Source organism: Mycobacterium deserti, from assembly GCF_025345615.1.
In the GTDB taxonomy this organism is placed as follows: Bacteria; Actinomycetota; Actinomycetes; order Mycobacteriales; family Mycobacteriaceae; genus Mycobacterium; species Mycobacterium deserti.
Genome location: NZ_JAODWD010000003.1, coordinates 619,767 through 735,109 on the forward strand (window position 1 = coordinate 619,767; position 115,343 = coordinate 735,109).

Here is a 115,343-nt window from a genome sequence, read left to right on the forward strand (position 1 = left end):
TCGGCTCGACGTAAAACCCCTTGTCGCCCTGGCGTCCGCCGCCCGAGGCGACGGTGGCGTGTGACGGCACGTCGCCCAGGAACGACAGCACCCGCTCCAACTGGTTGGCGTTGTTGACCGGCGGCACCCAGGCGTCCTCGTCGTCGGCGGGTTTGCCGTACGTCGTCGCTGCGCCCTTGGCCTGCTCGGCCAGCGCGTCGGTGAGGTCGGAGGCGACCTTCGAGGTGGCCAGCACCCGCGTCGCCGCGGTGCAGTCCTGGCCGGCGTTGAAATATCCGGCAGTGGCGATTCCTTCTGCGGCCGAAGCGATGTCGCTGTCGTCGAACACGATCACCGGGGCCTTGCCGCCCAGTTCGAGGTGCGTGCGCTTGAGGTGGCCTCCCGCGCTGACCGCCACCGCGCGGCCTGCGGCCACCGACCCGGTGATCGACACCATCTCGGGGGTGGGATGGGCGACCACCGCCGCGCCGGTGTCCCGGTCTCCGCACACGACATTCAGAACGCCGGCCGGGAAGTGCTTGGCTGCGATCTCGGCGAGCATCACCGTCGTCACGGGTGTGGTGTCACTGGGTTTGATCACCACGGTGTTGCCCGCCGCGAAGGCCGGACAGAACTTCCAGATGGCCATCATCATCGGGTAGTTCCACGGGGCTACCTGGCCGATCACGCCGACCGGCTCGCGGCGAATCCACGAGGTGTGGTTCTCCATGTACTCGCCGGCCGATTTGCCCTCCAACAGCCTTGCGGCGCCCGCGAAGAAGCGGATCTGGTCCACCATCGGCGGGATCTCTTCCGCCATGGTCACATGATTGGGCTTACCGGTGTTCCGGCCTTCGGCCTCGACGAGTGCCTGTGCGTTCTTCTCGATGTCGTCGGCGAAATCCAGCAGTGCCTTCTGCCGAGCCGACGGGGTGGAGCGCTTCCAGTCGGTGAACGCCTTCGACGCCGCGGAGTAAGCGTTGTCGATGTCGGCTTCGTTCGAAATCGGTGCGGTGCCGAACGTCTCGCCCGTCCTCGGGTCGATCAGGTCCATCTTCGCGCCGCTGACGGAATCGACGAGCTCGCCGCCGATGAAATTCTGAACGTCGGTCACATGAACTCCTTGTCGGTTAAAGGTCTTTGAGGACTTGTGCGAGAACATCGAGACCCTCGAGGAGTAGGTCGTCGGCGATGGCCAGTGGCGGTAGGAACCTCAGGACATTGCCGAATGTGCCGCAGGACAACACGATCACGCCCGCCATGTGGCAACCGACGCACAGCTTCATCGTCAGCTCGGCGTCGGGTTCGGTGGTACCGGGCTTGACCAACTCCATGGCGATCATCGCCCCGCGACCACGGACATCGCCGATGCGGTCGTCCTCGGCCTGTAGCCGTCCGAGCCGGTCCTTCATCAGCGTCTCGATCTGGCGCGCCCGCTCGACGAGTCCTTCGGACTCGATGGTGTCGATGGTGGCCAGCGCGGCTGCACAGGCGACGGGGTTGCCGCCGTAGGTGCCACCGAGCCCGCTGACGTGCGGGGCGTCCATGATCTCCGCGCGGCCCGTCACCGCAGAAAGCGGCATGCCGTCGGCGATGCCCTTGGCGGTGCAGATCAGGTCTGGTTCGACGCCTTCGTGTTCGCACGCGAACATCGCACCGGTACGGGCGAACCCGGTCTGCACCTCGTCGGCGATGAACACCACGTTGTTATCGCGGCACCATTCCAGGAGTGCGGGCAGGAACCCGTCGGCGGGAACGATGAAGCCGCCCTCGCCCTGAATCGGTTCGATGAGCACCGCGGCCAGATTGTCGGCACCGACCTGCTTCTCGATGACGCTGACGGCCCGCTTGGCCGCCCACTGCCCGTCGGTGGCCATCTCCTTGCCGAACTCCGCATCCCGGAAGGGATACGACAGAGGCGCGCGGTAGATCTCGGGCGCGAACGGGCCGAACCCGTGTTTGTAGGGCATCGACTTGGCGGTCAGGGCCATCGTCAGGTTCGTGCGGCCGTGGTAGGCGTGGTCGAACGACACGACCGCCGGCTTGCGGGTGTACGTCCTGGCTATCTTGATCGCGTTCTCGACGGCCTCCGAACCGGAGTTGAACAACGCCGAGCGCTGCTCGCCGCCACCGGGGGTGATCCGGTTGAGCGCCTCGGCAACCGCGACGTAGCCCTCGTACGGCGTGATCATGAAACAGGTGTGCGTGAATTCGGCGACTTGACGCTGCACCGCCTCGACGACCTGAGGTGCGGCGTTGCCGATCGTGGTGACCGCGATGCCCGAACCGAGGTCGATGAACCGGTTGCCGTCGACGTCTTCGACGATGCCGCCGAACGCCCGCGCGGTGTACACGGGCATGGTGTTGCCGATTCCGCGCGACACCGCGGCGACCTTGCGGTCGATCAGAGCCTGCGAACGCGGACCGGGGATTTCGGTGGCGAGGTAGCGGCTCTGTTCGAGGGTGCTCAATTCCGCCTCCTGGCTTATTCGGTCGCGGGGTCGCGTCGCAACCGAGCGTAGTCGGAGACGCACCGATCCGATAGAAAAGGGCGGTGTCTGCGGCCGGGTTCATTGGCCACAGCGGGCAATGGCAACGGATTCCGTTGAATGTGGTCAGTCTCGGTCGTGATGACACACCGCTTCGAGCATCACGCCGAAGGGGTCGAGCCAGAAGGTCGCGAAGTACGGCTGCGGATACTGCGGGAACACTCGCGGTTCGTGCAGCACCTGCCCGCCGAACCGGTCGGCCAGGCGAATGACGAGCTCGTGCACCGCGGTGACGGCGGATCGGGTGCGCACCATGAACGCCAGGTGTTGCAGGCCGGTCCGGTCGCGCGAGTAGTCCGACGCCTCGGCCGACGGGTAGAAGAACAGGTACGTCCCCGGCTTACCGCCGGACGGCCGGTACGCGAACTCGTCGCCGGCGTCGAGGAAGATCTCGAAGCCCAGCAGCGGCATGATCGCGTCGTAGTAGCCCCTGGCTGAGGACAGATCGGGCACATTGATGCCCAGATGACCGAGCACCCGATGACGCTAACAGCCGACGGGTCGAGGGCGGGGGCGCTCGGCGGTCGACGGCCGCAGTGGCACACTGGTCAACTACGAGGTCGCCTGACCTGGCCGTCTGGGCGCCGTGAATGAAGTACCTAACGAAAGATAGTTGTAGCCATGGATCTCGTAGTTTTCCTGCCCCTGATCATCATCATGGGCGCGTTCATGTGGTTCGCGTCGCGTCGCCAGAAGAAGGCCATGCAGGCCACCATCGACCTGCACAACTCCCTGGAGGTCGGCGACCGGATCCACACCACCTCCGGGATGGAGGGCACCATCACCGGTATCAGCGACGACAGCATCGACCTGGAGATCGCTCCAGGGGTCGTCACGACCTGGATGAAGCTGGCGGTGCGCGACCGCATCGTCGACGACATCGATGACGACGACGAGTTCGACGAGCCGGAATCGAGCGCGACCGAGCTCACCGAGAGACCGAACTCGAAGACTGACAGCTGAGAACTCAGCACCGGCACGTACCCTTTGCGGTGCTGACGAACTGATCTCGAGGAGACCTGAGGAACGTGGCATCGTCATCGGCGCAGGTGCACCCTGCCCGCTACCTGGCAGTCTTCGTGGTGTTGCTCATCGGTGCGTACGCCGCGGTCTTGCTGACCGGGAACAAGCAGGCCGAGCCGAAACTCGGCATCGATCTGCAGGGCGGCACGCGCGTGACACTGACCGCACGCACACCGGACGGGTCCGCGCCCACCCGTGAGGCGCTGATGCAGGCCAAGGACATCATCGAGGACCGCGTCAACGGTCTCGGCGTTGCCGGTTCCGAAGTCATCATCGACGGGAACAACCTGGTCATCACGGTGCCGGGCGACGACAGCAGCGACGCCCGCAGCCTCGGGCAGACCGCACGGCTCTACATCCGGCCGGTCAGCTACGTCATCCCCGCCCAGGGCGAAGGACAGCAGCCACCGCCGGGCGAAGGGCCGGCCGGGGCTCCGCCGGGGGGAGCTCCGCCTGGTGGTCCACCGGCCGTGCCGGGTCAGATCCCGGGAATGCCACCGCTGATCGCCCCGGCCGAACCCGGCGCGCCAATCTCCCCGCAGGAGGGCCAACCGCCGGCCGGTCAACAGCCACCGGCGCCTGCGCCCCAACCCCGGCCGTATCCACTGCAACCGGCGCCGCCCTCGCCGCCTGCGCCCACACCAGGCACGCCTGCGCCCGGGCCCGGCGCACCGGCACCCGCGCCCAATCAGCAGCAGAACCCGGAAGACGTTCCGCTGACACAGCGCATAGCCGACGAGAAGCAGCTGCGGCAGAGCACCGACCAGCAGATCCAAATCCTCGCGCTGCAGTTCCAAGCGACCCGCTGCGGCGAGGAAGACATCCTGGCGGGCAACGACGACCCGAACCTGCCGCTGATCACCTGCGGCGAGGACGGCAACGTCTATCTGCTGGACAAGTCGATCATCAGCGGCGAGGAGATCGAGGACGCCACCTCGGGACTGGACCAGCAGCGTGGCGAGTACATCGTCGACGTGCAGTTCAAGGGCGACGCCACCAAGACGTGGGCCGACTTCACCGCGGCCAACGTCGGCACCCAGACCGCTTTCGTGCTCGACTCCAAGGTGGTCAGCGCCCCCGAGATCCAAGAGGCCATCCCGGGTGGGCGCACCCAGATCACCGGTCAGTTCAACCAGGGGACGGCACGCGAACTGGCCAACGTGTTGAAATATGGATCGCTGCCACTGTCGTTCGAGTCCTCGGAGGCCGAAACCGTCTCAGCCACACTGGGATTGTCCTCGCTTCGGGCGGGCCTGATGGCCGGTGCCGCTGGCTTGGCCTTGGTGCTGCTCTACTCCCTGCTGTACTACCGGATCTTGGGCGTCCTGACAGCGCTGTCGCTGGTCGCCTCCGGCGCAATGGTTTTCGCGATTCTGGTGCTGCTCGGTAGATGGATCAACTACACCCTGGATCTGGCCGGGATCGCGGGTCTGATCATCGGTATCGGTATGACGGCTGACTCGTTCGTCGTCTTCTTCGAACGCATCAAAGACGAGATCCGCGAGGGCCGTTCGTTCCGGTCGGCGGTACCCCGCGGTTGGGCAAGGGCGCGCAAGACGATCGTGTCCGGAAACGCAGTGACGCTCCTGGCCGCCGTCGTGTTGTACGTCCTGGCGGTAGGCCAGGTGAAGGGCTTCGCGTTCACACTGGGCCTTACGACGGTCCTCGATGTGGTCGTGGTCTTCCTTGTGACCTGGCCCCTTGTGTACATGGCATCGAAGTCGACGACGTTGGCCAAGCCATCACTCAACGGCCTCGGCGCGGTGCAGCAGATCGCCCGGGAACGACGAGCGGCCGCGCACGCGACGGAACGGGGTTAACCACATGGCCGCCAGAAAAGCCTCCGACACAGTCGAATCGAGCGCCGTCGAGGCGCCCGGTCTCGATGCCGCCGGCGCGCCGCGGCACGGCTTCTTCGTGCGCCTCTACACCGGCACCGGTGCGTTCGAAGTCATGGGCAAGCGCAAGCTCTGGTACACGATCAGCGGACTGATCGTCGCCATCGCCGTCGCCAGCATCGTGTTGCGCGGCTTCACGTTCGGGATCGACTTCGAAGGCGGCACCAAGGTGTCGCTACCGGCGCAAGGCGCCAACGGCACCACCAGCGTCCAGCAGGTCGAGGATGTGTTCAGCAAGACGCTCGGCCGGGACACCGAGACGGTGGTCGCGGTGGGCAGCGGCGACTCGGCCACCATTCAGATCCGCTCCGAGACGCTGACCAACGACGAGACCGAAAAGCTGCGCACCGCGCTGTTCGACGCATTCCAGCCCAAGGGCGCCAACGGCCAGCCGAGCAAGCAGGCCATCAGTGACTCGGCGGTCTCGGAGACGTGGGGTGGCCAGATCACCGAGAAGGCGCTGATCGCCCTGCTGGTGTTCCTGGTGCTGGCCGCTATCTACATCAGCGTCCGCTACGAGCGCTACATGGCACTCGCGGCGCTGGCGACGCTGGTGTTCGACCTGGTCGTCACCGCAGGCGTCTACTCGATCGTCGGATTCGAGGTCACGCCCGCCACCGTCATCGGCCTGCTGACGATCCTGGGTTTCTCGCTCTACGACACCGTGATCGTGTTCGACAAGGTGGAGGAGAACACCAACGGATTCGAGCACACCACAAGAAGGACCTTCGCCGAGCAGGCCAACCTCGCGGTGAACCAGACCTTCATGCGCTCCATCAACACGAGCCTCATCTCGGTGCTGCCCATTCTCGCGCTGATGGTGATCGCGGTCTGGCTGTTGGGCGTCGGGACGTTGATGGATCTGGCGTTGGTCCAGCTCGTCGGTGTGATCGTGGGAACGTACTCGTCGATCTACTTCGCGACACCACTTCTGGTGACACTGCGCGAGCGCACCGACCTGGTGCGCACCCACACCCGTCGGGTGATGCGCCGACGCCAGGGAGTGACCGACAAGGCCCTCGACGAGGCGGGTGACGACGCGACCCGCGAGACCGTCGCCGCAACTCCGCTCAGGACGACGCCGCCGCCCGACAAGCCGAGCCCGGGTGCCAAGCCCGTCCGGCCCACCACCAGCAGGACAGGACGGCCGTCGGGTAAGCGCACCACCCGAGGACGGTAGGCCAGGTGTCGCGACTCCGCCGTGGCGCCGTCGTCGCAGTCGTGCTGTGCATGGCCGCGTCGATCGGTCTGTCGTCCTGTTCGAGCAGTCCCGCCGACAGCATCGACTACGCCGTCGACGGCACGCTGATCACGTACAACGTCAACACCGTCGCCGGGGCCGCGTCGGGCGGCCCGCAGGCGTTCGCCCGGGTACTGACCGGCTTCAACTACCACGGTCCCGACGGTCAGATCGTCGGCGATCACGACTTCGGCACGATCTCGGTGGTCGGCCGCTCACCACTGGTGCTCGACTACGAGATCAACGCCGACGCGGTGTACTCCGACGGCAAGCCGATCACGTGCGACGACATGGTGTTGGCGTGGGCGGCGCAGTCCGGTCGCTTCCCGGCGTTCGACGCGGCCAGCCGTGCCGGATACGCCGACATCGCGACTGTCGACTGCGCGCCGGGGCAGAAGAAGGCGAGGGTGTCGTTCGCGCAGGATCGCAGTTTCGTCGATTTCGGTCAGCTCTTCGCCGCGACCTCGATGCTGCCGTCCCACGTGATCGCGGACGAGCTCGGCATTGACATCACCACCGCGCTGCTCAACAGCGACGGGCCGACCGTTGACCGCGTCGCACGAATCTGGAACTCGACCTGGGACCTCAAACCGGACCTGGATCTCAAGAGGTTCCCCTCCTCGGGTCCCTACAAACTGGACTCTCTGACCGAAGACGGCGCGGTCGTGCTCGTCGCCAACGACAAGTGGTGGGGTGCTGCGCCCGTCACGCAGAAGATCACCGTGTGGCCACGGGGCGCCGAGATCCAGGACAGGGTGAACCAGGGCGAGTACGACGTCGTCGACATCGCGACGGGATCGTCAGGCACGTTGAACATGCCCGACGACTACGTGCGGAGCGATACGGCAGCGGCGGGTATCGAGCAGCTCATCTTCGCGTCGCAGGGTCCGATGGCGCCGGTGCCTGCGCGTCGCGCGCTGGCCCACTGCACGCCACGCGATCTGATCGCGCGCAACGCCCAGGTGCCGATCGCGAATTCGCGGCTCAACCCAGCCACCGAGGACGCCTACAGCTCCGCCGAAGGCGCGGTCGAGGCCGGCCAGTTCGCGGTCGCGAATCCGGACGCCGCCCGCCAGGCGCTCCAGAACCGCCCGCTGACCGTGCGCATCGGGTACCAGGCGCCGAATGCGCGGCTGGCCGCGACCGTCGGCGCGATCGCCAAGGCGTGTGCGCCTGCCGGCATCACGGTGCAGGACGCAGCTTCCGACACCACAGGACCATTGAGCTTGCGCGACAACCAGATCGACGTGCTGATCGCCAGCACGGGCGGCGCGGCGGGAAGCGGCTCCACCGGCTCGTCGGCGATGGACGCCTACGATCTGCACACCGGCAACGGAAACAACCTGTCGCGCTACTCCAACGAGCGCATCGACGGCATCATCTCGTCGATGGCTGTCACGTTCGACCCCAAGGAACTGGCCCGCCTGCTCGGCGAGGGCGGCTCGGTGCTGTGGGCCGACATGCCGACGCTTCCGCTCTACCGTCAACAGCGCACGGTGCTCACCTCGAAGAAGATGTTCGCGGTGAGCAGCAATCCGACGCGATGGGGTGCGGGGTGGAACATGGACCGCTGGGTGCTGGGCCGATGACGGACGACGTCGCGGCGCTGATCGCATCGCTGATGCGGGAAGTCCCCGACTTTCCCGAGCCGGGCATCCAATTCAAGGACCTGACGCCGCTGCTTGCCGACGCGCACGGTCTGGCCACCGTCACCGACGCGCTGGCGGCCACCGCCGAGGGGGCGGACCTGGTGGCCGGTATCGACGCGCGCGGGTTCCTGCTGGGCGCTGCGGTGGCCCTGCGGCTGGGCACCGGCGTGCTGGCGGTGCGCAAAGGCGGCAAGCTGCCGCCGCCGGTGCACAGCGAGACCTACAGCCTCGAGTACGGCACCGCCACACTGGAGATCCCCGCCGACGGCATCGACATCGCGGGTCGCACGGTGGCGATCATCGACGACGTGCTGGCGACGGGCGGCACCGTCGCGGCGACGACGGCGCTGCTGCGGCACTGCGGCGCGACCGTCACGGGCGCCGCTGTGGTGCTCGAACTGACCGCTCTCGGCGGGCGAGACGTGCTCGAACCGTTACCGGTCGCGTCCTTGTACACCGTCTGAGCTATATCCTCGTGGAGAGGAGGTGGCCATGGCTGACGATCCCGGCAGGACACAAGCCGTGCAGTCGCCCCCTGCCCTGAACCAGCCCGAGACCCAGCCGCTCGAGATCCCGCGCGGGCGCGACGAGCAGGGGCCACCGAAGACGTCGACGAGCGCCTCGCGGCGCGTGCGCGCCCGGCTGGCCCGGCGGATGACCGCGCAGCGCAGCACTGTGAACCCGGTGCTCGAGCCGCTGGTCGGGATCCACCGGGAATTCCACCCCAAGGCGGACCTGTCGCTGCTGCAGCGCGCGTACGACGTCGCCGAGCAGAGCCACGCCGACCAGTTGCGTCGCTCCGGTGACCCCTACATCACCCACCCGCTGGCAGTGGCGACCATCCTGGCCGAGTTCGGCATGGACACGATCACGCTGATCGCCGCGCTGCTGCACGACACCGTCGAGGACACCGGGTACACGCTCGAAGAGTTGACCAAGGAGTTCGGCACCGAGGTCGCCCACCTCGTCGACGGGGTGACCAAGCTCGACAAGGTCGCACTGGGCACCGCCGCCGAGGGCGAGACCATCCGCAAGATGATCATCGCGATGGCCCGCGATCCGCGGGTGCTGGTGATCAAGGTCGCCGATCGGCTGCACAACATGCGGACCATGCGGTTCCTGGCACCCGAAAAGCAGGCGCGCAAGGCCCGCGAGACGCTGGAAGTGATTGCGCCGCTTGCCCATCGGCTCGGGATGGCGACGGTCAAGTGGGAGCTCGAAGACCTCGCGTTCGCGATCCTGCACCCGAAGAAGTACGACGAGATCGTGCGACTGGTCGCCGACCGGGCGCCGTCGCGTGACACCTACCTGGCCAAGGTGCGCGACGAGATCACTACCGCACTGACCGCGTCGAAGATCAGCGCGACGGTGGAGGGGCGGCCCAAGCACTACTGGTCGATCTACCAGAAGATGATCGTCAAGGGCCGCGACTTCGACGACATCCACGACCTGGTCGGCGTGCGGATACTCTGTGACGAGATCCGTGACTGCTATGCCGCCGTTGGCGTCGTGCACTCGCTGTGGCAGCCGATGGCCGGCCGGTTCAAGGATTACATCGCCCAGCCGCGGTTCGGGGTGTACCAGTCGCTGCACACCACCGTGGTCGGTCCCGAAGGCAAGCCGCTGGAAGTGCAGATCCGCACCAGCGACATGCACAAGACCGCCGAGTACGGCATCGCTGCGCACTGGCGCTACAAGGAAGCCAAGGGCCGCAACGGCGTTCCGCACGCCAACGCCGCCGCCGAAATCGACGACATGGCGTGGATGCGCCAACTGCTCGACTGGCAGCGGGAGGCCGCCGACCCCGGCGAGTTCCTGGAATCGCTGCGCTACGACCTTGCGGTGCAGGAGATCTTCGTGTTCACGCCCAAGGGCGACGTGGTCACGCTGCCCAACGGTTCGACGCCCATCGACTTCGCCTACGCGGTGCACACCGAGGTCGGACACCGGTGCATCGGTGCACGCGTCAACGGCAGGCTCGTCGCCCTGGAACGCAAACTCGAAAACGGCGACCAGGTCGAGGTTTTCACGTCCAAGGCGCAGACCGCCGGGCCGTCGCGCGACTGGCAGACCTTTGTGGTGTCGCCGCGCGCGAAGGCCAAGATCCGGCAGTGGTTCGCTAAGGAGCGCCGCGAGGAGGCGCTCGAGTCCGGCAAAGATGCGATCGCCCGTGAGGTGCGCCGCGGCGGACTTCCGTTGCAGCGGTTGATGAATGCCGAGCAGATGGCGGCGCTGGCGCGCGAGTTGCGCTACGCCGACGTGTCGGCGCTTTACACGGCGGTGGGGGAGGGCCACGTCTCCGCGCGCCACGTGGTGCAGCGGTTGGTGGCCCAGTTGGGTGGCGACGAGGACGCCGCTGACGAACTCGCCGAGCGGTCCACCCCGGCGACCATGCCGGTGCGTCAGCGCACCACCGACGACGTCGGCGTCTCGGTTCCCGGGGCGCCGGGCGTGCTGAGCAAGCTCGCGAAGTGTTGCACGCCGGTGCCGGGCGACAACATCATGGGCTTCGTCACCCGCGGCGGCGGCGTCAGTGTGCACCGCACCGACTGCACGAATGCCACGTCGCTGCAACAACAGTCGGAGCGCATCATCGACGTGAAGTGGGCGCCCTCGCCGTCGTCGGTGTTCCTGGTCGCGATTCAGGTGGAGGCGTTGGACCGACACCGGCTGCTCTCCGACGTGACACGGGTGCTGGCCGACGAGAAGGTCAACATTCTGTCGGCGTCGGTGACCACATCGAACGACCGGGTGGCCATCAGCCGCTTCACCTTCGAGATGGGTGACCCCAAGCATCTGGGGCACGTGCTCAACGTGGTGCGCAATGTCGAAGGCGTCTACGACGTGTATCGCGTGACGTCCGCGGCGTAGACCCGTCGTGCGGGTGTCAGTCGAGCCGCACCGACTCGATCGTAACGTCCCGTGCGGGCTTTCCGTCGTCGGCTCCGCCGGTGACGCCGGCCGCGGCGACCTTGTCCAGCACCGCCATTCCGGTCGCGTCGATCGTGCCGAACACCGTGAACTTGGGCGGCATCACCGAGTCCTCGATCACCATGAAGAACTGGCTGCCGTTGGTTCCCGGCCCGACGTTGGCCATCGCCAGCGTGCCTCGCGGGTACAGCACCGGTGCCTGCAGCGCGGGATCGGTGAGCCGGAACTGGTTGGTGGGGTACTCGTTCGGGAACCGGTAGCCCGGTCCGCCGTCACCGGTTCCGGTCGGATCTCCGCAATACAGGACGTTCGTCCTCGGTGCGGCGTGCATCCGGTGACAGGTCGTGTCGTCGAAGTACCCCTGCTGAGCCAGGCTGGCGAAGTTGTTCACCGTGCACGGCGCCCGGCCGTTGTCCAACTGCATCCCGATGTTGCCGACAGTGGTCGTCATGCTCGCGCTGACGATCGCCGGGTTGGTGGGCACCCGGCCCGCGCGCGGCGGCTTGACGGGCTTGCTCGGCGGTTCGATGGTCAGCGGGTACTGGCAGTTGGAGCCGAGGGTCGGTGGCGGGTCGAACGGCGGCAGGTTCGCGGGCGCCGATGACGACCTCCCCGGCGAACCGGGTTGGCCCGGCGTCCCGTCGAACGACTCGAGGCTGCGGCCGACGGCGACGATGAACAGGACGCTCAGCACGACCACGAGGATCGTCAGCGCTGTGAGCACGTAACCGACGATCAGTCCGGCGATCGCCAGACCGCGGCCCTCCTCGCCGGTCTTCTTGATCTGCGACAGCGAGATGTGCCCGAACAGGATGCCGAGCGGCGCGATTACGAAGGCGCACACCAGGGCCGCGATGGCCAGCGCATTGGTCGGTTTCGGGTGCGGATAGCCACCCGGGTACGCGCCGTACAACGTTGGCGGGTACCCCCCGTACGGCGGAGGCGGAATAGTCATCAGAAGGCCTCGGGGGCAGCGCCGCGGTTGCCCGCGCCGCGCGCCAGGTACACAACGGAACCGACGATGCCCAATACCAGCACGGCGCCGCCGGCCAGCAGCCCGATGCGTACAACTGTCGAAGCCGGTTGTCCTGCGACAGTTTTCGGCGTCGAAGCCTCGAACGTCAATAGAAGTGGCAAGGGGTCGTGACCCAAGACGCTCGCGAGCGCCTTGGCGTCGGCGGGTTCGAACCGACCGGTGATCTGCAAGCGACCGCCCGGAATGGCCTCCATGATCACCGGAGCGCTGATCACCTTCGTATCCACCACGAACGCCGTCTGGTCGCCGACATTGGCTGCGGTGAACTCACCCCAGGTCTTGGTGCCCTCACCAGTGAATTCAAGGTCGACGACGGGCTCGCCTCGCTGCTCACTGTCTTCCCAATCGGCATTCTCTATGTGCTCGCCGCTCATGATCGCTTTGTCGAGGAGATACACCTGAGTGTTGTCCTGCGAACAGGTGACCAGCGGCAATTGCGGGTCGTCCTGTCCCGCCAGATCATCGTTGTCGGTGCAGCGGCTCGCTTGGAACTGCAATGCCAACAGCTGTATCTGCTGGTCGGTGCTCTGTCGCAACTGCCTCTCATTGGCGATGCGCGCCACCAGGTCCGGGGCCGGCGGCCGCGGGCTCGAAGGACTCGTCGACCCGGACTCAGCGGGAATCGCGTTGATCACCGGACGGATATACAGCTGTCCGACCTGACCGATCTGGCTGATCGCGGCGCCGTCGCCGGGTGCGGCGACGGTCAGGGTGTCGCCATCGACGACGACTTGCACACCCGAGAGCCCTAGTTCGTCTGCGCGCGCGGCAACCATTTCGCGGCCCCGCGACAGCGCATCAGGGGACGGGGACGAACCGTCCATCGCCCGCGCTGTGAACGTGACCTCGGTGCCGTCCTGCGGGGCGGTGCCCATCCACTGTGTTCTGGTCGCAACAGCGAGCAGCACGTACGCGGCGATCAGCACGACCAGCACACCCAGCACCAGAAAGGGCACAAAGGTTGACCTTCGCGCTGGCCCCGGCGGAGCACCGGGATAGCCCGGGTGCGGCATCTCGCTCATGGGGAACCTTGCGAGAGCACAGCAAGACTGTAGTTCTCCATGCCGCTCGGCGCGGTCACTCAGTCCAGGAGAACCGAGTTGATCTTGACGTCGGTCGCCGGCTTGCCGTCCCCGGCGCCGCCGGCCACTCCGGCGCCGCCGATCTTGTCCAGCGTGGCCAGCCCGGTCTCGTCGATCGTGCCGAACACCGTGTACCCCGGCGGCAGTTGCGAGTCCTTGTACACCAGGAAGAACTGGCTGCCATTGGTGTTCGGACCGGCGTTGGCCATCGCCAGCGTGCCGCGCGGGTAGAGCACCGGCTCGTTCAGCCGGGGATCGTCGGGCTGGAACTGGTTGGTGGGGTACTCGTTGGCGAACTCGTAGCCGGGCCCGCCCGTGCCCTCTCCGGTCGGGTCGCCGCACTGCAGCACCGACAGACCGGGCGTGGTGGTGAGTCGGTGGCACGGGGTGTCGTTGAAGTAACCCTGCTGGGCCAGGCTGGCGAAGCTGTTGACGGTGCACGGCGCCTTGGCGTTGTCGAGCATCAGCCCGATATCGCCCTGCGTGGTCTCCATGCTGGCGCTGACCTGGGCGGGCTCGGTCGGAACCTTTCCGGCGCGCGGCGGGTTGTTTGGCTTGCTCGCCTCGGCCGCCTTCGGATACTGGCAGTTCTCGCCGAGCCCCGCGGGCGCCGCGAACGGAGGCAGTTGACCCGGTTCTCCTGGGGCAGCCGGCGCGGATGTCGTGGTCGAGGCCGACGCGGTCTGACCGTCTGAGTCGCGGTTGGTGAGGACGAACGTCGCCACCACGGCGCCGATGACGATGAGCGCCGCTGCAACGGAGCCGACGATCGTGTAGATACGCCGCTTACGCGCCCTTTCCGCACGGCGCTCGAGCTGCCGTTCGAGTTTGCGCTTGGCCGTCGCACGCCGTTGTTCGTTGGTCGGCACCGCCGGTGTCCTCCTCGTGGGGGTGATCGGTCGGCAACGAGTGTGCCAGGCCTTGCTGAGAGCGGGCGCTGCGACCCGCTCCCGCACGGGATGGGAAACTGGACGCCGTGTTCATCACCGGTTTCCCGGCAGGCATGTTGGCGTGCAACTGCTACGTGCTCGCTCCGGCGGCCGGCTCGGACGCCATCGTCGTCGATCCCGGCCAACGTGCGATGGGCCCGCTACGCAAGATTCTCGACGAGCACCGCCTCACCCCGTCCGCGGTGCTGCTGACACACGGACACATCGACCACATCTGGTCGGCGCAGAAGGTGGCGGATACCTACGGGTGCCCGGCCTACATCCATCCGGAGGACCGGTTCATGCTGACCGATCCCATCAAGGACTTCGGGCCGCGCCTGGCGCAGCTCGCGTTCGGCGTGCTGTTCCGCGAACCCAAGCAGGTCGTCGAACTGGACCGCGACGGCGACAAGATCGATCTCGGCGGCGTGACGGTGACCGTCGACCACACACCGGGCCACACCCGCGGGTCGGTAGTCTTCCGGGTCGATTCGGCCATCGGCTCGGGACCGGGATCGGTGGCGTTCACCGGCGACACGCTGTTCCGCCAGTCGGTGGGCCGGACGGACCTGCCCGGCGGCAGCGGACGCGATCTGTTGGGCTCGATCGTCGACAAACTGTTGGTGCTCGACGACGACACCGTGGTACTACCGGGACACGGCGAGAAGACCACGATCGGCTTCGAACGTCGGACCAACCCATTCCTCGAAGGCTTGAGCAAGTGACTGACTTTCAGGCGCCCAAAGGCGTCCCCGATTACCTGCCGCCCGACTCGGCGCAGTTCGTCGGGGTTCGCGACGGTCTGCTCGCCGCGGCCCGGCGCGCCGGATACGGCGATATCGAGCTGCCGATCTTCGAAGACACCGCGCTGTTCGCTCGCGGCGTGGGCGAATCGACCGACGTGGTGTCCAAGGAGATGTACACCTTCGCCGACCGCGGCGACCGGTCGGTGACGTTGCGCCCGGAAGGCACCGCCGGGGTGATGCGCGCGGTGATCGAGCACGGTCTGGATCGCGGGCCGCTGCCGGTCAAGCTCTGCTATGCCGGACCGTTTTTCCGCTATGAACGTCCGCAGGCGGGGCGCTACCGCCAACTGCAGCAGGTGGGCGTGGAGGCCATCGGCGTGGACGATCCTGCGTTGGATGCCGAGGTGATCGCCGTCGCCGAAGCGGGTTTCCGCTCGCTGGGACTCGACGGGTTCCGGCTGGAGATCACGTCACTGGGCGACGACACCTGCCGCCCGCAGTATCGAGAGTTGTTGCAGGACTTCCTGTTCAAGCTCGACCTCGATGAGGACACGCGACGGCGCGCGGAGATCAATCCGCTTCGGGTGCTCGACGACAAGCGTCCCGCTGTGCGGGAGATGACCGCCGACGCACCCGTGATGCTGGATCACCTCTCCGACGTCGCCAAGCAGCACTTCGACACGGTGCTCGCGCATCTCGACGCGCTCGGCGTGCGCTACGTCGTCAATCCGCGGATGGTCCGCGGGCTGGACTACTACACCAAGACCACCTTCGAGTTCGTCCACGACGGTCTCGGTGCGCAATCCGGCATCGGTGGTGGGGGTCGTTACGACGGGCTGATGCGTCAGCTCGGCGGAAAAGACTTGTCCGGCATCGGGTTCGGGCTCGGCGTCGACCGGACCCTGCTGGCGCTGGCCGCCGAGGGCAAGACCGTCGGTGGGGCCACACGCGTCGACGTCTTCGGGGTGCCGCTCGGCGACCCGGCGAAGACGACGCTCGCGGTGCTGGCCGCGCGGCTGCGGGCGGCCGGTGTGCGCGTCGACCTGGCCTACGGCGACCGCGGGATGAAGGGAGCGATGCGCGCGGCCGATCGCTCCGGAGCGAAGATCGCGTTGGTGGCAGGGGACCGCGACATCGACGCAGGCACTGTCGGGGTGAAGGACCTCGCGACGGGCGAGCAGGTCGACGTGTCCGTCGACGACGTGCTGGCCGAAATACTCACCCGCCTCGGCCGCGGCTGACTTCTCCGTTGGATCCCGCGAGCGACCGTGTCTGCACGCGCCACGCCGCGCGATCCTGGACATCAACGGTCCTTCGCGTCACTACCGTAGTTCCATGTCGTTGATCGCGCTCGAGGAGCACTACGCCTCGGTGTCGGTCATGGCTGCGATGGGCGAGTCGCAGCGTTCAGCACGTCGTCGGCGTTGCCCACGCCACCGTCGAACGGGTTGCCGCGCTTGAGCACTTTGGTGCCACCCGGCGTTACCGCTACCAATTTCGGTGAGCTCGAACCGATCTGGAATCTCCGTGCGAACTGCACCTGGTCCAGCTGGATGATGGCGCCGCCACCGTAACTGAACAGGTTGAGCTTGCGGTCGAGCACCGCCACCGACCGGCACGTGTGCAGTGGCTGGCTGCGGCGCTGACGAAACTTTCGGAACACCACGAGAAGCAGGACCGCTAAAACCACCCCTGCGGCCAGGAAGACGGCGCCGACCGCTGCTGACGGCGTGGCTGTGAGGAGCGCGACGACGCCGAAGCCGCCGACGGCGAGCGTCAACACGCCGAGCACGAAGGCGGTCACTGCCAGCCCGCCCGTGCGGCGGTCGAAGATGTTGACCCTGCGGCCGTCGTCGGTGACGACGAGTCCGCCGGTATCGGTCAGCACCTGAGGTGCGGGGGGTGTGTCCACGCCTGAAGCGTGCCATCTCGTGCTCGGCGAGCGTGCGCAAACCGCCCGAACATCCGCGCGTGCAGACACGTACGCATCCGGCGCAGGGATGCCGCAGCGTGTAACGATCCGGTACGGTGCGGCGATGTGACGGACATGCGAAATGCTTCAGCCAGGGTCGGGGCGGCGTTCATGGTGGCGGCAGCGTCAGTTGCGGTGAGCCATGCGACAGCGGAGGCCCAACCGGCCGGTCATGTGGTTCGGTACACGCTCATCTCGGCAGGCGCTGCGGATTACAACCTCAACTATCTGACCGCGCAGCCCGCAAGCAAAGAGGCCTACAACGCCGACGCGTACTCCTACCTGAAGAAGGAGTCGGTGAACCTGGCCCCCGGTGTGCCGTGGGTGTTCGAGACCACGCTCGAGGATCCCCAGTGGGCGATTCTGACCGCCAGCACCGGCGTGCACGCCATGCAGGCACCGCCGAATCCGCACTGCGAGATCACGATCGACGGTCAGATCGCGGTGCAGCAGGACGGTCCCTACACCGTGCAGTGCCAGCTCGGTCAGTGGTGACCGACGGGTCCGGTCTCACACTTCGCGCAAGCGCTCATCGGGGTTGTCACTCTTCGCGCAAGCGCTCATCGGGGTCGTCACTCTTCGCGCAAGCGCTCATCGGGCGAACACGTAGACCCACGCCTGGTCGCCTGAGCGCAGCGGAACGGCGACGCGGTGGTAGTCGTCGACCTCGTACTCGTCGGCCGCGGCCAGTTCGGTCTCGCTGATCTCGAACACCGTGCCCTCGACAGCCGCGCCGGCACGGTCCGACGGCTTGAGGATCGGATGGCGGTCGCTGCCGCTGGTGGCGATCACCTTCGGGTCGGTGATCGTCACGTAGTGCACGTCGTAGCCGACGATGGCGTCCGGTCGCCCGTCGAGTTCGCGGCCGAACGTACTCACCTGGACATCGCGTTGACGCAGAGTGCCGTAGGAGAACAGAAGTTCCGTCACGGCGACAGTTAATCGCATGCCGCGGGCGGCGTCGCCTTGACATGTGATCGAACATAGGTTCGAATTGAACGGTGCGGTGGGAGGACCAGGGCGTCAGCGTCGACGACGGCGCATTGCCGGGTCTGCAGCGAATCGGGTTCGTGCGTAGTGTCCGCTCGCCGCAGTTCGAGGGCATGACTTTTCACGAGATTCTGTGCAAATCAGCGCTCAACAAAGTGCCCAATGCGGCGATGCTCCCGTTCCGCTTCACCGTCAACGGCTACCGCGGGTGCTCGCACGCCTGTCGGTACTGCTTCGCCCGGCCCACCCATGAATATCTGGATCTGGACTGCGGCACCGATTTCGACACCCAGGTTGTCGTCAAGACGAATGTCGCCGACGTGCTGCGGCGCGAACTGCACCGTCCGTCGTGGGCGCGTGAGACCGTCGCCCTCGGCACCAACACCGATCCATATCAGCGTGCCGAGGGCCGATATGCGCTGATGCCGGGCATCATCGGGGCGTTGGCCGACTCCGGCACGCCGTTCTCGATCCTCACCAAGGGCACGCTGCTGCGCCGCGACCTGCCTCTGATCACCGACGCCGCGCGCCACGTGGACGTCAGCGTTGCGGTGTCGTTGGCGGTCGGCGACCCCGAACTGCACAAGGACGTCGAACCGGGAACGCCGACACCGCAGGCGCGGCTCGGATTGATTTCGGCGATCACTGATGCGGGCTTGGACTGCCACGTGATGGTGGCGCCCGTCCTGCCGCACTTGACCGACTCCGTCGGACACCTCGACATGCTGTTGTCGCAGATCGCCGCTGCGGGCGCGACCAGCGTGACGGTATTTGGCTTACACCTACGGGGTACCACGCGAGGCTGGTTCATGGCATGGCTGGCACGCTCGCACCCTGAGTTGGTCGGCCCGTATCGCGAGTTGTACCGGCGCGGAGCCTATCTGCCGTCGGACTACCGCAAGATGCTGCACGACAGGGCCGCGCCGTTGGTCGCGAAGTACGGTCTCGCGCCGGACCGCCGGTCGTTTCGCGCCGCCGAGTCGCGCCAGGCGCCCGTCGCCGCGGCCGCCCAGCCCACGCTGTTCTGACGCGCCTACTGCTTGTTGCGCTTGACCTGATTGAACGGCACGCCACGGTCGGCCGCCGGTTCGCGCGGAAAGCCCAGCACGCGTTCGCCGATGATGTTGCGGGCTATCTCGGTGGTGCCACCGCCCAGGGCAGCGGTCTGCCGCGACAGGTACCGATCGCCGTAGCGGATCATGCCGTCGCCGACGTCGACGACACCCGAACTCGCGGAAAGCGCCAGCACGGTGTCGAATTCGAGATGGTGGATCTCGGCGTGCGTGATGCGGATGATCGAGCCCGCCGCCGGGGGCAGCGAGCCGTCGAGCACACCGTGATAGACGTGGTCGATGAGTTGTTCGCGGACGGCTCGGTGCACCAATGCGCGGCCTGCCATCTCCTGCGCCCGTTCACTGTGGGCTTGTCCGGTTGCCTCAAGCAGCGCGGCGTAGTCGATGGGCACGTCGGACTTGCCTTCGGCGCCAACGCCGCTGGCGAACTCTGATCCGCCACCTACGGCGCGTCGCTCGTGGTAGAGCTGACGCGAGGCGACGTGCCAGCCGCCGTTGACCTCGCCGACGACGGCGTCGTCATCGAGCACGAGGTCGTCGAAGAACTCCTCGCAGAACTCCACCGAGCCGTTCACTTGCTTGATGCGTCGCAGTGTGATTCCCGGACTGTTGATGGGCACCAGGAACATGGTCAGGCCCTCGTGCTTGGGCACATCCCAGTTGGTTCGGGCCAGCATCAAACCGTAGTCGGCGGCGAAAGCGCTTGTACTCCATGTCTTCGCGCCGTTGATCACCCACTTGTCGCCCTTGCGGTCGGCGCGGGTGATGACCCCCGCGAGATCCGATCCGCCGCTGGGCTCGGACAGCAGCTGCACAAGCACTTCCTCGCCGCGCAGTGCCGCGGAGATGTGCTTCTGCTTCTGCTCCTCGGAGCCGGTGTCCAAGATGGTCGCGGCGCAGATCGTGAACGTCGGGGTGTTCAGGATGATCGGCAGTTCGTAGCAACGCGATTCGTTGTCGAACGCCTTCTGATAGGCGAACGGCAGGCCGAGGCCGCCGTACTCGCGGGGAAAGCAGATGCCGGCGAATCCGCCGTCGTACAGCTTCTTCTGCAGTTCACGGGCCCGTAGCCACGGTTGTTCCTCGCCGCGGTCGTGCTCGGGCGGATTACTCGGGTCGATCGGCGGCATGTTCTCCGCCAGCCAGGCTCTGGCGCGGGCGGCGAATTCCTCGACCGACTCGGTTGTCTGTGGCGGTGCCGATGCCGTGTCGGTCATGGGATCAGCTCCAGCTCCTTGTTGAGCGCGTAGACGCGAAGGTTGTGCTCCTCGGGCGTGCCGAACATCGAGCGGTACAGCGTTACCCGCCGCAGGAACAGGTGCAGATCGTGCTCCCATGTCACACCGATGCCGCCGTGCAGCTGAACGCAGTCCTGCAGCATGCCTGGGGCGTGTTCGCCCAGATACGATTTCGCGACGCTGACTGCGATGTCGGCACCGGGGGAGCGCGAGGCGACCTCGGCGACCGCGGCGTTCGTCGTCGCGCGGCACGCCTCGAACCAGATCTTCAGGTCGGCGTACTTGTGTTTGAGCGCCTGATAGGAACCCAGCGGTCGGCCGAACGAGTGCCGGTCGAAACCCCACTGGATGGTGAAGTCCAGCACCGTTCGGAGAATGCCGACGACCTCGGCGCACTGCAGGATCATCGCGACCTGACTCTGCCGGGCGATCAACGCCTCGGTCTGCTCCGGCGAGCCGACTGCGGCGCTGCGGTCGACCTCGACACCGTCGAAATGCACTCGGCCGTAGGTCTTCACCATGTCGATAGAGGCCTGCAGCTCGATCCGGACTCCAGGTGCATCGGTCGGCACCAGGAACTGACGCAGCGCACCTTCGCACGTCGCCACCACGAGCAGGACCGAGCTGTCGGAGGCCGCCTCGACGCGGTCCTTCACGCCGTCGATGCGATAGCCGGTCGCGGTGGGTGTGGCGGTAACGGACGCCTCCAGTGGCGACCATGGCTTACTCGGTTCGTAGACCGCCCAGGACGCGACCGTTTCGCCGGACACCAGCGATTCGAGCATGTGCTCGTGCCCGTCGGGGGCCTCCGCCAGACCGGCCAGTACCGTGCTGACCGGATGCAACGGTCCCGGTGCGACGGTCTTGCCCGCCAGTTCGGCGACCATGGCCAGGTCTCGCACGCCGTCGCCGGAGACATTGCCTCCGCCGAGATTCTCGGGCACCAGCAGACTCGTCCAGCCCAATTCTGCTGCCCGACGCCACCAATCGGCCTCGAACGACGTGCCTGCCTCGTGCAGTTCGCGCAACCGGCTCAGCGATGCTTCCTTCTCCAGGAAGGACTGCGTCGTCGAGGCGAACAGCAGGACCTCGGGGTTCGCGGGGTCGGTCATGAGTCGGGTTCAGCCTCTTCGGGTTTGACGGCGCCGGCCGCCGACAGTGGGTCAGGCGGGGATGACGAGCGGAGGTACGTCGGGATTGTGAACGACCTCGTTGGGCACCTTGAACAGGTCGACCATGTTGCCGCCCATAATCTTTCGCTGCCCTTCCTCGTCGAGGGCCTGCAGGTCGTCGATCAGGTGCGTCGGCTCCGCCAGGCCCTCAGGGTGGGGCCAGTCGGATCCGAAGATGACGCGGTCGATGCCGCACAGGTCGGCCATCTTGGCGAAGTCGTCCTCCCAGAACGGGGCCACGTACACGGCGCGCCTGAACGCCTCGACCGGGTTCTCGGGGAACTCCTGCGGCATCTTCTTGTACACGCCCTCGAATTGCTTGAACAGGTACGGCACCCAGTCCGCCCCGTTCTCGATCGACAGGATGCGCAGATCGGGATTGCGAGTCAGGGCGCCGTGGCATACCAGCGCCGCCATCGAGTCCTCGATCGGGCGCTTGCCCATCGAGACCATCCGGAACGCCGTCGGCTTGAACGGCAGGTACTCGTCGGCGGGTTCCCAGTCGTTGAGGTACTCGGCGTATCCGGAGTCCGACGCGTGCATCGACACCGGGATGCCGGCCTTCACGCAGGCATCCCAGAAAGGATCGAACTCGGGCAGGCCGAATGACCGGCTGCCGCGGTAACCGGGCACCGGCGCCGGGCGCACCAGAACGGTTTTCGCGCCGCGTTCGATGCACCACTCGAGTTCTTCGAGGGCGCGGTCGACGATCGGCAGCGTGATGACGGGGGTGGAGAAAATGCGGTCCTCGTAGTTGAACTGCCACGTCTCGTACATCCACTCGTTGAGCGCGTGGATGACGTCGTGAATGAGTTCGGGGTCGTCCTTCATCCGCTCCTCGACGAGGCTGGCCAACGTCGGGAACATCAGCGAGTAGTCGAGTCCGAGTCCGTCCATGACCTCGAGACGCGCGGCGGGCTCGCGGAAGGCGGGAATGGCCTTCATGGGCTTGCCCATCACCTCACGAAAGCTCTTGCCGCCGCTGCCGTGCCGGAAGTACTCCTCCTGCGCGCCCGGCCGTGCGACGACCTCGAACGTCGGATTCGGGATGTAGTCGCTGACTTGGTTGCGCACCATGATCTTGGTGCGGCCACGAACCTCGATGTAGTCGATGACGTTCTTGCGGTGGTCCGGCAGGAACTTGGTCAACGCCTCTTTGGGCTCGTAGAAGTGGTTGTCGGCATCGAACACCGGATAGGGAAGCTTGCGGGTCATCTCGCCTCCTGAGAGTCTGGTTCTGCGCTGCTGGTAATGACATTACCACCACCCGACCAGCCAAAACAATGCGCAGGTCAGATGCGTTGGCCGGGTGCCCGTAGGGCGGCGAAGCAGAAGTCGTAGATGTGGTCGGCGGAGACCGGGACGCCGGTGAGCTCGGCTCCGAGCACCTGCAGCCGCATCGCCCCGAGCGCCGACTGCATGATCAGCGCCGAGCTGGCGTCGACGTCCAGGTCGGCGCGGAACGAGCCGTCGGCGATGCCGCGGTTGATGATTTCCTTGATCAGTTCGTGCAACGGGGACAGCACTCGGGCGTACTCACGTGGCAGCGTCTCGGACAGGTGGTCGTTGTAGTTGGTCAGGCCACGATTGACCTTGTCCTGCGTGGTCGACTCGGCCGGTGTGCAGATGTGGTCGATCAATATGCGCAGCGCGGCCGCGGCCGGCAGGTCGGCGGTGTCCTGCGCCCACCTGCGGGTCGACTCCGACATGATCTTGTCGATCAACGCGAGCAGCAACTCGTCCTTGGTGGAGAAGTGCTGATAGAACGATCGCAGCGACGTCTTGGACCGCTCGACCACCTCGAGCACCGTGAAGTCCGTGCGGCCCGTCTCGCCGAGAATCGCCAACGCCGACTTCATGAAGCGCTTGGGGCGTGAGTCCGGGTCCACCGCTGCCGCGGCGCTCGTCGCCTGCCGGGTGGCTCCGGCCGACGACTCTCCGCTGGACTTGGCCATGGGTGGCCCCTTCCGGATCGCTGGGTTGTCGGTAATGACGTTACCGCTTCCGCAGAACCTGGGTTACTGTGTTGCAGCGATGGCCGAATGGTTTCTGTTCCTGCCCCAGGTGCGGCTGGACATCCCCGCGATCGTGGAGCGCGCGCATGTCGCCGAAGCCAGCGGATTCGACGGCATCGCCTTCATCGACCACCTCGAGGCGCCGGGAACGAGTGGCCAAAGCATCTGGGAGGCAATGGCCGTCGCGACGTGGGTGGCCGCAAACACCGACCGGCTGCGCATCGGGCACCTTGTGCTGTGCGACGCGTTCCGCCACCCCGCGGTGCTGGCCAAGCAGGCGGTGACGCTGGCCGCCGCATCCGGTGGCCGCTTCGAATTGGGGCTCGGCTCGGGGTCATGGCCCCAGGAGTTCACCCGGTTCGGTCTGCCCGACGCCGACGACGCGGCCGCACGGGTCGCGCGGCTGGGCACGACGCTCGCGCTGCTCAAGCAGTACTGGAGCGACGGTGAACTCGCTCAGCAACCGGCGCCGGCGCAGCCGATTCCGTTGGTGCTGGGCGGCACCGGCAAGAAGATGATGGAGCTCGTCCGCAGTCACGCGGACTGGTGGAACATCCCGTCGCATCAACTCGACCGGCTGCCGGCCCTGCTGCCGACGGTCGGCTCGGCCCGCGCCTCGCTGCAGCAGATGGTCGGATTCGTCGGCAGAGGCGTGGATCGCCAGACGGTCACGGACGTCAGTACACGGCGGTTCGGTCATCTCGGCGACGGACTGGTCTGCGGCGACGCCCCCGAACTCGTCGACCACTTCGGGCGCCTGTCCGAGCAGGGCGTCGAGCGTTTTTACGTCTGGTTCGCCGATTTCGCGGCGCCGGACACACTTTCAGAGTTCGCCGAAACAGTGATCGCTTACAAGTAAGGGCAATTGAGGATGACAACAGATTCAGCGCAGGCGCAGTGGACGGTACAAGCCCTGCTTGACCTGTTCGACGTGCAGCCGGCGGGCGACGACACGTTTACGGCCGAGACGGGACCCGCTGGCGAGGACGAGCGACAGGTGGTCGAGGGCACGCAAGTGCTCGCACAAGCCATTGTGGCTGCGGCCAAACGTTTTCCGGACAAGTCGGTGCGGTCGGTGTACGCGGTCTTCGCACGGGCGGTCATGGTCGGCGCCGGGCCGGTCGAGTTGGAGGTCGACGTCGTCAGCGAAGGCCGGTCCACTGCCACCGCTGTGGTCACGGCCAAGCAGAACGGCAAACGGTGCATCACCGTGACGGTGCTGGCCGACGTCCCCACAAGTGATGTCATCCGCCATCACCTGCCGCGTCCCGATGTCGCGGGCCCCGACGAAGCCAACGTGTCGCAGATGCCGATGGACGGCCGTGAGGTACGCGTGGTCGACGTGGTCGACGTCAACAGCCCGGACGAGGTCGGGCCCCCGGAACTGTTCGCGTGGCTGCACTACGACCCGATCCCGGCGCGCGACGACCTGGCCAAGGCGTTGATTGCGTATTTCACCGGACACCTTGGCATTTCGACGACCATGCGTGCGCACGAGGGCATCGGCACCGCGCAGGCGCACCTGACCGTGTCGACGGCGCCGATGACGGTGTCGGTCAGCTTCCATGAGCCGGTGCGTTGGGATGGCTGGATCCTCTACACCCACGAGAGCACTCAGGTCGGCGCGGGCATGTCGTATGTGCGCGGCGCGGTGCACACCGAGGCGGGTGAGCTGATCGCGTCGTTCGCCCAAGACGGCCTGATCCGTCCGCTGCGCACCACCGACACCGCGATCAAGGAGCAGTCCCGCCTCTAATCCCGTGGGCGCGAACGTTCCGTACCGCTCGACAGTTCGCAGAAATGTCGAGCGGTACGGAACGTTCGGCGGGTTAGGTCTAGATCTTGAGGTAGCCCTTGTCGGCGGGGATCTGCGCCGCGGTCACCAGGGACGACCCCTCGCCGGCCAGCCAGACCACGATGTCGGAGATGAGGTTGGGGTCGGCCAGCGATTCGGTCGGCAGCGCGCCGGGCGAGAAGCTGTGGATGTAGGTCTGGTGGTCGGCGAACATCTGCCACATCGACGTGTCGTTGCCCATTGGGGTGTCGGTGCCGTACGGATGCACCGAGTTGACCCGGATGCCGAATTCGCCGAGCTCGACGGCCAGCGAATTGGTCAGTGCGACGACACCGAACTTGCTGGCGCAGTAGTGTCCGCAGCCCGGGACGGCCTTGATTCCCGCCGCCGAGCTGATGTTGATGATCGACCCGCCATTGCCTGCCTCGATCATCGGCGGCACGACCGCCTTGATCGTGTTCCACACACCGGTCAGGTTGACGTCGAGGACTTCCTGCCACTGTTGGGCCGAGATCTCCCACAGTCGACCCCAGTTCATGACTCCGGCATTGGCGACGACAATGTCGAGCCGCCCGAACTGTTCGATCGCATCGGCGATGACGCGCTGCTGACCGGCGGCGTCGCGCACATCGACCCGGTCGGCGACGATCTTGCGACCCTCACCCTCCACCAGGCTGACCGTTTCGGCGAGGTCCTCCGGCGTCGCCGGCGGATAGCCGTTGTGTTCGGCGACGGGTGCGCAGGCGTCGATCGCGACGATGTCAGCACCCGCACGGGCCAGTCGGACGCAATGCGAGCGGCCCTGCCCGCGCGCGGCACCGGTCACGTAGGCGACCTTGCCCGCCAGCGGGGTTTCGGGGTTCGTCATGCCGGAAGCTCCTGAGGTAGTCGGGTGATGTCAACGGCGGGACGACGCGAGAAGTCATAGTCGGCCAACGCGGAACGTTTCGCGAATCGCCTTGATCCCGTGATGGTTTGGGGGCGGTGATAAACGGTGTCGCGCTGCGAGTTCACGAAGTACGTGCTCAGTCCGGGGTTGCACGCGGTGAAGTACAGGTGGGCAACCCTGCCGTGGCGCCGCATGCGGTCGTTCCACCGGTTGAACGCCGACTGGCTCACCGCCACGACACCGGTGCCGCGCCGGCGCGCTTCGTCGATGACGCGCACCGCGTGCGCGGCCATCGTCTCGACGAAGTCGGGCCACGCGAGTCCGACGAATCCGAGCGGTCCGACGATCTCCCAGCGGTTCGGCAGTCGCGGGTGCGCGGTGCCGGCGTAGCTCTGCAGACCGTGGGCACGGTAGTACTCGGCCAGGTCGAAGCCGTGCGCGCCGACAACTGTTGCGGGCCGGTATGTTTCGGGATCAGTCCACAGTTCGTAGCCGGTGGCCGCCACGATCAGGTCGACGGCGCGTTCGACACCATCGGTCGTGCGGATGCCCGTCGGTGTAATCCGCTCGATGGGTGTGGTGATCAGGCTGGTGTTGGGATTGTTCAACGCGGGAAGGAAACTGCTGGAGATCACCGGGCGTTTAGCCAGGATTCCGTAGCGCGGCACCAGCGCCCTGCGGGTCGCGGGGTCGGCGACGGTGACCCTCAACAGCAGCCGGTACAGCGCCCGGCAATAGGCGTCGTACAGCGGCATGGCACGGACCAGCAGCCTGTCGGGCAGCCTCGAGAACAGGTGCACGATGGGCGCGATCATGAACAGGTCCATGGCGAGCCGACCGGCAACATTGACCGCTGGGTACACCCCAGGTAGCCGCAACGCTTTGCGCATCAACGGGGGGATGTCGAAGTCGACTTTCGGCAGCACCCATGCAGGCGTTCGTTGGTACACGTCGAGGCGGCCGGCTTGTTCCGATAATGCCGCTGCGATCTGGACGCCGCTCGAGCCGGTGCCGATGACCGCGACGCGCTTGCCGCGCGTGTCGTAGTCGTCGTCCCACGCATTCGGGCGCAGGATCGTGCCGCCGAAGTCCTCGACCCCGTCGATGTCAATTGCGCTCTTGGCGTTCACATAGCCGCCGACAGAACTGATCAAAAACCGCGCGGTCACGGTCGGCTTGTCGCGAATGTGCAACCGCCACATAGCCGCCTGATCGTCCCACTCCTGGCGGACGACCTCGGAATTCGGCTGCAGGTGAGGGTACAGCCCGAGTCGGCGCGCGGTGTCGCGCAGATACTGATAGAGCTCGGGCCCTGGCGCGAACAGTCGCGTCCAGTTTGGGTTCGGCGCGAACGACAGCTGATACCACAGCGTGGGGATGTCGACGGCCAACCCGGGATAGTGGTTGTCGCGCCATGTTCCGCCGAAGTCGGTGTCGCGTTCGAGGATCACGAAGTCGGCGATGTTCCTCTGACGCAGCAGATGTGCCGCGGCGATCCCGCCGGGACCCGCACCGATGATCGCCACTTCATAGGTGGGTTCAGCCATGGTGGTGACCTCCGGTCAGGCCGGCGACGATGTAGTCGGACACGAACCGCCGCACCGCGCGCGGACTGTTCAGGTTGACACCTATCGGGGGTAACAGCTCGAAACTCAACAACATTCGCACAATCCATTCGCTTGCCCGGCCGGGATCGACCCCGGCGTCGACTTCTCCGCGCTGCTGCGCCCGTCGTACCCGCGGCTTCCACTGGTCCACCGACCGTGCCATCAGGTCGTCACCGATGTTGCGCAGCAGCAGAACGAGAATGCTCTCGTTGATACCGCGGGGGGTCACAGAATCGGACTGCGCCCGATGAGCGCAGATGACGACCGCCGCCGCCGCGACCTGACCCGCGAGTGTCTCCTGCTTGTCGACTTCGGCCGAGATGGTCTCGATGAACCCCGACGCGAGGTGGTCGAGTGCGGTCTTGATCGCATGCTCGCGACTACCTAGAGCATTGTGAACGGTACCGCGGGAGACGCCGGCCGCCTCAGCGACGGCGGTCAGACTGAATTGTCGCGGCCCCAACCGCCGCAGTGTCGCGGTGGTGGCTGCCAGCAGGGTGGGGGACACCGGCCGCGGCTGCGTACGCATTTGAACACATTAACGGTATGTGTTCAACGCGGTCACCGGATTGGTCAGATCGGCTCGACACCCTCTGCAGTGTTCACAAGCCGGCGGCGGTGTCGAGCAGGCGAGTCGCTGCGCCCGATGGGATCGGTTCGCCGTGACCGAAGCATGCGGTTTCGACGTCGAGGCGGGCCATCCGGTGAAACGACGCGACCGCACGCGCACGGTCCTGATTGAACGTGCCGAGCATGACGTTGCCGACGTTGGCGATCGCGTCGCCGGTGAACAGCACCTTGTGCCGGGGCAGGTGTACCGCAATGCTGCCTTCGGTGTGGCCGGGTACCGACAGGATTTCGGCGCCGCCGCCGAAGTCGAGCACGTCACCGTCGCGCAGTTCGCGCTCCACTTCGACCGGTGGGGCTTCGGCGGGCAGGCCTGCCGAAACCCGCTCGTAGATCGGGATTTCCCAGTCCTCGAAGATCGGCGGCGCCAGGACTGCCTCGCCTCGGATGGCCGCCGCATCACCCGCGCCTGCATACACGGGGGCGCCGGTCCGCTCGCGAAGGTCGGAGGCCGACCCGACGTGGTCGACATGCCCGTGGGTGATCACGATACGGTCGATGCCAGGCGCCGCCGACAGGATCTCGGCCGCTGACCCCGGCGCCCCGGTGTCGATGAGAGTGACCGAGTCGCCGTCGCGCCAGAGGTAGACCTGCCAGCCGTTGACCCGCAACATGGTGAGGTTGGCCGTGACCACCGTGGTGTCCATACCGTGACGTTAGGTTGCCGCGGCCGTCCTCCCAAGCGAATCAGCTTGCGGCGAAATCCTGCGATAGAGCCGAGCGGAGCACGTCCAGCGGTAGTCCGCCCAGATCAAGTGCGCGGCTGTGGAATTCCTTCATCGGCAAGCCGCGGCCGACGAAGTCGTCGCGAAGCTGCTGCCAGATCCGCTGTCCGATGGCGTAGGACGGCGCCTGGCCCGGCCAACCGAGATACCGGTCCAGCTCGAACCCCAGATGCTCCTCGGTCATTGCACTGTGTGACAGCAAGAACTCCCACGCCGTGTCGGCGTCCCAGATCTTCCCGTCGGGCGTTCGCATCCTGCAGTGCACACCGATGTCGATGACGACGCGGGCGGCCCGGAATCGTTGGGCGTCCAGCATTCCCATCCGATCGCCGTCGTCGTCGAGCCAGCCGAGCTCCGCCATCAGCCGTTCGGCGTAGAGCGCCCAGCCCTCCCCGTGGCCGGACACCCAGCAGCCGAGTCTGCGCCAGCGGTTGAGCCGGTCGGCCATCACGACGGCTCTGCCGATCTGCAGGTGGTGGCCGGGTACGCCCTCGTGGAAGACCGTCGTCGTTTCCTGCCAGGTGTGGAAGGTGTCCGTGCCGTGCGGAATCGACCACCACATGCGTCCTGGGCGGGTGAGGTCCTCCGACGGGCCCGTGTAGTAGATACCGCCGGTGTGTGTCGGCGCGATGCGGCATTCCAGCCGGCGCAGCGGCTCGTCGATGTCGAAGTGGGTGTCGGCCAGTGACTGCACTGCCCGGTCCGAGAGGTCCTGCATCCACGCCTGCAGTGCATCGACGCCATGCACCAGATAGCGGTCCTCGGCGTCGAGCCGCCGCAGGGCCTCGGCGACCGACGCCCCGGGGTACAGCCGCTGTGCGATGGAACTCTGTTCGGCAACAACGCTTTCCAGCAGCCACAGGCCCCATTCGTAGGTCTCGTCGAGGTCAACCGACGCGCCGAGGAACGATCGCGACAGCAACCCGTAAGCCTCGCGGCCGTATGCATCGTCCAGCCGGGCGTACGGGGCGATGTCGTCGCCCAACATGCGGGCCAGTTCGCTGTAGGCCTGCGCGGCGGCCGCGGCGTGTTGTTGCAGTTCGTCGTGCAGGGTCTCGTTGTCGGGCACCGCGGTCGCAACCATGTTGGTGATCAACAGCTGGATCTGGCCGGCCTGCTCGATACCGCGGCTGACCTGCCGGACCGCGGGGGCATGTCCCGACGACACCGCGGTCCGCAAAGCCTCGGCGTACCCGGCCACCCTGTCGGGCAGCCGGGACAACCGTCGACTGATCAGCGCCCAGTCATCGTCGGTATCGGTGGCCATGAGGTCGAACACGTTGCGCATCGTCTGTAGGGGCGAGGCGATCACGTTCAGTTCGCCGACGTCGAGTCCGGCGTCGTGCAACTCGATCTGGGTGCCGAGCCGTTCTCGCATGGCCGCGATGGTGACGTGATCGACGGCGTCGACCGGATTGACTCCTTCAAGCTCGCGCAGGGCCGACTTCGCGGCGTCCACGCGGCCGGCCACTCCCTCCGGTGAATAGTCGGTGATGTCGTCATCGTGGCCGGTGATACCGACTTCGGTTGCGGCACAGGGGTCCAACGCGGCAAACGCTTCAAGATAGCGCTCGGCTACGGCGTCGACGGCCGTCGCTGGCCTACCCAAGGTTGTTCGTCGCGAACGTGTCGCACGCGTTCAGCTCACCGGTCCGGTATCCCTCGGTGAACCACTTCTGTCGCTGCGCGGCTGAGCCGTGTGTCCATGCCTCCGGGTTCACCCGGCCGGTGGCCGCCTCTTGGATCCGGTCGTCGCCGACCGATGCCGCGGCAGATAATGCGTCGGCGATGTCCTTGTCGCTCAATGGCTCCAGGAATGTGACGCCGGTGCTCTCCTGCTTGGTGATGGAGGCGTAGTGCGCCCAGACACCTGCATAGCAGTCGGCCTGCAACTCGGTGCGCACACCGCCGCCCGTCGCGCCCTCCGGGTCCTGCTGGGCGCGAGCGAGTGAGCCTTGCAAGTCCTGGAGGTGGTGGCCGTATTCATGTGCGACCACGTACTCCTGCGCCAACGGGCCACCGCTGGAACCGAATCGGTCGCGCAGGATGTCGAAGAAGCCGGTGTCGAAGTAGGCGGTCTGATCACCCGGGCAGTAGAACGGCCCCACGTCGCTGGTCGCCGCTCCGCAGGCGGTGTCGACTGAGTTGGTGAAGATCTCCATCCTCGGCCGCTGATAACCCTGGACCAACTGCCCGAAGATCGCATCCACCGAGTTGCCCGTCGCGACCACCCGGCACTGCACGATCGCGTTGGCGTCCGCGCCCGTCCTGCACTGACTCAGATCGAAGCCCGGAGTTTCGACACCCTCGGTGCCGATCTGCTGCTGCGGCACCACCGAACTGGGATCGACGCCCAGAAACATCGCCACGACGAAGATCAGCAGTCCGCCGATACCGCCGCCGACCGCGATTCCCCGGCCGGGGCCGCGCCCACCGCCGCTGCTGGAGGTGGTGCTGGTGTCGATCTGCATGCCTTCGCTGAAGGTCATCGCGGCCCTCCTCAATTCCCGGCGACTCCCCGGCGATCGCCGGTCCGGCAGCCAGGTGGGTCCAGCTTCGCACACTACGATTTGGTCGTGGCAGTCGTCGTCGGACATTCGACTCTCGCGCACACGGGGTTGGGCACGCTGCGCGGCACACGTGACGGCGGGGTCGGGGTCTGGCGCGGCGTACCGTACGCCGAGCAGCCGGTCGGTGAGCGCCGCTTCCTCGCGCCCGCTCCCGCGCAGCCGTGGTCCGGGGTGCGCGACGCGCTCGAGCACGGTCCGCTGCCGCCGCAGAGCAAGTCGTTCGTCGGCGGCGGGCGCGACGATCCGAAGGTTCGCGACGAGGCCTGTCTGACCCTGACGGTGTGGTCGCCGGACACCAGCGCGTCGCTGCCGGTGATGGTGTGGATTCCGGGCGGGGCGTTCGTCTACGGCGCCGGTCAATTCCAGCTGTACAACGGGTCGCGATTGGCGGTCAACGGCAACGTCGTGGTCGTGAACGTCACCTACCGGATAGGGGTGTTCGGCGGGTTCGAACTCAGCGACCTCGGCGACGGTTTCGACGACAACCTCGCGCTGCGCGACCAGATGGCGGCCTTGCGGTGGATTCAAGAGAACATCGCCGCATTCGGCGGCGACCCGGAACGGGTGACCGTCTTCGGAGAGTCGGCCGGTGCCACGTCGGTGCTGGCGCTGTTGGCGAGCCCGGCCGCCTGCGGTTTGTTCAGCCGAGCCATCGCGCAGAGTCCGGCGCTGCCTCTGATCGCCGATCGTGAGGTACGGGCCAGGCAGGCGCACGACTTTCTGCGACGGCTGGGGGTGCGGCCCGCCGAGGTCAAGGCCCTGCCGCAACGGCAGTTGCGCCGGGCGGCGGGCCGGATCCAGGGTAAGAGTGCGGCGACCTCGCCCACGCTGGCCTACGGATTGACCCATGGCGTCGACCTGATTCCGCAGCATCCGGTCGACGCCGCGCGTGCGGGCGCGTTGTCGCGCGTGCCGTTGATCATCGGCACCAACAGCCATGAGGCGTCGATGTTCGCATGGACGAAGCCGCCGATGCTGCCCACGACGCCGGCATCCATCGACGCGTACTTCGCTCGCGTCGCCCCCGATGCGAGGGACCGGGTGCTCGCGGCCTACCCCGATTACCCGCGTCGACGGGCTCTGATCGCATTCGGGTCCGACGTGATGTTCGGCGGTCCGGCGTGGGCGTTCGCCGACGCCTACAGCGCACATGCTCCCACCCACATGTACCGCTTCGACCATGTCGGGTGGAGTCTGCGCATGCTCGGGTTGGGTGCGACGCACGGCAGCGAGATCGTGCACGTCCAGCACAGCTACGGGTCGTACATCGGCCGCAAACTGCATCCGCTCGGGCGTCGGTTGCAGCCGCCCGTGGGTCGGCGCATGCAGCGCGCATGGCTCGATTTCGCGAGCCAGGGCTGGGAGAACGCGGATGATCGCTTGCGCGAAGGCCAGAGACCAGCGCCGATCCGGTGGTCCAGCGGCCAGCACTGGCCGATGTACGACGCGAAGGACCGGCTGACGCGCGTCATCCTGTCGGCACGCGACATGGTGGTCTCAGATCCCGACGGCGAGCGCCGCAAAGCGTGGGCGAATCTGTACTAGGCGGCGGGGAAGCGCTCGCGGGCGTAGTCGCGCAGGTTGTACAGGAACTTCTGGAACATCCAGCCCATCACCGGCCGGCCCAGCGACATACCCAGCTGTGCTGCAACACCATTCGGCTTCATCGCCATTACCCACGTGAGGTGGCAACCCTGGGCTGTTTCGACCACGCGATAGTCCTCGGCGAACGCCGCGATGCTTCCCGAAGAGGCTTCGTTGAACCGAAAAGCCATGTGCGTGAACGGTTCCCACGCGAGAAATTCCTCGTCGCCCACGATGCCGCCGCGCATGTGAACGGTACGGGTAGTGCCGATTCCGCGCGGCTCGGGGCTGGTCCACGTGACCTTGGTGATGACGGTCGCCCAGTGCGGCCACGACTCGGCGTCGGCGAGCACCTCGAACAATTGCTCGGGAGTAATAGTCAGATCGACGGTGCTGACGAAGCGGAACGGGGCGCTGTCGATGAAGTCGATGCCGACGCGCTCACAGGTGTGCATGGCCATACACAGTAGAGGATTGTGTCTAGCCGCTGTAATTGATCGCCGGGGCGAATCGCCCTTCGATGTACTTCCGCAGCTTCACCAACTGTCGGCGGGTCGCCCTCTTGATGACCGGTCGCGCATACAGCCGCATGAGCCACGAGGGCGGCTTGCGCGGCCGCCGCGCGGTGGACCACGTCAGCCTGCAGCCGCGCTCGGTCGTCTCGATGCGAAATTCCTCCGCGGACGCTCCGGTGTTCTGCCGGGAGCTTTCGTTCATGCGAAGAGCCAGGTGCCGGTACGGGTTCCACACGATGATCTCTTCGGTGGCCGCAAAGTGATTCAGCACCTCGATGGCGCGGATTCCGCCGACGCGTTGCGGTCCCGGGCTGCGCCATGTCGCCTTCGTGATGAGGGAATGCCATTGCGGCAACGTGTCGGCGTCGGTGAGCACCTCCCACAGTTGCTGAGGGCTGACAGTCAGGTCGATGCTGTTGCGCGACCGAAAAGGGGCGTCGTCGCCGAAGATCTCGAGGCCGACGCGCTCACACGGGAAGAGCCGGGGCACGGCTCGAGCCTAGCCAGGGCCGTCGCTCGCCGCGGCCAATAACGGCACGAGTACATCGCTGATCGGGGTGGCCAGTGCGTACTGGGCGGCCTTGCGGGCGATCACCCCGTTGCGGATATCCCATTCGAGCGGGCGATGCGCCTCCCGATCGGTCAGCATCGAGGTGGTGATGTCCTCGGGCGACGCGGCGAGCATGTCGATGATCTGCCCGATCACGCTGTCGTCGAGCGTGGCGCCGTCGGCACGCGCCACCGCAAGGCACTCTTCGAGGTAACGACGGCTCAGCGCGGCCACGTCGTCGCGGCGGAACATGCCCGACCGGCGTCCCGTCAGTACCATCAGCCCGACCACCGCGTTGACCAGTAGCTTGTGCCACGCCGCGGAGATGAAATCCGGGTCAAGGTCGACCCGCACGCCGGTGTTGCGGAACAACTCGGCCAGAGATTCGGCGGCCTCGGTGACGGGCAACACCAGTCGGGCCTGTGTACGCAGGCGCACCCAGCCCTGCGGCGTCGTCTCCGCCGAGATCCACACCGCGGCGGGCACCACCGTCGCGGTCGGGCAGTAGCGCCCTACCCGTTCGACCTGCTCGACGCCGTTCTGCAGTGCACACACCACGGTGCCCTTGTCGCACAGCGGTGCCAGCCAGCCGCCGGCATGCTCGTTCTGAGTGTCCTTGACCGCGAGCAGCACCACGTCGACAGGCGACGTGATGTCCGCCGGGTCGGTCAGCACGGGACCCCGCACGACGATCGACTCTCCGTCGTCGGGCCTGACCTCGATGGACTCTCGCGGCGTCCGTCCGCACAAAGTGATCGGATGGCCCGCGGCGTGAAGCAGAGCCCCGACTGTCGAGCCGATCGCACCGGGGCCGACGAGGGCAATGCGGCTGCTCACAACGCCAAGCTACCGTCGCGACCGGCCCCTCTAGACTGTGGCAGTCCTTTCGTCAGGCCATTCACAGGAGATTTCGTGCTGCGCAGTCATGCCGCCGGTTCATTGCGGCCCGCCGACGCCGGTCAGAGGGTGACGCTCGCCGGGTGGGTGGCACGACGCCGGGACCATGGTGGGGTCATCTTCATCGACCTGCGCGATGCGTCGGGTGTGTCGCAGGTGGTGTTCCGCGAGGCGGACGTGCTGCAGTCGGCGCACCGGCTGCGCGCGGAGTTCTGCATCGCCGTCGACGGTGTCGTCGAGGTCCGGCCGGAAGGCAACGCCAATCCCGAAATCCCCACGGGCGAGATCGAAGTCAACGCGACCTCGCTGACCGTACTGGGGGAGAGCGCGCCGCTGCCCTTCCAACTCGACGAGCAGGCAGGCGAGGAAGCGCGACTGAGGTACCGCTATCTCGATCTGCGCAGGGAAGGTCCGGGAGCGGCAATTCGCTTGCGCTCCAATGTTAATGCCGCAGCCCGCGAGGTGCTGGCCCGCCACGAGTTCGTTGAGATCGAGACGCCGACGATGACGCGTTCGACGCCGGAGGGCGCCCGTGACTTCCTCGTGCCTGCGCGCCTGCAGCCGGGCAGCTTCTACGCCCTGCCGCAGAGCCCGCAGCTGTTCAAACAGCTGTTGATGGTCGCAGGCATGGAGCGCTACTACCAGATCGCGCGCTGCTATCGGGACGAGGACTTCCGCGCCGACCGACAGCCCGAGTTCACGCAGCTCGACATGGAGATGAGCTTCGTCGACGCCGACGACGTCATGACGGTGTCCGAGGAGATCCTCAAGGCGTTGTGGGCGCTCGTCGGGTACGACCTGCCGACCCCGATCCCGCGGATGACCTATGTCGAGGCGATGCGCCGTTTCGGCTCCGACAAGCCCGACCTGCGGTTCGGCGTCGAACTCGTGGAGTGCACGGAGTACTTCTCCGACACCACATTTCGGGTGTTCCAGGCGCCCTATGTCGGTGCGGTCGTCATGGCCGGCGGTGCGTCGCAGCCTCGACGCACCCTCGACGGCTGGCAGGAGTTCGCCAAGCAGCGCGGACACAAGGGCCTGGCCTATGTGCTCGTCGCCGAAGACGGCACGTTGGGCGGTCCGGTGGCCAAAAACCTCACCGACGCCGAGCGCGACGGTCTCGCCGCACACGTCGGCGCCCACCCGGGGGACTGCATCTTCTTCTCCGCCGGTCCGGCCAAGACGGCCAGGGCGCTGCTGGGGGCCACCCGCATCGAGATCGCCAAGCGGCTCAACCTGATCGATCCCGACGCGTGGGCGTTCACCTGGATCGTCGACTGGCCGTTGTTCGAGTCCGCCGACGAGGCCGCCGCGCACGGCGACGTCGCCGTCGGGTCTGGGGCGTGGACCGCGGTGCACCACGCGTTCACCGCGCCGAAACCCGAGTCGGAGGGGACATTCGACACCGATCCGGGCACCGCGCTGGCCAACGCCTACGACATCGTGTGCAACGGCAACGAGATCGGCGGCGGGTCGATCCGTATCCATCGGCGCGACGTCCAGGAGCGGGTGTTCGCGATGATGGGTATCAGTCACGACGAGGCGCAGGAGAAGTTTGGATTCCTGTTGGAGGCCTTCACTTTCGGTGCGCCCCCGCACGGCGGTATCGCATTCGGATGGGACCGGATCACCGCGCTGCTGGCCGGCACCGACTCGATCAGGGAAGTGATCGCTTTTCCGAAGTCCGGCGGAGGCGTCGACCCGCTGACCGGCGCGCCCGCGCCGATCACCGCGCAGCAACGCAAGGAGTCCGGCATCGACGCCAGACCGAAGGCCGACTAGCCTCGCCAGTCGCAGCCGGTCAACTCGGCGGACAACTCCCACAGGCGACGGGCCGCGACACGGTCGGTGGCCTTGCGCCGCAGCTTGGTCACCCTCGGGGGACCGAACTGGTTGAAGCGTGGCGCGAAATACGTGCCACTGGGCAGATTCGTCGTCACCGCCTCGACAGTGGCGCGCGCGCCCTGGGCCGGGGTGTGCAACAGCCGCCGCATCCGTTGGTGTTCGGCCATGGTCATCGACCGGGTGATGTCGGTGTCCGTCGCGCCGGGATCCGATGCGTAGGACCGGATGCCGCGACGGGTCAATTCGGCGACAAACAGGAAGTTCGCCAGCTTCGACTGGGAGTAGGCGCCGATCCACGTGTACTTGCGCGTGCGGTAATTGAGGTCAGCGAAGTCGATGCGGCCGAACAGGTACATGGCGCTGGCCACCGAGACCACCCGGTCCTTGATCCTGCTGCCCAGCAGGCACGTCAGCGCGAAGTGACCGAGGTGGTTGGTGCCCATGTGCGCTTCGAAGCCGTCGGCTGTGCGGGTCAGCGGCATGCCCATCACCCCCGCGTTGTTGACCAGCACGTCGACGGTGTCGACGGACTCGGCGAACGCCCGCACGCTGCCCAGATCCGAAAGGTCGAGCGCGCGCACCTCGACGCGGCCCGCCATCTCGGCGGCCGCCTGCTGGGCCTTCGGCACGGAGCGGCACGCGATCATCACGTCGTGCCCGGCGGCGGCCAGCGCTCCGGCCGTGGCCTTGCCCACTCCGCTGTTACCACCGGTGACGATGACCCGCATGGTCCTCGATTATGCGGACTCGGAATAGAAGCGGCGACTCCTCGGCTGGACACACCATGACCGAGACCCCCGACATCAAGGCGTTCAACGCCGACATCGTCAAGGAGTTCCGCGCGAACGGAGGCAAGGTGGGCGGGCCGTTCGAAGGCGGCACGCTGCTACTGCTGACCACCACCGGCGCGAAGTCCGGCCAGCCGCGACTCTCGCCGCTGGCCTACCTGGAGATCGACGGCCGGATCATCATCGTCGGGTCGTACGCCGGCGCCGACCGTGATCCGGCCTGGGTGCACAACCTGCGGGCCGACCCGCGGGCGCACATCGAAGTCGGCAGCACCGAGTACGACGTGACCGCCCGCGAGCTGCCGCAGGCCGAGCGCGACGCGCTCTACCCGAAGGTCGTCGAAGCGGCGCCGGTCTTCGCCGATTACCAGGCCAAGACCAGCCGCGTCATCCCGCTGTTCGAACTCGCCAGAGTGTGATTTCGGTGCGCGGACGATCGCTGAGCGACTGTCAGCGCACCGAAATCGCCGGGGTCAGAGCCGCTCGATGATGATGGCGTTGGCCATGCCGCCGCCCTCGCACATGGTCTGCAGCGCGTAGCGGCCGCCGCGCTGTTCCAGAGCGTTGACCAAGGTCGTCATGATCCGCGCGCCGCTGGCGCCCAAGGGGTGCCCGATGGCGATCGCACCGCCGTTGACGTTCGTCTTGGCCAGATCGGCTCCGGTGTCCTCGGCCCACGCCAACACGACCGGCGCGAACGCCTCGTTGACTTCGAACAGGTCGATGTCGGCGAGCGACAGTCCGGCCCGTTTGAGCACCTTCTCGGTGGCGGGGATGACGCCGGTGAGCATGTAGAGCGGGTCCGAGCCGACGACGGTCGTCGTGTGAATCCGGGCCAGCGGCGGAAGGCCCAGTCGCCGGGCCGTCGCACCGCTGGTGATCAGGACCGCGGCACTGCCGTCGGACAGCGGCGATGAGTTGCCCGGCGTGATCTCCCACTGAATCTGCGGGAACCTGGCCTCGTAGGCCGGGTTGTAGAACGCCGGCTTCAGCCCGGCGAGGGTCTGGACCGTCGTGCCGGGACGGATGATCTCGTCGGTCGACAGTCCCGCGATCGGCGCCAACTCCCGGTCGAACAGGCCCTCCTTGGTCGCCTGGGCGGCCTTCTCATGGCTGCCTGCCGAGAACTCGTCGAGTTGCTGACGGGAGAATCCCCATTTCGCCGCCATCAATTCGGCGCTGATGCCCTGCGGCACAAGGCCTTCGGGATAGCGCTGCGCCATCGCGCCGAACGGGTCGCTGCCCGGCAGAACGCTGGAGCCCATCGGCACGCGTGACATCGACTCGACCCCGGCCGCCACGACGATGTCATAGGCGCCGGAGATCACCCCCTGGGCGGCGAAGTGGATCGCCTGCTGGCTGCTGCCGCACTGGCGGTCGACCGTGGTGCCCGGCACGCTCTCGGGGAATCCCGCGCCCAGCAGCGCGTTGCGCGCGATGTTGACCGCCTGGTCGCCCACCTGCGTGACCGCACCCGCGATCACGTCGTCGACCTGCTCGGGGTTGATCCCGCTGCGCGTGACGACCTCACGAAGGGAATGCGCCAGAAGGTCCACGGGCAGCACGTCGTGCAATCCGCCGTTGGCTTTGCCCTTGCCGATCGGTGTGCGTACCGCCTCGACGATGACCGCATCCCGGTCTCCGTATCCGGCCATGGTTGCCTCCTGATGCCTCGACGCTGAGTACTGCTTTCTATACTCAGCTATACCACCTGGGTATACTGGGTTCAACCCAGAGGGAGAGTGACGTCGATGACAGTGCTGCAGGGCAAGCTCGCCGACCGCGATGCGTGGTCGGCGATCGGGGAGTGCCCGATCGAGAAGACGATGGTCCTGCTCGGAACGAAGTCGGCGATGCTCATCATGCGCGAGGCCTACTACGGCACCACCCGCTTCGACGACTTCTGCCGACGCGTGGGCATCACCAAAGCCGCAGCGGCCGCCCGCCTCGGCGAACTGGTCGATGCTGGTCTGCTGCAGCGCAGGCCGTATCGGGAACCCGGGCAACGGCGCCGTGACGAGTACGTGTTGACCGAAGCCGGACGCGATTTCATGCCGGTGGTGTGGGCGATGTTCGAGTGGGGCCGGCGGCACCTGCCCAACCGCACGCCGCTACGGCTCGCGCACAAAGACTGCGGAGCCGAGGCCAGCGTCGAGATCCGTTGCGCAGACGGGCATCTGGTGCCACCAGACCAGCTCGCGATGCGCGTCGTACGACGCTAGCGCTCTGCCAAATACGCTTTCGCCACCGTCTTCGGCGCCTGGGCCAGCCACGCCTCGGTGATCAGTTCCTCCAGTTCGGGTATGCCGATGGCGGTCAGCCGCACGAGAATCGCCGGGTAGCCGTCGAAGTGCGGGGTGGTGAAGTACATGCTGGGATCGTCGGCGATCAGCGCGAACTTCACCCCCTCGTCGGCGACGCGGGCGCCCAGGATGTCACCGGCGGGCGCGTCGTCGCCGAGCGCCTCGTAGTCCGCTTTGCGCAGCGGGCGCTCCCAGACGACGAGCTTCTTGCGCACCCGCCAGTTCCGCGGTGAGGCTTCCGTCGTCTCGGGAAGTTCGCCCGCGATGCGCGCCACATCAGCCCAATCGGCCACCGGTGAAACGCTACCCTCAGCCGATGCTGCATCTGCGCGTGATTGTGCCCAACGATCTGCGTGAACCGGTGATCGACGTGCTGCGGGACAACCCCGGCGTGACGCATCTGGTCGTGCACCGCGATGCCGCACAGATACCCGCGGGTGATGAGATCACCGCCGACATCGCGCGGGAGTCGGCCAACGATGTCGTCGGCGACCTCAAGGCGCTCGGCGTCAAGCAACGCGGCGCCATCACCCTCGACTTCGTCGACACGGTGCTGTCCACGCGGGCCTACCGGGCGGAGGACGACGCCGAAGGCGACCCCGCCGACGCCGTGGTCTGGGACGAGCTGGCCATTCGCAGGACATCGGCAAACGCATCGAACGCGGGCTCGCGCTCACGTCGCTGTTCGAGGCGACTCTGACGACCGCCCACAGCGGAGGCGGAGAACAGACCATCACGGAGTCGGCGCTGGTGGTGTGCGAGTCGGCCGTGATCTACCGGCGCCGCACGCTGGGGCGAGTCAGCGTGGCGTCGGTCGCGGAACTGATGTTGTTCGACCTCGAGAACCCGCGCTCGTTGGGCTATCAACTCGAACGGCTGCGCGACGCGCTGAAGACGCTGCCCGGATCGGCTGGTTCGTCGCGACCTGAGCGCATGGTCGACGAGATCGCCACCCGTCTGCGCCGGGTGGATCCCGCCGACCTCGAAGAGGTCTCCGCTGACGGTCGGCGGCAGGAATTCGCGGGCCTTCTCGACGATGTGCATCGCGACCTTCGCGAGCTGGCCGGCGTGATCACCGCCACCCACCTGTCGCTGCCCGGCGGCATGCAGCAGCTGTGGGGACCGGGCGAACGGCGGCTCCTGGCATGACGACGCGCCGATATCGGGTGTCGCACCGGACCGTCTACCGGTACTCCTCCGACGTCACCAGTTCCTACGGCCGCGGATTCCTCACCCCGCGCGAGTCGGCGTCACAACGGTGTCTGTCTCACGAGCTGGTGATCGATCCCGAACCCGCCGACAGCTCGACCAGCCGCGACGCGTACGGAAACGTCAGCTCGTATTTTCATGTCACGCAACACCATCAGACGCTGCGCGTCACCAGCAAGTCGGTCGTCGAAGTCGACCCTCCCGCAACAGAGGTGTACGACGGCGGCTCGGCCCGAGCGCCGTGGGAGATCGCCAGGCCGGTCGGCCTCGACGGAGCACTGGCCACCGAGTTCACCCTCGATCTGCGCCAACCCGAGATCACCGAGAAGATACGTGCTTACGCCGCACCCAGTTTCGAACCCGGGCGCCCGCTGATCGAGGTACTGAGTGACCTTTCGTCACGCATCCACTCCGACTTCACGTACCGGTCCGGCTCCACCACGGTGTCTACACTGGTCAGTGAGGTTTTGGCGGCACGCGAAGGGGTATGTCAGGACTTCGCGAGGCTCGCCATCGCGTGCCTGCGCGCCAACGGGCTGGCCGCCAGCTACGTCTCGGGTTACCTCGCCACCGACCCGCCGCCGGGAAAGGAACGCATGATCGGCATCGACGCGACACATGCATGGGCGTCGGTGTGGACCCCGCAGAACGTGTGGCTGGGCCTCGATCCCACCAACAACCAGATGACCGACGAGCGCTACATCGTCGTGGGGTTCGGCCGCGACTATGCGGACGTGCCGCCACTGCGCGGCATCATCTACACCGACGCGGACAGCAGCGTGATCGACGTCGCGGTCGACGTGGCTCCCGACGACGGGAGTGCGCCGCATGCGTGACTTCCACTGCCCGGTCTGTGGGCAGCGGCTCGCGTTCGAGAACTCGCTGTGCCTGTCGTGTGGCAGCTCGCTGGGTTACTCCCTCGACGACAACGAACTGATGGTCATCGCGGTGGGGAAGGACAGCGAGCATGCCGGTGCCGTCGATGCCGGCCGGTATCGGTTGTGCGCGAACCTTCATCTGGCCGAATGTAATTGGCTCGTCGAGAAGGATCCCGATCAGGATGCCGCGGCACGGCTGTGCGCGTCGTGTGCACTCACCCGAACACGGCCCAACGACTCCGACACCAAGGCGCTGACCGCGTTCGCCGCCGCCGAGAAGGCCAAGCGCCGCCTCATCGCCGCGTTACGCGAGTTGAAGCTGCCGATCGTCGGCCGCGACGAGGACACCGAATACGGCCTGGCTTTCGACCTGCTGTCCAGTGAATCCGAGAAGGTGTTCACCGGCCATGCCAACGGGGTGATCACGCTCGACCTCGCCGAGGGCGACGACGTGCACCGGGAGCAGCTGCGCGTGGAGATGCAGGAACCGTACCGCACGCTGCTCGGCCACTTCCGCCACGAAATCGGGCATTACTACTTCTATCGACTGGTCGAGCCGTCGCAGGACTACCTGCAGCGGTTCAACGAGCTGTTCGGCGATCCGGACGCGGACTACCAGGCCGCATTGGACCGCCACTACAGCCAAGGTCCTCCCTCAGGGTGGGAGGACACCTTCGTCTCGTCGTACGCCACCATGCACCCCGCCGAGGACTGGGCCGAGACGTTCGCCCACTATCTGCACATCCGCGACGCACTGGACACTGCCGCTGCCTTCGGTTTCGCGCCTGCCGGTGCCACGTTCGAGCGACGAGCACTGGGGCCCAGCGGTTTCGACACCATCATCGAGATGTGGTTGCCGCTGTCGTGGGGGTTGAACATGGTGAACCGGTCGATGGGTAAAGAGGATCTGTACCCGTTCGTGCTGCCTCCGGCGGTGCTCGAGAAGATGCGGTTCATTCACACCATCGTCGACGAAATCACCTCGGACCCCGCCAAACTCGCCTCATAACGGCCAGCCCCACCGTCATCGCCCCGCGGCCGTCATGCGGAGATAGGCACGGCCGCGCGGCGACAAGCGGTAGCCGACATCGAGGCTGATCGTCAGCCCGAGCGATTTGAGTTGACGCACGCGGCGCTTGAACCGCGGGACGTCAAGCCCCAGCCGCGCAGCGAGGTCCGGCGCACGCACCGCGTCGTTGGCCGCGACGAGTTCGAGATACCGCCTCGTCCACGGCTCGGTGGCCGCGTCCCATCGATCGAGGCGAGCGGTGATGGCCCGCACGTCGTCGGCCGACAAGTCGTCCTCGGCGGCCAGTTCGGGCCGCTCGTCAGGCGCCAGATAGGACACCGCGATCGCATAGGTGTGCCGGGCCGGTCGGCGGTCCAACTCCCGCTGAGCGGCCGCTGCGCTCGGATAACCCGCCGCGCGGGCCTGGGCGGCGGTGACGCGGTAGCCGCCCGGGTACTCGGCGACGTCGTCGACGCGGATAGTGCCTGCCACGGTGCGCTGCGTGCCGCCCGCCTTGGCCCGCGGCGCGTCCCATCGGCGCAACACCAACGTGATGCTGCCGTTAGCGATTCCCTCGGCCGTGTCGCGGTTGAGCAGCACGCGTGTGACCCTACGATCACCCGGTGGCTGATCGCTATGGCACCGACGTCCTCGCCAACAATCCGCATCGCAAACCGCGTTCCACGGAGTGTCCGGTGGAACTCGGCATGGTCGTCGAGGACGCCGCGACGGGCTATGTGGGCGCCGTGGTGCGCATCGAGTACGGGCGAATGGAACTCGAGGACCGCCGCGGGCGCAGGAAGCCGTTTCCCGTCGGGCCGGGCTACCTGATGGACGGCAAACCCGTCATCCTCACCGCGCCGCGGCGGCCCGCGCCGATGACCACACGGACCGCGTCGGGTTCGGTGGCCGTACCCGGTGCGCGCGCGAAGGTCGCCCTGCAGAGCCGCATCTATGTGGAGGGCAGACACGACGCCGAACTCGTCGAGCAGGTGTGGGGCGACGATCTTCGCATCGAGGGCGTCGTCGTCGAATACCTCGGCGGTGTCGACGATCTCGCCGCGATCGTCGCGGAGTTCGAGCCGGGGCCGGGCCGTCGGCTCGGGGTACTGGTCGATCACCTCGTCGCCGGGTCGAAGGAGGCGCGCATCGCCGAGGCGGTGCGTCGCGGACCCGGTGGCGAGCACACGCTCGTCGTGGGACACCCGTTCATCGACATCTGGCAGGCGGTGAAACCGACGCGACTGGGAGTTCCGGCGTGGCCGGTCATCCCGAAGGGGGTCGATTGGAAGAAGGGCGTGTGCCGCTCGATGGGCTGGCCGCACTCTCAGCAGGCCGACGTGGCCAGGGCGTGGCAGCGCATCAGGGGCCGGGTCCGGGACTGGAATGACCTGGAGCCGGCGCTGATCGGCCGCGTCGAGGAGCTCATCGACTTCGTCACGCAGCCCCCCGGATCGTGACGGTGCGCCATCGCGTCGCGGCTTCGTGGTAAGCAGAGGGCGTGTCCGACGGTCTGTTTGACGTCCCCGGCGAGCCCGGGCCGACCGCGACCGGCGCCGTAGGGGCGTCGTCGCCGTTGGCCGTGCGCATGCGGCCGGCCACCCTCGACGAGGTGGTCGGTCAGGACCATCTGCTGCAGCCGAACTCGCCGCTGCGCAGGCTGGTCGAGGGGTCCGGAGCCGCGTCGGTCATCCTCTACGGTCCGCCGGGCACCGGTAAGACGACGCTCGCCTCGATGATCTCGCAGACCACCGGCCGCCGGTTCGAGGCATTGTCGGCGCTGTCGGCGGGCGTGAAGGAGGTCCGAGCGGTCATCGACGTCGCGCGTCGCGCCGCCGCCCACGGCGAGCAGACCGTGCTGTTCATCGACGAGGTGCACCGGTTCTCGAAGACGCAGCAGGATGCGCTGCTGTCGGCGGTCGAGAACCGGATCGTGCTGCTGGTCGCGGCCACTACCGAGAATCCGTCCTTCTCCGTGGTCGCACCGCTGCTCAGCCGGTCGCTGATCCTGCAGTTGCAACCGCTCGACGTCGACGCGGTGCGCACCGTCGTACGCCGTGCGATCGACGACCCGCGCGGTCTCGGGGGCAAGGTCAAGGTGACCGACGAGGCTGTCGACCTGCTGGTGCAGTTGTCGGCAGGCGACGCACGTCGCGCGCTCACCGCCCTCGAAGTCGCAGCCGAGTCCGGGCAGGACGTGACGGTCGAGACCATCGAGCAGTCACTCGACAAGGCCGCTGTGCGCTACGACCGCGATGGCGATCAGCACTACGACGTGATCAGCGCATTCATCAAGTCCATCCGCGGCTCCGACGTCGACGCCGCGCTGCACTACCTCGCCCGGATGCTGGTGGCGGGGGAGGACCCGCGTTTCCTCGCGCGCCGGCTGATGATCCTGGCTTCCGAGGACATCGGCATGGCCGACCCGACCGCGCTGCAGACGGCGGTCGCCGCAGCGCAGACGGTGCAGTTGATCGGCATGCCCGAGGCGCAGTTGACGCTGGCCCACGCGACTGTGCATCTCGCGACGGCGCCCAAGTCGAACGCGGTCACCACCGCGCTGGGCGCGGCGATGAGCGACATCAGGGCGGGCAAGGCCGGACTGGTGCCCGCCCACCTGCGCGACGGCCACTACTCCGGTGCGCAGAAGCTGGGTAACGCCGTCGGCTACAAGTACGCACACGATGATCCCGACGGTGTTGTGGCGCAACAGTATCCGCCCGATGAAGTGGTGGGCGTCGACTACTACCGGCCCACCACCCACGGCAACGAACGCGAAATCGCGGGCCGCCTCGAAAAGCTGCGCGCAATCATCCGCCGCAAGCGCTGAACCGGCGCGCCGAGACTGCGCACAGATCGGCGCCGTCGAGCGGACAGCGGTCTCACCGCAGTCTTGCGACACGAATTCGGCCTTGACACCGGTCGAACCGCCTCCTACCGTTGTAATCAACAAATCAGTTGATCAAACACAAGGTTGATAATGGGGAGTGGTGAGGATGCGGACGACCGGCTGGACCGTGCCTTCCTGGCGCTCGCCGACCCGGTGCGCCGAGCGATCGTCGCGCGGCTGTCCCGCGGGCCGGCCACGGTCAACGAGCTGGCGGCGCCGTTCGACATCACCAAACAAGCGGTGTCCAAGCACATCCAGGTGCTCGAGCAAGCAGGGTTGGTCACCAGGACCCGTGAGGCACAACGACGGCCGGTGCACCTGGACGCGGCCGCGTTGGAGCGGCTGACCGCATGGATCGACCGGTATCGGCTCGACGCCGAACGTAACTACCGCCGGCTGGACAGCCTGCTGGCGGTCATGACACAAGAGAAAGGAATCGAAAAATGAACGCACTCAACCTCAAGGCACCCGTCGACACCCTGGCGATGGAGTTCACCCGGGAGTTCGACGCCCCCCGGGAGGCGTTGTTCCGGGCACACGCCGACCCTGAACTGGTCAAGCAGTGGCTGGGACCGCGCGGGCTCGAGATGAACGTCACCGAGTGGGAGTTCAAGAACCACGGCGGCTACCGCTACGTGCACTCCGACGAGCAGGGGGAGTACGCCTTCAACGGCACCTTCCACACCGTCCGCGAAAACGAGTTCATCCTGCAGACCTTCGAGTTCGAGGGCATGCCCGACATGGTGAACATTGAGTACATGTGGTTCGAGGACCTGGGTGGCGGCCGCTCCCGGTTACGCGGCCGGTCGATCTGCCCGAACACCGAGGCGCGCGACGGGTTGCTGTCCTCGGGCATGGAGGGCGGCATGACCGAGGGATACGAGAAGCTGGACGAGCTTTTGACGAGGCTCTGATGGATTGGACGCTCGAAGTGGTGGTGGTCCCGGTCGGCGATGTCGACCGGGCCATCGCCTTCTACCGCGACCAGATCGGCTTCAACCTCGACTTCGATACGCGCACCGACCAGGAGCGCTTCGCGCAACTCACCCCGCCGGGGTCGGGATGTTCGATTCAGGTCAAGGAGCCGCCGCCCATGCCGCCCGGCTCGCTCAAGGGCCTGCAGCTCGTCGTCGCAGATGCCAGCACGGCGCGACGACAGATCCTCGACCGCGGGGTGGCGGCAGGCGAGATCGACGTCATCGACGAACGCGACGGCGGGACGCTGTTCGGGTTCGCTGACCCCGACGGCAACGAGTGGGTGGTGCAGCAGATCAGGGCGCGGGGGGAAACACCGTTGCTCCGGCGTTGAGAAGGGCGCAAACAAAGACGATCCCGGCTGAGGGGGTTCAGCCGGGATCGTCGAATGGGGGGCTTAGCGCAGCATGCCGCCGCGGCGTCGGGTGCCCATGGCGCCGGTGCGCCGACGACCCATCAGCGCCGCGACGAGCGCGACACCGATTGCGGCGACGACGACCTGGACGAGCAGTTCCAGCCAGTCGATGCCGTTGGTGGCGGTGGGGATGCCGATCGCGCGGGCGATCGCTGTACCGATGAATGCCGAAACGATGCCGACAAGGATCGTGATGAGGAAGCCGATCGGCTGCCGGCCGGGCAGTGCCAGCCGTCCGAGAACGCCGACCACGATTCCGATGAGAATTGCGGTGATAACGCCGGTGATCGTCATTTCTCCTCCAGAGATTTGGTGTCCAGGTGAGGTACCCCGACACTGACGTCAATAAACGGTTGCGCGACTGCGGTGCCGGTCAGGCCATCTCGGGCACCCGCAGGTGGGCGATCGCGAGCTCGAATTCGCCTACGTCGACGATGTCGGCGCCGAGTTCGCGGGTGCGGGTGTTGCGGAGTTCGGTGGCCTGATCCCGATTGCGTTCCATCGCGTCGCGGCTGTCGAACGTCGTCGATGAGACGCCTCGCCCGGTCGAGCGGTTGATCAGCAGACTTGCGCTGCAGAAGCCCTCGAGATCCTCCAGCGAAGGCAGTACCGAAGCCTTGTAGAACTCGATGGCGCGCCCGACCTGATCAGCCGGCATCCGCAACCATGCCGCACGTACGCACGCGCCGTCAGCCGATTGATGGTCGCGATGCATGACCCCGATCTCCCACGAATCGACGGTGGCATCTCCGCCGAAGATCTCGATTGCACGGTCTCGAAGAGGCGCTGCCCGCTCCGTGCTGATGCGTAACGCGTCCTCGGTGTCCCAAGCGCTGGTGGCGATGCAGCGGCCGGACTCGCGGTCGACCAACATCGACAGGCCGACGTAGGCGTCCATGTTCTGCAGCGCCGGCATGACCTCGTCGCGAACGTAGGCGATTCCAGCGTCGATGTTGGATGGTTGCGCCTGAATGCTGGTAGAGCGTGCGTACACGATCCACCCCCTAATTTGTTGGGGCGGCGCCCCGGTGGCGCCACCGGACCACTCTTAGCCTCCTCCCGCATCGCCTGCGGATCAATGGATGGTTCGCAACGCAAATTGCTTGGAACGTAGGCTGGATTCGTGGATTCCGACGTGCTCGACATCGACACGACCCGCCGTCGCGTCGTCGACCTCACCGATGCGGTGCGCGACTTCTGCCGTGCCCGTCAGGACGGCTTGTGCAACGTCTTCGTCCCGCATGCGACGGCGGGAGTGGCGATCATCGAGACCGGAGCGGGTTCCGACGACGACCTGCTCGACACGCTGGAACGACTGTTGCCGCGCGACGACCGGTACCGCCACGCACACGGTTCGCCCGGCCACGGTGCCGACCATGTGCTGCCTGCCCTGGTGTCTCCATCGGTGACCGTGCCGGTGCAGGACGGTCAACCGCTGCTGGGAACGTGGCAAAGTGTGGTCCTGGTGGACTTGAACCGGGACAATCCTCAGCGCACGGTGCGGTTGAGCTTTCTCGGCTCCTAGCGGACCCGGCGCGGCGCCGGATCGTTGCCTTTCATGCGCCGCAACGGTGACCGGTACTGTGGTGCGGTCGAATAATCGCAGGTATTGACACGGTAATGAGGACGAGAAAGTGCAGACACACGAGATCAGGAAGCGCTTCCTCGATCACTTCGTGAACGCGGGCCACACCGAGGTGCCCAGCGCATCGGTGATTCTCGACGACCCCAATTTGCTGTTCGTCAACGCCGGCATGGTGCAGTTCGTGCCCTACTTCCTGGGTCAGCAGACCCCGCCGTGGAACCGCGCGACCAGTGTCCAGAAGTGCATCCGCACGCCCGACATCGACGAGGTCGGCATCACCACCCGGCACAACACGTTCTTCCAGATGGCGGGCAACTTCTCCTTCGGTGACTACTTCAAGAAGGGCGCCATCGAGTTCGCCTGGACGTTGCTGACCAACCCGCAGGACCAGGGTGGCTACGGGTTCGATCCCGAACGGCTCTGGGCGACGGTCTACCTCGACGACGACGAGGCCATCGCGCTGTGGCAGGAGGTCGCGGGCTTACCGCTGGACCGCATCCAGCGCCGCGGGATGGCCGACAACTACTGGTCGATGGGCATTCCCGGTCCCTGCGGTCCGTCCTCGGAGATCTACTACGACCGCGGCCCCGAGTACGGAGTCGAGGGCGGACCCGAGGCCAACGAGGACCGCTACATCGAGATCTGGAATCTCGTGTTCATGCAGAACGAGCGCGGCCAGGGCACCTCGAAGGAAGACTTCGAAATCCTCGGTCCGCTGCCGCGCAAGAACATCGACACGGGCATGGGCGTGGAACGGGTGGCGTGCCTGCTGCAGGACGTCGACAACGTCTACGAGACCGACCTGCTGCGCCCGGTGATCGACCTCGTCGCCGGGCTCGCTCCACGCGGCTACGGGCAGGGTAACCACGATGATGATGTCCGGTACCGGATCATCGCCGACCACAGCCGTACCGCCGCGATCATCATCGGTGACGGTGTCAGTCCCGGCAACGAGGGCCGCGGCTACGTACTTCGGCGACTGCTGCGCCGGATCATCCGCGCCGCCAAACTGCTCGGCGTCGATCAGCCGGTTATGAGCGAGCTGATGACCACGGTGCGCGACGCCATGGCGCCGTCATACCCGGAACTCGCGACCGACTTCGACCGCATCCATCGCATCGCGGTGGCTGAGGAGACGGCGTTCAATCGCACACTGGCGTCGGGTTCACGGCTGTTCGACGAGGCAGCCCGCGCGACGAAGGCCTCTGGCGCCTCGGTGCTGTCCGGCTCCGACGCCTTCACGTTGCACGACACCTACGGCTTCCCGCTCGAGTTGACCCTCGAGATGGCCGCCGAGTCCGGGCTGTCGGTCGACGAAGAAGGTTTCCGTGGGCTGATGGCCGAGCAGCGGCGGCGGGCGAAGGCCGACGCCGCCGCGCGCAAGCAGGCCCACTCGGACCTGTCGGCATACCGCGACCTGGTCGACGCCGGGCCAACCGAGTTCACCGGCTTCAACGAACTGACGAGCGAGGCCAAGATCCTCGGCATCTTCGTCGACGGCCAGCGGGTGCCGGTGGTGAGCCACGACGCCCGGCAGGACCGCGTCGAGCTCATCTTGGATCGCACCCCGTTTTACGCGGAGTCCGGCGGCCAGATCGCTGACGAAGGCGCGATCACCGGCGCCGGCGCGTCCAGCGCCGCGAAGGCGGCCGTCACCGACGTGCAGAAGATCGCCAAGACGCTGTGGGCGCATCGCGTCAACGTGGAGTCCGGTGAGTTCGTCGAGGGCGACACGATCGTCGCGGCCGTCGATCCGCGATGGCGACACGGCGCGACGCAGGGCCATTCGGGCACTCACATGGTGCACGCCGCGCTGCGGCAGGTGCTGGGGCCCAACGCTGTGCAGGCCGGCTCGCTGAACCGGCCCGGCTACCTTCGCTTCGACTTCAACTGGCAGGGCGCGTTGAACGACGACCAGCGCACCCAGATCGAAGAAGTCACCAACGAGGCCGTCGAAGCCGATTTCGAGGTGCACAGTTTCACCACCGGACTCGAGAAGGCCAAGGCGATGGGCGCGATGGCGCTGTTCGGGGAGAACTACCCGGATGAGGTTCGCGTGGTTGAGATAGGCGGTCCGTTCTCGCTGGAGTTGTGTGGCGGCACGCACGTGCGCAGCTCGGCGCAGATCGGTCCGGTCACGATCCTCGGCGAGTCGTCGGTCGGCTCCGGTGTGCGCCGGGTAGAGGCCTACGTCGGATTGGACTCGTTCCGGCACCTGGCCAAGGAACGCGCGCTGATGGCCGGACTGGCCTCGTCATTGAAGGTGCCGTCCGAGGAGGTCCCGGCTCGGGTGGCCAACCTCGTGGAGCGGCTGCGCGCCGCCGAGAAGGAACTCGACCGGATGCGGCTGGCGAACGCGCGGGCCGCAGCCGCGAACGCCGCCGCGGGTGCGGAGGTACTGGGTAAGGTCCGAGTCGTGGCGCAGCGGATGGCCGGCGGTATGTCGGCAGCGGATCTGCGGACACTCGTCGGCGACGTCCGCGGCAAGCTCGGCAGCGACCCCGCCGTCGTCGCGTTGATCGCCGAGGGCGACAACGACACCGTGCCGTTCGTGGTGGCGGTGAACCCGGCGGCTCAGGATCTCGGTTTGCGCGCCAACGACTTGGTGAAGCCGTTCGGTGCACCGGTCAACGGCCGTGGGGGCGGCAAGGCCGATCTCGCGCAGGGTTCCGGTAAGGGGGCGGCGGGCATCGACGCGGCATTGGCCGCTCTGCGCGCAGAACTAGGCCGGAGCTGACGCGTGGCCCATACCGACCGGCGCGCACGCGAGGAGCGCAACGAGGTAAAGCCGGATCGCCCGGGGGGCTCGTTGAATCCTCCCGACCCCGGACGTGGCCGTCGGATCGGTGTCGACGTGGGCAGCGTCCGCATCGGAGTAGCGTCCAGTGATCCTGATGGGATCCTCGCGACACCCGTCGAGACGGTGGCCCGCGACCGCGGCAACAAGCACCTGCGCCGGCTCGCCGCGCTGGTGCACGAACTGGAGGCGGTCGAAGTGGTGGTCGGCCTGCCCCGTACCCTCGCCGACCGAACCGGTTCATCGGCGAAAGACGCCATCGCGGTGGCAGACCAGCTGGCGAGGCGCATCGCGCCGACGCCGGTCCGGTTGGCCGACGAACGACTCACCACCGTTGCCGCGCAGCGGTCGCTGCGAGAGGCCGGTGTCCGCGCCAAGGGGCAGCGGTCGATGATCGACCAGGCGGCGGCGGTGGGCATTCTGCAGAACTGGCTGGACCAGAGGCGTCGCGCACGCGAGGAGCAAGTGATCACGGCGCCGCCCACGCGAGCAGTAGGCGATCACGGTGCCGCGCACGGAGAGGTCGGGGATGTCTGACTACTGGGGTCATGATCGCGTCGAGCCCGTGGCGGTCGGCCCGCCACGGCGGCGGATGAACCGTGCCGAACGCATCCGCGAGGAACGTCGTCAGCGCAAACGCCGTATCGGCCGCGGCGTGACGGTGGTGTTGTTGATCGTCGTCGTCGTGGGCGCGGTGTTCATCGGCTCCAAGCTGTGGCACACGCTGTTCGGCGGCGGCAGCGACTTCGCCGGTGATGGGGTGAGCGACGTGGTCATCCAGGTCCACGACGGCGACTCCACGACGGCGATCGGCGAGACGCTGCAGGACGCCAACGTCGTCTCGACCGTCAGCGCGTTCGTCAACGCCGCGGAGAACAATGCCGCCATCTCGGCGATCCAGCCCGGCTATTACAAGGTGCGCACAGAAATTCCTGCGGCCAAGGCCGTTGAGCGTCTTGCTGATCCGCAGAACCGGGTCGGCAAGCTGACGATCCCCGAGGGGCGTCAACTCGATGACCTGCAGGACGTGAAGACCAACGCCGTCACCGACGGGATTCTGAGCCTGATCTCGAAGGCCACCTGCGTCGACCTCGACGGTGAACGCACATGTATATCGGTCGATGCGCTCAAGAACGTGGCGAGCACAGCCGCACCGTCGGAGCTGTCGGTGCCCGACTGGGCCATGGGCCCGGTCACCGAACTGGGCGACGACCACCGCCGCCTGGAGGGGCTGATCGCACCCGGCACATGGAACATCAACCCGTCGGCGCAACCGCAGGAGATTTTGTCGACCCTTATCGGTGCCAGCGCAACGCAATACGCGCAGGGCGGGTTGCTCGACACCGCGGCGGCGATGAATCTGTCGCCCTATCAGATCCTGACCGTCGGCTCGCTGGTGCAGCGGGAATCCACCCCGGAGGACTTCGCGAAGGTCGCCCGCGTCATCTACAACCGGCTGGCCGAGAACCGGACGCTCGAGTTCGACTCCACCGTGAACTTCGCACTCGACCGGATCGAGGTCGCCACTACAGACGCCGACCGCGGACAGATGACGCCGTGGAACACCTATGTGCGACCGGGACTTCCGGCCACCCCGATCTGCTCGCCAAGTCAGCCTGCGCTGGCCGCGGCCGAGGAGCCGGCGGCAGGTGACTGGCTCTACTTCGTCACGATCGACATGCAGGGCACCACGCTGTTCACCCGCGACTACCCGCAACACTTGGCGAACATCGAGCTCGCACGTCGCAACGGTGTCCTCGACTCCGCGCGGTAAGCGCGAATGAGACCGGCGCGCAGTGATGCGCGCAGGGCGGCGGTTCTGGGGTCGCCGATAGCGCACTCCCGTTCGCCGCAGGTGCACCTCGCCGCCTACCGGGCGCTTGGCCTGACCGGTTGGACCTACGAGCGCATCGAATGCACGGCGGAGCAATTAGCGCCTCTGGTAGCCGGTTTCGGACCCGAGTGGGTCGGCGTGTCGGTCACGATGCCCGGGAAGTTAGCGGCGCTGCGATTCGCCGATGAGAGAAGTGCCCGCGCGGAGCTGGTCGGCTCGGCCAACACCCTCGTACGGGCCGCATGCGGCGGCTGGCGCGCCGACAACACCGACGTCGAAGGTGTCATCGGCGCTCTGGGTGACGTGGGACCCGGCGCCCGCGCCGCCGTGCTCGGCTCCGGCGGTACCGCGCCCGCGGCCGTTGTCGGGCTCGCCGAGCTCGGGGTGCGCGACATCTCGGTGGTGGCACGCAACCAAGCCAAGGCCGAGCCGTTGTCGGCGCTCGCGCAGCGGGTGGGCGTCGACGCCAAATGGGTACCACTGGGCACTTCGCTCACCGATCTCGACGTGGTGGTCAGCACCCTTCCCGTCGAGGTCGCCGCGGAACACGCGCAGACGGTTGCGACCGCTTCGCTTCTGCTGGATGCCATCTACAACCCGTGGCCCACACCGTTGGCGTCGACGGTCGAGGCTGCAGGCGGCCGTGTCGTCAGCGGCCTGCAAATGCTGCTCTATCAGGCCTTCGCGCAAGTAGAGCAGTTCACGGGGATGCCTGCGCCCAGGGAAGCGATGAGGGCGGCTCTCGACGGCCCCTAGCCGAGCGCACCGCTCCAATGCTGGCAGCCGTCACGAGCCCGATTGCCAAATATCCAGTCGCCGTGAGGCTTTGGGCGAGCACCAGCCACCCGGCGAGGGCGGCTACGACGGGCGAGAGACACGTCAGGATCGCGAACGTCTCTGGAGGTAGTCGGCGCAACGAGGTCAGCTCCAATGAGTACGGGATCACCGAGGACATCACGCCCACGGTGACGCCGAGACCGATGATCTCCCATCGCAACATGCTGTCGAGGTCCACAGTGAGCGCGGCCAACGGCGCGACCACCAGGGCGCCGATCGCGGTGGCAAGGGCCAGCGCGTCGAGATTCGCGAAGTCGGTCGCCACCCGCGTGGAGGCCAGGATGTAGCCGGCCCAGCACACGCCGGCCACAGTCGCGAACAGCACACCGGCGGGGTCGAGGTACCCGTCCGGAAGCCCGGTCAATCCGAGCAGGGTCACCCCGGCGAACGCGAGGACGGCCCACAGCCACGCGCTGCGGCGCGGGCTGACGACGACGGACAGGATCAGCGGCCCGAGGGCTTCGATGGTCACCGCGACGCCGAGCGGTATCCGGGTCAGCGCGAGGTAGAACGCGAGGTTCATGGCGGTCAGCGACGCGGCGAGGGCAGCCACCGATAGCCAGGCCCGGTGCGAGAGGTCTCGCATCCGGGGTCGGACCGTTGCGCACAGGATGGCTCCTGCGACGAAGAAGCGGAGGAACACTGCGCCGACAGCGCCCGCCGCCGCGAACAAGCCGACCGCGAACGCCGCGCCCACCTCCTGGCTGACCGCCGCGAACACCACGAGCAGCGCCGGACCAATTGGTGAGCGTGGACGCACCGCACCGACGTTAGCCTCGATGAGTGGGGGTGGGGATCGCCTGCGGGTGTGCGCTGGCGTGGCTGACGGCGTTGAGCGTCTTCGACATCAGGCAGCGACGGCTGCCTAACTGGTTGACCGTGCCCGGGGCTGTGGTGGTGGTGCTGTGGGCCGTCACCGCGGGCCGAGGTGAACCTGCGTTGCTGGGCGGAGCGGCTCTGTTCGCCGGTTATCTGCTCGTCCACCTGTTCGCGCCTGCGGCGATGGGTGCCGGCGACGTGAAGCTGGCCGCGGGTGTCGGCGCCATGACCGGTGCGTTCGGCGTCGACATCTGGGCGCTGGCCGCGCTCGGCGCACCGTTGCTGACCGCCACCCTCGGGCTGGTGCGCCGCTCGGAATCGACTGTCCCGCATGGCCCGTCGATGTGTCTGGCGACAGCGGGGGCGACCGCTCTCGCGGTGGTCTAGGGAACCGCCGTCGGTGGCGGTTCGCCGGTGTCCCGCCGCCGGTTGGGGTCTGCGTGCGTGGGGGCTTGGCCGAAACTGGGCAGTCCGGTCGAACCGCCGGCAGCCGTGCCGCCTGAGTTATGTTCGGGCGCAGCGGATCCGCGCGATCCGCGGTAGTCCAGTTCGGTGTAGTCGGCGTATTGCGACGGCCGATGGGTGCGCTGCGCGCCCGATGTGGCCTGAGCGTCGGCGTAGGACTGCCCGTATCCGCTGCTGTATTGGGACCCCTCATGCGGGACCGGCTGAGCCTGCTGGCTGTAGTAGGTGCGGACCGCCTGGTTGTAGTAGTCGACGTAGGCCTCGTAACCGGCGGTTGCAGTGGTCGCCGTTTCAGGGCTCGTCAGCAGCGCGGCCACTGCGGCCGCCATCTGCAGAGCGTTGGTGACGACGATCGCGGTCATCGGCCATCCGGGCTCGGCGAGTGTCGAGATGCCGAGAGTTTCGGCGTAGGTGTCGCTGGTGAAAGCGCTCGACAGCGCGTCGAGGAACCCCATGGCAGCCAGCACGGCTATGACCAACGGAAGCGGCTTCTGCCGGGGCAGGAGACCGAACAGCGCGCACAATGCCGCCAGCACGGCGAACCGTACATTCCAGCCCGAGGCTCCGCTGCCGTTGATCATCGGACCGAAGCTGAGGCCGTAGGCCACCACGCCCAACGCCACGACGACATTGAGGAGCACCTTCGGCAGGCGATCCTCGGCAGTGGGCCGGCCGGGCGCCGGTCCGGTTTGGTGCGAGTACACGAGCACTCCTCTCAATCGATGCTGTCGGCCGAGGCCTTGAGGTAACGCATTTCGTCGTCGGTGGCGACCATGGTGACCACTGCGGACCCCGCTTTCGTACTGACTTTTACGGTGTCGTGGTCCAAGGAGATCAACTCCAAGGCGACGTCGGCTTCGGGCGTCGCAGGCGTATCCGGCGGCATCACCACCACCGTGGTGACACCGGCGCGCACCGGCTCCTCGGCCACACCGTCGAAGACCTCCACGGCGTAGTTGCGGTCGGACCCGGCCTGAATGGCGCGTCGGTTGAAGTCGGTCACCCACAACAGGTCGTGCCGCCCGACGACCTCGACCATGTCACGCCACATACCGGGACGACGACTGTGCACGAGCACGCGGGCACCGAGCGCCAGCGAGCGCAGCACCGCCTGTTGAGCGAGGTGCAAGGTTCCGCAGATCTCCACCCGGGTGATGTGGGGGCCGAACAGCGGAAGGGCGACGGCGCGGCCCTGTTCGTCCGCCCCGACCACCTGTCCGCACCCCGATGCAGGCACCGCGAAATCGCGCAGTGCCGCATCGCGCCGCTCGTAGGACCAGTGTCCGACCGGACGCGACGGAGGCGACACCGGCAGCGTCGACGCAAGGGCCGAGAACTGTAGTCCTCGAAGGTGCTTGAGGCCTTCCAGGTCGACGGGCACCGCGACGTCGCTGTCGAAGCGAGCCAGCCCTCGGATCTTGACCACGCCGTGGTCGGCATCGTCGCGCAGCGACAAGCACAACGTGGTGGAGTAGCTGGGCACCGTCCACAACAGTCCGAGGCCCGCGGTGGTGAGCAAGTCGGGTTCCACAGCAAAGCTGCAGAGCCGAAATTGCCCTTCGCGGCATGTTTCCCAGGTCTCTTCGACAGTGGTCAGGCTGACGCCGTCGCTGAGTTGGTTTGTGGCCGCCGCGATACCGCTGGCGGTGAGGATCTGTGGTCGCAGCCCGGATTCGGTGAGCCGGTTGGCCACCCGTCGGGTTGCGGTGGTGGCTGTGCGCAGGATGCCCTCGCGGCCGCCTCCGCGACGACGGACAGCCTGCGCGCACCGCGACGGATCGAACCGCACCGCGATCCAGACGCTGCGGTGCGCGATCGCGGGCAGCGGGCCGAGGACGGCGTCGTACACCGCGGCGATGTCGGTGTGGCCGTAAGACCTGGCGCCGTGGCTGATGATGTCGATGGAGTCGAGCGTGATGTCGAACTGGCGCAGCGAGTCGGTCAGCGAGCGGATCGGTACCGTCTCACCCGACACGGTCATCCCGGGCTCCATGACCGTCATCGCCTGGGGATTCGCGTCGATGTTGATCAGTGAGAGCAAAGTCCTGCCATCCCACCGGAATCCGATCTGTTCGCCGTCGGATGCCGTGATATCGAACGGATCGGGCTGCGGGGGCGCGCCGGCCCTTCGGCGCCGATCCCGCAGAAACTCCCAGCGCAACGCCGCCAGGCGGGCCAGCGTCGTGCCGCGAACCGGCGTCACCACGAGCAGTGCCAGCGCCAGACCCACCGCGCCGCCCTGCCAACCCCGTTCCCCGAGGTACACCGCGACGAGAATGCCGACAGCAACGAGGATCTCGAGCGCGAGCAGATCGGCGATCGGGATGAACCGCTCGGCGCCGACGGTACTTAGCTGAGGCGGGGCGCTCGTCGCTCGTCGAACCGCCTCTGACGGGCGGCGTCGCGCATCTGGCGACGTCGGCATTCTGTTCGCTGTTAAGGGCAAGTGGCGCACCGCGTTTCAGAGGTCTTGCTCAACGTGCTATACCCTACGTTGCACGCCTCGCCCGACCGTGATGGGAGCGGCCATGCCAGCGCAAGTTACCACGCGTGCGCAGGTGAACGGTTACCGGTTTCTGATCCGGCGGCTCGAACACGCGCTGATCCGCGGCGATTCGCGGATGATCCACGACCCGATGCGCGGCCAGATGCGCGCGTTGATCGTCGGCGCGGTGATCGCCGTACTCATCACCGGGGCCTGCGGCGTGCTGGCGTTCTTCAAACCATCCCCGAATCTCGGCGATGCCCAGATCCTGCTGAGCAAGTCCAGCGGCGCAACTTTCGTGCGGATCGGGGACCGTGTGCACCCGGTGCTCAACCTCGCGTCGGCCAGATTGATCGTCGGGGCCAACGAAACGCCGAAAGAGGTCGACGACAAGTTTCTCAACCCCCTGCCGCGTGGCGCGATGGTCGGCATCGTCGGCGCGCCGACAAGCATCCGAGGTGCCGACAACATCGGGATGTCGTCGTGGACGGTTTGCGACAGCCTGCAGACACCGGCCGTCACCGAAACCACCGGTACGGCAAGCCTGCACACAACGGCTCTGGCCAACGACCCCGTGCTCGATGCCGACATTCGGGCAGCGAGCTCGGCGGAGGCGATCCTGAGCGAGGTCGACGGAACCAGCTACCTGATCTACGACGGGGTGCGCGCGCCGATCGACTTGTCGGATCCGGTGCTGGTCAACGGACTTCATCTGCAGGGCGCCCCGGTGCGGCCGGTGTCCCCGGCGCTTCTGAACAGTTTTCCGCTCGTCGATCCGATCACCCCGATAGTGATCGACGGCGCGGGGCAGCCCAGCGCTGTGCTCGGTCTGGAGTATCCGATCGGATCGATGGTCAGGGCTGTCGACTCTCGGGGCGAGCAGGTCTATGTCGTGCTGCGAGACGGGCTGCAGCCGGTGTCAGCGGCGGCCGCGGACGTCATCCGGTACGGCTCCGAAGCCGTGGCCGACGCCAAAGACATCGCGCCGGCCACCCTGGCGGCGACACCGATCGTGCGTCAGTTGCCGGTGGAACACTATCCGACCGTCTCGCCGCAGATCGTGCCGACCGACCCGGACCGCGTGGCATGTATGGCATGGCAGCGAACCAATACCGCGGCGGAGGCCACGGTTCGCCTACTGGTGGGACATCAGCTGCCGGTGCCCAACGCGGCGCAGCCGGTTCGGCTTGCGACGTCGGACGGCAACGGCCCCGGTGTCGACTTCGCCTACCTGACGCCGGGCGCGGGTGAATTCGTCCAGGCCACCGGCGGAGGACGGGACAGCGAATCCGCAGGGCCGTTGTTCTACGTGTCCGATACCGGATTGCGCTACCACATCAAAGATTTGCCGACGGCCGAAGCGCTCGGTGTCACCGGCGTCTCGATGCCCGACGGACCGGCCAATGCGCCGCAACGCGCCCCCTGGCCGGTGCTGTCGCTGCTTCCACCGGGCCCGAGCCTGTCGCAAGAAGCGGCGCTGGTCGCGCACGACGGCATGGTCGCCGACCCGGACAGCGTCGCCGTCAAGCCGCCGGAATAACTAGATGCGGAGTTCGCGGAAGAAGGCGTAGAGCCGGATGATCCAGAAGCACAACGGGAACATCAAGCCGATCGCGACGTACTCGCCGATCTCGACCCAACGCCTGGCGACGGGGGAGAACTCGCGCCGCGGAGCGACCAGCCCGCAGGCGACGACGAGGGCCGTCAGCACAGCCAGCCCCACCAGCGAGCGGATTTGCCAGTCTTCAACGTACACAGCGGTTTTGACGATAACGACAATTGCGATGGTGAGACCGCTGCCGATCAGGACCGCCGACTGCACCAGATCATGGTGCCCGCGCCCGCGGAGGCAGAGCACGGTTGCCACCACAACGGCGAACGCCGTCCCTTGCCAGAAGAAGCCGTTACTCACATCGAGAGCGAGATAGCTACCCGCAATGCAGGCGAACGCCGCACCGACCAGGATGCCGGTCAGGTGCTCGTTGGCCCGCCGCACACGCCGGATCAGACCCTCCTCGGTGGGGATGATCTGTTTACCGATCGCGTTGACGCCCTCCACCGTGGTGCCGCCCTGAGTTTCAATGTCGTCGAGCGGTTCTCCGGCCGTCGGCACCCGCGGGATGGGCAGCTTCGACAGCGCGATCGTCACTCGCGGCGCAAGATAGACCACGATGACGGCTATCGTCGCCATGATCGCCCCGACGGTCCGAGGCGGCGGCTGCCAGAGCAACAGAGCCGTCGCGCCGACACCGCCGAATGTGCACCCGGCAATCACAGCCGTATGCAGCGCTCGCCCCGAGCTCGAGATCAGAAGCACGACAAGCGAGCTCAACGCGACAAGAGCAAACGCCATGGGAAGAGATGTCACGCCGAATCCGTCCGGCACAACGAACAACGACCCGGCAAACACCAGAGGCAGCGCGACGGTGGTGACCCAGGCCGAGTGGGCAGCCGCGGTCGGCCGAAACGCCAGGGCGCAGGCGAGTGCCACTCCCGCCAGGCCTAGGCCGAGCACGGCTGCCGGCACCACGGGATCGGCCGCCCAGCGCGGCACGAGGGAGGCGAGCGTGGTCGTCGCGCCCAGTCCCACACCGAAACTCGTCAGCGGGGTCGCCTCACGGACCAGCCAACTCCGGACGCCCTGCAATTCCGGCGGGCCGTCGTCGACGTCGTCGAACAACAGCGGACTCACCGGCTGCGCGACCTCGCGGACCATGATCAGGTCACCGTCGTAGACCCCGGCCTCGCTGAGGGAACGGTGTGGCTCGATGGGTTCGCCGTTCAGGCGGGCCAATGTCCATTTGTTGGCGGAGGCGTCAATTACCTGGCCGCCGACCGGATTTCGCATCGCGAGCTGTTCGTTCGCGATATCGATGACGTCGTCGACGTACTCGGCGATGCTGACCTCGGCGGGCAGGCCGACGTCGATCTTCAGGCTACCCACCACCAGGGTCAGCCTGCTCAATTCGTGCTCGGACTCCGAATCCGGATCGAGGTCCGACAGCGACGGCGGTAAGGTCAAATGCGGTCAGCCTCCTGCGAATTGGGTACGTCCTCGCTGACGATACCCATTCGCCGGTTCCGAAAGGTCGGGAGCAAACGGGTGAGCACGCAGGGTTTCGTCCGCCGCCTGCGGGTGGTGCCGCCCCGGATGCCCGGTGGCGAAGTCAACCTCGCGCCGCCACCCGAGGTTCCGCGCGCCATCCCGGGCAATCTCCTCATCCGGCTCATGCCGTTCGTGATGGTCGTCGCGGTCATCGGGATGATCGCGCTCATGATCACCGTCGGGGGCCGTGACCTCGCGCGGAACCCGATGTTCCTCATTTTCCCGATGATGATGGTCATGTCCATGGTCGGGATGTTCATGGGCGGAGGAGCCCGCACCGGCAAGGCTGCCGCGGAACTCAACGAGGAACGTAAGGACTACTTCAGCTACCTGGCGAACCTGCGCGAGGATGCGGACACCACAGGAGCCGAACAGCGCACCGCGCTGGAGTGGAGCCATCCCGATCCGCGTGCGTTGGCAGACGTGGTCGGGACCCGCCGGATGTGGGAACGCCGTCCCACGGACACCGATTACTGCCATGTCCGGGTCGGTATCGGAACACACCGGCTTGCGACGCGGTTGATGGCGCCGGAGACGGGCCCGCCCGAGGATCTCGAACCCGTGTCGACGGTGGCGTTGCGCCGGTTCGTGAAAGCCCATTCGGTCGTCCACGCCCTGCCGACCGCCGTGTCGTTGCGCGCGTTTCCCACCATCACCTTCGAAGGGGAGCGCAAGCTGGCACAGCAGCTCGTCCGGTCGATGGTGCTGGAGTTGTGCACGTTCCACGGACCCGATCATGTTCAGGTCGCGGTCGTCACCGCCAACCCCGACGGTGAGACGTGGAGCTGGATCAAGTGGTTGCCGCATGCGCAGCACACGACGGCCCGCGACGGAATGGGGCCCATGCGGCTGCTGTTTCCCACCCTCGACCTCATGGAGCACTCGCTGACGGCCGACTTGGCCGAACGTGGACGCTTCACCCGCGGGGCGCAGCCGACCCAGGGACTCAAGCAGTTGGTCGTGGTACTCGACGACGGGTTCGTCACGGGCGACGAGCGACTGATCACCGATGCGGGCATGGACAGCGTGACGCTGTTAGACCTCAACGGGCCACGCGACGGGACGACCGCACGGCGCAGCCTCCAGCTTGTGGTCGACGGCGACGATGTGGCGGCGCGAACCGCCGCCGGCGTCGAACGGTTCGCCACGCCCGACACCATCACACTCGCCGAGGCCGAGACCACTGCCCGGCGCATCGGCCGATTCCGTCCGGCGAATGCCGCCCACATCGTCAGCCTCGAAAGTGATTCGCGGGCGGTGGACCCCGGGCTGATGGCGCTGCTGAAGATCCCCGACGCGGCCGAGGTGGTGCCCGAGACGGTGTGGCGTCCGCGGTCCCCACGCGAGCGACTGCGCGTACCGATCGGGGTCACCCCGAACGGTCAACCGCTGGAACTGGACATCAAGGAAGCTGCCGAGGGGGGCATGGGCCCCCACGGGTTGTGTATCGGCGCAACGGGTTCGGGCAAGTCGGAGTTTCTGCGCACCCTGGTCCTGTCCCTGGTGGCCTCGCATTCCCCTGAGGCGCTCAACCTGATCCTGGTCGACTTCAAAGGTGGTGCCACCTTTCTCGGGTTCGAGGGCCTGGCCCACGTCGCGGCGATCATCACCAACCTCGAGGACGAGCTGACTCTGGTCGACCGCATGCGCGACGCGCTGGCCGGCGAGATGAACCGCCGACAGGAACTTCTGCGTTCCGCTGGAAACTTCGCCAAGGTCAGCGAATACGAACGAGCCCGAGCCAACGGCGCGGATCTCGAACCGCTGCCCGCCTTATTCATCATCGTCGACGAGTTCTCCGAACTGCTCTCGCAGAAGCCCGATTTCGCGGAGCTTTTCGTGATGATCGGCCGGCTGGGCCGGTCGCTGCACATGCACCTGTTACTGGCCTCGCAGCGACTGGAGGAGGGCAAGCTGCGCGGACTGGACTCGCACCTGTCCTACCGGATCGGGCTGAAGACCTTCTCGGCGGGCGAGTCACGCAGCGTTCTCGGTGTTCCGGATGCCTACCACCTGCCCAGCGTTCCGGGGTCGGCGTTTCTGAAATGCGATGCCTCAGAACCGACTCGGTTCAACACGAGCTACGTCTCCGGGGAGTACGTCAAACCGAGGGCACTGGTGCGGACCGGACGGGTATCGGATCTGGGCGCGCTGGCGCCTAAACTGTTCACCGCTACACCGGTCAAGAAGGACGCGGCGCCGGTGGCGCCGGTCGAACCGCTCGTCCGTGCCGTCGAACCCACACCCTCACCGACGAAGGCCACACTGCTCGACGTCCTCGTCGGGCGTCTGCAGGGACACGGACGTCCCGCGCACGAAGTCTGGTTGCCACCGTTGGACGAGAGCCCCGCCGTCAACGAGTTGCTGCCCGACACCGACTGGAGTTCGCCGCGCAACATCAACGGCGCGCTGTCCATGCCGATCGGTGTGGTGGATCGGCCCTACGACCAGCGCCGCGACCTGTTGATGGTCGACTTGTCCGGAGCGCAGGGCAATGTCGCGGTCGTCGGTGGACCACAATCGGGCAAGTCCACGGCGCTGCGGTCGCTGATCTTGGCCGCGGCTGCCACCCACACGCCCGAGCAATTGCAGTTCTACTGCCTCGACTTCGGCGGCGGCACCCTGGCCAGCCTGGCCAAGTTGCCTCATGTCGGTGGGGTGGCCGGACGCATGGATTCCGACGCCATTCGGCGCACCGTCGCCGAAGTGGCAGGCGTGGTGCGCGCGCGCGAACAACTCTTCCGCGACCTCGGCATCGAGTCCATGCGCGACTTCCGGCAGCGCAAGGCCCGGCTGGCGACGCTGCCGCAGGCAGAGGCGGCGCGGGATCCGCTGAGCCGCGACAACTTCGGCGATGTCGTGCTTGTTGTCGACGGGTGGGCGTCGATCAGAAGCGAATTCGAATCGCTCGACCCAGTGCTGCAGTCGCTGGCCATCCAGGGCCTGTCCTACGGGGTGCACCTCGCCGTCTCGGCGTCGCGCTGGATGGAGATCCGGCCGGCCGTCAAAGACATGCTCGGCACCCGCATCGAATTGCGCCTCGGCGATCCGATCGACAGCGAAGTCGGTCGCAGGTCAGCCGAACTGGTCCCGATCGGGCGGCCGGGACGAGGCATCAACCCAGAGAAACTGCACATTCTCGTCGCGCTGCCGAGGCTGGATTCCAGCTCCGATGTCGAGGATCTGCCCGCCGGAGTGGCTGGCGCGGTCGAAGCCATGCGGGCCCACTACGGCGAACGCGAGGCGCCGAGGGTGCGGATGCTGCCGCACGACGTCGATCGGCAGGCGGTCATCCGCGCGGCGCGCAACGCTGGCCAGTTGAGCAAGTCGCGCATCGCCATCGGGATTAATGAGGACGAACTCGCGCCCGTCGTCGTCGATTTCGATGCCCAGCCGCACATGGTGGCCTTCGCCGACACCGAATGCGGTAAGACGGGCCTGCTTCGCAATATCGCCGCCGGGGTGATGGAGAACGCCGGGCCTGCGGAGGCGAAACTCATCCTCGTCGACTTCCGCCGGTCGATGCTGGGCGTGATCGACGAGGACTACCTCGGCGGCTACGCCACCGCTCCGCAGTCGTGTGCCGAGCTGATGACCGCGCTGGCCGGCGCGCTTAAGGATCGACTGCCACCGAACGACATCACCCAACAGCAGCTGAAGGAGCGGTCGTGGTGGTCGGGGCCCGATCTGTTCGTGATGATCGACGATTACGACCTCATCCCCGGCGGCTCACTCAACCACCCCCTCGCACCCCTGGTCGAATACCTGCCGCAGGCCCGCGATATCGGCCTGCGCGTCATCGTTACCCGTCGCAGTGGCGGTGCGGGTCGCGCGATGATGGACCCGATCATCGGACGCTTGAAAGACCTGTCCTGCAACGGTTTGGTCATGAGCGGCAGCAGGGAGGAAGGCGCGCTTTTCGGTGGCTACAAAGCGACCGCGATGCCGCCCGGCCGGGGGATGCTGATCTCCAGGACCATGAAGGGCGGCGTCGTCCAGCTGTCGAGGATGCCCGATCTGTGACCGGGGTCAGTGAACTCAGGCACGTGCACGTGGTGTCCGCCGCCCCGGACATGGTTCGGGTGTCGGTCATCGGCGGGCGCACACAGCTCGATGTGGCACTGCCCGCCGACGTTCCGATCGCCGCGTATCTGCCTGAATTGGCACAGCTGATCAGTTCCCGCGATTCGCGCCGAGACGACGAAGCGAGCGGTCGCGACGAGCGGCGCACCTTCTGGGTGCTCACCCGAGTCGACGGAAACGCCGATCTGATGCCCGAGCAATCGCTGCGCGACGCGTCGATCACCAACGGCGAGCTACTGCGCATGTCCCAGCGGCCCGCTCTGTCGCCGCCGGCCCTTTTCGACGATGTGGTCGACGCCGCTGCCCGGCTCAACAGGGCGTCGTACGCCGGCTGGGATGCCACCGCGGCAGGGGTCATGGCGATCGCCGGCATGTGGCTGGCGACAGCGGTCTGGATGTATTTCCTCGTCACGGAGGCGTTGTCGGCACACCGAGGAGTGGTGGTCGTCGGTGCCGTGCTGACGCTCGTCACCATGGTCGGCGGTGCGACGCTCGTGCACCGCGCGCTGGGCCGCACAGATATCGCTGCCGCGGCCGGCGTGCCGACACTCGCGCTGACCGGAGCCATCGCCTGGACGCTCGGTCAGCCGCAGGACAATTACGTGCGGGCCGGAACGTGCGCGGTCCTGCTCATACTGGTCGCCGCCTACTACCGGTTGATACGCGCGGGCCGCTGGGCCTACATCGCGACTGCCGTGGCTATTTCCTTCGCGACGGCGGCGTTGCTGGGCTTCGCGCTCAGCGTGCCGGTCGACGTGCTGGCGACGGTCAGTGCGGTCGTAGCAACGCAGGGATGCCTGGTAGTCGCCCCTCTGACAGCCAGGCTGGAGCGTTCCCCGACGCCGACCGTCGACGACGATCGCGACGTTGATGAGCCGTCCAAGGCTATCGGCGACACCGACACCGGTGACGCGGCGACCATCCCGAGCGCAGAACAGGTCTGGGCGCGGGTGCGTTCCGCGGCGCTCGCTCGGGCAGGGCTGTGGGCCGGACTGGCCGCGGTGGCGGTCGTCGCATCGGTAGTGCTGCTGCGCGCCCAATCAAGTTGGGCCGCGCTGAGTTTGATTCTCATCTGCGCCGGCGTATTGGGCCTTCGAAGCGGTCGGGCTGCAACCGTGCCCGAGCGCGCGGCTCTCGGACTGCCCGCGCTCATGCTGGTGTTCGTCGCATGCGCGCAGGTACAGGGTGACGACGACTCGTTGCGGCTGACAGGTGTCGTTCTCCTGGCGGTGACCGCGATCGTCGCGATCATCGGCGGGCTGGTCATCGCGGGCGGGGGTGCTCCGCGGTGGATCGCTGTCGTCGCCGCCTATCTCGAATACCTCGCGGTGGCGTCGTTGGTGCCGGTGGCGTTATGGCCACTCGGCATCTATGAGCGGCTGGACTGGTGATGCGCGGTATCTGGCGCGGTGCGGCCCTCCTGGTTGTGGTGCTGTTGACGGTCGCGGCGGGCCTGGGGATGCCGTCTCATGCGTCGGCGATCACCCCCCCGGTCGTGTCGCCGGCGCCGCCGCCGACCGGTCCGGTGGGTCCGCCGATTCCGACGGAGCCGAAGGCGATCTGCGGGGTCCCGACGGGCGTGCTACCCGCCACCGACTTCACCAAACAGCCCAGCGCCGATGCCATGCTCGAATACCGCTCAGCATGGCGGTTCTCCCGCGGAGCGGGACAGAAGGTGGCGGTCATCGACACCGGAGTGAACCGGCACCCGCGGCTGCCGATGCTGGAACCCGGCGGCGATTATGTGTCGAACTCCGACGGGTTGCAGGACTGCGACGCGCACGGCACCCTCGTCGCGGGCATCATCGCCGCCTCGCCGTCGGCCGACGACAGCTTCGCCGGCGTGGCACCCGAGGCCGCGATTCTGTCGATTCGGCAGAACAGCGGGGCCTACGGACCCGTAGGGCCCTCGTCGGGACCCGACGACGACCCGAATGCCGTGTCAACGGGTTTCGGCGACACCCGCACCCTGGCTGTTGCCATCACTCGCGCAGTGGACCTCGGCGCCACCGTGATCAATCTGTCGGAAGTGGCCTGTGCTCCGGTATCGGCGGGCCTGGACGATGTGGCGCTCGGCCACGCCGTCCGGTATGCCTTCGAGCGCAACGTCGTCGTTGTCGCGGCTGCAGGCAACTTCAACGAACAAAGCATGTGCAATGCCCAGAACACGATCGCCGACCCGAATCAGCCGCTTGAAACCGCCTGGGACACTGTCGGCACCATCGCCAGTCCCGCCTGGTTCGCCGACTACGTGCTGACCGTTGGAGCGGTGACGACGTCGGCCGCGCCGGCCGACTTCAGCCTTCACGGTCCATGGGTCGCTGTCGCCGCGCCGGGGGAGCGGATCACCTCCCTGGACGCGAACGGACCGGGTTTGATCAACGCCCAACTCGGCCGCGACGGCCTCACCCCGATCAACGGAACCAGTTTCGCAACCCCTTACGTGTCCGGTGTGGTGGCGCTGATCAGGTCCCGCTTCCCGCAGTTGAGTGCCAAAGAGGTGATGGATCTCGTCAAACGGACCGCCCGCACGCCAGGCGACGGTCCCAACTTGGCCACCGGATTCGGGGTTGTCGACCCGGTCGCGGCGCTGACGTACCGGCTATCACCCGCAAATGGCAAACCGGACATCGGTACCGGCACGCCGATCAGCGGTCCACCGCAGCCCGATCCAGGAAACGTGCGGGCCCGTGCCATCGTCCTCGTCGTCACCGCGGCGAGCGTCGCGATGATGGCGGCGGCGCTTGCCCTTACCGCCATCCGCAGGCGCGCGCGGTGAGCAGGTACGTACGATCAGACTTGACCCCCAGCGCAGGACCGTGAGGAGAGGGATGGCGAACGACATGCCTTCGAACGGTGAGTCGCTCGACAACGGTCGCGACGAGGTCGACGCGCGGGCGGCGGCACTTCAGGACCGGATCGCGGCGGCCCGCGCCGATTCCGACGACGCTGCGCGGCCACCGGCACGTCGGCTGGCGCAGCCACCGTGGCAGATGCAGACGACCATCGGGACCAGGGCTTTCGCCGAACGGTTCGAACCGGATTCGCCGCCGCGCCGCCCCGAACCCGTTGATGCGGATCCCGTGCCCCGTCCCGACGAGGTGCCGACGGTCGACACGCCACCTGCGCCGGTGACCTGGCAGCCTGGGCCGCCACCGCCCCCGCCGACGGGATGGCTGCCGCCACCTCCACCAGGCTGGCTCCCGCCGCCACCGCCGCCGGGGTGGTCGCCGCCAGAGCAGCACGCTGGGCCTGTGGCACCGAATTTCGCTTCACCGCAACGATTTCGGAGTCCGCCGTCGCTCGATGAGGCCGAAATCGTCCACCGCGCCCGCAACGCCCCTCAGTCGGGGTGGCGTCGTGCGGTGCACCGCGCGAGCGGTGGCCACATCAACCCCGGCGAGTCGCGCAAGGAGCGAAGGAAAGCCGACCTTCTCGCCCAGATCCGCACGCCGATCGCCGGTGACTTCCGTATCGCGGTGCTGTCCATCAAGGGCGGGGTCGGGAAAACGACCACCACGTTGGGCCTGGGTTCTGTACTGGCCATGATGCGCAACGACCGCGTGATCGCCGTCGACGCCAATCCCGACCGCGGCACGCTGGCTGAGCGGGTGCAGGATGCCTCGACACAGTCGACGGTGCGTGACCTGTTGTCGGACCGCAACATCAAGCGCTACGCCGACGTGCGCGTCCATACCCGGATGGCGAGCAGTCGGATCGAGGTGCTGGCCAGCGAGCAGGAGCCCGCGGTGTCCGAGGTGTTCGGTGAGGCCGATTACCGCCGCACCGTCGAGATCCTGCGGCACTACTACAACATCATCCTGACCGATTGCGGCACGGGCATCATGCACTCGGCGATGGCGGGAGTCTTGGATCTCGCGCATTCGATCGTGCTGGTGAGTTCGCCGGCGATCGACGCCGCCCGCAGTGCGTCGGCGACCCTGGATTGGCTGATGCAACACGGCCATTCCGCTCTTGTGCGGGAGGCGCATGTCGTGCTCAGCGCGTCACGGCCGGGATCGGCCGCACTCAAGCTGGACAAGGTCTACGAGCATTTCGAAGCACGGTGCCGATCCGTGCACCTGATTCCCTTCGATCCACACCTCGCCGAGGGTGCGGACATCGACGTCAATTTGCTGAAACCCTCAACGTTCGAAGCCTATTTGGAGTTGGCGGGTGCGGTAGCGGAGAAGTTTCCCCGGTTGCGCGGCGGTCGCCACCGCCAGTAAATCGCCTACGGGTCAGGGGTGGTTGGCGCGCTCGCAAATACATCGTCGTGTCCTTAATGATTCGCGGGCAATGCATCGGTGAGCGAGTGTGTGCACGAGGACGCTGTTGCGTCGACCCTCCCGCAAAGTGTTGAGTTACGCGTCCTGCAGGTGGCGGCAACATCGTTACTATTTGACGCGCGTGCTCGAAAACTCAAGTATCCGAACAGGTTTCACAATATTTCCTTTGCGGTTCTCCTTCCGTCTGAGAGAATGTTGCGATTCCGTGTTCGGGCTGAGCCGCCGGTTGCGCGCGGCCGTCGTGAGTGAGGTGGTTTGACCAACGAAGCGCGGCGTCATCAGATGACCGAAGTGTTGGCCCTCGTGCAGGAGCAGATGGCCGACATCGCGGCAGTACAGCGCAAACAGGCTGAGCTCACGGCGAGCGCTGCCGTGGCCGACGGCATGGTCGAGGTGACCGTCAGCGCACATGGTCATGTCATCGCAACCGAGATCGACGAGTCCTATCTCGACGAATACGAACTCCAGGAATTGGGCGATCACATCACCGCGGCCGCGCAGCAGGCCGCTCGAACGGTCGCCGATCGAGCCGCCGAGATGATGGCCCCCATCGCCGACCGCCGCAGGTTCTTGCCCGGCCTGTCCGAGATCGTCGAGGGTGCACCCGATCTGCGTGACCTCGCGCCCCAGGCGTTGGACCCGTTCGCCAAATCCGAGACGAACCCACACGATGAGGACGACACCGCTGAATCAGCGTTTCCCACTGTGAGGAGATGAGCACAATGTCCGACCCACTAGGAGTGACGCCGCCCGAGCTGCGAGCAACCTCCCAACACCTCAACGCCGTCAGCGGCAGGATGAAAGAGGTGTTGTCTGCATTGCAGGCGAACCTCGGGGGCGAAGGAGCCGCGTGGGGCAATGACAAGATCGGTGACCAGTACGCCAACGGCGACGCCGGCTATCTGGCTCAGCAGGAGTGGGTCGACGGCTCGATCAACGCCAAAACGGGTCTCCTCGACTACTACTCGAAGGGCTTGAAACGCGCGGCGGATTCATTCGAGCAACAGGACGGGTCCTAGCTCCGGCGCGGCGGTGCTGCAGTTGTCGGCACCGACTCAGTTATGGATGTAGAGATACCGCCGTGGCTCCAGTGGGTGTCGTACCTGGCTGGGGGAGAATGGCCGCAGGGCAGCGAATCGGGGATGTTCCGTATTCAGGAGCACCTCGCCGCGGCGGCCGCTGAACTCGAAGACCTCATCCCCGAATTGAACAGGGTTCGCTCTGAGACGCTGTCGGTTCTCATGGGCGAGACCGCGGACGCTGCCGACGGGCAGTTCGCGATGTTGTTCGACGGCGACTATGCGGTAGACAAGCTGTCCGACGGTCTGCGGGCGCTCGGCGAATCGTCCGGTTACACCGGCAGCGAGATCGAATATTCGAAGTTGTCGATCCTGGTCGGGCTGGCGCTGGCCGCGGCCGAGATCACTTACGCCTTGTCGATGTCCGGTCCGACGTTCGGCGCGTCGACCGCGGCGATCCCGCTGATTGAATGGGCGACCGCGACAGCCATCCGGCAGTTGATCTCTCTGGTGATGAAGAACGTTGCCGCCAGGGTGCGCTACATGCTTTCCCAAACATCGGTGAAGAGACTTGTCTTCGAGGGCGTCCAGGAATCGATGCAAGAACTCGCCATCGCCGCCACGCAAGAGGGAATCGTCTACGGGATTCAAGGCGATCGTTACAACGTCAACGGCGAGCGGTTGCTGCTCAACGGGATCGCCTCGACAGTCGGCGGCGGCGCGGGTGGCGTGACCGCCGTCCCAACTTCACATTATCTTGGGCCCGCCAAGAGTCGGCTCTCGGCGGCGGGAAAGGGCGCCGCGACCTTCTTCACCGCGGGCGTGATCGGAAACATCGCGGGAACCGCCTCGGTCGGCGGCGAATTCGACCCTTTCATGATCCTTGTCAGTTCCTCAACGAGCAGCGTCGGCGGTCTCGGCGGTGCGGGTGTGTCGTCGGGCCGCGCACCCGACACATCCAATGGCCAGCAATCCGGTACACAGCCACCCGACGCAGGATCGGCACCGGAAGGGGATCTGCCGTCCGGCGGGCCGGACGATGGTGACACCGCTGTGGCGCAACCCGACGACGAACCCTCGATTGCCAACAGCAGCAATGGCAACGGCCAGGACCCGCACAGCGTCGACGGCGCCCCGGTATCCGAGCCGACCAATGGACAGTCCGCTCCCGAGGCCACGCAGACCGCCGTCGACCAGTCGCCAGGCGATAAACCGACGCAGGCCGATCCGCAGTCCACGCACATACGGGATGCCAGAGACACGTCCCCACAAACACCGGAAGGTGCCACCCTTTCCGGCGCCGGCACGGGCGGTGATCATTCGAGCAGCAGCCCCACCCAGGGCCTTCCGGTTGCGGACTCAGAGTCCGACCCGTCCCAGAACGGGCGGTCCGTCGCGAGCGTGCATGCCGACGCGCCGCCGTCGACAGTCTCGGATCCGGGCACTGAATCCGTTGTCGTCGATCCGATATCGGATTCATCACCCGCCACCACGCCGACGATCGCCGATAACGGGGCCCCGACCGACACTCCGTCTGTCGCCGACCCGCGAAGCCAGCCGCAGGCAAGTGCGGCCGTACCCCCGAGCGGGGTTGGCCCTTCCGCAGTGCCCAACGCACAATCCCTTACGTCGTCCGCATCGACGCCATCATCCGCATCGCCGCCATCGTCCACACCGGCGCCATCGTCCACACCGGCTACGCCTTCCTCGCCCACGACAGCCGCGTCCACACCTGCCTCCACGAGCCCGAAACCCACTGGCCAACAGCATGTCCCGCAGACGCCGAAGGCAACCGCGTCCGCATTCGAAGTCACCGCAACCCCCGCCGCGAGAGTCTTCGATATCACCCCTGCTCGGGCGAAACGGGGTGCACAGCAGGATGACGCTGGGGATCCTTCGCAGCCGGTCGACGCCCTGAACGACAGACAGGACGGTTCCGAACCTGTCGACTGTCTGGACAAGCTCGCCGCATGGCTGTCCGACAAGTTGCGCAGGCCGATCAGTCTCGCGGGCGCCCCGTCTCCGCAAGGCCGGCCCGCCATTGCGCTCTTCCAGGCCCTCGGGTCAGGCTCTGTGTTCGCCGACTACGCGGAAGTCAGACGAGTCCTGCGGAGAATGGAGGACGGCGCTTTCGCCGTCTTGACATCGGCCTGGGCGGGTGGGCCAACGCGCGGCGGGCACGCGTATCTCGCGATCAGAGACGGCGACACCGTCCGATTTGAAGATATCTCTAGCGAACTACCCCTGAATTGGGACGAAGGAGACGTTCTACGAACGGCAGTCGGGTACTTCCATGCCGACGGCCAAGCGGTCCAGCCGCTGCGGGGCGTCCGCCAACTTGTGCCTGCCGCTGCAATCGGCGAGGTTGCGGGGCCGCCGCTGGACGGCAACGGTGCGCTCGACAGCAACTCCAGCCCTGGCGACGAGTGGCAGGGCACGGTACCGCAGAGGATGGTGGCGCAGGCAGCACTAGAGCGCCGTGGTCTGACACTGGAGCAGGCCGGCGAATTGCGAAACCCGTCGGGCCTGATGGAGTTGGCCTCCGAAAGGGCGCGAGACAACGCCGCATGGTGGGACGCGCTGACGGGCGCTGAGCAACGTGCGCTGATCGAGACTATTCCCGACCACATCGGAAACGCTGAAGGCATTCCCGCCGCGGCCCGGCACGCCGCCAACACGCTTTCGTTGGAGCAGGACCGTGCCCGATTGCAGGAGTTGCGCGATCGCGGCATGCGGCTCACCAGGATGCAGCGCAACGAACTCGCGCGTCTTGACCGGGTCGACAAGGCGCTCGCCAGAGCAGCCGACGAGGCCAAGCAGGCCGGCGTCGGTGGGCCGCTGCTCTTGGCGTTCGATGCGATGGCCTTCGGGGGCGACGGACGGGCAGTGGTCGCATTCGGGTCCGACCCGACGAACCCGGACCCGTATCTGGCGGAGTCGGTGTCCTGGCATGTGCCAGGCCAGGGCGTCACGATCGATCAGATCGGCGCCTGCATGGGCGATGCGCTCAATCAACTGCAGTCCGTTCGTCACGAGAACTCAAATCTGAAGGCCGCATCGATCGCGTGGATCGGCTATGACACGCCAAGCGGAGCGAAAAGTTGGCGTGCTGCCGGGCACAAGCTCGCACGCGAGGGGGCCGCGATCCTCTACAGCGACATCAAAGCGTTCAACGCGGCCCGCGACGTCCGTGCGACTGATGGCACTCGTTTCCAAAACAACCACATCTTCGCGCACGCGTACGGATCTACCACCGCGAGCTACGCAGGGGAACGCGGACGGCTGGCCACGGATATCCGCACTGTCACACTCATCGGCTCAGCCGGCGCCGGCCGGATGCAGCACGCCGACGAATTCGGCATCGGTGCCGAAAACGTTTTTGTCGCCACGTCATCGCGGGATCCGTTCTCTGCGCTCGGCGGCCGAAGACCCGGGCGGTTCGGCCGGATATTCGGCATGGGGCTTGGCGTCGATCCCGCGATGGCGTCTTTCGGTGCACAACGCATCACGGCGGAGTTCTCAGCGGAGATGGACCGTGCGCGCAACCTTGGTACCCACAACGCGTACTACAGATTCGTCGACGGCACCGATGGCGTGCGCAGCGAGTCGCTTGCCAACTTCGGCCGGATCGCCGCCGGCCTCCCGAAGGAGGTCGAGTTCGAGGAGCATCGCACCGTCGACCAGCGGCCGTGGCACCAACTTGGCTGGCGCACAATCGAACCCGCGTCCGGACGTGCACTCAACCTCGATGGCGACACGGACGCACAGCAAGGGGACCGCGAAACGCGCAGGGTATGGAACCCGCGGTGGCGTGCAGAGCCGATCGAAACGGTCGAACCCGCCCAGATCGACGACAGCGGCGACAGCGGCGACAGCGGCGACCAGACCGACAATCGGGCACCGGCCGAGGTGGTGGCCGATGCGTTGGCTCAGCGGGGGGTGGACTCCGCTGAGGAGTTGATGAACCCTGTCAGCCGCAATAAGGTGCGCACCCCGCAGGCAAGGGCGAACGCCAGGCAGTGGAAGAAACTGACGCCCGAACAGCGGCAGGCGCTGACCATGAACGACCCGCAGCGGATCGCCCGCATGGTCGGGATTCCGCCTGCGGATCTCGGGGTGGCGCGGGCACGGGCCAATGCGCATTGGTGGCAAGGCTTGTCGCCTACTGAACGCACCGAGTTGATCAACGCACACCCGCGTGAAATCGGCAACTCGCTCGGCATCTACGCGACTGATCGGGACACGGCGAACCGGCGCATGCTGGAGCGCTATAAGAAGTTCGCGGCAGGGAAACAGGCCAAGCTGGACGCCGGTGAACGCCCCAGCGACGAAGAACTGAATTTGCTGTTGCGCGTCAACAGGATCGACACGGGACTGCGGGAAGCGGGATTGGCCACCGAACGAGCGGGGGTGGACCCGCCCCTGTTGGTGGCGTTCGACCCGCTCGAATTCGACCGCGACGGTCGTGCGGTGGTCAGCTTCGGCGACCCGGACGTGGCCGACTCCGTGTCGTGGCTTGTCCCCGGGATCAGAACCACCATCGACGACCTCGGTCACTTCCACGATCCAGCCTACTTCTACCTGCCGGGCGCACTCCAACATCTGCAGTCCACGCAGCGGGAGGCGGCCGAGAGGGGAGAGAGTCTCACGGCGGCGTCGATGCTGTGGATCGGCTACGACTCACCCAACGACTCACACGAATGGCGTGTCCTCGGAGACAAATTCGCACGCGACGGCGGCGACATCCTGCACGCCGACATCTGCTCGTCTAACGCGGCCCGCGACGTGTGGGCGGGCGACGGTAGCCACTTCTCCGGAAACTTCGTCTTCGGGCATTCCTACGGTTCCACGACTGTCAGCTTCGCCGGGCGCGATGGGCGGCTCGCCGACCACATTCGCGCGGCGACACTTCTGGGCTCGCCCGGTGCAGGCCCGCTGAAGCACGCCAGCGACTTCGGGATTGGCGCCGAAAACGTCTATGTGGCATCGTCGTCGACGGATCCCATCACCGCGCTGGGCGGCAGAACGCCCGAACAGACCGGCCGGATTCTTGGGCGCGGCCGTGGAATCGATCCGGCGATGGATTCCTTTGGCGCCGTGCGAATCACCAGTGAGTTCCCGGCGGCGATGAACACCACCGAAACCGCGGCGACGCACAGGTCCTACTACAGCGTGGTGGGCTCGACCTCCGGACCGCCCATTCGCACCGAGTCATCGGCGAATTTCGGACGCATCGCATCAGGGCACGGCGACCAAGTGCACCGCGAGATGCACCGCACGGTCGCTGACCGTCGCTGGTACCAATTAGGTTGGCGCACCGTAGAACCCGCTGCCAGTCGGCAACTGCGCCTGGACGGCGGTGCAGGTCCCGCGCATTCGGCGAACCGACACGTCCGGATCCGCGTCAATCCACGGTGGCGGTCGGCGGCCGCGACCGAGGCTGAGCGGCTCGAGGGTGAGCTAGACGCGATGGAGGCGGCCGAGAACCCGCAAGCCGCACCTGACCAGCCGTCGGTTTCGACCGGCCCATCACCCTTGGTCAACACCGGTGCGGTCACGGATGCTTTGGCGCTGCGCGGGGTGACCTCCGCCGACGAGCTGACGAATCCGGTGAGCCGCAGAAAGGTGCGCACCGAGGAAGCGAGGGCGAACGCCCGGTGGTGGGACGGACTGACACCGCAGCAACGCCAGACCCTGATCGAGAACGACCCGCAGCTGGTTGGGGGCAAGCTTGGTATTCCACCAGCGGATCTGGCGGAGGCGCGGGCGCGAGCCAACGCGGCATGGTGGGCGGCACTGAACTCTGACCAGCGCAACGAGTTGGTCAGAGCGTACCCGAAGCAGATCGGCAACTCAGAGGGAATTTTCGGCGAAGACCGTGACGCCGCGAACCGGCGTATGTTGCAACGGTATCGGGTGCGAGCGGCCGAGGTGCAAGCCAAGGTGAACGTCGGTGAGGTCCCCACCGATGGCGAAATCGATCTGCTCCTGCGGCTGAACAAGATCGACACGGGATTGCGCAACGTGGAGGTGGCCGCCGCACAGGCCGGGCGCAAACCCCCGCTCCTCTTGGCGTTTGATCCCCTCGAGTTCGGCTACGACGGTCGTGCGGTGATCAGCTTCGGAGATCCGCGAGAGGCTGACTCGGTTTCGTGGTTGGTGCCCGGGATCAGGAGCACCATCGACAGCGTCAACGGCTTCTACCTGCGTGGCGCACTCGCCCACCTGCAGTCCACGTTGCGTGAGGCCGACGCGGCAGGAAAGGGCAAGGACTTCTCGGCGGCGTCGATGTTGTGGATCGGCTATGACGCGCCGAATGATTCGCACGAGTGGCGGGCAACCGGGACCAAGCTGGCGCGCGAGGGCGGCGACATCCTCTACTCCGACATCCGTGCGTTCAATGCCGCTCGCGACGTATGGGCCGGCGACGGAAGTCACTTCTCCAACAACAACATTTTCGGGCACTCCTACGGGTCGACGACCACCAGCTTCGCTGGGCAGGAGCGGCGGCTCGCGAATCATGTCCGCACGGTCACCCTGATCGGCTCGCCAGGGGCGGGACCCATGCGGCATGCTCGTGATTTCGGGATCGGCGCCCACATGGTCTTTGTCGCGTCGTCGTCGTGGGACTTCGTCACCGCGCTCGGCGGCAGGCATGCCGATCAGGCCGGCCGAATACTCGGGCGTGGCCTGGGGATCGATCCTGCGATGGATGCCTTCGGCGCAGTCCGCGTGACATCGGAGTTCCCCGCCACGATGAATTCCTGGGAAAGCTATGCGACCCACCGGGATTACTTCGCCTACGTCGACACGGCGACAAATCCCGCCATCCGGACCGAATCCGCGGCCAACTTCGGCCGCATCGCCGCCGGCGAGGAACAACGGGTGCACCGCGAAGCGCATCGCACCGCAGAACAGCGGCCAGGACGCCCGGCGCGCACAATCGAACCGGCGGCCGGCCGGCCGCTGCGCCTCGACGGAAACACCGGTCACGCCTATTCGGCCGACCGGGATACGCGACAACGGTTCAACCCGCGCTGGGGTGCTTTCGACGCCGTGGAGGCGCAACGTCTCGCCGGTGAACTAGACGAGCTGGACAACATCGATGATACCGAACCCGCACCGGTCGACATCGAAGACGAACTGACGAAAGTTGCTGCGGGCGAGGAGATCGCGGAAGATGACGCCGAGACCGAGCCGGATATCAAGACCGAGACCGAGCCCTCGGGCGACACGGACGGCGACGACAAGACGGTGGCCGATAGGGCGCTGGCCAAGCGGGTGCCGCCAGTGCGGGCCGAGGAGTTGCGCAACACCCAGGCCGCCTCCGTGCAGGAGGCATCGGCGCGGGCGCGTAACAACGCCCGCTGGTGGGATGGGTTGACCGATCGCGAGAAACAGGCCCTTTTCGAGACCTATTCGCTGGACATCGGCAATTCCGAAGGTATCCCGCCGTCCGACCGAGATACCGCGAACCGCCAGACGTTGAGGGAACTTCGCGAACGCGCCGACGAAATACAGTCAAGGCAGGACAGGTTCGAGCGGACGACCAGGGCCGAACGCGCTTCGGTCAAGAAGCTGAACCGGCTCGAAGATGCGCTGGCCAAGGCGGCACGGGACGCCAATCGAGCCGGAGTCGAGGGTCCAGTCCTGCTGGCGTTTGATCCGTCGGAGTTCGGTGGCGACGGCAGCGCTTTGGTGGCCTTCGGCGACGACGCGTATATCGCGGACAAGGTGTCCTGGCATGTGCCCGGTGTGCAGACCACGCTGGATTCGCTGTTCGGCTTCTACACCACCTCTGCGCTGAACCATGCGGTGTCGGTTCGGGAAGCGAACGCCGCCTCCCCCGAGACATCAGCGCAGACAGTGGCCTCTATCGCGTGGTTCGGTTACGACACCCCGAGCGGGTCGAAGCTCTGGCGGGCGATGGGCACGAAGTTCGCCCGTCTCGGCGGCGACCGCCTTTTTCACGCCATCAGCACGTTCAACGCCGGCCGCGACGCCAACAACGGGGGCGACAGCCACTTCAAGGACAACGACGTCTTCGGGTACTCCTATGGCTCGACGACCACTGGATTCGCCAGCCGCGACGGGCGATTGAGCAACGATGTCCGCACAGTGTCGCTGGTCGGTTCGCCCGGCGCGGGCCCACAGAAGCACGCCAGCGACTTCGGGATCGGGGCCGACAACGTTTTCGTGCTGTCCTCCTCTCGCGACATGATCACCGCACTGGGTGGCAGGACGCCGAGCTCGGCAGGGCGAATCCTCGGCATCGGTCTCGGCATCGATCCCGCAATGGATTCGTTTGGAGCCGTTCGCGTTACCGCCGAGGCGGCACCGGAATTGAACCGCCCACTGATCCTCGGGACGCACCACACCTACTATCTCGGCGGCGAAGCGCTGGCCAACCTCGGAAGAATCGGCGCAGGCCGACACCAGGACCTCGAGCACGAACCGCATCGCAGCACCGGTAAACGGCGCGGGTTGCTTCGCACCGTGGAACTGGCGGGCGATCGGACCGCGCACCGGATCGGAAACCCGGTGTGGCTGCGCGGGCACAACTGCGCGGAATTGGTCGCAGGAGACCTTGCTGACCGATACGGGCGACCGTTCGAACTTTCATCGAAGCCGTCACGCAGAGGCATGCTCGCGCGTGCGCTTTTCGAAGCGGCCAGGACCGACGTCGACTTCGCGACCTACGAGGACGTCCGGAAGCGCCTGATCGAGCTCGGTCCTGGTTCGGCTGCTGTGCTGACGTCGCGGTGGCGCGGTGGCCGCGGTGGCGGCCACGCGTATCTGGCGATCAATGACGGCAACGAAATCTTCCTTATCGACCGCCACAGTCCACGGGCTCGCTCAGGCTGGCCGCCGCACTGGGGTCAGGATGCGGTCAGCCGCACGGTCGTCGGCTACCTCGATTCCGATGGCCGCCCGGTAGGGCGCACCGACGACGACGTTCCTCTGCAGTTGGACGCCGCAGACGAGATCGGCTTTGTTCGAGGAGCTCGAAGCGATCCCGACTTCGTTCGCAAGCAGCAGGAATACCGGGCCAAGGATCCGGCTACCCGCCGGGTGGACACCCGCTACGCCGATGATCTCCGCGACGTCGTCAACTTAGTTGACGACACAGCCAGGGCGAATCAACTGGCAAGAGATCTGTCGGGCTACTACGGGCGCTACCGAATTGAGTTCGAGGCCAATCGGTTCGGCAAAGAGGTCATGCTCACCGGCAAGATCTTCGACGGTGACACCGAAATCGGGGTCACCCAGCGGGTCTTCGACCTCGACGACGACGGCAAGCTGGTCGCCAGCCACACCGGGCTGGTGATCAAGGAAGAGTTCAAGCGCCTACGGGGTCAGGGGTTCTCTAGGTCGTTCACGTCCGAACTCGAGCGCTTCTACCTGCATTCCGGTGTCGATCGTATCGAACTGCGGACCCATGATAAGGGCGGCTACGCATGGGCCCGCCAGGGCTTCACCTGGAATCCGGCCGCCTCCAAACTGCGCGAGTCACTAGAAAGCATCATCTCCTCAGCCGCTGAGCTTTCTCGCCATGTCGACGCCGATGCTCAAGCGGAGCTTGCCAAGCTCGCGAAGACGCTGGATCCCAACAATCCTCGACTCCCCGAGCCCATCGACATCGCGACTCTCCGCACCGCCAGCGAACCCGAGCTGGGCCGCAAACTACTTGAGGGCGTCGGAAAGCGGGCGACCCACGGCATCAATTACGTCCGATATATGCCGAGCGCCGCGGATCCAGAAGCCGATTCGGGCAGTCGGTTTGGTGCCTGGCTGAAGCGCACGCTCGGCATAGGATCCGACCCCGACGCGAACTGCGCACAGGTCATCGCCGACGTGCTCTCGGCCAGGCACGAACGCACATTCCGCGTCCCGGTGCCGCGCCCGAAAATGGGAGTGCCGGCCTGGGCGGTGTTCGAGGCCGTCGAATCTGGCTCCCAATTCCAAACTTATGACGACGTGGAGGCAACGCTACTGCGACTCGGGCACGGGTCGTCGGCCGTCCTGGCGTCACGGTGGGCGGCAGGGCGCCAGTCCGGCCACGCCTACCTCGCGCTGAATGACGACAACCAGATCTATCTCTACGACCCGCACACCAGGCAGCGGTCGCCGTGGCCACCACCGTGGCACCCAGCCACCGTCGCCCGCACCGCGGTCGGCTACCTCCAACGCAACGGCGACGCCGAACGCCCGCTGCATGACGTGCCGCTGCAATTGGCCGCCGCCGACACCATCGGCGATGTCAGAGGCCCCGTTGATGATTCGAGTTTCTCGCGTCGCCAAGCGGACTACCGCAGACAGGATCCCGCGACGCGGCACGTCGAAGCCCGCTACGCCCAGCCGCTGGGCGAGGTACTGGCCGGCGTCAGTGTCAACCCTGCCGGCCCCGACCAGCTGGCTGCGGATCTGTCCGGGGTATACGGGCCGTGCCGCATCGACATGACGCAGGAACATTTCGATTCCGGTCCCGTCGAAGACCAAATGGATGCGATCGCCAGTGGTATCCCGCTGTTCGGCCCAAGCATCTACGGGGACGTGGTGTTCGAAGGCGAGAGGGTGGGCACCATCCACTGGGGGGTGAAACCCGAAACGCTGGGTGGGCTCACCGTCGAGCATCAACTGTTCATCGAAGGCGACGTTCCAATCAGGGAGCTCACCGACGCAGTAGCCCGGGAGATCGAGCCGTACCTGTTGCGCTCGGGTGTGGCGCGGGTCGACTCGACCGTGTCGGGGGTGGGCGCGTATGGCGCGGCCGCTCGCGGTGAGACATGGAATCCCGATCCGGATCTGCTGGCGCAGTCGCTCAACGAAGTGAAGCGGTCGGCCGATGAGCTGTGGGCGCTTGCCAGCGACGCGACGCGCGGGGTACTCGACGAGGTCGTCGCACGGTTGGATCCCGATGGCACAGACATTGCGACGCCTATAGAACTGGCCGCCCTATCCACACCTGACGAACCCGACCTCGGTCGTCAGCTGCTGGAGGGCACCGGGATCTACGATCGTTACGACGAAGAGATGGTGTCGGAAACACTGTTACACACCGTCACCGACCTGCGGGCAGATCGGTCCGACTGGCTACCCCCCGACGCGCAGGCCGAGGGCCGGCCTGAAAAAGGTGGGGCGCGATTCGATCCCGCACCAGCCGACGCGGGCGTCCCTGTCGTCGGGGACGTCAGGTTCGGCCCGAAGTTCGCGAGTCGGCAGGAGGATTACCGTTCCGACGACTCCACCACCCGCCGAGTTGAGCCGAACTACGCCGATCCTCTAGACGTCGTGGTTGACAGCTCGTCACCGGTGGCGGCCGCCCAGCTGGCCGCGGATCTATCTGGCGTCTACGGCGACTACCGCGTCGAGTTCGTCGTCTCGCCTACTCAGGATTCCGACAGAATATCGGTCTTCCTCGTGGGTGACATCCTGCGCGGCGACGACATCGTCGGGGGTATCGGCAGAACCTTCTATCGTGACGACCAGGATCGCCTTATCGTCGAAAACGATGCTCTGGCAATCTATTCCGACGATGTCGCAGTCGAGGACGTGGCCAGGGAGATCGATTCGGCACTCGAGCCCTACTACTGGCGGCACGGCGTTCATCACGTGGCAGAGGAGGTGGACGGCACCGGTCGCGCTGCCGTCGCACGCGGCTTCACCTGGGACCCCGATCCCGCCAAACTCGATGAATCTCTTGCCAATATGACGGAGAACGCCCGCGCGTTGGGGCGCGAGGTCGGCGACGAGGTCAGAGCGGTGCTCAGGTCCGTGGTGAAAACGCTGAACCCGACCCACCCGGATCTGCCTACGCCCGCATACCTCAACAGCTTCGACGTCGGTGAGAGGTTGCTGGCTGAGACCAACTGGTGGGGAGTCAAGTACCGGCCTCCGACCGATGCGATAGGGGCTTCCGCACCGACCTCCGACGCCGACCAGGAGTTCCTGTCAGAGCAGGCCGAGTACCGAATGGCACTTCCGAGTACCCGCCAGGTGGACGCCCGCTACGCACAACCGCTGGGCGATGTCGTCGACAACGCGTCGCCGGCCGCGGCCGCCCAGCTCGGCGAGGATCTCACCGGGCTGTACGGGACGTACGGCGTCGAGTTCGAAGGTTACGTCAACAGTTCGGGACGCGTCGTACTCGAGGGCGACCTTGTCAGTGACGGCGCTGAGATCGGTGCTGTCGCGTTCACGTTCGAGCGCGATGACGCGGGCAATCTCACCGTCCTACATGAATTGCACATCACAGCCGGACTCGCCGACGGCGCAGCCGCATCACAACGACTGATCGCCGAACTGGTGCCCAGTTTCATCGCGTCCGGCATCGATCGGATCGTGTCGACGACTCACGGACAGACCACGTGGGCCGCGATCGACCTCAGCGAAACATGGGACAGCGATCCGAAGAGGTTGCAGGACACCATCGCCAATCTCACGAGGTCGGCAAACCTGCTACTGCCCGAAGTTGCCGACGACACCAAGATCGTGCTGGAGGAGGTCCTGCAGGAGTTGGACGCCGGAGGTGACCGGCTTCGTTCCCCCGTCGCGCTGGCGAGCCTCGAAACGGACGGCGAGCCCCACCTCGGCCGCCGGCTGCTGGAAGGCACGGGCCTTGACCACGACGGCACAGGGGTCAGCACCGTCAAGACGCTGTGGAATTCCGACATGCTCACCGCGGGACAAAACTGCGGCCCGTGGGCGATCGCCGAGCTGTCCGCCATGTTCGGTGTGCCGTATCCACTGAACGTGACCGCTTCGGAACGCGGAATTCCGGCCCGGGCACTGTTCGAAGCCATCAAGTCTCGCGCCGATTTCATGACGTACACCGAGGTGGAAAGGCTGCTCTCTCAGCTCAAGCCGACGCGGCCGGGGGAGCGGGGCCCTGCGGCGCTCTTGGTCTCGTCCTGGGTTTCGGGTGCGGGCCACGGCGGGCACGCCTACCTGGCGGTCTATGAGAATGGCCGCGTTCAGCTCAGGGACGCGTTTACCGGTGCGCCGTCGCGGTGGCCTCCGTACTGGGGCGAGGGCGCCGTGCAACGCACCGCCGTCGGCGTCCTGAACTCCGACGGCACCGCGGTCATGGGTCTGGACGTGGGCACTGACCCTTATGCTGCCGCCGACGAGATCGGCTTTGTGCGGGGCGGCCCCGATCCGCTTGGACTGCCGCACCATTCGCCGGGGACGCTGTCCGATGCCGAGGCCCGCGCCGCATACATCGATGGCGAACGCAGGATGCAGGAACTGAACGAGCGGCTCATTAGCGAGGGCATCGGAATCGAAGAACGCGCCCGGTTGTTGTCCGGGCTGCGAGACGAGCTGCGCGCTTGGACTCGGGATCTGATGAGCAACCGGAGTGTTGCCGAGTTCCTCGCGACGTACGAAAGTAATCCCACCTTCGAGGAGCTGATCGCCCACAATGAGGCCAGGGGACTGGTCGGTGACGCGGTGTACGAAGCCGTCATCGCCACCGCTACGCACGGCCACCATGCACCGGGGACCCTGTCGGATATCGAAACCACCGCGCTGTACACCGAATTCGAGTTGCGGATGCGCGACTACAACGGGCGCCTCACTCGCGACGGCCTCAGCGCCGAACAACGCGCTCGGATCCTGTCGGAGCTGCGAAACTCGCTCCGCGCCTGGACACGGGACCTCATGAGCAATCGGGTCGTCGCCGAGTTCCTCACGGCATACGAGGGCAATCCCACCTTCGAGGAGCTGGTCAGCCACTATGAGGCGAAAGGACTGGCAGGCGACGCGGTATACGAAGCCATCATCTACAGCGCGAGCCACAGTCATTACGCCAAGGGCACCCTTTCCGACGACGAAACTCGCACGGTCTACACGACATTCGAACTGAGGATGGGTGAGGTCCACGCGCAGCTCCTCAGGGACGGCGCAGGAGCCGAGGAGAGAGCCAGAACCATGTATGGCATGCGTGCCGCACTTCGGAGCTGGACACGCGCACTCATGGAGAACCGTGAACTCGCCGAATATCTGAATGCGAACGAACCCAACCCGACGTTCGAGGCCCTGGTAGATAGGCAGCGCACCAAGAAGGGACTCACCGGTGACGCGATTTTCGAAGCGATTGTCGCCAGTTCTATGCGTAGCCGCTCGAGCGTGAACGAAGCACTCGGCATCGACCCAGAGAACCCACCCCCATTGCCGCCCATGCGAGGGGCGAATGATGGGGACTGACGCGGGAGAATTCACCTTATGAGCGACAACCAAGGCCTCACGCCATTGGGCTATGCCCAGTCGGGCCTCCGAGGAAAGCTGGCCCGGGTGCTCGTCGAGGAACCCACCGACGAAATCGATTGGCCTGCCGACCTACCGGAAGGGATCAAAACGGTGGTCATCCTCGATGATGCGCCGAATCCGCACCACACGCTGCGCGTCCATCCACCGGACGACCCCTCGCGGGTCGCCTTGGTGGTGTATGACCAGCTGGCGCTTTGCGAGGAACAGTGATGGATCCACGGCGAGTGGAGCTCAACCGGGTGCACAGCATCCAGATGGGTTTGCTGTTCGAACAGTTCCTGCAGACCCACCCTGGGGTGGAACCCGATGTCGACGAAGCAACGCTGACACCAGAGCAAGAGGCCGAGTGGACCGCGTACAGCGCGCAGTTGCTGGCCAGGCAGCAGGCGGAGCGATCAGCGCTTGCCGATCAGATCGAAGCAGAACAGCGACGGTCGTAGGGTATGACGAACGCACGGGAGGACAACGCAATGGAAGCGACGCAGGCGATCTCCTTGGTGTCGGACTGGATCCGGTCCCGCCGCCTGGACTACCCAACGGAGGGTTTGGCGGCCGATCGCTTCGAGGCCGGCTGGAGTGTGTACGCGCCGGTGGACGTCGACGAAAGCGATCCGATGGCGTTTCTCAACATGCCGGTCGGCCGGTCGGTGTTCTTGGTCGGCGATTCCGGCCGCATCGAAGAGGTGTCGTCGTCGGTGCCCCCGCTGCAGGCCCAGGCCCGCTTCGCGGCCGCCGAGCACGCCACCCAGGCGCCCAGCGCCGCCCGCACATCAAAGCCTGAGGCCGACGAGGCGGCGGAGTTCATGGCCGAGTTCGAGCGTCAGTTCAACCAAGCCGCGGCCGAAGGCCCGCCTGCAATCGCAGGTTTCACGATCGTCGACGACAAGCCGGCCGCGAACGGGGACGCGAAAGGCGGTGGCGAGGCAGCCGCAACGGCAGACGAGGCGTCGCAGCTGATCGATCCGATCGTGCAGCAACTGGCCCTGCTTGGCCCGCAGGAGTGGGACGAATTCTCGGCGGTGTTCGCGTTCACCGTTTCCTCGCAGATCGCCCAGCTACAGTTCTGGTCCAAGGACCGAACGGGCTTGGTGCCTGTGCCGCAGTCGGTAGCCGCCCTGGTCAGCCAGCAACGTGAGATCGCGGCACGAATGCCGGCAGGGCCGTGGTGGCGGCTCCTGCTGACTGTGAACAACAGCGGCGAGACGGCCGTCGAGTACGACTACGGCGACGAACCCTTCCCCGACGACCAGCTGGTCGCCCCTGAGCACTATCGCAACGACCTGGAAACCTATCCACGCGAACGTGTGCCGGTGTGGCTCGCCGGATATGTCGCTGGCCCCGCCGCGCAGGGCCGCGATCCGCGCCAGGCCGCCAATGCGGCATCGGCAGATGCCGCCGGACGCCGCGCGATCACGACTGCCGACATCCCCCCACTGGAGGACCTGATTGCCCGGTGGGCCGCGGTGTCGGCCGCCTACACCGGCGTCGAATCAGGCTGGGGGCCTCGCGTTTACCCCGGCTACTTCTGGTACGAGAGCGACCGTCGCAGCGGGTCGACCCTGTTCGTTCTCCCCGGCCACCGAGCGGTGCTGTCCGGCGGCAGGTGGGATTCAGAGCTGCTCGACGCCGCGTACAACGGTGGGCAACCGCTGCCGGATCTCTATGCAGGGGCGCCCGCCTGGGTCAACGACAGCGCTCTGAACACCCGCAATCGCAACGGCCTGTTGACGTTCTGCTATTGGTGGGTTGACGGTCAGTGGTTCCGGGGTGCTGTCGACACGTCGGGTGAACTGGAGGCCGCAATCCCCGCCATCCGGGCGCCGGAGGAGACCGTTCAGGCGATGATCGGTCAGACCGGCCCCGGATCTGAAGACGCCTGCGAAACGTTGTTGGCGGCGGCAGTGGCACGCAGCGCCACGTCCGGTGATGTCGCGGCCATCTTCGCTGACCGGCCCGATGCCGATGTCGCTGCGGCGGTCAACCAGCTCAGCCTCGCGGGAGTGCTGAGCTACTGACGTTCAGGCGCATGCGAGACAACGTTTGATCAGATCGAACTGAGCGAACGCGAGCTATCCGGTAGCCGAACATTCGGTGAATAGGGCCGTGCCGAGTAGCCCGCTGATGTCGAACGTCATAGCGTGAATTGTCGTGTCGCATTTAGGTTTTGACTGGCAGATATCCGGAGTCTGCCCGTGACGATCCAGATCCCGGGCTCTCTTCAGTGGGTGTCCTATCTGGTCGGGTCGGAATGGCCCGAGGGCGACGAAGACGCCATGTTTCGCATCGGCGACCAGTGGCATAGCAGCGCTGATCAAATGGCGGTCCTGATTCCGTCACTGAATCGAATGCGGGAGAAGACGAGTTCAGTCCTTCAGGGCGTGACGGCCGGCGCCGCTGATGATCAGTTCGCGTTGCTCTTCGACGGGGACGCGTCGGTCGACAAACTCGCCGAAGCGATGGCGGCCCTCGGTGACCTCGCGCAAAGTACCGGCAGGAGCATCGAATACACGAAGCTGCAGATTCTGACCTCGCTTGCGATCGCGGCGTTCGAGATTTCGTGGGCGCTGGCTCAGACATCCGTGACCGCCGGTGCGTCTGCTGCGGCCATACCTGTCATCGAAGGCGCCACGTCGGCCGCAATCCGTCAGATCGTGTCGTTGCTGCTCAAGCAAATCATGACCGATCTGGGCAACACGATGCGTAGGACGATGGTCCACAGAATCGTGAAGAAGGCCGGAGTGGAGTCAGCCGAGGCGGTGGGACAAGAACTGGCCATCCAAGGCATTCAGCAGTCCAACGGTCACCAAAAGGGCTATGACTGGCAGAAAGTCGGTGTCGTCGCAGCAGCGAACGCGGCAGGCGGAGCTGCTCAGGGGGCGGCGAGCGATGTCGGCAGGCGGGTGCTGGGTGACTCGACGCTGAAGGGTGCCGCAGTCGGATACGGCGCGGGCATGGCCAAGAAGATCGTCGGTGCGCTCGCCACCGGTCAACCTGTCGATCTGGTCGCCGTGCTCGGTTCAGCGCCGACAGCCGCGACCGGCGCGGTGCGCGGGAGGGCCACGGCCCGCAATGCCGGTCGCACGGACGCCGACAACGGTTCCGCGGAGCCCGAGTAGTGGACAACGAGACTGCGCGACACGACTTGACCGAGGCGCTCGCCCTCATGCAGGAACACCTGGCTGAACTCGCCGTGGTTGAGCGCAGACGCGCCGCGTTGTCCGCGACTGCCGCCTCAGCAGAGGGAACCGTCGTCGTGGCGGTCGATGCTCGAGGCGTCGTGTTCGAGGCGAATGTCGACGAATCCTATTTCGACGAACACGATTTGGCTGATCTCGGCGGATTCATCGCCGAGGCAGCTCAGGCGGCCGCGGCCGACGTGGCGCATCGATCGGCGGAAATGCTTGCGCCCCTATCGGAGCGGCGTGCGCAGTTCCCCTCACTGGCTGACATCGTCGACGGCGCACCCGACATCCGCAGTCTGTTGAGGCCGAACGCGGCTGCCGACCACAACGGCACCGACCCCGATCATTACCCCACCGTAAGGAGTTCGCCTTGACGGAGCCACTGGGTGTGACCCCTGGCGAACTGCGCGCGACCTCGACCTACCTCGCGTATGTCAGCGGCTTGATGCACGAAACGCATTCGGCACTCAAAGATATGCTCAGCGGTGAAGGCGAGGCTTGGGGCAACGACAAGATTGGTAACAGATTCGCAGACGGCGCACAGGGCTACCGCTCGCAATCTGATTGGGTCGACGGTTCGATCGACGCGAAGACTGAGTTGCTCGACTACTACGCGGAGGGTTTGCGGGTCGTCGCCGACGCTCTCGAGCAGCAGGACTCGACCTGGACCTAAGGTTCAATCACTGGTCGGACGTGGCCGGGGCAGGGTATTGCGGCTGCGTCGATTGCGACGGCCCGCCAGGCGTCGCGGAGTCCGGCTGCCACGAATTACCCCGCCCCGGGATTCGACGCCGAGTGGGCGCCGGCTGGTTTTCCTCGGGTGGTGGCGTCGGATCTGCACCGAGAACCGGTACCACGGCGCCGGTTTCGCCAGTGATTTCAGATCCGTTCTTCCGTGACTTGAGCACCTTGTTCGTCTTGTGCTCTTTTCCGTCGGCTCCGCGCTGGCCACCCCCTGCCGGTGCCCCACCCATGCCTGGTGCACCCACGCCGCCGCCCATAGCCGAACTGGCCGCAGGCACCGCGCCCCGCGCGCCGGTGGCCATGGTCGGCTGGGAGGAGAGCCGGGCGGACGGCTCGTTCACGCCGAGGCCGCCACCGGCGGCGCCACCACCACCCACGCCCTTACCCGCGCCGCCACCCACGCCTTTGGCGTCCCCCGGCTTACCGAGTCCGAGCGCACCCTCACGCAGGGACGGTGCGAACGGCTTCTGACCTGCGCCCGCTGCGCTCTGCGCCGCCTTGGTCGCCTGCCCCAGAGCGGAATTGAGTCCTTGCGACGCTGCATCGACCGCGGAACCAAGGCCTTTCGCGGGCGTCGATCCGATGGTGGACGGCAGCGACGCCTGCGGATCGCTGATGCCCGGCAGTTTCGATGGGTCGGTGGTCCCGATGCCGTCCGTGTCCAGGCCGGATATCTCAGGAGGTTCGAAACCGGCTGTGCTGAAGTCCGGCGTGCCGATCTTCGGCATCCCGCCACCGCCGATCTTCGGCATTCCGCCACCGCCGAGCCCTGGTCCTCCTCCACCGCCCAGCCCGGGCCCGCCACCTGGGTGGGTGGGCCCGGGACCCGGTGGCCCGGCCGGCTGAAACTTCAGGTTCGGCGGGGGAGGGAGGGTGGGGAAGTTCTGCGTCACCGCTGCGACGGTTGGTTCGTAACTATCCCGGAAGAGCTGTACGGCTTCGTGGTAATCGTTGATCGATTGTTGAATCCGGTTGCGCTCGGCGATCGCGCTCGACACATCCACGTACCGGCCGTCGCTCAGCAGCAGATGACCTTCGCTACTGAAATGAAATTTCGTGTTGAACTCTTGGACCTCATGATCGAGCATAGTTTTGTCGTAGGTATCGAACTTCTCGATCGTGTCGCGTCCGTCGGGAAACCGGCTCCTGATGTCTTCGAACGCGGCTTTCAGCACCGCGAGGCGGTCGGACAACGCGTCGGACGCTGGAGTGAAGTCGTAGATCGAGTTCTCGGTGACATGGTGGGACGCTTGCTCGGCGGCACCGGCACTCTCGCCAGACCACTTCCCGGATATGAGTTTCTGAACCGACTCCTTGAAGTCCTCGGAGCTCGTCTTGAGGGTGTTTCCGTGATTCGTCCACGCCGTTGACAGCGTTTGCAGCGCGCCAGGATTCAGCGAGTCCTTCTCGCCGCGCAACTCTCCGAATGTGAAGTCCTCCCAATTCAGAGCATTGCCGCCGGTGAGCTTGCCGGTGATCTCGTCGTGGACGGTCTGGTCGGGAATCAATCCCGGGGTCGTGCCCAGTTGCGATTCGTAACGACTCAGGTCGAATTTGTCCGCATCCTCCGGCGCGGAACCGTTCGACAACTCATCGATGTGCCCTGGATTCGTCTGATCGCGGTAGCTTTCGGGCTTGTCCCGCCCCATCAGGGCGTTCCATTCCTCGTTGGACCAGTTGTTCGCCTTCGACCCGTACATCGAGCCGCCGAACAAGGCGCCTACGTCATTCCCAAAACTGCCCATGATCTATGACTTCCTGCCCTGAGGTACTCGGCTAGTCGCCTTCGTTGGCCTCTAATGCGGCTGCGGCGTCGTCAGCCGTCTTCACGAAACCCCGAGCCTGCGCCAGCTGTTCCTTCAGGTACGTCGTCAACATTTCGCCGCGTCCGTTGAACGCGTTCTCCAGAACGCCGGCAAGCGTGTTCTTCGCTGATGCTCCGCCGAAGTACCCTGTGGTGTCGTCAAGCGCGTCACCGATCAGAGTTTCCAAGCTGCTCTCGTATGGTTCGAACGTAGTCTTGATCTCGTTGGCCACCCCACGCTCGAGATACAATTTGTCCTTCTGCGTGTCGGCATCAAGGCCGATCCAGGGATTGGTCATGGTTCTCCTCTTCCACGGTTGGCACTAACAATTACGCCTGCGTTGAACGCCACGGTCGCCTCTTTCTCGATACGAATGAGGACAGCTGCCGAATTGACGAAGTTCCCGGCAGAGAAGAGCATCACCAAATCGCCCACCTTGGCAACCTTTTCGTTCATGAGATAGCCGAGGTTGACGCAGAAATCCGATACCGTCAGGTGCCCGAATCGCTCCGCGAAGGACGCCAGACCCGGCGTGGGACTTAGGAACGATTGCTTCGCCAGCATGTCCGTGACGACGCTGGGCTCGATGAAAGAAGGTGCGAACCAATCGATCTCGCCCGGGTCCAGCCCAATGCGGCGATAACATTCGATCACCGTGTCGACGGCGCTCTGAAAGCTGGCCAGCCCATGGTCGGATGCCGATCCGGGGTGACGTCGACCATACTCCTCGAACCTAGTTATCCAGTCCGCCAACGCCGGAAATGACGGGTCGTCGATTCCCCGGTCTGCTCTGGTGCGCATCATGTCTGCAGCGGGATTGTATGAACGCGCCGCGACAGACAGTATCCGCGCGAAACCGTCGTGCCGGTTCAACACCGTGCAGAATGCGCTATCGCCCATCAACGATCCCTCGGTCATGGGGCTCGCCGCGTACGCGTATCGGTCGAAGAAGAAGTTGCTGTCGCCGCCGGTGACCATCGCATAGTCGCCCGTCCAACCGGCCTCGAGTACGGCATCGGCCAGCATGACGCCGTAAAGCCCACCGGAACAGAACTGTTTGATCTCTGTGGCAGCGCCTGCGGATTCTGAGCCGAGGACTGACTGTTGCAGAGAGTTCTGGATGGGCCAGAAGTGTTCGCCTTGGTACAGCGATCCGCAGTGGAACGACGCTGCCATGCTGCTCGCGGCCTTGGTGAGCAAGGAGGGATCGATCTGTCGCGCAGCGGCTTCCACCATCTCGTGGACGGAAAGCACTCCCGCTGATGAACTTGAAAGGTGCCTCGGTCGACCGTCCGTATCGGCACCGCCGGGTACGAAAGTCGACACCGCGCTAAGGAATGCCATTGTAATCTCGGTCCGAGCGAGCGGCCTTCACACGCCGTTCTGCCGCGTTCGCTTGCAGGTTCTCCACTTTCTTGAACGTGTCCAACAGGTTCGTGATCGACGCGGGGATGATCTGGAATGTATCGGTGCCCTCATTCACCAGATACGCGCCGTCGTCGGCAACGTTGATCAGCGTCAGATGGTTGGGGTCGCGGAGTTCGTAGTCGAGTGTGAAGTCCGCGGATCCGCTGAGCAGGATTGACGCCGTGATTGTCGAATCACCGAAAATCTTCGCCGGCGTCTCGTGCTCGAGGCGGGCGTCCTTGCGCGGCATGGTCCCAGGCTGGTAATCGGGCAGCGCCTCGAGAACGACCTGAGGAAAGTCGACGTTCGCGCACCCAATAATCTGAATGTCCTCGCCGAAAATGAGTTGCTCACTGGGATCCTGGGTGATGACAGCGCAATAACCGGTCGTGCCGATCGCGCCCAGCAGACGGAAGATCCGCAGGCCTCCCGCGTCGTCCTCGATCCGTCCGAATCCCTGCACCAGGAAAGCCGGGAATCTCAGCGCCTCCAGAATTCGGAGACGATTCTGCGTCATCTCCGCACGTTGGCGCGTGAGTGCAGCTTGGCGGTCGGACTCTACGTCTGCACGGTACTTTCTGCCCCGGTTCCGGTAAGCCAGCGGGAACGGGAGACGATCGAGTCCGAGCGCCTCCCATAGGCATCGGAAGTCGAAGCCGCTCATGAACCACGGCTCGACGTCGTGGCGCAGTGGCGCTACCTGATCGGTGATCATGCGTCGTGCCTAGCGTAGTGACCGAACCTGCGGCCAGAGCATCCGTCAGACGGATCGCGCCGCCCCGGCCGCAGTTCCGATACGCGATCTATGCGAAGCCGCCGGCAAGGTGCGCGTCGAGTGCGGCGGCATCTTCCTGAGACTGATTGCCACCAGAGCGGGTCTGCGTGATCTCGTTGAGCACGCTGTCCAGCATCTGCGAGATCTCGATGTGCTTCTGCTGCAACATGGCCGCGGCTTCACCTTCATAGACGCCCTGCAGCGCGGTGAAGACCTTGCCCACTTCGTCACGCAGCGCTTGCGCATCGTTGGTGCGGCCCTGGATGTCGTCCAGCGAGGCGTAGTTGGATCCGTAGTCGTAGCGAATGGTGTCGCTCACAGTCGAAGCCTTTCTTCTAGTCGGTGTCGTGGCTGACGAGTGTGCGGATGTCGTTCTTGCCCTTCTCCGCAACCTGGGTCAGCTGGTTGATGACGTAGTTGAAGTCGTCATTGTGTTGGGTCATGATGCCGCGGAACGTTTGCGCGCGGCCGCCCTGCCAGGAACTGCCGGTCATCGTTTCGGTGCTGTCCAGGATTCGGCTTGCCAGCGTCCTGAGGTTGTTCATCGCCTCGTCCACCTGGGTGATCTTGGTTTCGGCTTCCGCAGGCGTCAAACTGAGCGCCACAGTGTCCTCCTCGTGTTGGTTTCGGCGCGAATCGCCGAGCTAAGATTGGGAATTCGCAACTTGAGAGCTATGGACTAGAACTCCTCCCATCTGTTGGCGGAAAGCTCGACTAGCTGACCGATGGCCTGTTTGACGGCGTGGTCGGAACCCGGTTTGAGTGTCGTCCACCGTTGGCCACTCGGCGAAGCGCTGGGGGCCGCGACAATCCGGCCACGTTTTGTATAGAACACACCGACCGCCGCAGGGCAGCGGGCGATCAGATCCGCGTCCACATCGAGGGAGTAGTAAACGATCTCGGCGAAGGCGAGCCTGGATGCGAGCGCCGAGCCGAGCACCATGGCAGCGCGCGCATCGGCGCCGAGTGCGCGGATGCGATCGGAGAGTTGCGCCGCGTCGTGCGTGTCTGAAAGTGCCTGTGCCACGTTTTCCAGCGGCGCGCCGACCGGCTCGATCGCCGCCGGGCTGGCCGTGGGCAGCTGACGCAGCACCGCCCGGGCGGCCGCGCTGAGGTTTGGGTCGCCGAGAACGGCCTCGATGACGATCTCGTTGCCGACTCGGCGAACCGAAACGCATTGAACACCCCGACGTATGACGGTGAGCCTCGCGGCGCCGTCGGGTGTGACCAAACGCATCGCCAGTTCCCGGTCGGGTCGCTGCAGCGCCTGAAGGAGCGGCGCCAGCTCGGAAACCACTTCCCCGTCACGGATCAGCCCACGGTCGGTGAGCGCACGGGTGGCATGGTCGGTCGCGTCGAGCAGTGCGGTCTCGGTGCCATGCCGCGGCCGCAGATTCAAGACAAGGGGCAGCGCCTGCACGCCGACTCGAGAGGCGATGACCATCATCTCGTCGTCGGTGACGACGAATCGTTCTGTCAGCGAGGTCGTCACAGATTAAGCCCCCGGTCAACCCCGATCACCGGGGGCGCCACCCAGCGGTCATCCACTTGTTCGAGCGTGCGCTCCGGCTCCTCGGCGAAACCCTCCACCGTGGGCGTCTCGGGAACCACGAGTTCGTCGAAGACGGCGGTGTCGGGACCCCAGCTGACGCTCGAGACCATGAACGGGGCGTCACTCTGCTCGGCGGGCGGCAGCCACGATCCACCCGTGTCGGAAAGCCGTGCGCCTGATTCTCCTGCGCCGTCCAGTGCGGCCGCGGGCTGGGTCGACTCATAGTCGCTGTTCTGATCACCCCGGCCCATGGCGCCCACCGGGGCATAAGGGGCGTAGGGGGCCCCGCCCATTCCGGCGCCGCCGCCTGCGCCCGCAAGAGGGGTCTTCTGAAGGGTTTTCGCCTCGGCGCTGGGGTTCACTCCCTGAGCCGTCATCGGACCCAACGGCATCGCAGGCGCTCCGCCGCCCGCCCCGCCCGCGGCGGCCCCACCGCCGCCGCCAGCGCCCTCACCTTGGACGTTCCGCTCAGCCGCCAGCGAGTTGCCGTGTGACACCTGCGGTGGTGGGGGTTGCTCCCACGGCACAGCCAGGTGCGAGACCGCCTCCTCGTACTGGGTCATCACCGCCGCGGCGTTGGCCTGATCGGCGGTGGCCGCCTCGTCGAACTCCGCGAAGCGGCCGGTGATCAGCGCGCCGTTGTACGCAGACAACGAGGCCATCATGTCCTGGGCCGCCCTGGCCTCGACCGCCTCGGACACGCTGGGCATCGCCAGTACGGCGACGGTGTTGGCGACTGCGGCCTCCTCGGCGCGCTGGCCGTTGGCGGCCGCGCTCAAGCTGACCGCCTGCAGCCACTTGCCGAACTCCTCCAGGCGGTGCAGCGCCGCACTGGATGCCTGGCTTTCCCACACTGTCCGGAGGCGGGCCAGCAGCTTGTCGAAATCAGTTGACACGCCGGCCAACTCGTTGGCCACCCGTACCCAGGCGGCCCCAGCGCCGCCGACCGACGCGGGTCCAGGCCCCTCGGTGAGGTCGCGCGCGAGTTGCTCCGTGCTGCGTGATGACCACACAACGTTGGTGAAACCCACGCCAAGACCTCCCTTCGTCGATCAAACGGGTAACGCGACGTGCCGCGTCGGCGCTAGCGCACGAAGTCCTCCTCGGCGGCCGCGATGTTGCCGGAATGTGTGCGCAAGGTGGCGGCCACTTCGTGCATCTCGCCGAGGCCTTCATTCGACGACTTCGCGAATGCGGTGTGAACCTCGTTCAGAGTGTTGGCGATTCGCGTAGACACTTCGTCGCGTCCGGACGCGGTGACGGTGAGGTTCGGGGCCTCGGTCGCCAGCACGCGCTCGACACGAGCGGCGAGCTCGTCGAGTTGACGGCTGACGTCTCCGACCTCGGCGGGCTGGATCGACATTCCGGCGTTATCGGCCATGGGGTTCTCCTTCGGCGGCTTTACTAGATCCGGAGTTCGATGTCCGGAGGCTCGCTGGACTCGGCTTCGCCGAGTACAGGTGGTGTCGCGGTCCCGAGATCGCCGACGATCTCGCCGCCCTGGTCACTGGTGTGCAGAAATGATGCCGCGGTATGGCTGTTCGTCGCCGCGTTGGCGCCCTGACCCCCCATGGGGGCATACGGGGCGCCCATCATGCCTGCGCCGCCGGCCCCTGCGATGCCCGCGGCGCGCATCGTCGCCGATTGCGGGGTGGTCGATGCGCTCTCCGGTTGAACCATCGTGGAGGTGGGTACCGACCGCGGCCCGGAGGCGCCGACACCGCCGCCGCCACCCCCACTGCCGGCACCGACGCCCACCGGTGCCATGCCCACACCGCCCCCACCGACCGGTGCAACCACGGGATCCGTTGCGGGTACTGCAGATTGGTTGGCCGCTTGACTGGCTGCGGAGGCGGCGCCGGTGCCTGCCTGGATTCCAGCCTGGGCGCCCTTGGTTGCCATCGAGATCAGCGGCGACGCCATGCCTGCGAGCGGCGAGGCGCCCATCTGCGGGGCGGACGTGACGTCGACGGGCGCACCCGCGGCCATCACCTTGGCGGACTCCGAACCCATCGACGACTGCAGTTCGGTCATCACCTCAGCCGCCGACGTGACCGCCTTGTTGGCGGCCGCGATCGCCGCAGCCCAACCCCACGGGAAGATGATGGCGGGCCCGATCGCCGCGAGGGTCGCCTGAAACTCGGCGATGATGGCGATGATTCGGGCTCGTGCCTGCGCCACCTCAGCTGTTGCCGTCGTCAAGCTCGTCCGCAGCGCCTCGGACTGCGCACCGACCTTCGCCCCGTCGGCGATCGCGGTGGCGGTCTTGGTGGCTGCGCTGGATCCTGAGTCGCCCTGCCACGCGTCGTCGACCGCGGCCAGTGAATTCTGCAGCGAGCCACCGGTCGATTGGAAAGCCTGCGTGATCCCCTGCAGCATCGCGGTCGGATCGACACCGTCGAAGAGACCGGAGCCGAGTGTGCCGAGGGCATCGGTAACCGGACTGATCAGTGCACTCGGGTCCATCGGACTGGCTGCCGTCGGTGGCTCTTCCGGCGGACCGTCCTGCGGTGGCGTGCCGTCCTCATTTCGTGGCGCATTTTCATTCGCGGGCAATCCCAGGCGAGCCAGAATATCTTTGACTGGCAAATTGAGAAACTCTTGCAAGCTCTGCTCTTGAGCAGCAATTACCGGCGTTGGATCGTAGCTCGGCAGATTCTGAGCTAGTTCCGCTGTCGGGTTGACAGGGGAGGGGGGCAATTGCGCGGCCATGCGGTGTCAGCCGCGTCAGCCGTTATCGGCGGCGACGACCGCGGACTTGGAAGCGGCGGTGGCGGAGCTGACGCCGGCTTGGACGCCGCCGACCAGTAAGGTTCCCGCCAAATTGTTTGCCTGCGAAGGGCCATACGCCGCCAAATAGGTCGCACCAATGGGACCGAGCGCGCCCGCGGCGGCCGCGAGCATGGCGGCGGAGTCGGCCGAGCCGACTGTGGTGATCACCGCGGATGCGGCCTCGGTGGCGTCGGCGAATGCGGCCATACCGGCCGGGGCGGCGAGAAACGCTTCACTCATCGTGGCCAAGACCTTCCCTGACTCGGTGCTAGCGCTGCGTCGGCAGAAGCTCAATTACTATAACTGCGGATAACCGAGTCAGCTAATTATTTTTATTGGGAATCCCGCCCAACGGAATTCGTTGCAATAAATTGACGTGTGCTCAAATTGCTCGGCAAATTTTGTGTACTCGTCGTCGGCATCTACGTCGTTACACTCTCGGCCGGACATGTCCCGGCCGACCCGTTATGAACAGGGGACTTCTTTTCGCGCGCACGCTTTCTGCACCCGACATGCAGACCTTCTGGCGGGGATCGGTGAAAATTGACCATTAGCCGACTCGGCGGTCGGGGTGCTCGCTGCAGGTGTGATTCCCAGTCGACGACGTGTGTTTCGCGGCCGAGTTCTATCAGGCGCCGCAGCGCCCGAACGGCGGGGACCTGCGGCGTTTACGAAACCTCCTGGGCAGAAACAGTTTCCACGCGCCAGTGTCACCGATGGGGCAAGCGCGGACACATTTACTGGCTGCTCGCCATCAGCGACCGTGGTGCCGGCATTAGCGACCGTTTCACCTGCGCCGGGCTTAGGCGGTGTGCGCGTCGAGCAAACGGTTCAGTCGTTCGCAGGCTCGGCGCGTTCGAAAGCCGTTCCATCCCAACGCGTCAGCGGAGCCCGGTGCAACTCGCGCATCCGTTGGGCGAACTGCTCTGTCAGGTGTGCCTGTCGGTCCGCGGCCACTTTGGCCGCCACTTGAGCGGTCTCCACGATGAGTGCAGCCAGCGGATCAGCGCCGAGTGCGTAAGCGTTTGGCCCCAGCCAAAGCCCGGTCATCGCTCCGTAGCCGTCGACCTCGACGCTGACGTTCTGATCGCGGCTGGTGACGCGCGCCGAGATGGTTTTGCAGTGCTCGTCCATCGCCTGCATCAGGTCGCGCTGCTTGAGGACTCGGGTGATCAGCGAGTCGGCCAGCCCAGTCACACCGACCTCAACCAGGTGGGGGGCAGGTCCTCGTCGTTGCCGTACGCCTGTCCCTCGGCTCGGGCCAGATCTCCGTCGGTGGCCAGGTGCAAGGGGCGAATGACGCTGGCGTCAAAGCCATTTTCGGCGAGCTCGCGCCTGCGGGTCACCTGCGCGCGCGCCGCCGACACTCGGCACAAGGCCAGTATCTCGGCAGCGAGTTGCTGCGGCGGGCTCTGCAGCGCGGCTTCGCCGAGACGAAGCGCAAGCGGCAGCCCTCGTTCGGTGGTACGCACCGTGATGGCTCCATTTGCTGATCGAACCGGCGGCTGCGGCATACACATACGTTAGACAATCGAGGCGCGTTACAACCGCGGAACTTAGTACAATTACGGGCGATTCGAGCCTTCAGCTTCTCCCGGACAGGCGCACCGCGCAGTGAGGAGACAGGTCACCCACAATGAGTGGCACCAGCGACGCGCAACGGGTTTTCGACGCGGGCGTCCTGTCGCTCGGGATCCCGATCGACGGGCTCGAGACTGAGCGCGATACCGCCTATGCAGCGCTCGCCTTCAAACGGGCCACCGAGTACGACCCGGACATGTGCGACGCCTGGCTCGGCCGTGCCGCCGCCGGCGAAGCCAGTCCCGAGGTCATCTACCACCTCTACCGAACCAGCGCGATCTCCCTGCACCGCGAGCAGCGCAGGCTCGGACTGCCGCCGCGAGCGCTGAGCGGACGATTCCAGACCGGGTTGTATCTGGACTACCCGTTGAGTACCAAGACGGAGATCTGGCTTGCCCACGCGGCGAACATGATTGACGCCAGGGACTACGACGAGGTCGAACGGGTGCTCGACGAATTGGACCGTGCGCGCGCCGCATCGCCCGAGCGCGACGCCGAGGCCGCTGAGATCTGCGCCTATGTCCGGGGCGTGCTGCACTTCACGACGCAGCGCTGGCCTGATGTGCTTACGACGTTGAGCACTTCGGCAGCGTTCAAGGACGAGTACATCGCCGCGGGTGCGCACCTGATGGTCGGCTCCGCCTGTGCTCAGATGGGGTTGTTCGGCGAGGGCATCCGCCGCCTCGACCGAGCAATCGGCGGCCCCATTCCGGGGGCGCGGCGAGCGGCGGAGTTCTGCAAGGGGCTGACGCTGCGCGAGATGGGCAACGAGCAGGAGGCCCGCGTCATCTTCGAGCGGATCTACAGCGAGGAGCCGGGTTTCGAGGCCAATGCCACGGCGCTATCCGATCCGAAGTATCGCCTGGTGCTCACGTCGAAGGAGATCATCGACTCCCGCACCGACCGGTGGGACCCCGCCAGCGCGCCGAGCGCAGGCGACCTCATCGGTGACGACCTCTCGGAGCGCGGTAACGAATACCTGCGCGCAGCCCAGCAGGAATTGGACCGGCAGATCGGCCTGGCAGAGGTCAAGCTTCAGGTCGCGAAACTCAAGTCGACGGCGATGCTGGCCAAGGTGCGCGGCGACAAGGGGCTGAACTCCGCCTCGCGCACACTGCACCTGGCGTTCACCGGCCCACCTGGCACCGGCAAGACCACCATCGCTCGTGTGGTCGCGCAGACGTATTGCGGACTGGGCCTGCTGCGGACACCCAATGTCGTTGAGGCCAAACGCAACGACTTCGTCGGCCAGCACCTGGGCAGCACCGCGATCAAGACGACGGCACTGATCGACTCGGCGATGGACGGGGTGCTGTTCATCGACGAGGCGTACACGCTGATTCAGACCGGGCTCTCCGGCGGCGACGCGTTCGGTCGCGAAGCCGTCGACACCTTGCTGGCGAGAATGGAAGACGATCGCGACCGCCTCGTGGTGATCATCGCGGGCTACGACGCGGAGATCGACCGGTTCCTCGGCTCCAACGAAGGTTTGGCGTCACGCTTCGCCAAGCGCATTCGGTTTCAGTCCTACAACCCCCTCGAGCTGGGCGACATCGGCAGGCTGATCGCGCGCTCGCGGGACTCGGAGCTGTCCGAAGACGCCTACGAGGAACTCGTCTCGGCGGCGACCACGCTGTGTCAGGGCGAGGCGTTGGACGCGTCGGGCCAACTGCGTCCGCGCATCGACCTCGTCGGCAATGGGCGGTTCGTCCGCAACGTGATCGAAGCGGCGGAAGAAGAACGGGAGTACCGGCTCAGCGAGAGTTACGGCGCGAATCTCGCAGAGCTCGACGAGAAACAGTTGATGCGCATCGAAGTTCCGGACATGCAGGCAGCACTCAAGCAGGTGCTCGGCATGCTGACTCCGAACTAGGACGGGAGCGACATGAGTCAACCGTTTGATTCCGGCGACGACACGGGGCCAGTGCAGCTGGCAGGTTCCACTCCGTTTACGAGCGCCACGGCGACCACAGACGGCCCGCCGGTGCCGACCGATGGGGAACTCGGTCTCGTTCACCGGGATCCGCCGCCACGGACCGGATGGCGCAAGACGGTTCACCGGGCCACCGGCCTCAATCCGGGCGTCTCGGCGAGGGAAGCCGGCCAGCGCTCGTTGCTCGATCGCATCAATCAGCCGGTCCACGGGGGTCCCCACAAGATCGCCGTGCTCTCTCAGAAGGGCGGCGTCGGCAAGACGACGATCACCGTCGGGCTGGGTGCCACGCTCGCCGTGGCCAGGGGCGACCGCATCGTCGCGGTCGACGCCAATCCCGACTTCGGCACCCTCGCGCAGCGGGGTCCGGACGAAACTGATTCCACCGTACGAGATGTTCTGTTGGACGAGAACATCGTCCGGTACTCCGACATGCGCATGCACACGTCGCAGAGCACCAGCAGGCTCGAGATCTTGGCGTCGGAACGCGACCCCGCAACATCAGAAGCATTCTCGGAGAGTGACTATCGCGGCGTACTCGACGTCCTGCAACGGTTCTACAACATCATTCTGACCGACTGCGGCACCGGCCTTGTGCACTCGGCGATGGCGGGAGTGCTGGACGAGGCGGACATGGTCGTGGTGGTCGCCTCGCCGGCCGTCGACTCGGCGCGCAGCGCATGGGCCACCCTGCGTTGGCTCGAGCGCCAGGGGTATTCACATCTGGTGCCGGGAGCGACGGTGGTCTTCAGCGCATCCAGGCCAGGGGAGCTGGGGCTCGACATCAACCAGTTGGCCCGCCAGTTCCTGCCGCGGGTGCGTGCGATGCACGTCGTACCGTTCGACGACCACCTCGCCGAAGGATCCGAGATCGATCTAGACCTGCTGAGCAGGCAGACCCGCCAGGCATTTCTCGAACTGGCGGCCACCATCGCCGACGGCTTCTCAGCCTTGCACTTCGCCAACGGATACGCACGCGCTTGACGCGACACTTGCATACTCGCAGTAGGTAAGCGCATACTGCGGGTATGCAACTGACCCAGAATGACCTCAAAGCTCTCTCGGAGCGCTACTTCGCGGCGTGGGCGGCGCGCGATCCGAATGCGATTGCCGCCATGCATACCGATGACACCCGGTTCTGGACCCACACGGGTGCGGAGCCGGTTGTGGGCCGCGATGCCGTGCGCGCGACATTCGCCGGCATCTTCGAACAGTTTCCGGATTTTTCGTTCGAGACCTACCGCGTGCTCTACGGCGACGACCACTGGGTGCTCGACTGGGCGCTGATCTCCGGCGATCTGCGCTTCGACTGCATCGACGTCGTAAACGTCTCACCCGACGGGCTGGTCTGCCGTAAGGACACGTTCATCGACTCCGTGCAGCTGCAGGCAGCACTGAACGGGGTACCGGCATGACCTCCGCGATGGCAATCGATCAGCTGCCGTTGCTGACCGCTCTTCCTGCCGAGCACCTGTTCGACATGCACGTCAATCTGCAACCGGCACAACCCATTGCGACGCCCGTCGGTGCGCGCATGACTTTCATTACCACCGGCGGTGTGGTCGAGGGTCCCCGACTGCGGGGCGAACTGCTACCTGGCGGCGGCGACTGGCTGCTGGTCGGCAGCGACGGCGTAGGACGGGTGGACGTGCGGGCCACCATTCGCACCCACGACGGTGTGCTCATCCATTACGAGGCCCGCGGCATCATCAAGGTCCCCGCGGACGGGCTCGATCGCCTCAGCGCGGGCGACGTTCTGCCCTTTGCGGAAAGCTACGTCCGCACCACACCGACGTTCGAGACCGCCGACGAGCGCTACGCGTGGCTCAGCGAAGTCGTCGCCGTCGGCTACAACGTCCTGTCGCCGAACCACATCGACTACCGCGTATACCGCGTGCAGTGAGCGAGTAGTCGCGCCGATTTCGGTTATGGTCAGCCGGTGGCGACGAAGGTGGCGAGACGTACACAGGCCGAGCGGACCGAGGCGACCACCGCCGCGCTCGTCGAGGCCGCGCGCGAACTGTTCGCCCGCGACGGTTACGACGCCACCTCGCTTGACGCGGTCGCTGCCAGGGCGGGGGTAACCAAGGGCGCCGTGTACCACCACTTCGACGGCAAGCGTCAATTGTTCGAGGCGGTGTTCTCGCGCGAGGTCGAGCGAATGGTCGCACCGTTGGCAGCCGCGTACGGCCGCAAGAAGGATCCGTGGGACGCCTTCGGGGCGGCGTGTCGCGCCTTTCTCGACGAGTGCCTCGACCCGGGGTATCAGCGCATCGTGCTGCTGGACGCTGCCGCGGCGATCGGCTGGGAGCAGATCCGCCATCTCGAATCCCCGCTTCTGGAGCTGATGGAAGTCGCGATCGCTCGCGCCGCGGACGCGGGCCGGATCGCCAAGCGTCGGCCGGGCCCACTGGCCCACTTCCTCTACGGCGCGCTGTGTGAGACCGCAATGATCGTCGCCCGCTCCGACGACCAGAAGACCGCCCACCGGGAGGCGGTGACCGAGATCGGTCGCGTGCTCGGCGGCCTGGCCTCGACCTGACGGGCGAAACCGCAGGAAGCGGCCTGTGGGAAGATGGGACGCGTGTTGCGATGGACCACAGCTGGTGAATCCCACGGCCGCGCGCTGGTGGCCGTCGTCGAAGGCATGGTCGCCGGGGTTCACGTGACCTCGGACGAGATCGCGGCGCAACTGGCCCGACGCCGCCTGGGCTACGGGCGTGGCGCGCGGATGAAGTTCGAGCAGGACCAGGTGACGGTGCTGGCGGGCGTGCGGCACGGTCTGACGCTCGGCGGCCCGATCGCCATCGAAATCGGCAACACCGAGTGGCCGAAGTGGGAAACCGTCATGGCGGCCGACCCCGTCGACTCCGCGGTGCTTGCGGACAGCGCACGCAACGCACCGCTGACCCGGCCGAGGCCCGGCCATGCCGACTACGCAGGCATGCTCAAGTACGGGTTCGACGACGCCCGGCCGGTGTTGGAGCGGGCAAGCGCCCGCGAGACCGCGGCCCGCGTCGCGGCCGGAACCGTTGCCAGGGCCTTCCTCAAGGAGGCGCTGGGCGTCGATGTGCTCTCCCACGTCATTTCGATCGGCGCGTCGAAACCCTACGACGGCCCACCCCCGCAACCCGCCGATCTCGCGGCCATCGACGCCAGCCCCGTGCGGGCCTCCAGCGAAGCTGCCGAGCAGTCGATGATCGCCGAGATCGAGGCCGCCAAGAAGGACGGCGACACCCTCGGCGGAGTCGTCGAGGTCGTCGTCAACGGCCTGCCGATCGGCCTTGGCTCGTTCACCAGCGGCGACAACCGCCTCGACAGCCAACTGGCCGGCGCGGTGATGGGCATCCAGGCGATCAAGGGTGTCGAGATCGGCGACGGATTCGAAACCGCGCGCCGTCGCGGCAGCGTCGCCCACGACGAGATGTACCCCGGCCCCGACGGGGTGCTGCGCTCGACGAACCGCGCAGGCGGTCTCGAGGGTGGCATGACCAACGGTCAGCCGCTGCGGGTGCGCGCTGCGATGAAGCCCATCTCGACGGTGCCGCGGGCGCTGGCGACCGTCGACATGGCCACCGGTGACGAGGCCGTCGCGATCCACCAGCGCTCCGATGTGTGCGCAGTGCCTGCCGCGGGCGTGGTCGTCGAGACCATGGTCGCTCTGGTACTTGCGCGCGCCGCCCTCGAGAAGTTCGGCGGCGATTCGCTTGCCGAGACCCGCACCAACATCGACAGCTATCTGCGCGCGGTGGCCCAACGCGAGCCGTCCGCCCAACCGGTCCAGGCGTCGGGCTGATGGCCCCCAAGGCAGTGCTGGTCGGGCTGCCCGGGTCGGGCAAGTCGACGATCGGGCGCAGGCTGGCCAAGGCGCTCAACGTCTCGCTGGTTGACACCGACGTCGCGATCGAGGAGACGACCGGGCGCACCATCCCCGATATCTTCGCTATCGACGGTGAAGCGGAGTTCCGCCGCATCGAGGAGGAAGTGATCCGCGCGGCGTTGCAGTCGCACGACGGCGTGCTGTCGTTGGGCGGCGGGGCCGTCACCACGCCCGGCGTGCGCGAGGCGTTGGCCGGCCACACCGTCATCTACCTGGAGATCAGCGCGGCCGAGGGCGTGCGCCGCACCGGGGGTACCACGGTGCGACCATTGTTGGCCGGCGGCGATCGCGGCGAGAAATTCAAGGCGCTGATCTCGCAACGCGTTCCGTTGTATCGGCGGGTGGCGACGTTGCGTGTCAACACCAACCGCCGCAACCCCGGCGCGGTCGTGCGCTACATCGTCGCGCGGTTGGAGAACCGCGACGCACCGGACTCGGTGCGCCGACGTCGCCGACCACCGTGGCGCCGCGGACCGTCATCGCTGGCTCCCGAGCCAAGCGCAAAGAAACCACCGTCACCGGCGGCCGTCGCCGCCCGCAACCCAAAGGTGAACCGTGACTGAGCCGGTGACCGTCGAGGTCCTTGTCGATCCGCGTTATCCCGTGATCATCGGCACCGGACTGCTCGGCGATCTGGAACGGGTGCTCGACGGCAGGCACAAGGTCGCGATCCTGCACCAGCCGACGTTGGCGCAGACCGCCGACGCGATCCGCAACGCGTTGGCCGACCGCGGTATCGACGCGCACCGTATCGAGATCCCGGACGCCGAGGCGGGCAAGGATCTGCCCGTGGTCGGGTTCATCTGGGAAGTGTTGGGGCGCATCGGTATCGGACGCAAAGACGCGATCGTCAGCCTCGGCGGGGGAGCGGCCACCGACGTCGCGGGATTCGCCGCCGCCACGTGGCTGCGCGGAATCGACATCGTGCATGTGCCCACCACTCTGCTCGGCATGGTCGACGCGGCGGTCGGCGGCAAGACCGGAATCAACACCGACGCGGGCAAGAATCTGGTCGGTGCGTTCCACCAGCCGGCCGCGGTGCTGGTGGATCTCGCGACGCTGGAGACGCTGCCCCGCAACGAACTCGTCGCCGGGATGGCCGAGATCGTCAAGGCCGGATTCATCGCCGACCCGGTGATCCTCGACATGATCGAGGCCGACCCCGAGGCCGCGCTCGATCCGTCGGGACCGGTTCTCGCGGAGCTGATCCGGCGGGCGGTGGCTGTCAAGGCCGAGGTCGTCGCCGCCGACGAGAAGGAATCGCAGTTGCGCGAGATCCTGAACTACGGCCACACCCTCGCGCACGCGATCGAGCGGCGTGAGCGCTACCAGTGGCGACATGGCGCGGCGGTGTCGGTGGGTTTGGTGTTCGCGGCTGAACTCGGCCGGCTGGCCGGGCGTCTCGACGACCAGACCGCCGACCGGCACCGCTCGATATTGACCTTGCTCGGCCTGCCCGTCAGCTATGACGCTGATGCGTTCGCAGACCTGTTGGACAACATGGCCGGGGACAAGAAGACGCGGGCCGGTGTGCTGCGGTTCGTCGTGCTCGACGGGCTGGCCAAGCCGGGACGCCTGGAGGGGCCCGACCCGACGCTGCTGGCGGCGGCCTACGCCGAGATCGGAGCGCAGCGATGAGCGACCTGCACGACGAGGACCAGCAGACGACTGCAGGAACCGTGCTGGTGCTCAACGGTCCGAACCTGGGCCGGCTGGGCCGCCGCCAGCCTGAGGTCTACGGCAACACCACCCACGATGATCTGGTCAAGCTGATCGAACGCGAGGCCGATGCGTTGGGGCTCAAAGCCGTTGTCCGCCAGAGTGACAGCGAAGCCGAGCTGCTGAACTTGGTGCACGCCGCCGCCGACGCGGGGGACCCGGTGATCCTCAACGCGGGCGCACTGACCCACACGTCGATCGCGCTGCGTGACGCATGCGCGGAACTGCGTGCACCGCTGATCGAGGTGCACATCTCGAATGTGCATGCTCGCGAGGAATTCCGCCATCATTCGTACCTCAGTGCGGTGGCCACCGGCGTGATCGTCGGGCTGGGCGTGCAGGGCTACGTGCTGGCGCTGCGCTATCTGGCCGCTGCCGAGTAGACGTTCCTCCACGGCGAAAATGGGGTGAACACCTCATGTGCCGGCACCGGTCGGTGATGCACAGTTCGACTCATGCGTACCGCACTACGTCCATACATGACCACCGGCATCGCCCTTGTGGGCGCCAGCGTCATCGCGCTAACTCCGGTGACGGCGCCGCCCCCGCATATGCCGGCGGTCGAGGTCGCCGCGCCGGCCACTGCAATGCGCGCGGTGACCGCCGATGTGCAACTGACCGCGCTGCTCGATGACCTCGTCGCCGCGGTGCAGCAGTCGATCACCGAAACCATCAAGCTGTACACGCAGACCCTGCCGGACACCGCCGCAGACCTGGTCTCCGCGGGACGATTCGCGCACCTCGCGGTGCTTGCGGTCAACACCGCCTACCTCACTCCGCTGACGATCATCGCGCCGTTCGCCGTCGGCCTGATGCAGGCCATCCCCAAGCCTCTCGGCACCATGGACGGGGTGATCAACGAGGCGCTCAAGATGATCATCCAGACGCCTGCGGTGACCGGGGTGAGCATTCTGAGTCTGTTCGCCTCGATCATCGACGACGGTCTGTCGCCGTTCGATGCCGTCGTGGGGGCGTTCGGTTATCTGACCGAGGCGGTCACCAAGACGGTTGAGAGCCTTCAGAAGATCGCGACAACGTTGGGTGGCGCCTTGCCGATCGCCGATCTGGCCCCGCCGCCCGCAATCCAGGCGCGTCAACAGGCTCCCGCGTTGGCGACAGAAATTCCCGCTGTTCTGGACGACTCCAATGTCGTTCCGGCCAGCCTGAATTCGTCGAACGGGGAAGGCGCGATCGAGCCGCTCACAGCGACCGTCGCCGCGGATTCTGAGGACACCGAGGCGAACGGGCTGTCCGAGGCCGAGGATGAGACTGCCGACGAGTCGCAGGAAGACGTCGATGACGGACTGACGCCCAACGGCGGCACCGACATGTCCGACGGCAATCAGGCCGAACGCGGTACCGCGGGCGAAGTGGCCGCCGGCGATGACGAGCCGTCCACCGACGCTGCGGGTGACACCGTTGTCGATGCCGGCGACGACACAGGAGAAACGACGGCTGACGGGGACACCGAGTCGGGCGCGACAGGTGGCACTGAAGGACCCGCCGAATGATGTTGCCCGCATTCAGGTCCGGTGTTGGTGGACGAAGGCGGCGGCTTGGGTGCGGTTGCGCACACCGAGTTTCGACAGGATGGATCCCACATGGCGGTTGGCCGTCTTCGGGCTGATGAACAGGACGTTGGCGATCTCGGCGTCGCTGTGGCCGGCGGCCAGTAGCTCGAGCACGTCGCGTTCGCGTCGGGTCAGGCCTTGGGGATCGGCAGTAGTGTCCCTGCGCGCGTTCGCATCACGGCCGCGCAACTGGGCCAGCCGCTGCTGCGCGCGGCGGACGGCGGCGCGGGCGCCGAGACCGCGGAAGGTGTCCAGGGCCGCCGCGACCGCGGTAGCGTCGCCATGCAGTTGGGCGACCGCTGCGTCGTACGGGCAGCCCAGCCGCGTCCACTCCTCAGCGGCGGCGCGCCAATCGCCGCCTACTTCGAGACGGAACGGCGTGATGTTGTCGATGGTGGGCGCGTCGTCGGAGAGCTCGCCGGCGAGGTGCGCCCAGCGCCGTAGCTGACCCACTACCCACGGATCGGCGTGCGCGGTGGCCCCCGCCAGGCCGGCCTGAGCTTCCGCGCGTGCGGTGTCGTCGTCGCCGGCCAGCCAGGCGGCTTCGGCGCGGGCAGCCCACACCGGTCCGAGGCGGTACAGGTCGTCGGGTTCAGCGGCCTGCACAGCCTCTTCCAGCAGCGCCCCGACGGGGCCCTCGCCTCGGCGAGCACTGATCAATGCCGCTGTCACCAGCGGCATTATTCGGTGCAGCGGGGACAACCCGGGCCGTGTCAGCACATCGTCGGCGTGCGCGGCCGCGTCGGCCCACAAGCCGCGGTGCAGCGCGACGAGTCCGGCCGCGCCGGTAGCGAGAGGGTGGAACACTCCGAGCTCGTGCTCGGTGCAGTGCGTCCAGGTCCCGCGGATGTACCCATCGGCGTCGTCGAGGCGGTGATGCCGCGCGGCGGTCCAGCACAAGACCGCTCCGATGATGCCTGCGTGTTCGGGCGCATGGTCGTGTTCGATGGCATCGCGCCACACCTCTTCCAGCTGATCCCAGCCGGTGTCCGTGCGCGACACGGTGGACAGTGCGCGGTGGCAGCGGGCCCGCACCACCACGGAGGTGTCGCCAAGTGTCGTACCGAGGGTGATGGCGCGCGCCGCATACTCGTCGCACTGTGGGTCGTAGCTGACCGCGGCCAACTCGGTGAGGTTGACCAGGCACCACGCCAGCTGCGGGCAGGGCCCCAATTGCTCGAGCAGGCTCAACGACGCCCGCCCGACCTGGAGCGCCTCGCTGCTGCGCCCGAGCGCCCACAGCCAGTACGACAGCCAACGCAGGTCGTCGCCCTCGCCGAGACGGTCACCCAACTCATGGCGCAGCGTGGCCGCCTCGCGGAAGGAGGCCACCGCTTCCCGGCCGAGACCGCAGAGATTGCTGCTCAGAGCGTGTTGTTCGAGCCAGACAACCCGACGCCGGTCGGGGATCGCGTCGGCGTGGCGCAGGACCAACGCGTACAGCTCGGCTGCCTGACGGTTGGCGCCCAGTGCCGACGCCCGCTCCGCGGCGACGGGCCCGTAACGGATGACTGCGTCGGAATCGTTGGCCTGATCGGCGTGAAAGGCCAGCGTCGCAAGCAAATTGGGATTCACCGGTGGTTGGGACAGAAGGGTGAGCACTTGGCGGTGCAAGGAGCGGCGCTGATCAATCGATATCTGCTCGAGGGTGGCGCGCCTGGCCAGTTCGTGGCGGAAGTCGACTGCGTCGGCATCGGCGACGAGGACGCCCGTCTGCAGACATTCGACCAGGCCCTCGACCGCCGCGGGACACACCCTCATGAGCACGCCAAGTTCGGCCCTGGGACCGCTGACTGCTGTCGCGTAGGCGGTTTCGCGGCCCGCGGACGACAACCGTGCCAGCCGTGCCCGCACCGCGTCGGACACCGTCGGCGGCAGCTCGCCGGCACGAAGGACGTCGGGGCCCGCGGCCAGAACCTCGGTGACGTAGTAGGGGTTGCCGCCGGTAAGCCGGAACAACGCCTCCGCATTGACGCCGCTGCCCGCGGCCAGCTCGGCCACCGCAGAAGGACTCAAGGGCTTCAACTTGATTCGACTCACCGCCGCCGAGGTCGCCATATCGCCCAACAGCACCGCCAGGTCGTCGCCGACTTCGTCGTCGCGGTAAGAGCCCACCAGCAGCAGAGGAAGAGAACTCATGCGCCGGGACAAGAACCGTAAGAGATCAAGGGTCGCGCCGTCTGCCCAGTGCAGGTCTTCGACGACGCACACCCAGGGTGCCTCGGCAGCGGCGGCGCCCGCCAAGCCGTTGTAGACCGCGGTGAGATCCCCGGCATCGACGGCGGAGCGCAAGGCATCCGCCAGGCTGCCGGCTAGACCGGCGAGCATGTCGATCAGCGGGCCCAGCGGACGAGGCGCAGTCGTCGATTCGCACCATCCGCGCAACACCTGCGTCCGCTGCGGGAGTCCCTCGAGGAATCGGGTGATCAACGCGGTCTTGCCAACCCCGGCCTCCCCGCGGAGCAAGACGATACGCCCGCCCGTGCCGGCGGTGGTCCGCTGCCACCGCGACAGGTCGACCAGCGCCGTGTCGCGCTCGAGCAGCCGGTCCTGCGTGGTCACCGCTGCACGGGCGTCGAGGTGTTAGGCCTGCTCCTGGCGGCGCGTGGTGTCCGCGTTGTCCGCCTGGTCATCGCCTCCCGGATGGCGCACAGCCGCGAACACGTCGGTATCGGCACGGTCGTCGTCCTGATGGGTGTGCCGAACGAACTCGGGGGTCTTGCGGTCCACCAACCAGCGTCCGATCGCGACACCGAGGGTCGCCACCAGGAACACGAGCAGCGCTGTGAACGCCGCGAACGTGGTGAGCTCGTTGATCAGGCCCTCGACGTAGAGACTGTCGTAGAAGAGGTGGATGAGCCAGGCGACCGCTCCGCTGACGAGGCCGGCGAACAGGCCGGCCAGCAGCCAGGTCATCGCCAGATCGCCGCGGCGATCCGGATCCTGGTTGGCCCGTGCGTCGGCGCGTCCGTCGATCAGCCCCCAGATGAACACGAGGACGCCGTAGATCGCCACCAGCACGACGCTGATCAAACCGGCCTTGGTCTCCGCGGCGTTGATCAGCGCTCCCTGCAGTAACCGAAGAATCACCATCAGGGCCGCGAACACCAGTCCGCGCAGCAACCACTTACTCATGGGGCCACACCTTAGCGAGTAGGTTCACTAACCGTGACTCTTTCACAGCGTCGGAACCGGCTACGGGAACGGCTTGCCGCTGCCGAGTTGGACGCCATGCTGGTATCGGACCTGGTCAACGTGCGATATCTGTCCGGGTTCACCGGCTCCAATGCGGCGCTGCTGATCCGCACGAACGACGACACTCCGGTGCTGGCCACCGACGGTCGCTACCGCACGCAGGCCGCGCGGCAGGCGCCGGACGCCGAGATCGCCATCGAGCGCGCCTGCGGGCCGTACCTTGCGGGCCGCGCTGCCTCCGAGGGTGTGCAGCGGCTGGGCTTCGAGAGCCACGTCGTGACCGTCGACGCGTTCGCCGTGTTGACCAAGGCGGCGGGCGACTGGACCGAGATGGTGCGAGCGGCAGGCACGGTGGAAGCGCTGCGCGAGGTGAAGGACGCCGGCGAGATCGCGTTGCTCCGTTTGGCCTGCGAAGCCGCCGACGCAGCCCTGATCGATCTGGTCGAGCGCGGCGGCCTGCGGCCCGGGCGCTCGGAGAAAGAGGTGGGCCGAGACCTCGAAGCGCTGATGTTCGACCATGGAGCCGACGGCGTGTCATTCGAGACCATCGTCGCCGCGGGCGCGAACTCCGCGATCCCGCACCACCGGCCGACGGATGCGGTCCTGGCCGCCGGTGACTTCGTCAAGATCGACTTCGGTGCACTGGTGAGTGGCTACCACTCAGACATGACGCGCACCTTCGTGCTGTCGCCCGCCGCGCAGTGGCAACTCGACATCTATGACCTGGTCGCGACGGCGCAACGAGCGGGTCGGGAGGCGCTGGCACCGGGCGTGTCGCTCAAGGATGTCGACGGCGCATCGCGGCAGGTCATCGCCGAAGCCGGCTACGCCGACAACTTCGGTCACGGGCTCGGACACGGCGTCGGCCTGCAGATCCATGAAGCGCCGGGGTTGTCGGCGTCGGCCGTCGGTACACTGCTTGCTGGCTCTGCGGTGACCGTGGAACCCGGTGTCTATCTGCCCGACCGCGGCGGCGTCCGCATCGAGGACACGCTGGTCGTCGGCAGTGGCCCCTCGGACACCCCCGACTTACTCACCCGGTTCCCCAAGGAACTGGCCATCCTCTGACAGGAGACAACCGACCGTGGCATCGACCGCCGACTTCAAGAATGGGCTCGTACTGCAAATCGACGGCCAGCTGTGGCAGATCGTCGAGTTCCAACACGTCAAACCCGGCAAGGGGCCGGCCTTCGTGCGGACGAAACTCAAGAACGTGCTGTCCGGCAAGGTCGTCGACAAGACCTACAACGCCGGAGTCAAGGTCGAGACCGCGACGGTGGACCGCCGCGACGCCACCTACCTGTACCGGGACGGCAGCGACTTCGTATTCATGGACTCCCAGGACTACGAGCAGCACCCGCTGCCCGAGTCGCTGGTCGGCGACGCCGCCAAGTTCCTGCTCGAGAGCCTGCCCGTGCAGATCGCGTTCCACAACGGCGCACCGCTGTACCTCGAACTTCCGGTGACGGTCGAACTCGTGGTCACCCACACCGAGCCGGGCCTGCAAGGCGACCGGTCCAGCGCAGGCACCAAGCCGGCCACCGTCGAGACCGGTGCCGAGATCCAGGTGCCCCTGTTCATCAACACCGGAGACAAGCTCAAGGTCGACTCCCGCGACGGCAGCTACCTCGGCCGCGTGAATGCCTGATCGCCGGGGCGATCGCGGCCGCCATCAGGCCCGCAAACGCGCCGTCGACCTCCTCTTCGAAGCCGAGGCGCGTGGCCTCACCCCGGCCGAGGTAGCAGAGTCGCGGAACGCTTTGGCGGACACAGAATCCGACGTAGCTCCTCTCAACCCCTACACAGTCACGGTCGCGCAGGGCGTGACCGATCAGGCCGCGCACGTCGATGACCTCATCTCTGCGCACCTGCAGGGGTGGACGCTCGAACGGCTGCCTGCGGTGGACCGGGCGATCCTGCGGGTGGCGGTGTGGGAGCTGCTGCACGCCGAAGACGTTCCCGAGCCGGTCGCCGTCGACGAGGCCGTCGAGCTGGCCAAGCAGTTGTCCACTGATGACTCACCGGGATTCGTGAACGGAGTGCTCGGTCAGGTTATGTTGGTCACGCCGCAGATCAGGGCGGCGTCTGAGGCGGTCCGGGGCGCCATCCAGGAGACTTCGAACGGGACGTAGATGTCCGCCCCCAGGATCAGCTGCGTTCGGTCGTGGATCTGCCAATGATCAAGTCGTTCATCATGACTCGCGGCATCACCACCGACTCGTGGGGCGAGGCCGAGCGCGCAAACGACGAGGTGTCCGGCCCGCTGTCCCACCGACGCCGTAACTGTCGACAGCCCTACCTGATGCACTGAGAACACTGATGAAGCCGCCCCTGCTCCGCCTGGCCGCACTCGCTATCGGCTACCAGTCCAGGACCATCAACACCGTTATTGCAGGAACCCTGCTGCGGGCACAGGGCTATCTCGAACGTCGACTGGACGATATCGGCACGCGAACCGGCACGGTATACAACCTGACGTGACTATCTGCTTCGCGACGTGCTGCCTGCAAGGCAGCACCGTGGACAAGAGTCGAAGATATTTCATCGCAACCGTTTTCGGAGGCCGACCAGAGGGTGCTGGGTGCAGGTGTACCGGTGGATGCGGAAGCGGGCCTGGCCCCGGTAGATCGCATTCCGTTGCCCAATGGCGTGCACCGAGTTGTCGTCAGCTGACGCGAACGTCGGCCGTTAGCCGTCGAGCGCCTGATACGTGCGTCGCACGAACTTCGGCTGTGCGCCCTGCAGTTTCGCCAACGACGTGTTCCCCGCGATCGCGGCTGCGTCGGCGGAAAGGTTGGGCAGATTCTGGATCAGGTAGATGAGAATCAAGTCGGCACTGGGATCGGCCTGCCACCACGTTCCGTAGGCGCCAGGCCAGCTGAACGTGCCAAGACCGCCCGGGCCGAACAATTGCCGAGATTTCGCGGGATCGGTCACCACCGACAGGTTCAAGCCGAATCCGCGGCCCTGCCAGAACGGCATCCCGAGGAATGGGTGCCCCTTCTGTTCCTCGGTCAGCCGATTGGTGCGCATCAACCGCACCGATTCCTCGGACAGCACCCGCACTCCGTCGAGCGAGCCTGAGGCCAAAAGCATCTGCGCGAACCGCAGATAGTCATCGACCGTCGACCACAGCCCGGCGCCGCCGGTGCAGAACGGCGGATCGGTGATGGGAGGAGGACCCATCACGTCGTGCTGCAGTCTGTAATTCTCGTCGAGCTTGTACATCGTCGCCGCGCGTCGTCGCCCGGCCGCGCTCACCGAGAAGCCGGTATCGACCATGCCCAGCGGCTCGAAGATCCGTTCCGCCAGGACGGTGGCCAGTGGCTTGCCCTCGAGGCGGGACAGCGCGATCCCGAGAACGTCGGTCGCATGGCTGTACGTCAATCGGTCACCGGGTTGGTGCACCAGAGGCAGCTCGGCGAGCTCAGACAGCCAGCGGTCCTGCTCCTGGCGGAACGACATCTTGCCGTAGGCGCGGCTCAGCGGCCCGAGCACCGAGAACGCGTACGCCAGACCGCTGCGATGGGTCATGAGGTCGTCGATGGTGATCAGCCGTCGGGCCGGCTCGGTACGGTCGAGAGCGCCCTGCGGGTCGAGCAGCACCCGCATATTGGCCAGCTCGGGCAGCCATTTCGCCACCGGCTCGGTGAGCGCGAGCTTGCCTTCCTCCACCAGACTCATCGCGGCGGCGACCGTGACGGGTTTGGTCATGGACGCGATGCGGAAGACGGTGTCCCGCTGCATGGGCAGTTTGGCGTCGACGTCGCGATACCCCAGCTCGTTGACCTGGAGAATTTTGCCGTCCTGCCACACCATCGTGACTGCGCCGGCCAACAGGCCGGCGTCGATCGCCTCACGAATTGAGGTGTGGTTGCCGTCGAGATTCACCGGCGCCAGCGTACTGACCCATCGACGCGCTCCTCTGTCAAGCGGCCGGTCGACGATGTAGCCGGTCCGTATACGGGTGCTAAGCTCCCCGCAGTTTCGACATCCTTTAACGAGCCGTCCCGTGAGGCGGAGAAGGAGGTCAGGGTCACTTGG

The 115,343-nt window shown here is 66.4% G+C and carries 103 protein-coding genes and 5 pseudogenes (2 of these 108 cut by a window edge); 61 read left to right on the forward strand and 47 right to left on the reverse strand.

Features of this window, described 5'->3' with window-relative positions:
* The 3 genes from N4S67_RS14465 to N4S67_RS14475 all read right to left on the reverse strand — a co-directional run.
* A protein-coding gene (locus N4S67_RS14465; RefSeq protein WP_260993661.1) for a gamma-aminobutyraldehyde dehydrogenase crosses the window boundary here: on the reverse strand, window positions 1-1,093 show its 5' portion. Its footprint begins 341 nt before the window's first position; 1,093 of the gene's 1,434 nt are visible here — the first part of the coding sequence; it begins with the start codon at window positions 1,091-1,093; its stop codon lies beyond the left edge, outside the window.
* Window positions 1,094-1,109: 16 nt separating this feature from the next.
* Complete coding sequence (gene gabT / locus N4S67_RS14470; protein ID WP_260993662.1) at window positions 1,110-2,450, reverse strand: 4-aminobutyrate--2-oxoglutarate transaminase; 1,341 nt, start codon at window positions 2,448-2,450, stop codon at window positions 1,110-1,112.
* Between the two features lie 144 nt (window positions 2,451-2,594).
* The gene (locus N4S67_RS14475) at window positions 2,595-3,005 is read right to left on the reverse strand and encodes an extradiol dioxygenase (protein ID WP_260993663.1); all 411 of its coding nucleotides are present in this window, start codon (window positions 3,003-3,005) and stop codon (window positions 2,595-2,597) included.
* Window positions 3,006-3,149: 144 nt separating this feature from the next.
* On the opposite strand from N4S67_RS14475, the gene yajC reads away from it, so the two are divergent.
* From yajC to N4S67_RS14505, 6 genes are all read left to right on the forward strand, one after another.
* Window positions 3,150-3,491 carry a preprotein translocase subunit YajC gene (gene yajC, locus N4S67_RS14480; protein WP_260993664.1) on the forward strand — a complete coding sequence of 114 codons (342 nt, stop codon included), beginning with the start codon at window positions 3,150-3,152 and terminating at the stop codon, window positions 3,489-3,491.
* A 65-nt stretch (window positions 3,492-3,556) separates the two neighbouring features.
* Entirely contained in the window at window positions 3,557-5,371 is a 1,815-nt protein-coding gene (secD, locus tag N4S67_RS14485; RefSeq protein WP_260993665.1) for a protein translocase subunit SecD, read from the forward strand.
* Window positions 5,372-5,375: 4 nt separating this feature from the next.
* A complete protein-coding gene (gene secF, locus N4S67_RS14490) occupies window positions 5,376-6,629 on the forward strand; it encodes a protein translocase subunit SecF (protein WP_260993666.1) in 1,254 nt (417 codons plus the stop codon).
* 50 nt (window positions 6,630-6,679) lie between these two features.
* Entirely contained in the window at window positions 6,680-8,278 is a 1,599-nt protein-coding gene (locus N4S67_RS14495) for an ABC transporter substrate-binding protein (RefSeq protein WP_260994042.1), read from the forward strand.
* On the forward strand, window positions 8,275-8,802 hold the full coding sequence (locus N4S67_RS14500) for an adenine phosphoribosyltransferase (RefSeq protein ID WP_260993667.1): 528 nt from the start codon (window positions 8,275-8,277) through the stop codon (window positions 8,800-8,802). Before N4S67_RS14495 ends, N4S67_RS14500 begins: the two co-directional genes overlap by 4 nt.
* A 28-nt stretch (window positions 8,803-8,830) precedes the next feature.
* A complete protein-coding gene (locus N4S67_RS14505) occupies window positions 8,831-11,209 on the forward strand; it encodes a RelA/SpoT family protein (RefSeq protein WP_260993668.1) in 2,379 nt (792 codons plus the stop codon).
* A 16-nt stretch (window positions 11,210-11,225) separates the two neighbouring features.
* Here N4S67_RS14505 and N4S67_RS14510 read toward each other — a convergent pair whose 3' ends face one another.
* Genes N4S67_RS14510 through N4S67_RS14520 form a run of 3 tightly spaced genes read right to left on the reverse strand, consistent with a single transcriptional unit; the run spans window position 11,226 to window position 14,256 of the window.
* The gene (locus tag N4S67_RS14510) at window positions 11,226-12,224 is read right to left on the reverse strand and encodes a peptidylprolyl isomerase (RefSeq protein ID WP_260993669.1); all 999 of its coding nucleotides are present in this window, start codon (window positions 12,222-12,224) and stop codon (window positions 11,226-11,228) included.
* On the reverse strand, window positions 12,224-13,327 hold the full coding sequence (locus N4S67_RS14515; protein ID WP_260993670.1) for a SecDF P1 head subdomain-containing protein: 1,104 nt from the start codon (window positions 13,325-13,327) through the stop codon (window positions 12,224-12,226). Before N4S67_RS14515 ends, N4S67_RS14510 begins: the two co-directional genes overlap by 1 nt.
* A 59-nt stretch (window positions 13,328-13,386) precedes the next feature.
* The gene (locus N4S67_RS14520; protein WP_260993671.1) at window positions 13,387-14,256 is read right to left on the reverse strand and encodes a peptidylprolyl isomerase; all 870 of its coding nucleotides are present in this window, start codon (window positions 14,254-14,256) and stop codon (window positions 13,387-13,389) included.
* A 107-nt stretch (window positions 14,257-14,363) separates the two neighbouring features.
* Between N4S67_RS14520 and N4S67_RS14525 the strand changes: the two genes are divergently transcribed.
* The gene (locus tag N4S67_RS14525; protein ID WP_260993672.1) at window positions 14,364-15,041 is read left to right on the forward strand and encodes an MBL fold metallo-hydrolase; all 678 of its coding nucleotides are present in this window, start codon (window positions 14,364-14,366) and stop codon (window positions 15,039-15,041) included.
* Window positions 15,038-16,303, forward strand: a complete 1,266-nt coding sequence (gene hisS, locus N4S67_RS14530) for a histidine--tRNA ligase (RefSeq protein WP_260993673.1) — start codon at window positions 15,038-15,040, stop codon at window positions 16,301-16,303. The genes N4S67_RS14525 and hisS overlap by 4 nt, the downstream gene beginning before the upstream one ends.
* Window positions 16,304-16,440: 137 nt before the next feature.
* Here the strand turns inward: hisS and N4S67_RS14535 are convergent, their stop codons facing one another.
* Complete coding sequence (locus N4S67_RS14535) at window positions 16,441-16,974, reverse strand: hypothetical protein (RefSeq protein ID WP_260993674.1); 534 nt, start codon at window positions 16,972-16,974, stop codon at window positions 16,441-16,443.
* A 135-nt stretch (window positions 16,975-17,109) separates the two neighbouring features.
* Here N4S67_RS14535 and N4S67_RS14540 point away from each other — a divergent pair, with 135 nt between their 5' ends.
* The gene (locus tag N4S67_RS14540) at window positions 17,110-17,529 is read left to right on the forward strand and encodes a hypothetical protein (protein ID WP_260994043.1); all 420 of its coding nucleotides are present in this window, start codon (window positions 17,110-17,112) and stop codon (window positions 17,527-17,529) included.
* 96 nt (window positions 17,530-17,625) lie between these two features.
* Here the strand turns inward: N4S67_RS14540 and N4S67_RS14545 are convergent, their stop codons facing one another.
* Window positions 17,626-17,982 (reverse strand): gamma-glutamylcyclotransferase family protein, encoded by a 357-nt coding sequence (locus N4S67_RS14545; protein ID WP_260993675.1) that lies wholly within the window; start codon window positions 17,980-17,982, stop codon window positions 17,626-17,628.
* 53 nt (window positions 17,983-18,035) lie between these two features.
* Here N4S67_RS14545 and N4S67_RS14550 point away from each other — a divergent pair, with 53 nt between their 5' ends.
* On the forward strand, window positions 18,036-19,052 hold the full coding sequence (locus tag N4S67_RS14550) for an Rv2578c family radical SAM protein (RefSeq protein ID WP_260993676.1): 1,017 nt from the start codon (window positions 18,036-18,038) through the stop codon (window positions 19,050-19,052).
* A gap of 5 nt (window positions 19,053-19,057) precedes the next feature.
* Here N4S67_RS14550 and N4S67_RS14555 read toward each other — a convergent pair whose 3' ends face one another.
* The 4 genes from N4S67_RS14555 to N4S67_RS14570 form a co-directional block, all read right to left on the reverse strand.
* Entirely contained in the window at window positions 19,058-20,314 is a 1,257-nt protein-coding gene (locus tag N4S67_RS14555; RefSeq protein ID WP_260993677.1) for an acyl-CoA dehydrogenase family protein, read from the reverse strand.
* Window positions 20,311-21,447, reverse strand: coding sequence for an acyl-CoA dehydrogenase family protein (locus N4S67_RS14560; RefSeq protein ID WP_260993678.1), 1,137 nt, complete (start codon window positions 21,445-21,447; stop codon window positions 20,311-20,313). The genes N4S67_RS14555 and N4S67_RS14560 overlap by 4 nt, the downstream gene beginning before the upstream one ends.
* A gap of 51 nt (window positions 21,448-21,498) precedes the next feature.
* A complete protein-coding gene (locus tag N4S67_RS14565) occupies window positions 21,499-22,722 on the reverse strand; it encodes an amidohydrolase family protein (protein ID WP_260993679.1) in 1,224 nt (407 codons plus the stop codon).
* Between the two features lie 77 nt (window positions 22,723-22,799).
* Window positions 22,800-23,462, reverse strand: a complete 663-nt coding sequence (locus N4S67_RS14570) for a TetR/AcrR family transcriptional regulator (protein ID WP_260993680.1) — start codon at window positions 23,460-23,462, stop codon at window positions 22,800-22,802.
* 79 nt (window positions 23,463-23,541) lie between these two features.
* On the opposite strand from N4S67_RS14570, the gene N4S67_RS14575 reads away from it, so the two are divergent.
* Together N4S67_RS14575 and N4S67_RS14580 are read left to right on the forward strand one after the other, a co-directional pair.
* Window positions 23,542-24,381: an LLM class flavin-dependent oxidoreductase gene (locus N4S67_RS14575; RefSeq protein ID WP_260994044.1), complete on the forward strand. Its 840-nt coding sequence runs from the start codon at window positions 23,542-23,544 to the stop codon at window positions 24,379-24,381.
* Window positions 24,382-24,393: 12 nt separating this feature from the next.
* Window positions 24,394-25,278, forward strand: a complete 885-nt coding sequence (locus N4S67_RS14580; protein WP_260993681.1) for an acyl-CoA thioesterase — start codon at window positions 24,394-24,396, stop codon at window positions 25,276-25,278.
* Between the two features lie 79 nt (window positions 25,279-25,357).
* Here the strand turns inward: N4S67_RS14580 and N4S67_RS14585 are convergent, their stop codons facing one another.
* The 6 genes from N4S67_RS14585 to ypfJ all read right to left on the reverse strand — a co-directional run bounded on the left by N4S67_RS14585 (window position 25,358) and on the right by ypfJ (window position 31,654).
* The gene (locus N4S67_RS14585; RefSeq protein ID WP_260993682.1) at window positions 25,358-26,185 is read right to left on the reverse strand and encodes a mycofactocin-coupled SDR family oxidoreductase; all 828 of its coding nucleotides are present in this window, start codon (window positions 26,183-26,185) and stop codon (window positions 25,358-25,360) included.
* A complete protein-coding gene (locus N4S67_RS14590) occupies window positions 26,182-27,753 on the reverse strand; it encodes a flavin-containing monooxygenase (RefSeq protein ID WP_260993683.1) in 1,572 nt (523 codons plus the stop codon). The genes N4S67_RS14585 and N4S67_RS14590 overlap by 4 nt, the downstream gene beginning before the upstream one ends.
* Complete coding sequence (locus N4S67_RS14595; RefSeq protein WP_260993684.1) at window positions 27,746-28,342, reverse strand: TetR/AcrR family transcriptional regulator; 597 nt, start codon at window positions 28,340-28,342, stop codon at window positions 27,746-27,748. Before N4S67_RS14595 ends, N4S67_RS14590 begins: the two co-directional genes overlap by 8 nt.
* Window positions 28,343-28,415: 73 nt before the next feature.
* Window positions 28,416-29,087 (reverse strand): MBL fold metallo-hydrolase, encoded by a 672-nt coding sequence (locus N4S67_RS14600; protein WP_260993685.1) that lies wholly within the window; start codon window positions 29,085-29,087, stop codon window positions 28,416-28,418.
* Window positions 29,088-29,127: 40 nt separating this feature from the next.
* Window positions 29,128-30,774: a DUF885 domain-containing protein gene (locus N4S67_RS14605; protein ID WP_260993686.1), complete on the reverse strand. Its 1,647-nt coding sequence runs from the start codon at window positions 30,772-30,774 to the stop codon at window positions 29,128-29,130.
* Window positions 30,767-31,654, reverse strand: a complete 888-nt coding sequence (gene ypfJ / locus N4S67_RS14610) for a KPN_02809 family neutral zinc metallopeptidase (protein ID WP_260993687.1) — start codon at window positions 31,652-31,654, stop codon at window positions 30,767-30,769. The genes N4S67_RS14605 and ypfJ overlap by 8 nt, the downstream gene beginning before the upstream one ends.
* A gap of 87 nt (window positions 31,655-31,741) precedes the next feature.
* Here ypfJ and N4S67_RS14615 point away from each other — a divergent pair, with 87 nt between their 5' ends.
* Window positions 31,742-33,280 (forward strand): carboxylesterase/lipase family protein, encoded by a 1,539-nt coding sequence (locus N4S67_RS14615; RefSeq protein ID WP_260993688.1) that lies wholly within the window; start codon window positions 31,742-31,744, stop codon window positions 33,278-33,280.
* Here N4S67_RS14615 and N4S67_RS14620 read toward each other — a convergent pair.
* Genes N4S67_RS14620 through N4S67_RS14630 form a run of 3 tightly spaced genes read right to left on the reverse strand, consistent with a single transcriptional unit; the run spans window position 33,277 to window position 35,221 of the window.
* On the reverse strand, window positions 33,277-33,774 hold the full coding sequence (locus N4S67_RS14620; protein ID WP_390893396.1) for an SRPBCC family protein: 498 nt from the start codon (window positions 33,772-33,774) through the stop codon (window positions 33,277-33,279). The two genes, N4S67_RS14615 and N4S67_RS14620, sit on opposite strands and share 4 nt — an antisense overlap.
* 25 nt (window positions 33,775-33,799) lie before the next feature.
* Window positions 33,800-34,324 (reverse strand): SRPBCC family protein, encoded by a 525-nt coding sequence (locus tag N4S67_RS14625; protein WP_260993690.1) that lies wholly within the window; start codon window positions 34,322-34,324, stop codon window positions 33,800-33,802.
* A gap of 9 nt (window positions 34,325-34,333) precedes the next feature.
* Window positions 34,334-35,221, reverse strand: a complete 888-nt coding sequence (locus N4S67_RS14630) for an oxidoreductase (protein ID WP_260993691.1) — start codon at window positions 35,219-35,221, stop codon at window positions 34,334-34,336.
* Between the two features lie 75 nt (window positions 35,222-35,296).
* Here N4S67_RS14630 and aspS point away from each other — a divergent pair, with 75 nt between their 5' ends.
* Window positions 35,297-37,063, forward strand: a complete 1,767-nt coding sequence (aspS, locus tag N4S67_RS14635; RefSeq protein WP_260993692.1) for an aspartate--tRNA ligase — start codon at window positions 35,297-35,299, stop codon at window positions 37,061-37,063.
* Here the strand turns inward: aspS and N4S67_RS14640 are convergent.
* Complete coding sequence (locus N4S67_RS14640; RefSeq protein WP_260993693.1) at window positions 37,060-37,854, reverse strand: SDR family NAD(P)-dependent oxidoreductase; 795 nt, start codon at window positions 37,852-37,854, stop codon at window positions 37,060-37,062. The genes aspS and N4S67_RS14640 overlap by 4 nt on opposite strands.
* 56 nt (window positions 37,855-37,910) lie before the next feature.
* Between N4S67_RS14640 and N4S67_RS14645 the strand changes: the two genes are divergently transcribed.
* Complete coding sequence (locus N4S67_RS14645; RefSeq protein WP_260993694.1) at window positions 37,911-38,333, forward strand: nitroreductase family deazaflavin-dependent oxidoreductase; 423 nt, start codon at window positions 37,911-37,913, stop codon at window positions 38,331-38,333.
* A 54-nt stretch (window positions 38,334-38,387) separates the two neighbouring features.
* Here the strand turns inward: N4S67_RS14645 and N4S67_RS14650 are convergent, their stop codons facing one another.
* Window positions 38,388-39,569, reverse strand: a complete 1,182-nt coding sequence (locus N4S67_RS14650) for a thiolase family protein (RefSeq protein ID WP_260993695.1) — start codon at window positions 39,567-39,569, stop codon at window positions 38,388-38,390.
* A gap of 96 nt (window positions 39,570-39,665) precedes the next feature.
* Between N4S67_RS14650 and N4S67_RS14655 the strand changes: the two genes are divergently transcribed.
* Window positions 39,666-40,136 carry a winged helix-turn-helix transcriptional regulator gene (locus N4S67_RS14655; protein WP_260993696.1) on the forward strand — a complete coding sequence of 157 codons (471 nt, stop codon included), beginning with the start codon at window positions 39,666-39,668 and terminating at the stop codon, window positions 40,134-40,136.
* Here the strand turns inward: N4S67_RS14655 and N4S67_RS14660 are convergent.
* On the reverse strand, window positions 40,133-40,510 hold the full coding sequence (locus N4S67_RS14660) for an MmcQ/YjbR family DNA-binding protein (RefSeq protein WP_260993697.1): 378 nt from the start codon (window positions 40,508-40,510) through the stop codon (window positions 40,133-40,135). The two genes, N4S67_RS14655 and N4S67_RS14660, sit on opposite strands and share 4 nt — an antisense overlap.
* Before the next feature lie 23 nt (window positions 40,511-40,533).
* Between N4S67_RS14660 and N4S67_RS14665 the strand changes: the two are divergent.
* The 4 genes and pseudogenes from N4S67_RS14665 to N4S67_RS14680 all read left to right on the forward strand — a co-directional run.
* Window positions 40,534-40,875: pseudogene (locus tag N4S67_RS14665) on the forward strand (DUF389 domain-containing protein); the annotation flags it as partial.
* A pseudogene (locus tag N4S67_RS14670) lies at window positions 40,857-41,366 on the forward strand (alpha-E domain-containing protein); the annotation flags it as partial. The pseudogenes N4S67_RS14665 and N4S67_RS14670, both read left to right, overlap by 19 nt.
* On the forward strand, window positions 41,363-42,262 hold the full coding sequence (locus tag N4S67_RS14675; protein ID WP_260993698.1) for a transglutaminase family protein: 900 nt from the start codon (window positions 41,363-41,365) through the stop codon (window positions 42,260-42,262). The pseudogene N4S67_RS14670 and the gene N4S67_RS14675, both read left to right, overlap by 4 nt.
* Entirely contained in the window at window positions 42,255-43,313 is a 1,059-nt protein-coding gene (locus tag N4S67_RS14680; RefSeq protein WP_260993699.1) for a zinc-binding metallopeptidase family protein, read from the forward strand. Before N4S67_RS14675 ends, N4S67_RS14680 begins: the two co-directional genes overlap by 8 nt.
* Window positions 43,314-43,328: 15 nt before the next feature.
* Here N4S67_RS14680 and N4S67_RS14685 read toward each other — a convergent pair whose 3' ends face one another.
* Window positions 43,329-43,913, reverse strand: coding sequence for a hypothetical protein (locus N4S67_RS14685; RefSeq protein WP_260993700.1), 585 nt, complete (start codon window positions 43,911-43,913; stop codon window positions 43,329-43,331).
* 23 nt (window positions 43,914-43,936) lie between these two features.
* Between N4S67_RS14685 and N4S67_RS14690 the strand changes: the two genes are divergently transcribed.
* The 5 genes from N4S67_RS14690 to N4S67_RS14710 all read left to right on the forward strand — a co-directional run bounded on the left by N4S67_RS14690 (window position 43,937) and on the right by N4S67_RS14710 (window position 47,512).
* Window positions 43,937-44,773 (forward strand): DUF3097 domain-containing protein, encoded by an 837-nt coding sequence (locus N4S67_RS14690; RefSeq protein WP_260993701.1) that lies wholly within the window; start codon window positions 43,937-43,939, stop codon window positions 44,771-44,773.
* 41 nt (window positions 44,774-44,814) lie between these two features.
* Window positions 44,815-46,143 carry a replication-associated recombination protein A gene (locus N4S67_RS14695; protein WP_260993702.1) on the forward strand — a complete coding sequence of 443 codons (1,329 nt, stop codon included), beginning with the start codon at window positions 44,815-44,817 and terminating at the stop codon, window positions 46,141-46,143.
* A gap of 150 nt (window positions 46,144-46,293) precedes the next feature.
* Window positions 46,294-46,650, forward strand: coding sequence for an ArsR/SmtB family transcription factor (locus N4S67_RS14700; RefSeq protein ID WP_260993703.1), 357 nt, complete (start codon window positions 46,294-46,296; stop codon window positions 46,648-46,650).
* The gene (locus tag N4S67_RS14705; protein ID WP_260993704.1) at window positions 46,647-47,117 is read left to right on the forward strand and encodes an SRPBCC family protein; all 471 of its coding nucleotides are present in this window, start codon (window positions 46,647-46,649) and stop codon (window positions 47,115-47,117) included. The genes N4S67_RS14700 and N4S67_RS14705 overlap by 4 nt, the downstream gene beginning before the upstream one ends.
* Window positions 47,117-47,512, forward strand: coding sequence for a VOC family protein (locus N4S67_RS14710; protein ID WP_260993705.1), 396 nt, complete (start codon window positions 47,117-47,119; stop codon window positions 47,510-47,512). Before N4S67_RS14705 ends, N4S67_RS14710 begins: the two co-directional genes overlap by 1 nt.
* Before the next feature lie 63 nt (window positions 47,513-47,575).
* Here the strand turns inward: N4S67_RS14710 and N4S67_RS14715 are convergent, their stop codons facing one another.
* Together N4S67_RS14715 and N4S67_RS14720 are read right to left on the reverse strand one after the other, a co-directional pair.
* Entirely contained in the window at window positions 47,576-47,887 is a 312-nt protein-coding gene (locus N4S67_RS14715; protein ID WP_260993706.1) for a GlsB/YeaQ/YmgE family stress response membrane protein, read from the reverse strand.
* A gap of 79 nt (window positions 47,888-47,966) precedes the next feature.
* Window positions 47,967-48,587, reverse strand: coding sequence for a hypothetical protein (locus tag N4S67_RS14720; RefSeq protein ID WP_260993707.1), 621 nt, complete (start codon window positions 48,585-48,587; stop codon window positions 47,967-47,969).
* Between the two features lie 141 nt (window positions 48,588-48,728).
* Between N4S67_RS14720 and N4S67_RS14725 the strand changes: the two genes are divergently transcribed.
* The 5 genes from N4S67_RS14725 (at window position 48,729) to N4S67_RS14745 (ending at window position 54,565) form a co-directional block, all read left to right on the forward strand.
* Window positions 48,729-49,118 carry a secondary thiamine-phosphate synthase enzyme YjbQ gene (locus N4S67_RS14725; RefSeq protein WP_260994045.1) on the forward strand — a complete coding sequence of 130 codons (390 nt, stop codon included), beginning with the start codon at window positions 48,729-48,731 and terminating at the stop codon, window positions 49,116-49,118.
* 109 nt (window positions 49,119-49,227) lie between these two features.
* Window positions 49,228-51,915 (forward strand): alanine--tRNA ligase, encoded by a 2,688-nt coding sequence (gene alaS, locus N4S67_RS14730; protein WP_260993708.1) that lies wholly within the window; start codon window positions 49,228-49,230, stop codon window positions 51,913-51,915.
* Window positions 51,916-51,918: 3 nt separating this feature from the next.
* Window positions 51,919-52,512, forward strand: a complete 594-nt coding sequence (ruvX, locus tag N4S67_RS14735; protein WP_260993709.1) for a Holliday junction resolvase RuvX — start codon at window positions 51,919-51,921, stop codon at window positions 52,510-52,512.
* The gene (locus N4S67_RS14740) at window positions 52,505-53,749 is read left to right on the forward strand and encodes an endolytic transglycosylase MltG (protein ID WP_260993710.1); all 1,245 of its coding nucleotides are present in this window, start codon (window positions 52,505-52,507) and stop codon (window positions 53,747-53,749) included. The genes ruvX and N4S67_RS14740 overlap by 8 nt, the downstream gene beginning before the upstream one ends.
* Before the next feature lie 6 nt (window positions 53,750-53,755).
* Window positions 53,756-54,565, forward strand: coding sequence for a shikimate dehydrogenase (locus N4S67_RS14745; RefSeq protein WP_260993711.1), 810 nt, complete (start codon window positions 53,756-53,758; stop codon window positions 54,563-54,565).
* On the opposite strand, the gene N4S67_RS14750 is transcribed toward N4S67_RS14745, so the two are convergent.
* A complete protein-coding gene (locus tag N4S67_RS14750; RefSeq protein WP_260993712.1) occupies window positions 54,510-55,406 on the reverse strand; it encodes an EamA family transporter in 897 nt (298 codons plus the stop codon). The genes N4S67_RS14745 and N4S67_RS14750 overlap by 56 nt on opposite strands.
* Window positions 55,407-55,429: 23 nt before the next feature.
* On the opposite strand from N4S67_RS14750, the gene N4S67_RS14755 reads away from it, so the two are divergent.
* Window positions 55,430-55,852, forward strand: coding sequence for a prepilin peptidase (locus tag N4S67_RS14755; protein ID WP_260993713.1), 423 nt, complete (start codon window positions 55,430-55,432; stop codon window positions 55,850-55,852).
* On the opposite strand, the gene N4S67_RS14760 is transcribed toward N4S67_RS14755, so the two are convergent.
* On the reverse strand, window positions 55,849-56,634 hold the full coding sequence (locus N4S67_RS14760) for a DUF5336 domain-containing protein (RefSeq protein ID WP_260993714.1): 786 nt from the start codon (window positions 56,632-56,634) through the stop codon (window positions 55,849-55,851). The two genes, N4S67_RS14755 and N4S67_RS14760, sit on opposite strands and share 4 nt — an antisense overlap.
* Before the next feature lie 11 nt (window positions 56,635-56,645).
* Complete coding sequence (gene eccE / locus N4S67_RS14765) at window positions 56,646-58,355, reverse strand: type VII secretion protein EccE (RefSeq protein WP_260993715.1); 1,710 nt, start codon at window positions 58,353-58,355, stop codon at window positions 56,646-56,648.
* A gap of 103 nt (window positions 58,356-58,458) precedes the next feature.
* Here eccE and eccB point away from each other — a divergent pair, with 103 nt between their 5' ends.
* Entirely contained in the window at window positions 58,459-59,955 is a 1,497-nt protein-coding gene (eccB, locus tag N4S67_RS14770) for a type VII secretion protein EccB (protein ID WP_260993716.1), read from the forward strand.
* On the opposite strand, the gene eccD (N4S67_RS14775) is transcribed toward eccB, so the two are convergent.
* Window positions 59,956-61,437, reverse strand: a complete 1,482-nt coding sequence (gene eccD / locus N4S67_RS14775; RefSeq protein ID WP_260993717.1) for a type VII secretion integral membrane protein EccD — start codon at window positions 61,435-61,437, stop codon at window positions 59,956-59,958.
* Window positions 61,438-61,518: 81 nt separating this feature from the next.
* On the opposite strand from eccD (N4S67_RS14775), the gene eccCa reads away from it, so the two are divergent.
* The 13 genes and pseudogenes from eccCa to N4S67_RS14840 all read left to right on the forward strand — a co-directional run bounded on the left by eccCa (window position 61,519) and on the right by N4S67_RS14840 (window position 89,038).
* The gene (gene eccCa, locus N4S67_RS14780; protein ID WP_260993718.1) at window positions 61,519-65,544 is read left to right on the forward strand and encodes a type VII secretion protein EccCa; all 4,026 of its coding nucleotides are present in this window, start codon (window positions 61,519-61,521) and stop codon (window positions 65,542-65,544) included.
* The gene (eccD, locus tag N4S67_RS14785) at window positions 65,541-66,995 is read left to right on the forward strand and encodes a type VII secretion integral membrane protein EccD (protein ID WP_260993719.1); all 1,455 of its coding nucleotides are present in this window, start codon (window positions 65,541-65,543) and stop codon (window positions 66,993-66,995) included. Before eccCa ends, eccD (N4S67_RS14785) begins: the two co-directional genes overlap by 4 nt.
* The gene (mycP, locus tag N4S67_RS14790) at window positions 66,995-68,383 is read left to right on the forward strand and encodes a type VII secretion-associated serine protease mycosin (RefSeq protein ID WP_260993720.1); all 1,389 of its coding nucleotides are present in this window, start codon (window positions 66,995-66,997) and stop codon (window positions 68,381-68,383) included. The genes eccD (N4S67_RS14785) and mycP overlap by 1 nt, the downstream gene beginning before the upstream one ends.
* Before the next feature lie 103 nt (window positions 68,384-68,486).
* Window positions 68,487-69,833, forward strand: a pseudogene (locus tag N4S67_RS14795) (MinD/ParA family ATP-binding protein); the annotation flags it as partial.
* Window positions 69,834-70,175: 342 nt separating this feature from the next.
* Window positions 70,176-70,610, forward strand: coding sequence for a YbaB/EbfC family nucleoid-associated protein (locus N4S67_RS14800; protein ID WP_260993721.1), 435 nt, complete (start codon window positions 70,176-70,178; stop codon window positions 70,608-70,610).
* Between the two features lie 5 nt (window positions 70,611-70,615).
* A complete protein-coding gene (locus tag N4S67_RS14805; RefSeq protein ID WP_260993722.1) occupies window positions 70,616-70,912 on the forward strand; it encodes a WXG100 family type VII secretion target in 297 nt (98 codons plus the stop codon).
* Between the two features lie 42 nt (window positions 70,913-70,954).
* Window positions 70,955-85,120, forward strand: coding sequence for an alpha/beta hydrolase (locus N4S67_RS14810; protein WP_260993723.1), 14,166 nt, complete (start codon window positions 70,955-70,957; stop codon window positions 85,118-85,120).
* A gap of 18 nt (window positions 85,121-85,138) precedes the next feature.
* Window positions 85,139-85,393 carry a DUF7161 family protein gene (locus tag N4S67_RS14815; protein ID WP_260993724.1) on the forward strand — a complete coding sequence of 85 codons (255 nt, stop codon included), beginning with the start codon at window positions 85,139-85,141 and terminating at the stop codon, window positions 85,391-85,393.
* The gene (locus N4S67_RS14820; protein WP_260993725.1) at window positions 85,393-85,623 is read left to right on the forward strand and encodes a hypothetical protein; all 231 of its coding nucleotides are present in this window, start codon (window positions 85,393-85,395) and stop codon (window positions 85,621-85,623) included. The genes N4S67_RS14815 and N4S67_RS14820 overlap by 1 nt, the downstream gene beginning before the upstream one ends.
* Window positions 85,624-85,626: 3 nt before the next feature.
* Window positions 85,627-87,198, forward strand: coding sequence for a hypothetical protein (locus N4S67_RS14825; protein ID WP_260993726.1), 1,572 nt, complete (start codon window positions 85,627-85,629; stop codon window positions 87,196-87,198).
* Window positions 87,199-87,375: 177 nt separating this feature from the next.
* Window positions 87,376-88,299 (forward strand): WXG100-like domain-containing protein, encoded by a 924-nt coding sequence (locus N4S67_RS14830; RefSeq protein ID WP_260993727.1) that lies wholly within the window; start codon window positions 87,376-87,378, stop codon window positions 88,297-88,299.
* Window positions 88,299-88,739 carry a YbaB/EbfC family nucleoid-associated protein gene (locus tag N4S67_RS14835; protein ID WP_260993728.1) on the forward strand — a complete coding sequence of 147 codons (441 nt, stop codon included), beginning with the start codon at window positions 88,299-88,301 and terminating at the stop codon, window positions 88,737-88,739. Before N4S67_RS14830 ends, N4S67_RS14835 begins: the two co-directional genes overlap by 1 nt.
* Before the next feature lie 14 nt (window positions 88,740-88,753).
* Complete coding sequence (locus N4S67_RS14840) at window positions 88,754-89,038, forward strand: hypothetical protein (protein WP_260993729.1); 285 nt, start codon at window positions 88,754-88,756, stop codon at window positions 89,036-89,038.
* 7 nt (window positions 89,039-89,045) lie between these two features.
* On the opposite strand, the gene N4S67_RS14845 is transcribed toward N4S67_RS14840, so the two are convergent.
* The 13 genes from N4S67_RS14845 to N4S67_RS14905 form a co-directional block, all read right to left on the reverse strand.
* On the reverse strand, window positions 89,046-90,854 hold the full coding sequence (locus N4S67_RS14845) for a hypothetical protein (protein WP_260993730.1): 1,809 nt from the start codon (window positions 90,852-90,854) through the stop codon (window positions 89,046-89,048).
* Between the two features lie 31 nt (window positions 90,855-90,885).
* Window positions 90,886-91,212 (reverse strand): hypothetical protein, encoded by a 327-nt coding sequence (locus N4S67_RS14850; protein ID WP_260993731.1) that lies wholly within the window; start codon window positions 91,210-91,212, stop codon window positions 90,886-90,888.
* Window positions 91,209-92,150, reverse strand: a complete 942-nt coding sequence (locus N4S67_RS14855; RefSeq protein ID WP_260993732.1) for a hypothetical protein — start codon at window positions 92,148-92,150, stop codon at window positions 91,209-91,211. The genes N4S67_RS14850 and N4S67_RS14855 overlap by 4 nt, the downstream gene beginning before the upstream one ends.
* Before the next feature lie 94 nt (window positions 92,151-92,244).
* On the reverse strand, window positions 92,245-93,036 hold the full coding sequence (locus N4S67_RS14860; RefSeq protein ID WP_260993733.1) for an ESX secretion-associated protein EspG: 792 nt from the start codon (window positions 93,034-93,036) through the stop codon (window positions 92,245-92,247).
* 88 nt (window positions 93,037-93,124) lie between these two features.
* Entirely contained in the window at window positions 93,125-93,415 is a 291-nt protein-coding gene (locus N4S67_RS14865; RefSeq protein WP_260993734.1) for a hypothetical protein, read from the reverse strand.
* Between the two features lie 16 nt (window positions 93,416-93,431).
* The gene (locus tag N4S67_RS14870) at window positions 93,432-93,701 is read right to left on the reverse strand and encodes a WXG100 family type VII secretion target (protein ID WP_260993735.1); all 270 of its coding nucleotides are present in this window, start codon (window positions 93,699-93,701) and stop codon (window positions 93,432-93,434) included.
* 74 nt (window positions 93,702-93,775) lie between these two features.
* Window positions 93,776-94,588: an ESX secretion-associated protein EspG gene (locus N4S67_RS14875; RefSeq protein ID WP_260993736.1), complete on the reverse strand. Its 813-nt coding sequence runs from the start codon at window positions 94,586-94,588 to the stop codon at window positions 93,776-93,778.
* A complete protein-coding gene (locus tag N4S67_RS14880; protein ID WP_260993737.1) occupies window positions 94,585-95,679 on the reverse strand; it encodes a PPE family protein in 1,095 nt (364 codons plus the stop codon). The genes N4S67_RS14875 and N4S67_RS14880 overlap by 4 nt, the downstream gene beginning before the upstream one ends.
* Window positions 95,680-95,732: 53 nt before the next feature.
* Window positions 95,733-96,029 carry a PE family protein gene (locus tag N4S67_RS14885; protein ID WP_260993738.1) on the reverse strand — a complete coding sequence of 99 codons (297 nt, stop codon included), beginning with the start codon at window positions 96,027-96,029 and terminating at the stop codon, window positions 95,733-95,735.
* Window positions 96,030-96,052: 23 nt separating this feature from the next.
* Window positions 96,053-97,114, reverse strand: a complete 1,062-nt coding sequence (locus N4S67_RS14890; RefSeq protein ID WP_260993739.1) for a hypothetical protein — start codon at window positions 97,112-97,114, stop codon at window positions 96,053-96,055.
* A gap of 261 nt (window positions 97,115-97,375) precedes the next feature.
* Window positions 97,376-97,660: a hypothetical protein gene (locus tag N4S67_RS14895; protein ID WP_260993740.1), complete on the reverse strand. Its 285-nt coding sequence runs from the start codon at window positions 97,658-97,660 to the stop codon at window positions 97,376-97,378.
* A 591-nt stretch (window positions 97,661-98,251) separates the two neighbouring features.
* Window positions 98,252-98,617 (reverse strand): YbaB/EbfC family nucleoid-associated protein, encoded by a 366-nt coding sequence (locus tag N4S67_RS14900; protein WP_260993741.1) that lies wholly within the window; start codon window positions 98,615-98,617, stop codon window positions 98,252-98,254.
* Complete coding sequence (locus N4S67_RS14905) at window positions 98,614-98,892, reverse strand: hypothetical protein (protein ID WP_260993742.1); 279 nt, start codon at window positions 98,890-98,892, stop codon at window positions 98,614-98,616. The genes N4S67_RS14900 and N4S67_RS14905 overlap by 4 nt, the downstream gene beginning before the upstream one ends.
* Before the next feature lie 164 nt (window positions 98,893-99,056).
* Between N4S67_RS14905 and eccA the strand changes: the two genes are divergently transcribed.
* From eccA to N4S67_RS14955, 10 genes and pseudogenes are all read left to right on the forward strand, one after another.
* Window positions 99,057-100,874, forward strand: a complete 1,818-nt coding sequence (gene eccA, locus N4S67_RS14910) for a type VII secretion AAA-ATPase EccA (RefSeq protein WP_260993743.1) — start codon at window positions 99,057-99,059, stop codon at window positions 100,872-100,874.
* A gap of 63 nt (window positions 100,875-100,937) precedes the next feature.
* A pseudogene (locus tag N4S67_RS14915) lies at window positions 100,938-101,918 on the forward strand (AAA family ATPase); the annotation flags it as partial.
* 44 nt (window positions 101,919-101,962) lie between these two features.
* The gene (locus N4S67_RS14920; RefSeq protein WP_260993745.1) at window positions 101,963-102,349 is read left to right on the forward strand and encodes a nuclear transport factor 2 family protein; all 387 of its coding nucleotides are present in this window, start codon (window positions 101,963-101,965) and stop codon (window positions 102,347-102,349) included.
* Window positions 102,346-102,837: a DUF3237 domain-containing protein gene (locus N4S67_RS14925; RefSeq protein ID WP_260993746.1), complete on the forward strand. Its 492-nt coding sequence runs from the start codon at window positions 102,346-102,348 to the stop codon at window positions 102,835-102,837. The genes N4S67_RS14920 and N4S67_RS14925 overlap by 4 nt, the downstream gene beginning before the upstream one ends.
* A gap of 36 nt (window positions 102,838-102,873) precedes the next feature.
* Entirely contained in the window at window positions 102,874-103,476 is a 603-nt protein-coding gene (locus N4S67_RS14930) for a TetR/AcrR family transcriptional regulator (RefSeq protein ID WP_260993747.1), read from the forward strand.
* A gap of 42 nt (window positions 103,477-103,518) precedes the next feature.
* Window positions 103,519-104,730 (forward strand): chorismate synthase, encoded by a 1,212-nt coding sequence (aroC, locus tag N4S67_RS14935; protein ID WP_260993748.1) that lies wholly within the window; start codon window positions 103,519-103,521, stop codon window positions 104,728-104,730.
* A pseudogene (locus tag N4S67_RS14940) lies at window positions 104,730-105,230 on the forward strand (shikimate kinase); the annotation flags it as partial. The gene aroC and the pseudogene N4S67_RS14940, both read left to right, overlap by 1 nt.
* Window positions 105,231-105,369: 139 nt before the next feature.
* The gene (gene aroB, locus N4S67_RS14945) at window positions 105,370-106,452 is read left to right on the forward strand and encodes a 3-dehydroquinate synthase (RefSeq protein WP_260993749.1); all 1,083 of its coding nucleotides are present in this window, start codon (window positions 105,370-105,372) and stop codon (window positions 106,450-106,452) included.
* Window positions 106,449-106,916 (forward strand): type II 3-dehydroquinate dehydratase, encoded by a 468-nt coding sequence (gene aroQ / locus N4S67_RS14950; protein ID WP_260993750.1) that lies wholly within the window; start codon window positions 106,449-106,451, stop codon window positions 106,914-106,916. Before aroB ends, aroQ begins: the two co-directional genes overlap by 4 nt.
* 72 nt (window positions 106,917-106,988) lie before the next feature.
* The gene (locus N4S67_RS14955; protein WP_260993751.1) at window positions 106,989-108,044 is read left to right on the forward strand and encodes a hypothetical protein; all 1,056 of its coding nucleotides are present in this window, start codon (window positions 106,989-106,991) and stop codon (window positions 108,042-108,044) included.
* A gap of 12 nt (window positions 108,045-108,056) precedes the next feature.
* Here N4S67_RS14955 and N4S67_RS27985 read toward each other — a convergent pair whose 3' ends face one another.
* Both N4S67_RS27985 and N4S67_RS14970 read right to left on the reverse strand, forming a co-directional pair.
* Window positions 108,057-110,666, reverse strand: coding sequence for a helix-turn-helix transcriptional regulator (locus N4S67_RS27985; RefSeq protein WP_313959948.1), 2,610 nt, complete (start codon window positions 110,664-110,666; stop codon window positions 108,057-108,059).
* Between the two features lie 21 nt (window positions 110,667-110,687).
* Window positions 110,688-111,239, reverse strand: coding sequence for a B-4DMT family transporter (locus N4S67_RS14970; RefSeq protein ID WP_260993752.1), 552 nt, complete (start codon window positions 111,237-111,239; stop codon window positions 110,688-110,690).
* Window positions 111,240-111,272: 33 nt separating this feature from the next.
* Between N4S67_RS14970 and N4S67_RS14975 the strand changes: the two genes are divergently transcribed.
* Genes N4S67_RS14975 through N4S67_RS14995 form a run of 5 tightly spaced genes read left to right on the forward strand, consistent with a single transcriptional unit; the run spans window position 111,273 to window position 113,780 of the window.
* Entirely contained in the window at window positions 111,273-112,367 is a 1,095-nt protein-coding gene (locus tag N4S67_RS14975) for a M24 family metallopeptidase (protein WP_260993753.1), read from the forward strand.
* Between the two features lie 16 nt (window positions 112,368-112,383).
* Window positions 112,384-112,947, forward strand: a complete 564-nt coding sequence (gene efp, locus N4S67_RS14980) for an elongation factor P (RefSeq protein ID WP_260993754.1) — start codon at window positions 112,384-112,386, stop codon at window positions 112,945-112,947.
* Complete coding sequence (nusB, locus tag N4S67_RS14985) at window positions 112,940-113,431, forward strand: transcription antitermination factor NusB (RefSeq protein WP_260993755.1); 492 nt, start codon at window positions 112,940-112,942, stop codon at window positions 113,429-113,431. The genes efp and nusB overlap by 8 nt, the downstream gene beginning before the upstream one ends.
* 44 nt (window positions 113,432-113,475) lie before the next feature.
* Window positions 113,476-113,610 carry a hypothetical protein gene (locus tag N4S67_RS14990; RefSeq protein WP_260993756.1) on the forward strand — a complete coding sequence of 45 codons (135 nt, stop codon included), beginning with the start codon at window positions 113,476-113,478 and terminating at the stop codon, window positions 113,608-113,610.
* 8 nt (window positions 113,611-113,618) lie between these two features.
* Window positions 113,619-113,780, forward strand: a complete 162-nt coding sequence (locus tag N4S67_RS14995) for a hypothetical protein (RefSeq protein ID WP_260994072.1) — start codon at window positions 113,619-113,621, stop codon at window positions 113,778-113,780.
* 207 nt (window positions 113,781-113,987) lie between these two features.
* Here the strand turns inward: N4S67_RS14995 and N4S67_RS15000 are convergent, their stop codons facing one another.
* Window positions 113,988-115,190: a serine hydrolase domain-containing protein gene (locus N4S67_RS15000; protein ID WP_260993757.1), complete on the reverse strand. Its 1,203-nt coding sequence runs from the start codon at window positions 115,188-115,190 to the stop codon at window positions 113,988-113,990.
* Window positions 115,191-115,339: 149 nt separating this feature from the next.
* On the opposite strand from N4S67_RS15000, the gene pyrR reads away from it, so the two are divergent.
* On the forward strand, window positions 115,340-115,343 hold the 5' portion of the coding sequence (gene pyrR / locus N4S67_RS15005; RefSeq protein WP_260993758.1) for a bifunctional pyr operon transcriptional regulator/uracil phosphoribosyltransferase PyrR. It continues 581 nt past the right edge of the window; the window shows 4 of its 585 coding nt (coding positions 1-4); it begins with the start codon at window positions 115,340-115,342; the stop codon falls past the right edge of the window.

Coding starts and splice junctions, on each gene's coding strand:
- yajC (WP_260993664.1), top strand. CDS start 3,150: ATGGATCTCGTAGTTTTCCTGCCCCTGATCATCATCATGGGCGCGTTC.
- secF (WP_260993666.1), top strand. CDS start 5,376: ATGGCCGCCAGAAAAGCCTCCGACACAGTCGAATCGAGCGCCGTCGAG.
- N4S67_RS14495 (WP_260994042.1), top strand. CDS start 6,680: ATGGCCGCGTCGATCGGTCTGTCGTCCTGTTCGAGCAGTCCCGCCGAC.
- N4S67_RS14500 (WP_260993667.1), top strand. CDS start 8,275: ATGACGGACGACGTCGCGGCGCTGATCGCATCGCTGATGCGGGAAGTC.
- N4S67_RS14505 (WP_260993668.1), top strand. CDS start 8,831: ATGGCTGACGATCCCGGCAGGACACAAGCCGTGCAGTCGCCCCCTGCC.
- N4S67_RS14510 (WP_260993669.1), bottom strand. CDS start 12,224: ATGACTATTCCGCCTCCGCCGTACGGGGGGTACCCGCCAACGTTGTAC.
- N4S67_RS14515 (WP_260993670.1), bottom strand. CDS start 13,327: ATGAGCGAGATGCCGCACCCGGGCTATCCCGGTGCTCCGCCGGGGCCA.
- N4S67_RS14540 (WP_260994043.1), top strand. CDS start 17,110: ATGCGAAATGCTTCAGCCAGGGTCGGGGCGGCGTTCATGGTGGCGGCA.
- N4S67_RS14545 (WP_260993675.1), bottom strand. CDS start 17,982: ATGCGATTAACTGTCGCCGTGACGGAACTTCTGTTCTCCTACGGCACT.
- N4S67_RS14555 (WP_260993677.1), bottom strand. CDS start 20,314: ATGACCGACACGGCATCGGCACCGCCACAGACAACCGAGTCGGTCGAG.
- N4S67_RS14560 (WP_260993678.1), bottom strand. CDS start 21,447: ATGACCGACCCCGCGAACCCCGAGGTCCTGCTGTTCGCCTCGACGACG.
- N4S67_RS14565 (WP_260993679.1), bottom strand. CDS start 22,722: ATGACCCGCAAGCTTCCCTATCCGGTGTTCGATGCCGACAACCACTTC.
- N4S67_RS14570 (WP_260993680.1), bottom strand. CDS start 23,462: ATGGCCAAGTCCAGCGGAGAGTCGTCGGCCGGAGCCACCCGGCAGGCG.
- N4S67_RS14575 (WP_260994044.1), top strand. CDS start 23,542: ATGGCCGAATGGTTTCTGTTCCTGCCCCAGGTGCGGCTGGACATCCCC.
- N4S67_RS14580 (WP_260993681.1), top strand. CDS start 24,394: ATGACAACAGATTCAGCGCAGGCGCAGTGGACGGTACAAGCCCTGCTT.
- N4S67_RS14585 (WP_260993682.1), bottom strand. CDS start 26,185: ATGACGAACCCCGAAACCCCGCTGGCGGGCAAGGTCGCCTACGTGACC.
- N4S67_RS14590 (WP_260993683.1), bottom strand. CDS start 27,753: ATGGCTGAACCCACCTATGAAGTGGCGATCATCGGTGCGGGTCCCGGC.
- N4S67_RS14595 (WP_260993684.1), bottom strand. CDS start 28,342: ATGCGTACGCAGCCGCGGCCGGTGTCCCCCACCCTGCTGGCAGCCACC.
- N4S67_RS14600 (WP_260993685.1), bottom strand. CDS start 29,087: ATGGACACCACGGTGGTCACGGCCAACCTCACCATGTTGCGGGTCAAC.
- ypfJ (WP_260993687.1), bottom strand. CDS start 31,654: ATGACCTTCAGCGAAGGCATGCAGATCGACACCAGCACCACCTCCAGC.
- N4S67_RS14620 (WP_390893396.1), bottom strand. CDS start 33,774: ATGCACACCTGTGAGCGCGTCGGCATCGACTTCATCGACAGCGCCCCG.
- N4S67_RS14640 (WP_260993693.1), bottom strand. CDS start 37,854: ATGCGGGTCATCGTCACCGGTGGTAACAGCGGAGTGGGCAAGGCCACG.
- N4S67_RS14645 (WP_260993694.1), top strand. CDS start 37,911: ATGACCGAGACCCCCGACATCAAGGCGTTCAACGCCGACATCGTCAAG.
- N4S67_RS14650 (WP_260993695.1), bottom strand. CDS start 39,569: ATGGCCGGATACGGAGACCGGGATGCGGTCATCGTCGAGGCGGTACGC.
- N4S67_RS14655 (WP_260993696.1), top strand. CDS start 39,666: ATGACAGTGCTGCAGGGCAAGCTCGCCGACCGCGATGCGTGGTCGGCG.
- N4S67_RS14675 (WP_260993698.1), top strand. CDS start 41,363: ATGACGACGCGCCGATATCGGGTGTCGCACCGGACCGTCTACCGGTAC.
- N4S67_RS14680 (WP_260993699.1), top strand. CDS start 42,255: ATGCGTGACTTCCACTGCCCGGTCTGTGGGCAGCGGCTCGCGTTCGAG.
- N4S67_RS14700 (WP_260993703.1), top strand. CDS start 46,294: ATGGGGAGTGGTGAGGATGCGGACGACCGGCTGGACCGTGCCTTCCTG.
- N4S67_RS14705 (WP_260993704.1), top strand. CDS start 46,647: ATGAACGCACTCAACCTCAAGGCACCCGTCGACACCCTGGCGATGGAG.
- N4S67_RS14710 (WP_260993705.1), top strand. CDS start 47,117: ATGGATTGGACGCTCGAAGTGGTGGTGGTCCCGGTCGGCGATGTCGAC.
- N4S67_RS14715 (WP_260993706.1), bottom strand. CDS start 47,887: ATGACGATCACCGGCGTTATCACCGCAATTCTCATCGGAATCGTGGTC.
- N4S67_RS14740 (WP_260993710.1), top strand. CDS start 52,505: ATGTCTGACTACTGGGGTCATGATCGCGTCGAGCCCGTGGCGGTCGGC.
- N4S67_RS14745 (WP_260993711.1), top strand. CDS start 53,756: ATGAGACCGGCGCGCAGTGATGCGCGCAGGGCGGCGGTTCTGGGGTCG.
- eccE (WP_260993715.1), bottom strand. CDS start 58,355: ATGCCGACGTCGCCAGATGCGCGACGCCGCCCGTCAGAGGCGGTTCGA.
- eccB (WP_260993716.1), top strand. CDS start 58,459: ATGCCAGCGCAAGTTACCACGCGTGCGCAGGTGAACGGTTACCGGTTT.
- mycP (WP_260993720.1), top strand. CDS start 66,995: ATGCGCGGTATCTGGCGCGGTGCGGCCCTCCTGGTTGTGGTGCTGTTG.
- N4S67_RS14800 (WP_260993721.1), top strand. CDS start 70,176: ATGACCGAAGTGTTGGCCCTCGTGCAGGAGCAGATGGCCGACATCGCG.
- N4S67_RS14805 (WP_260993722.1), top strand. CDS start 70,616: ATGTCCGACCCACTAGGAGTGACGCCGCCCGAGCTGCGAGCAACCTCC.
- N4S67_RS14810 (WP_260993723.1), top strand. CDS start 70,955: ATGGATGTAGAGATACCGCCGTGGCTCCAGTGGGTGTCGTACCTGGCT.
- N4S67_RS14815 (WP_260993724.1), top strand. CDS start 85,139: ATGAGCGACAACCAAGGCCTCACGCCATTGGGCTATGCCCAGTCGGGC.
- N4S67_RS14820 (WP_260993725.1), top strand. CDS start 85,393: ATGGATCCACGGCGAGTGGAGCTCAACCGGGTGCACAGCATCCAGATG.
- N4S67_RS14825 (WP_260993726.1), top strand. CDS start 85,627: ATGACGAACGCACGGGAGGACAACGCAATGGAAGCGACGCAGGCGATC.
- N4S67_RS14845 (WP_260993730.1), bottom strand. CDS start 90,854: ATGGGCAGTTTTGGGAATGACGTAGGCGCCTTGTTCGGCGGCTCGATG.
- N4S67_RS14850 (WP_260993731.1), bottom strand. CDS start 91,212: ATGACCAATCCCTGGATCGGCCTTGATGCCGACACGCAGAAGGACAAA.
- N4S67_RS14855 (WP_260993732.1), bottom strand. CDS start 92,150: ATGGTGGAAGCCGCTGCGCGACAGATCGATCCCTCCTTGCTCACCAAG.
- N4S67_RS14860 (WP_260993733.1), bottom strand. CDS start 93,036: ATGATCACCGATCAGGTAGCGCCACTGCGCCACGACGTCGAGCCGTGG.
- N4S67_RS14885 (WP_260993738.1), bottom strand. CDS start 96,029: ATGGCCGATAACGCCGGAATGTCGATCCAGCCCGCCGAGGTCGGAGAC.
- N4S67_RS14890 (WP_260993739.1), bottom strand. CDS start 97,114: ATGGACCCGAGTGCACTGATCAGTCCGGTTACCGATGCCCTCGGCACA.
- N4S67_RS14895 (WP_260993740.1), bottom strand. CDS start 97,660: ATGAGTGAAGCGTTTCTCGCCGCCCCGGCCGGTATGGCCGCATTCGCC.
- eccA (WP_260993743.1), top strand. CDS start 99,057: ATGAGTGGCACCAGCGACGCGCAACGGGTTTTCGACGCGGGCGTCCTG.
- N4S67_RS14920 (WP_260993745.1), top strand. CDS start 101,963: ATGCAACTGACCCAGAATGACCTCAAAGCTCTCTCGGAGCGCTACTTC.
- N4S67_RS14925 (WP_260993746.1), top strand. CDS start 102,346: ATGACCTCCGCGATGGCAATCGATCAGCTGCCGTTGCTGACCGCTCTT.
- aroQ (WP_260993750.1), top strand. CDS start 106,449: ATGAGCGACCTGCACGACGAGGACCAGCAGACGACTGCAGGAACCGTG.
- N4S67_RS14955 (WP_260993751.1), top strand. CDS start 106,989: ATGCGTACCGCACTACGTCCATACATGACCACCGGCATCGCCCTTGTG.
- N4S67_RS14970 (WP_260993752.1), bottom strand. CDS start 111,239: ATGAGTAAGTGGTTGCTGCGCGGACTGGTGTTCGCGGCCCTGATGGTG.
- nusB (WP_260993755.1), top strand. CDS start 112,940: ATGCCTGATCGCCGGGGCGATCGCGGCCGCCATCAGGCCCGCAAACGC.
- N4S67_RS14990 (WP_260993756.1), top strand. CDS start 113,476: ATGATCAAGTCGTTCATCATGACTCGCGGCATCACCACCGACTCGTGG.
- N4S67_RS14995 (WP_260994072.1), top strand. CDS start 113,619: ATGAAGCCGCCCCTGCTCCGCCTGGCCGCACTCGCTATCGGCTACCAG.